Source organism: Pseudidiomarina terrestris (assembly GCF_030466405.1).
Classification (GTDB): Bacteria; Pseudomonadota; Gammaproteobacteria; order Enterobacterales; family Alteromonadaceae; genus Pseudidiomarina; species Pseudidiomarina terrestris.
The window spans coordinates 115,344-220,995 of sequence record NZ_JAGGJF010000005.1 but is presented as its reverse complement, the minus strand read 5'-3'; the positions used below and the strand labels follow the sequence as shown (position 1 = coordinate 220,995).

General features: G+C 50.4%; 109 protein-coding genes and 1 tRNA gene (1 of these 110 running past the window's edge). 47 read left to right on the top strand and 63 right to left on the bottom strand.

Annotated features, from left to right (window positions below; translation table 11 throughout):
* Positions 1-97 (top strand): IS3 family transposase (locus J6J34_RS10790; RefSeq protein ID WP_301774300.1); only part of this gene is annotated, 97 nt, incomplete at its 5' end.
* Between the two features lie 65 nt (positions 98-162).
* On the opposite strand, the gene dcd is transcribed toward J6J34_RS10790, so the two are convergent.
* The gene (gene dcd / locus J6J34_RS10785; RefSeq protein WP_301720393.1) at positions 163-756 is read right to left on the bottom strand and encodes a dCTP deaminase; all 594 of its coding nucleotides are present in this window, start codon (positions 754-756) and stop codon (positions 163-165) included.
* 30 nt (positions 757-786) lie between these two features.
* A complete protein-coding gene (gene apbC / locus J6J34_RS10780) occupies positions 787-1,857 on the bottom strand; it encodes an iron-sulfur cluster carrier protein ApbC (RefSeq protein WP_301720394.1) in 1,071 nt (356 codons plus the stop codon).
* A 117-nt stretch (positions 1,858-1,974) separates the two neighbouring features.
* Between apbC and metG the strand changes: the two genes are divergently transcribed.
* Genes metG through J6J34_RS10760 form a run of 4 tightly spaced genes read left to right on the top strand, consistent with a single transcriptional unit; the run spans position 1,975 to position 6,471 of the window.
* A complete protein-coding gene (gene metG, locus J6J34_RS10775; protein ID WP_301720395.1) occupies positions 1,975-4,011 on the top strand; it encodes a methionine--tRNA ligase in 2,037 nt (678 codons plus the stop codon).
* Positions 4,012-4,014: 3 nt separating this feature from the next.
* Positions 4,015-5,205 (top strand): class I SAM-dependent rRNA methyltransferase, encoded by a 1,191-nt coding sequence (locus tag J6J34_RS10770; RefSeq protein ID WP_301720396.1) that lies wholly within the window; start codon positions 4,015-4,017, stop codon positions 5,203-5,205.
* Positions 5,206-5,251: 46 nt separating this feature from the next.
* Positions 5,252-5,623 carry a histidine triad nucleotide-binding protein gene (locus tag J6J34_RS10765; RefSeq protein ID WP_301720397.1) on the top strand — a complete coding sequence of 124 codons (372 nt, stop codon included), beginning with the start codon at positions 5,252-5,254 and terminating at the stop codon, positions 5,621-5,623.
* A gap of 5 nt (positions 5,624-5,628) precedes the next feature.
* Positions 5,629-6,471 (top strand): sterol desaturase family protein, encoded by an 843-nt coding sequence (locus tag J6J34_RS10760; RefSeq protein WP_301720398.1) that lies wholly within the window; start codon positions 5,629-5,631, stop codon positions 6,469-6,471.
* Here the strand turns inward: J6J34_RS10760 and J6J34_RS10755 are convergent.
* The 4 genes from J6J34_RS10755 to J6J34_RS10740 are packed head-to-tail and all read right to left on the bottom strand — an operon-like array spanning position 6,416 to position 10,444.
* Positions 6,416-7,030, bottom strand: a complete 615-nt coding sequence (locus tag J6J34_RS10755; RefSeq protein WP_301720399.1) for a CDP-alcohol phosphatidyltransferase family protein — start codon at positions 7,028-7,030, stop codon at positions 6,416-6,418. The genes J6J34_RS10760 and J6J34_RS10755 overlap by 56 nt on opposite strands.
* Positions 7,030-7,689, bottom strand: coding sequence for an ATP-binding cassette domain-containing protein (locus J6J34_RS10750; RefSeq protein WP_301899021.1), 660 nt, complete (start codon positions 7,687-7,689; stop codon positions 7,030-7,032). Before J6J34_RS10750 ends, J6J34_RS10755 begins: the two co-directional genes overlap by 1 nt.
* Complete coding sequence (locus tag J6J34_RS10745; protein WP_301899020.1) at positions 7,689-9,302, bottom strand: ABC transporter permease family protein; 1,614 nt, start codon at positions 9,300-9,302, stop codon at positions 7,689-7,691. The genes J6J34_RS10750 and J6J34_RS10745 overlap by 1 nt, the downstream gene beginning before the upstream one ends.
* Entirely contained in the window at positions 9,299-10,444 is a 1,146-nt protein-coding gene (locus J6J34_RS10740) for an ABC transporter substrate-binding protein (protein ID WP_301899019.1), read from the bottom strand. The genes J6J34_RS10745 and J6J34_RS10740 overlap by 4 nt, the downstream gene beginning before the upstream one ends.
* Positions 10,445-10,553: 109 nt before the next feature.
* Here J6J34_RS10740 and J6J34_RS10735 point away from each other — a divergent pair, with 109 nt between their 5' ends.
* Positions 10,554-11,276 carry a DUF1499 domain-containing protein gene (locus tag J6J34_RS10735; RefSeq protein WP_301720403.1) on the top strand — a complete coding sequence of 241 codons (723 nt, stop codon included), beginning with the start codon at positions 10,554-10,556 and terminating at the stop codon, positions 11,274-11,276.
* Positions 11,273-12,436 carry a peptide-methionine (R)-S-oxide reductase MsrB gene (msrB, locus tag J6J34_RS10730; RefSeq protein ID WP_301834189.1) on the top strand — a complete coding sequence of 388 codons (1,164 nt, stop codon included), beginning with the start codon at positions 11,273-11,275 and terminating at the stop codon, positions 12,434-12,436. Before J6J34_RS10735 ends, msrB begins: the two co-directional genes overlap by 4 nt.
* Positions 12,437-12,465: 29 nt before the next feature.
* Here msrB and ggt read toward each other — a convergent pair whose 3' ends face one another.
* Positions 12,466-14,232 carry a gamma-glutamyltransferase gene (gene ggt, locus J6J34_RS10725; RefSeq protein ID WP_301720405.1) on the bottom strand — a complete coding sequence of 589 codons (1,767 nt, stop codon included), beginning with the start codon at positions 14,230-14,232 and terminating at the stop codon, positions 12,466-12,468.
* Positions 14,233-14,357: 125 nt separating this feature from the next.
* On the opposite strand from ggt, the gene J6J34_RS10720 reads away from it, so the two are divergent.
* Complete coding sequence (locus J6J34_RS10720) at positions 14,358-14,966, top strand: rhomboid family intramembrane serine protease (protein ID WP_301720406.1); 609 nt, start codon at positions 14,358-14,360, stop codon at positions 14,964-14,966.
* A gap of 9 nt (positions 14,967-14,975) precedes the next feature.
* On the opposite strand, the gene J6J34_RS10715 is transcribed toward J6J34_RS10720, so the two are convergent.
* From J6J34_RS10715 to gyrA, 11 genes are all read right to left on the bottom strand, one after another.
* A complete protein-coding gene (locus J6J34_RS10715) occupies positions 14,976-15,284 on the bottom strand; it encodes a ComEA family DNA-binding protein (protein WP_301720407.1) in 309 nt (102 codons plus the stop codon).
* Between the two features lie 82 nt (positions 15,285-15,366).
* On the bottom strand, positions 15,367-16,065 hold the full coding sequence (gene pyrF / locus J6J34_RS10710) for an orotidine-5'-phosphate decarboxylase (protein WP_301720408.1): 699 nt from the start codon (positions 16,063-16,065) through the stop codon (positions 15,367-15,369).
* Positions 16,066-17,223 carry a lipopolysaccharide assembly protein LapB gene (lapB, locus tag J6J34_RS10705; RefSeq protein WP_301720409.1) on the bottom strand — a complete coding sequence of 386 codons (1,158 nt, stop codon included), beginning with the start codon at positions 17,221-17,223 and terminating at the stop codon, positions 16,066-16,068.
* Positions 17,216-17,479: a lipopolysaccharide assembly protein LapA domain-containing protein gene (locus tag J6J34_RS10700; RefSeq protein ID WP_301720410.1), complete on the bottom strand. Its 264-nt coding sequence runs from the start codon at positions 17,477-17,479 to the stop codon at positions 17,216-17,218. Before J6J34_RS10700 ends, lapB begins: the two co-directional genes overlap by 8 nt.
* 85 nt (positions 17,480-17,564) lie before the next feature.
* Entirely contained in the window at positions 17,565-17,849 is a 285-nt protein-coding gene (gene ihfB, locus J6J34_RS10695; RefSeq protein WP_301720411.1) for an integration host factor subunit beta, read from the bottom strand.
* Positions 17,850-17,896: 47 nt separating this feature from the next.
* Positions 17,897-19,576 carry a 30S ribosomal protein S1 gene (rpsA, locus tag J6J34_RS10690; protein WP_301720412.1) on the bottom strand — a complete coding sequence of 560 codons (1,680 nt, stop codon included), beginning with the start codon at positions 19,574-19,576 and terminating at the stop codon, positions 17,897-17,899.
* A gap of 109 nt (positions 19,577-19,685) precedes the next feature.
* Positions 19,686-20,390 (bottom strand): (d)CMP kinase, encoded by a 705-nt coding sequence (gene cmk / locus J6J34_RS10685; protein ID WP_301720413.1) that lies wholly within the window; start codon positions 20,388-20,390, stop codon positions 19,686-19,688.
* Positions 20,391-20,462: 72 nt separating this feature from the next.
* Positions 20,463-21,737 carry a 3-phosphoshikimate 1-carboxyvinyltransferase gene (aroA, locus tag J6J34_RS10680; RefSeq protein WP_301899018.1) on the bottom strand — a complete coding sequence of 425 codons (1,275 nt, stop codon included), beginning with the start codon at positions 21,735-21,737 and terminating at the stop codon, positions 20,463-20,465.
* A gap of 7 nt (positions 21,738-21,744) precedes the next feature.
* Positions 21,745-22,842 carry a histidinol-phosphate transaminase gene (gene hisC, locus J6J34_RS10675; RefSeq protein WP_301774292.1) on the bottom strand — a complete coding sequence of 366 codons (1,098 nt, stop codon included), beginning with the start codon at positions 22,840-22,842 and terminating at the stop codon, positions 21,745-21,747.
* Positions 22,843-22,858: 16 nt separating this feature from the next.
* Positions 22,859-23,947 carry a 3-phosphoserine/phosphohydroxythreonine transaminase gene (gene serC / locus J6J34_RS10670; protein ID WP_301836213.1) on the bottom strand — a complete coding sequence of 363 codons (1,089 nt, stop codon included), beginning with the start codon at positions 23,945-23,947 and terminating at the stop codon, positions 22,859-22,861.
* 9 nt (positions 23,948-23,956) lie between these two features.
* On the bottom strand, positions 23,957-26,596 hold the full coding sequence (gene gyrA / locus J6J34_RS10665) for a DNA topoisomerase (ATP-hydrolyzing) subunit A (RefSeq protein ID WP_301834182.1): 2,640 nt from the start codon (positions 26,594-26,596) through the stop codon (positions 23,957-23,959).
* 183 nt (positions 26,597-26,779) lie between these two features.
* On the opposite strand from gyrA, the gene ubiG reads away from it, so the two are divergent.
* From ubiG to J6J34_RS10635, 6 genes are all read left to right on the top strand, one after another.
* The gene (ubiG, locus tag J6J34_RS10660) at positions 26,780-27,490 is read left to right on the top strand and encodes a bifunctional 2-polyprenyl-6-hydroxyphenol methylase/3-demethylubiquinol 3-O-methyltransferase UbiG (RefSeq protein WP_301720418.1); all 711 of its coding nucleotides are present in this window, start codon (positions 26,780-26,782) and stop codon (positions 27,488-27,490) included.
* Positions 27,491-27,493: 3 nt separating this feature from the next.
* The gene (locus J6J34_RS10655) at positions 27,494-28,165 is read left to right on the top strand and encodes an HAD family hydrolase (RefSeq protein WP_301774289.1); all 672 of its coding nucleotides are present in this window, start codon (positions 27,494-27,496) and stop codon (positions 28,163-28,165) included.
* Between the two features lie 357 nt (positions 28,166-28,522).
* Positions 28,523-30,865 carry a class 1a ribonucleoside-diphosphate reductase subunit alpha gene (gene nrdA, locus J6J34_RS10650; RefSeq protein ID WP_301774288.1) on the top strand — a complete coding sequence of 781 codons (2,343 nt, stop codon included), beginning with the start codon at positions 28,523-28,525 and terminating at the stop codon, positions 30,863-30,865.
* A gap of 18 nt (positions 30,866-30,883) precedes the next feature.
* Positions 30,884-32,014, top strand: coding sequence for a class Ia ribonucleoside-diphosphate reductase subunit beta (gene nrdB / locus J6J34_RS10645; protein ID WP_301720422.1), 1,131 nt, complete (start codon positions 30,884-30,886; stop codon positions 32,012-32,014).
* A 5-nt stretch (positions 32,015-32,019) separates the two neighbouring features.
* Complete coding sequence (gene yfaE / locus J6J34_RS10640) at positions 32,020-32,283, top strand: class I ribonucleotide reductase maintenance protein YfaE (RefSeq protein ID WP_301774287.1); 264 nt, start codon at positions 32,020-32,022, stop codon at positions 32,281-32,283.
* A 103-nt stretch (positions 32,284-32,386) separates the two neighbouring features.
* A complete protein-coding gene (locus J6J34_RS10635) occupies positions 32,387-32,653 on the top strand; it encodes a GrxA family glutaredoxin (protein WP_301720424.1) in 267 nt (88 codons plus the stop codon).
* Here J6J34_RS10635 and hrpA read toward each other — a convergent pair.
* From hrpA to J6J34_RS10620, 3 genes are read right to left on the bottom strand one after another with little or no spacing between them, the layout of a single operon-like run.
* On the bottom strand, positions 32,650-36,435 hold the full coding sequence (hrpA, locus tag J6J34_RS10630; RefSeq protein ID WP_301899023.1) for an ATP-dependent RNA helicase HrpA: 3,786 nt from the start codon (positions 36,433-36,435) through the stop codon (positions 32,650-32,652). The genes J6J34_RS10635 and hrpA overlap by 4 nt on opposite strands.
* Before the next feature lie 15 nt (positions 36,436-36,450).
* Positions 36,451-36,873: a CBS domain-containing protein gene (locus J6J34_RS10625; protein WP_301720425.1), complete on the bottom strand. Its 423-nt coding sequence runs from the start codon at positions 36,871-36,873 to the stop codon at positions 36,451-36,453.
* A gap of 45 nt (positions 36,874-36,918) precedes the next feature.
* Positions 36,919-37,962 carry an isoaspartyl peptidase/L-asparaginase family protein gene (locus J6J34_RS10620; protein ID WP_301899017.1) on the bottom strand — a complete coding sequence of 348 codons (1,044 nt, stop codon included), beginning with the start codon at positions 37,960-37,962 and terminating at the stop codon, positions 36,919-36,921.
* A gap of 228 nt (positions 37,963-38,190) precedes the next feature.
* Between J6J34_RS10620 and sbcB the strand changes: the two genes are divergently transcribed.
* Together sbcB and J6J34_RS10610 are read left to right on the top strand one after the other, a co-directional pair.
* Positions 38,191-39,624 (top strand): exodeoxyribonuclease I, encoded by a 1,434-nt coding sequence (gene sbcB, locus J6J34_RS10615; protein WP_301899016.1) that lies wholly within the window; start codon positions 38,191-38,193, stop codon positions 39,622-39,624.
* Complete coding sequence (locus J6J34_RS10610) at positions 39,608-41,227, top strand: GMC family oxidoreductase (protein WP_301899015.1); 1,620 nt, start codon at positions 39,608-39,610, stop codon at positions 41,225-41,227. Before sbcB ends, J6J34_RS10610 begins: the two co-directional genes overlap by 17 nt.
* A gap of 27 nt (positions 41,228-41,254) precedes the next feature.
* Here J6J34_RS10610 and J6J34_RS10605 read toward each other — a convergent pair whose 3' ends face one another.
* Positions 41,255-43,597: an efflux RND transporter permease subunit gene (locus tag J6J34_RS10605; RefSeq protein ID WP_301899014.1), complete on the bottom strand. Its 2,343-nt coding sequence runs from the start codon at positions 43,595-43,597 to the stop codon at positions 41,255-41,257.
* Between the two features lie 7 nt (positions 43,598-43,604).
* The gene (locus J6J34_RS10600) at positions 43,605-44,750 is read right to left on the bottom strand and encodes a WD40/YVTN/BNR-like repeat-containing protein (protein WP_301899013.1); all 1,146 of its coding nucleotides are present in this window, start codon (positions 44,748-44,750) and stop codon (positions 43,605-43,607) included.
* A 246-nt stretch (positions 44,751-44,996) separates the two neighbouring features.
* Here J6J34_RS10600 and J6J34_RS10595 point away from each other — a divergent pair, with 246 nt between their 5' ends.
* A complete protein-coding gene (locus J6J34_RS10595) occupies positions 44,997-46,352 on the top strand; it encodes a DUF1329 domain-containing protein (protein ID WP_301720432.1) in 1,356 nt (451 codons plus the stop codon).
* 75 nt (positions 46,353-46,427) lie between these two features.
* Here the strand turns inward: J6J34_RS10595 and J6J34_RS10590 are convergent, their stop codons facing one another.
* Genes J6J34_RS10590 through J6J34_RS10575 form a run of 4 tightly spaced genes read right to left on the bottom strand, consistent with a single transcriptional unit; the run spans position 46,428 to position 49,747 of the window.
* Positions 46,428-47,291, bottom strand: a complete 864-nt coding sequence (locus J6J34_RS10590) for an NAD(P)-dependent oxidoreductase (RefSeq protein ID WP_301836200.1) — start codon at positions 47,289-47,291, stop codon at positions 46,428-46,430.
* Entirely contained in the window at positions 47,288-48,211 is a 924-nt protein-coding gene (locus tag J6J34_RS10585; protein ID WP_301899012.1) for a diacylglycerol/lipid kinase family protein, read from the bottom strand. The genes J6J34_RS10590 and J6J34_RS10585 overlap by 4 nt, the downstream gene beginning before the upstream one ends.
* Positions 48,198-48,968: a methyltransferase domain-containing protein gene (locus tag J6J34_RS10580; protein ID WP_301720435.1), complete on the bottom strand. Its 771-nt coding sequence runs from the start codon at positions 48,966-48,968 to the stop codon at positions 48,198-48,200. Before J6J34_RS10580 ends, J6J34_RS10585 begins: the two co-directional genes overlap by 14 nt.
* Entirely contained in the window at positions 48,965-49,747 is a 783-nt protein-coding gene (locus J6J34_RS10575; RefSeq protein ID WP_301774279.1) for a Nif3-like dinuclear metal center hexameric protein, read from the bottom strand. The genes J6J34_RS10580 and J6J34_RS10575 overlap by 4 nt, the downstream gene beginning before the upstream one ends.
* An 81-nt stretch (positions 49,748-49,828) precedes the next feature.
* Here J6J34_RS10575 and J6J34_RS10570 point away from each other — a divergent pair, with 81 nt between their 5' ends.
* Positions 49,829-50,218, top strand: a complete 390-nt coding sequence (locus J6J34_RS10570; protein ID WP_301720438.1) for a hypothetical protein — start codon at positions 49,829-49,831, stop codon at positions 50,216-50,218.
* A gap of 69 nt (positions 50,219-50,287) precedes the next feature.
* On the opposite strand, the gene J6J34_RS10565 is transcribed toward J6J34_RS10570, so the two are convergent.
* From J6J34_RS10565 to J6J34_RS10520, 10 genes are all read right to left on the bottom strand, one after another.
* A complete protein-coding gene (locus J6J34_RS10565) occupies positions 50,288-50,815 on the bottom strand; it encodes a DUF3833 domain-containing protein (protein ID WP_301899011.1) in 528 nt (175 codons plus the stop codon).
* Positions 50,812-51,333 (bottom strand): chalcone isomerase family protein, encoded by a 522-nt coding sequence (locus J6J34_RS10560; RefSeq protein WP_301836198.1) that lies wholly within the window; start codon positions 51,331-51,333, stop codon positions 50,812-50,814. The genes J6J34_RS10565 and J6J34_RS10560 overlap by 4 nt, the downstream gene beginning before the upstream one ends.
* Positions 51,326-51,880: a DUF2878 domain-containing protein gene (locus tag J6J34_RS10555; RefSeq protein WP_301720441.1), complete on the bottom strand. Its 555-nt coding sequence runs from the start codon at positions 51,878-51,880 to the stop codon at positions 51,326-51,328. Before J6J34_RS10555 ends, J6J34_RS10560 begins: the two co-directional genes overlap by 8 nt.
* Positions 51,871-53,106, bottom strand: a complete 1,236-nt coding sequence (locus tag J6J34_RS10550) for an SAM-dependent methyltransferase (RefSeq protein WP_301899010.1) — start codon at positions 53,104-53,106, stop codon at positions 51,871-51,873. Before J6J34_RS10550 ends, J6J34_RS10555 begins: the two co-directional genes overlap by 10 nt.
* A 25-nt stretch (positions 53,107-53,131) precedes the next feature.
* Entirely contained in the window at positions 53,132-53,866 is a 735-nt protein-coding gene (locus J6J34_RS10545; protein WP_301774274.1) for a DUF1365 domain-containing protein, read from the bottom strand.
* Positions 53,856-55,142 (bottom strand): NAD(P)/FAD-dependent oxidoreductase, encoded by a 1,287-nt coding sequence (locus J6J34_RS10540; RefSeq protein WP_301774273.1) that lies wholly within the window; start codon positions 55,140-55,142, stop codon positions 53,856-53,858. Before J6J34_RS10540 ends, J6J34_RS10545 begins: the two co-directional genes overlap by 11 nt.
* A 58-nt stretch (positions 55,143-55,200) precedes the next feature.
* Positions 55,201-55,926, bottom strand: a complete 726-nt coding sequence (locus J6J34_RS10535; RefSeq protein ID WP_301720445.1) for an SDR family NAD(P)-dependent oxidoreductase — start codon at positions 55,924-55,926, stop codon at positions 55,201-55,203.
* Entirely contained in the window at positions 55,926-56,414 is a 489-nt protein-coding gene (locus J6J34_RS10530; RefSeq protein WP_301899009.1) for a nuclear transport factor 2 family protein, read from the bottom strand. Before J6J34_RS10530 ends, J6J34_RS10535 begins: the two co-directional genes overlap by 1 nt.
* Positions 56,415-56,478: 64 nt before the next feature.
* Positions 56,479-57,882 carry a deoxyribodipyrimidine photo-lyase gene (gene phrB / locus J6J34_RS10525; protein WP_301899008.1) on the bottom strand — a complete coding sequence of 468 codons (1,404 nt, stop codon included), beginning with the start codon at positions 57,880-57,882 and terminating at the stop codon, positions 56,479-56,481.
* Positions 57,882-58,820, bottom strand: coding sequence for a YbgA family protein (locus J6J34_RS10520; protein WP_301899007.1), 939 nt, complete (start codon positions 58,818-58,820; stop codon positions 57,882-57,884). The genes phrB and J6J34_RS10520 overlap by 1 nt, the downstream gene beginning before the upstream one ends.
* A gap of 149 nt (positions 58,821-58,969) precedes the next feature.
* Between J6J34_RS10520 and J6J34_RS10515 the strand changes: the two genes are divergently transcribed.
* From J6J34_RS10515 to J6J34_RS10505, 3 genes are all read left to right on the top strand, one after another.
* A complete protein-coding gene (locus J6J34_RS10515) occupies positions 58,970-59,569 on the top strand; it encodes an LON peptidase substrate-binding domain-containing protein (protein WP_301899006.1) in 600 nt (199 codons plus the stop codon).
* A gap of 68 nt (positions 59,570-59,637) precedes the next feature.
* Positions 59,638-60,258, top strand: coding sequence for a sigma-70 family RNA polymerase sigma factor (locus tag J6J34_RS10510; protein WP_301720451.1), 621 nt, complete (start codon positions 59,638-59,640; stop codon positions 60,256-60,258).
* The gene (locus J6J34_RS10505) at positions 60,251-60,937 is read left to right on the top strand and encodes a ChrR family anti-sigma-E factor (protein WP_301720452.1); all 687 of its coding nucleotides are present in this window, start codon (positions 60,251-60,253) and stop codon (positions 60,935-60,937) included. Before J6J34_RS10510 ends, J6J34_RS10505 begins: the two co-directional genes overlap by 8 nt.
* Before the next feature lie 59 nt (positions 60,938-60,996).
* Here J6J34_RS10505 and J6J34_RS10500 read toward each other — a convergent pair whose 3' ends face one another.
* The 7 genes from J6J34_RS10500 to thrS all read right to left on the bottom strand — a co-directional run bounded on the left by J6J34_RS10500 (position 60,997) and on the right by thrS (position 67,929).
* A complete protein-coding gene (locus J6J34_RS10500; protein WP_301720453.1) occupies positions 60,997-61,293 on the bottom strand; it encodes an integration host factor subunit alpha in 297 nt (98 codons plus the stop codon).
* Positions 61,294-61,296: 3 nt separating this feature from the next.
* On the bottom strand, positions 61,297-63,684 hold the full coding sequence (gene pheT, locus J6J34_RS10495) for a phenylalanine--tRNA ligase subunit beta (protein ID WP_301899005.1): 2,388 nt from the start codon (positions 63,682-63,684) through the stop codon (positions 61,297-61,299).
* 14 nt (positions 63,685-63,698) lie between these two features.
* Entirely contained in the window at positions 63,699-64,679 is a 981-nt protein-coding gene (gene pheS, locus J6J34_RS10490; RefSeq protein ID WP_301720455.1) for a phenylalanine--tRNA ligase subunit alpha, read from the bottom strand.
* A gap of 127 nt (positions 64,680-64,806) precedes the next feature.
* Complete coding sequence (gene rplT / locus J6J34_RS10485; protein ID WP_301720456.1) at positions 64,807-65,160, bottom strand: 50S ribosomal protein L20; 354 nt, start codon at positions 65,158-65,160, stop codon at positions 64,807-64,809.
* Between the two features lie 15 nt (positions 65,161-65,175).
* Entirely contained in the window at positions 65,176-65,373 is a 198-nt protein-coding gene (rpmI, locus tag J6J34_RS10480; RefSeq protein WP_126762134.1) for a 50S ribosomal protein L35, read from the bottom strand.
* Positions 65,374-65,450: 77 nt separating this feature from the next.
* Positions 65,451-65,993 carry a translation initiation factor IF-3 gene (gene infC, locus J6J34_RS10475; RefSeq protein WP_301720813.1) on the bottom strand — a complete coding sequence of 181 codons (543 nt, stop codon included), beginning with the start codon at positions 65,991-65,993 and terminating at the stop codon, positions 65,451-65,453.
* Between the two features lie 19 nt (positions 65,994-66,012).
* Positions 66,013-67,929: a threonine--tRNA ligase gene (thrS, locus tag J6J34_RS10470; RefSeq protein WP_301720457.1), complete on the bottom strand. Its 1,917-nt coding sequence runs from the start codon at positions 67,927-67,929 to the stop codon at positions 66,013-66,015.
* 137 nt (positions 67,930-68,066) lie between these two features.
* On the opposite strand from thrS, the gene J6J34_RS10465 reads away from it, so the two are divergent.
* Both J6J34_RS10465 and J6J34_RS10460 read left to right on the top strand, forming a co-directional pair.
* The gene (locus tag J6J34_RS10465) at positions 68,067-68,957 is read left to right on the top strand and encodes a DMT family transporter (RefSeq protein WP_301720458.1); all 891 of its coding nucleotides are present in this window, start codon (positions 68,067-68,069) and stop codon (positions 68,955-68,957) included.
* A 65-nt stretch (positions 68,958-69,022) separates the two neighbouring features.
* Entirely contained in the window at positions 69,023-69,232 is a 210-nt protein-coding gene (locus J6J34_RS10460) for a CPXCG motif-containing cysteine-rich protein (protein ID WP_301720459.1), read from the top strand.
* Positions 69,233-69,302: 70 nt separating this feature from the next.
* Here the strand turns inward: J6J34_RS10460 and J6J34_RS10455 are convergent, their stop codons facing one another.
* On the bottom strand, positions 69,303-69,923 hold the full coding sequence (locus J6J34_RS10455) for a riboflavin synthase subunit alpha (protein WP_301836184.1): 621 nt from the start codon (positions 69,921-69,923) through the stop codon (positions 69,303-69,305).
* Here J6J34_RS10455 and J6J34_RS10450 point away from each other — a divergent pair, their 5' ends adjacent.
* From J6J34_RS10450 to J6J34_RS10435, 4 genes are all read left to right on the top strand, one after another.
* Entirely contained in the window at positions 69,924-71,015 is a 1,092-nt protein-coding gene (locus tag J6J34_RS10450) for a DUF3080 family protein (RefSeq protein WP_301720461.1), read from the top strand.
* 122 nt (positions 71,016-71,137) lie between these two features.
* Positions 71,138-71,524, top strand: a complete 387-nt coding sequence (locus J6J34_RS10445; protein ID WP_301720463.1) for a DUF6746 family protein — start codon at positions 71,138-71,140, stop codon at positions 71,522-71,524.
* Positions 71,525-71,533: 9 nt separating this feature from the next.
* Entirely contained in the window at positions 71,534-72,370 is an 837-nt protein-coding gene (locus J6J34_RS10440) for an AAA family ATPase (RefSeq protein ID WP_301720464.1), read from the top strand.
* On the top strand, positions 72,370-73,569 hold the full coding sequence (locus J6J34_RS10435) for a vWA domain-containing protein (protein ID WP_301899004.1): 1,200 nt from the start codon (positions 72,370-72,372) through the stop codon (positions 73,567-73,569). Before J6J34_RS10440 ends, J6J34_RS10435 begins: the two co-directional genes overlap by 1 nt.
* Here J6J34_RS10435 and J6J34_RS10430 read toward each other — a convergent pair.
* Positions 73,523-73,990 carry an Rrf2 family transcriptional regulator gene (locus tag J6J34_RS10430; RefSeq protein ID WP_301720466.1) on the bottom strand — a complete coding sequence of 156 codons (468 nt, stop codon included), beginning with the start codon at positions 73,988-73,990 and terminating at the stop codon, positions 73,523-73,525. The two genes, J6J34_RS10435 and J6J34_RS10430, sit on opposite strands and share 47 nt — an antisense overlap.
* A gap of 101 nt (positions 73,991-74,091) precedes the next feature.
* On the opposite strand from J6J34_RS10430, the gene J6J34_RS10425 reads away from it, so the two are divergent.
* The 6 genes from J6J34_RS10425 to J6J34_RS10400 all read left to right on the top strand — a co-directional run bounded on the left by J6J34_RS10425 (position 74,092) and on the right by J6J34_RS10400 (position 77,418).
* The gene (locus J6J34_RS10425) at positions 74,092-74,313 is read left to right on the top strand and encodes a hypothetical protein (protein ID WP_301720467.1); all 222 of its coding nucleotides are present in this window, start codon (positions 74,092-74,094) and stop codon (positions 74,311-74,313) included.
* A 152-nt stretch (positions 74,314-74,465) separates the two neighbouring features.
* Positions 74,466-74,542, top strand: a tRNA-Val gene (locus tag J6J34_RS10420).
* A 118-nt stretch (positions 74,543-74,660) separates the two neighbouring features.
* Positions 74,661-75,659: an NADP-dependent oxidoreductase gene (locus J6J34_RS10415; RefSeq protein ID WP_301720468.1), complete on the top strand. Its 999-nt coding sequence runs from the start codon at positions 74,661-74,663 to the stop codon at positions 75,657-75,659.
* 36 nt (positions 75,660-75,695) lie between these two features.
* Entirely contained in the window at positions 75,696-76,049 is a 354-nt protein-coding gene (locus J6J34_RS10410) for a DUF488 domain-containing protein (protein WP_301720469.1), read from the top strand.
* A gap of 225 nt (positions 76,050-76,274) precedes the next feature.
* The gene (locus J6J34_RS10405; RefSeq protein ID WP_301899003.1) at positions 76,275-76,997 is read left to right on the top strand and encodes a flavodoxin family protein; all 723 of its coding nucleotides are present in this window, start codon (positions 76,275-76,277) and stop codon (positions 76,995-76,997) included.
* Positions 76,998-77,208: 211 nt separating this feature from the next.
* Complete coding sequence (locus J6J34_RS10400) at positions 77,209-77,418, top strand: cold-shock protein (RefSeq protein ID WP_301720814.1); 210 nt, start codon at positions 77,209-77,211, stop codon at positions 77,416-77,418.
* Positions 77,419-77,494: 76 nt separating this feature from the next.
* Here J6J34_RS10400 and J6J34_RS10395 read toward each other — a convergent pair whose 3' ends face one another.
* The 5 genes from J6J34_RS10395 to zwf all read right to left on the bottom strand — a co-directional run bounded on the left by J6J34_RS10395 (position 77,495) and on the right by zwf (position 83,442).
* Entirely contained in the window at positions 77,495-78,733 is a 1,239-nt protein-coding gene (locus J6J34_RS10395; RefSeq protein ID WP_301899002.1) for an APC family permease, read from the bottom strand.
* A gap of 73 nt (positions 78,734-78,806) precedes the next feature.
* Entirely contained in the window at positions 78,807-79,442 is a 636-nt protein-coding gene (locus J6J34_RS10390) for a bifunctional 4-hydroxy-2-oxoglutarate aldolase/2-dehydro-3-deoxy-phosphogluconate aldolase (protein ID WP_301899001.1), read from the bottom strand.
* Positions 79,443-79,444: 2 nt separating this feature from the next.
* Entirely contained in the window at positions 79,445-81,262 is a 1,818-nt protein-coding gene (gene edd / locus J6J34_RS10385; protein ID WP_301899000.1) for a phosphogluconate dehydratase, read from the bottom strand.
* 18 nt (positions 81,263-81,280) lie between these two features.
* Positions 81,281-81,973: a 6-phosphogluconolactonase gene (gene pgl / locus J6J34_RS10380; protein ID WP_301774262.1), complete on the bottom strand. Its 693-nt coding sequence runs from the start codon at positions 81,971-81,973 to the stop codon at positions 81,281-81,283.
* Positions 81,970-83,442 carry a glucose-6-phosphate dehydrogenase gene (zwf, locus tag J6J34_RS10375; RefSeq protein ID WP_301898999.1) on the bottom strand — a complete coding sequence of 491 codons (1,473 nt, stop codon included), beginning with the start codon at positions 83,440-83,442 and terminating at the stop codon, positions 81,970-81,972. Before zwf ends, pgl begins: the two co-directional genes overlap by 4 nt.
* Before the next feature lie 114 nt (positions 83,443-83,556).
* Between zwf and hexR the strand changes: the two genes are divergently transcribed.
* From hexR to J6J34_RS10365, 3 genes are read left to right on the top strand one after another with little or no spacing between them, the layout of a single operon-like run.
* Complete coding sequence (gene hexR / locus J6J34_RS10370; RefSeq protein WP_301898998.1) at positions 83,557-84,411, top strand: transcriptional regulator HexR; 855 nt, start codon at positions 83,557-83,559, stop codon at positions 84,409-84,411.
* 15 nt (positions 84,412-84,426) lie between these two features.
* A complete protein-coding gene (locus J6J34_RS12525) occupies positions 84,427-84,501 on the top strand; it encodes a DUF2569 family protein (protein WP_418055288.1) in 75 nt (24 codons plus the stop codon).
* Positions 84,502-84,551: 50 nt separating this feature from the next.
* A complete protein-coding gene (locus tag J6J34_RS10365) occupies positions 84,552-84,800 on the top strand; it encodes a YkoF family thiamine/hydroxymethylpyrimidine-binding protein (protein ID WP_301720489.1) in 249 nt (82 codons plus the stop codon).
* A 15-nt stretch (positions 84,801-84,815) separates the two neighbouring features.
* Here J6J34_RS10365 and J6J34_RS10360 read toward each other — a convergent pair whose 3' ends face one another.
* The 3 genes from J6J34_RS10360 to J6J34_RS10350 form a co-directional block, all read right to left on the bottom strand.
* Positions 84,816-85,085, bottom strand: coding sequence for a hypothetical protein (locus J6J34_RS10360; protein ID WP_301720490.1), 270 nt, complete (start codon positions 85,083-85,085; stop codon positions 84,816-84,818).
* Between the two features lie 45 nt (positions 85,086-85,130).
* Positions 85,131-86,216: a calcium/sodium antiporter gene (locus J6J34_RS10355; RefSeq protein ID WP_301898997.1), complete on the bottom strand. Its 1,086-nt coding sequence runs from the start codon at positions 86,214-86,216 to the stop codon at positions 85,131-85,133.
* Positions 86,217-86,510: 294 nt separating this feature from the next.
* Positions 86,511-86,747, bottom strand: a complete 237-nt coding sequence (locus J6J34_RS10350; protein WP_301720492.1) for a hypothetical protein — start codon at positions 86,745-86,747, stop codon at positions 86,511-86,513.
* A gap of 231 nt (positions 86,748-86,978) precedes the next feature.
* On the opposite strand from J6J34_RS10350, the gene J6J34_RS10345 reads away from it, so the two are divergent.
* From J6J34_RS10345 to J6J34_RS10305, 9 genes are all read left to right on the top strand, one after another.
* Positions 86,979-87,350, top strand: a complete 372-nt coding sequence (locus J6J34_RS10345; RefSeq protein ID WP_301898996.1) for a hypothetical protein — start codon at positions 86,979-86,981, stop codon at positions 87,348-87,350.
* Between the two features lie 105 nt (positions 87,351-87,455).
* Complete coding sequence (locus J6J34_RS10340) at positions 87,456-88,181, top strand: DUF429 domain-containing protein (protein WP_301898995.1); 726 nt, start codon at positions 87,456-87,458, stop codon at positions 88,179-88,181.
* A 46-nt stretch (positions 88,182-88,227) separates the two neighbouring features.
* Positions 88,228-88,629, top strand: coding sequence for a hypothetical protein (locus J6J34_RS10335; protein WP_301898994.1), 402 nt, complete (start codon positions 88,228-88,230; stop codon positions 88,627-88,629).
* 793 nt (positions 88,630-89,422) lie between these two features.
* Positions 89,423-89,824 (top strand): hypothetical protein, encoded by a 402-nt coding sequence (locus J6J34_RS10330; protein WP_301898993.1) that lies wholly within the window; start codon positions 89,423-89,425, stop codon positions 89,822-89,824.
* 12 nt (positions 89,825-89,836) lie between these two features.
* Complete coding sequence (locus J6J34_RS10325; RefSeq protein ID WP_301898992.1) at positions 89,837-90,349, top strand: hypothetical protein; 513 nt, start codon at positions 89,837-89,839, stop codon at positions 90,347-90,349.
* Positions 90,350-90,581: 232 nt separating this feature from the next.
* Entirely contained in the window at positions 90,582-91,184 is a 603-nt protein-coding gene (locus tag J6J34_RS10320) for a hypothetical protein (RefSeq protein ID WP_301898991.1), read from the top strand.
* 109 nt (positions 91,185-91,293) lie between these two features.
* Positions 91,294-91,875 carry an SLATT domain-containing protein gene (locus J6J34_RS10315; protein ID WP_301898990.1) on the top strand — a complete coding sequence of 194 codons (582 nt, stop codon included), beginning with the start codon at positions 91,294-91,296 and terminating at the stop codon, positions 91,873-91,875.
* A gap of 392 nt (positions 91,876-92,267) precedes the next feature.
* Complete coding sequence (locus J6J34_RS10310) at positions 92,268-93,977, top strand: hypothetical protein (protein WP_301898989.1); 1,710 nt, start codon at positions 92,268-92,270, stop codon at positions 93,975-93,977.
* Between the two features lie 105 nt (positions 93,978-94,082).
* Positions 94,083-94,514, top strand: a complete 432-nt coding sequence (locus J6J34_RS10305; protein ID WP_301898988.1) for a DUF4160 domain-containing protein — start codon at positions 94,083-94,085, stop codon at positions 94,512-94,514.
* Positions 94,515-94,823: 309 nt separating this feature from the next.
* On the opposite strand, the gene J6J34_RS12520 is transcribed toward J6J34_RS10305, so the two are convergent.
* The 6 genes from J6J34_RS12520 to J6J34_RS10280 form a co-directional block, all read right to left on the bottom strand.
* The gene (locus J6J34_RS12520; protein WP_418055287.1) at positions 94,824-95,054 is read right to left on the bottom strand and encodes a GntR family transcriptional regulator; all 231 of its coding nucleotides are present in this window, start codon (positions 95,052-95,054) and stop codon (positions 94,824-94,826) included.
* Between the two features lie 348 nt (positions 95,055-95,402).
* Positions 95,403-95,999: a cold shock and DUF1294 domain-containing protein gene (locus tag J6J34_RS10300; RefSeq protein WP_301898987.1), complete on the bottom strand. Its 597-nt coding sequence runs from the start codon at positions 95,997-95,999 to the stop codon at positions 95,403-95,405.
* A gap of 38 nt (positions 96,000-96,037) precedes the next feature.
* The gene (locus J6J34_RS10295; RefSeq protein ID WP_301898986.1) at positions 96,038-96,835 is read right to left on the bottom strand and encodes a nuclease-related domain-containing protein; all 798 of its coding nucleotides are present in this window, start codon (positions 96,833-96,835) and stop codon (positions 96,038-96,040) included.
* A 28-nt stretch (positions 96,836-96,863) separates the two neighbouring features.
* Positions 96,864-97,763 carry a GOLPH3/VPS74 family protein gene (locus tag J6J34_RS10290; RefSeq protein WP_301898985.1) on the bottom strand — a complete coding sequence of 300 codons (900 nt, stop codon included), beginning with the start codon at positions 97,761-97,763 and terminating at the stop codon, positions 96,864-96,866.
* A gap of 460 nt (positions 97,764-98,223) precedes the next feature.
* A complete protein-coding gene (locus tag J6J34_RS10285; protein WP_418055286.1) occupies positions 98,224-98,763 on the bottom strand; it encodes a DUF924 family protein in 540 nt (179 codons plus the stop codon).
* 92 nt (positions 98,764-98,855) lie between these two features.
* Positions 98,856-99,206 (bottom strand): BON domain-containing protein, encoded by a 351-nt coding sequence (locus J6J34_RS10280; protein WP_301774244.1) that lies wholly within the window; start codon positions 99,204-99,206, stop codon positions 98,856-98,858.
* A 168-nt stretch (positions 99,207-99,374) separates the two neighbouring features.
* Between J6J34_RS10280 and J6J34_RS10275 the strand changes: the two genes are divergently transcribed.
* Positions 99,375-99,839 carry a hypothetical protein gene (locus tag J6J34_RS10275; RefSeq protein ID WP_301898983.1) on the top strand — a complete coding sequence of 155 codons (465 nt, stop codon included), beginning with the start codon at positions 99,375-99,377 and terminating at the stop codon, positions 99,837-99,839.
* On the opposite strand, the gene J6J34_RS10270 is transcribed toward J6J34_RS10275, so the two are convergent.
* Entirely contained in the window at positions 99,832-101,247 is a 1,416-nt protein-coding gene (locus J6J34_RS10270; protein ID WP_301898982.1) for a M14 family metallopeptidase, read from the bottom strand. The two genes, J6J34_RS10275 and J6J34_RS10270, sit on opposite strands and share 8 nt — an antisense overlap.
* A gap of 133 nt (positions 101,248-101,380) precedes the next feature.
* On the opposite strand from J6J34_RS10270, the gene J6J34_RS10265 reads away from it, so the two are divergent.
* The gene (locus tag J6J34_RS10265; protein ID WP_301720538.1) at positions 101,381-102,451 is read left to right on the top strand and encodes a S66 peptidase family protein; all 1,071 of its coding nucleotides are present in this window, start codon (positions 101,381-101,383) and stop codon (positions 102,449-102,451) included.
* Here J6J34_RS10265 and J6J34_RS10260 read toward each other — a convergent pair.
* Positions 102,419-103,363 carry an L-threonylcarbamoyladenylate synthase gene (locus tag J6J34_RS10260; RefSeq protein ID WP_301898981.1) on the bottom strand — a complete coding sequence of 315 codons (945 nt, stop codon included), beginning with the start codon at positions 103,361-103,363 and terminating at the stop codon, positions 102,419-102,421. The genes J6J34_RS10265 and J6J34_RS10260 overlap by 33 nt on opposite strands.
* Positions 103,360-105,652, bottom strand: the 3' portion of a protein-coding gene (locus J6J34_RS10255) for a putative inorganic carbon transporter subunit DabA (protein ID WP_301898980.1). Its footprint extends 53 nt past the window's final position; 2,293 of the gene's 2,346 nt are visible here — the last part of the coding sequence; the start codon falls outside the window, past its right edge; its stop codon occupies positions 103,360-103,362. The genes J6J34_RS10260 and J6J34_RS10255 overlap by 4 nt, the downstream gene beginning before the upstream one ends.

Below are 105,652 nucleotides of genomic sequence, written 5' to 3'. Positions count from 1 at the left end.
AGAATACATCGATTATTACAACACCAAACGTATTAAGCTCAAACTAAAAGGCCTGAGTCCGATTGAATATCGAACCCAGACCTTGGAAGCCGCTTAGAAATGAGTCCAACTTTATGGGGTCACTTCAATTGCGGGCTTTTTTTTTACTAAGGCCTTTAAAGCTTAGTCAGCATCGGTATCTGCACTGATACGCGAGGCTACCGCACCACGCTGATCCTTGTATTTGGCATCTTTGCGGCTGCTGTAAGGCTTGGCGCAAGGCTGATTAAGCTGCTCAAAACTCAGTGCACCAATTTTCATATGCGGGCGCAATGCCAACGGCAATTTGCCGCTATTAAAGAATTCCAGCACCACCTGTCCTGACCAGCCCGGATCAATACGATGCGCGGTCACGTGCACCATGAGACCAAGCCGCGCCAATGATGAGCGGCCATCCAGCCAGCCCACCATGTCAGCTGGCAAGGTTACACTTTCATGGGTGACGGCCAGGGCAAACTCGCCTGGATGAATAAAAAATGCCTGCTCGGGCTGCAGGATGATGGCATCGCTCATGACCTGAGCAATGGCCCGTTCAATGTCCTCGCGGGGTCCGCTGATATCAATAAAAGGCGCAGCATGGTCCTGCAGCACCCGGAACTCATTACCGAGATGAATATCAACGGTCACACCGCTAATGTCTGCACTCAGAGGCCGCGGCTCTATACCAATGGTGCCATTATTCAGGTAAGTTTCGATTTGTTCATCAGTTAACCGCATGGTTATCTCCAATTAAGCTTGTTATCACCACTATACCGACTTTTGGGCTTGCTGGTAGAGTTGTGCAGCGACGGCGGTCGCCATCTCTCTTACGGCAGCATTGAGCTCATGATCGGGCGATCCCACCAATAGTGGCTCACCATGATCAAGGGCTTCACGAATCGGGCTGGCCAGGGGCAACTGCGCCAGTAATGGCACATCGTGAGCTGCCGCGGTTTTACGGCCTCCTTCGTGACCGAATATAGCTTCTTCGTGACCACAGGAGGGACAGTGGTAATAGCTCATATTCTCCACCAGCCCGGTGATGGGGATGCCGAGCTTACGGAACATGGCGATGCCTTTTTCAGCGTCTGCGGTAGCAACGTTCTGCGGTGTGGTGACAACTACGGCTCCGGTGACCGGTAACTTTTGTGCAATGGTCAACTGTATATCCCCGGTGCCGGGCGGTAAATCGACAACCATATAATCGAGGCGCGGCCAGGCCGTGTCGCGGAATAGTTGCTGTAATGCCGCACTGGCCATAGGACCACGCCAGATCGCCGCATCTTTGCTATCCGCCAGATAGCCCAGGGAGCTGACATGAACGCCGTGACGAACGTGCGGTTGCATTTTATTCTGTGCATCAATTTGCTGTTTTTCGTCTGCGCCGCCCATCATGGTTGGCATCGATGGGCCATAAATATCAGCGTCCAGCAGACCCACACTGGCGCCCGTCTGCGCCAGGGCTACTGCCAGCTGAGCAGCTATCGATGATTTGCCAACCCCACCCTTGCCTGAGGAAACCGCAATGACATTGCCATACACCAGCGGCAACTCCGGTTGCGAGTTCCTGAGCTTGGCTATCTGACAGTCCAGTCGCCATTGGTAATGCCCCACCTCAGCATCATCCTGCAAGTCTTTTAATACCTGCTGCCCGGCCGCAAAGGGGAGTTTCAGAGTTGCCTGTTGCTGGTCACGGCTAAACCAATTTTCGGGCAGCGCACCCTGGTAACCGGGTAAGCGAAACTGGCGCAAGTGCTCACGCTCTTGTGCAGAGAAATCATCTGCCGTTTTCTCTGCAGTTTTATCCGCAGTTTTTTTGCCGAGCCATTTACCTAACATGAGCTCCTCCAATTCCAGCTTTAAGGCCGCATGATACGGTGACTGCAGGTGGATTGCCAGTGCTGTTTCAGGTACACTTCGACCTTTCAGAAACTTGTTAGTTATTGGACGAAATACATGACAACAGCACCGCGTAAAATTCTGGTTACCAATGCGCTGCCATATGCAAATGGACCCATTCATATAGGCCACATGCTGGGCTACATTCAGGCCGATATCTGGGTACGTTTTCAAAAAATGCGTGGCCACGAGTGTCATTACATGTGTGCCGATGATGCCCACGGTACACCTATTATGTTGAAAGCACAGCAGCTTGGCATTGAGCCAGAGCAAATGATTGCGGAAATGAACCGCGCCCATCAGGCGGACTTTGCTGATTTCAACGTCAGGTTCGATCATTACTACTCGACCCACAGCCCGGAGAACAAAGAGCTGGCTGAGTTAATTTATACGCGTTTGCGCGATGCCGGGCATATCAAGACGAAAACCATCTCGCAGTTATTTGACCCGCAAAAAGAAATGTTTCTGCCGGACCGTTTCGTCAAAGGTGACTGTCCCAAATGCGGTGCTGGCGACCAATACGGCGACAACTGTGATGTCTGTGGTGCGACCTATGCGCCAACTGAATTGAAAAATCCGGTGTCCGCCGTCTCGGGTGCCACACCAGAGATGCGCGAATCCGAACATTACTTTTTCGATTTGCCAGCGTTCGAAGAAATGCTGAAGGCCTGGACCCGGTCCGGCTCCTTGCAGGAAGAGATGGCCAACAAGTTAAACGAATGGTTCGAATCAGGTTTGCAGCGCTGGGATATCAGCCGTGATGCTCCCTACTTTGGTTTTGAAATCCCAGACGCGCCGGGCAAATACTTTTATGTCTGGCTGGATGCACCTATCGGTTACATGAGCAGCTTCAAACACTACTGTGACACCACAGGTCAGGCCGACTTCGAAACCTACTGGAAAAAAGACAGTGATGCTGAGCTGTATCATTTTATCGGTAAAGACATTATTTATTTCCATAGCCTGTTCTGGCCGGCCATGCTGAGCGGCGCTGACTTCCGCCAACCGACCAATGTCTGGGCGCACGGTTTTATTACCGTAAACGGCACTAAGATGTCGAAATCCAAAGGCACCTTCATCATGGCGCGTACTTATCTGGACCACTTGGACCCAGATTACCTGCGTTACTATTTCGCCGCCAAACTTACCAGTCGGATTGACGATCTTGACCTAAACCTGACTGACTTCGCCCAGCGCGTGAACAGCGATCTGGTCGGTAAAGTTGTCAATATCGCTAGCCGCTGTGCCGGCTTTATCCAGAAGAAATTTGACGGCAAACTGGCCTCCTCTTTACAGGACACGGCTCTGCTAGATGAAACTCAGGCAGCCGCTGCGGGCATTGCCGAGCTTTATGAAAAGCGTGAGTTCTCACGGGCGATGCGCGACATCATGGCACTTGCGGATAAAGCTAACTTTTACATCGCTGAGGAAGAGCCATGGCAGCTCATTAAAGATCCGGCGAATGCCGAACGGGTCCACGAGATCTGCTCTGTGGGGATCAACCTGTTCCGCTTGTTGATGATTTACCTCACCCCGGTGGTGCCAGATTTAGCACAACGGGTACAGGCTTTCCTGAACGAAGAATTCGACTGGGATAGCCATACGACGGTACTTAAAGATCATCAAATCGAACCCTTTAAAGCCTTGCTACAACGTATTGAAATGGAGCACGTAGAAAAAATGATCGACGCATCTAAAGAGGCCAATGCCGCAGCACCTGCCCCAGCAGCCAATGCTAATGACGAACTGAAAAATGATCCCATCAGCGCCGAGATTAGCTTTGATGACTTCGCCAAAATCGACCTTCGTGTTGCTCTTATTGCCAATGCGGAACATGTTGAAGGTGCTGACAAGTTGCTGAAACTCACCCTCGACCTTGGCGGCGAAACCCGTCAGGTTTTTGCCGGTATTAAATCAGCTTATGACCCGGCGGAACTCATTGGCCAGCATACCGTCATGGTGGCTAACCTGGCGCCCCGGAAAATGCGCTTCGGTTTGTCCGAGGGCATGGTGCTGGCCGCAGGTCCGGGTGGCAAAGAGCTTTATATTATGAATCCGCACGAAGGCGCTAAACCTGGTATGCGAGTTAAATAATTCATGACCGCCACCGTCCATTTAAAACCGCAAAAATGCAAATCCTTGCGCCGTCTGCACCCTTGGGTGTTTAGCGGCGCCATCGCTAAAGTAAAGGGCGATCCTAAACTTGGCGAAACTGTCAGTGTACATAGCGCGGAAGGCGACTGGCTGGGCGCAGGAGCCTGGTCACCCCACTCGCAAATCCGCGTGCGGATTTGGACGTTCCAGGCCAATCAACAAATCAATGAAGCTTTTTTTTCGCAACGCATCGCTGCTGCCAAAGCCCTGCGGGAAGGCCTGGCAATCAATAGCAACGCGTGGCGCGTGGTCGCAGCTGAAGCCGATGAGTTGCCCGGTGTGACCATCGATAAATACGACAACTGGCTGGTTTGCCAGCTGTTAAGCGCCGGCGCCGATAGCTGGCGTGACGCCATCGTCGAGGCCCTGCGTCAGCACTTCCCCGACTGCTCGATTTACGAACGCTCTGACGTTGACGTCCGCCAGAAGGAAGGGCTGCCCCTTGTGGATAAGTTGCTCTACAGCGCGACAGGCGAGGAGCCGCCAGCCACCCTATGGATTCAGGAAAATGGTTTGCAGCTAGGCGTTGACGTAAAGCAGGGCCACAAAACAGGCTACTATCTGGATCAACGGGATAGTCGCTACGCCCTCACCCGTTACGCAGCAGGAAAGCGCGTGCTGAACGCCTTTAGTTATACCGGAGGCTTTGGGTTATTCGCTGCTCAAGCGGGCGCCACAGAGATCGTCAACCTTGACGTATCAGCACCAGCTTTGGCGCAGGCCGAACGCAATCATGCTGAGAATAACTTCGCCAGTGAGACGCTGACGAATATGCAGCAGGATGTGTTTCAGGCACTGCGTGAATTCCATCATCGTGGTGAGCGTTTCGATGTCATTATTCTGGATCCGCCTAAGTTTGTAGATAGCAAAGCGAACCTAATCAGTGCCTGTCGGGGCTATAAGGACATCAATCGGCTCGCCTGTAAAATTTTGAACCCCGGTGGCACCCTGTTCACTTTTTCTTGCTCGGGGCTCTTAAGCAGTGATTTGTTCCAGAAAGTTGTGGCGGACGCAGCGTTAGACGCAAAACGGCCACTGCATATTATCGAACGACTTTATCAGGGCGCGGACCATCCCGTGCGCACCAACTTTCCTGAATCACTCTACCTGAAAGGGCTGGTACTCCGCGGTTGAGTTGGCTAGTATGAGACTAAGCTGTTGAGTCAAATGAGGTAATTCTATGACAACCGAGACCATTTTCGACAAGATTATCCGCAACGAAATCCCTGCGGATATTGTTTATGAAGACGATATCAGTCTTGCCTTTAAGGATGTGAATCCACAAGCCCCAGTTCATTTGCTCATTATCCCTAAGAAGCGGATTGCGACAGTGAACGACATTCAGGAAGATGAACGTGAGCTGGTCGGGCATCTGTTTGTGGTTGCCCGTAAAATCGCCGTGCAGCATGGCTTTGCCAAAGACGGTTATCGGCTGGTCATGAACTGTAACGATGATGGTGGGCAATCGGTTTACCATATTCATCTGCATCTGCTTGCCGGCCAGACACTTGGTTGGCCGCCATTTGCCAACGCTGAGCCGAAGCAAGGCTAACGCTGATGCCCGCAGAGGTTTGGTGGCGGCTAGGTTGCTTTGTCGGCGTACTCGCCATCATGCTGCTGTGGGAACGGCTTAATCCAAAACGCAAATCCAGGTTACCGGCCAAACGGCGCTGGCCCGCAAATCTCGGTATTGTCGCTATCAACACCGTGCTGCTGCGGCTGCTTATTCCAGCAGGTGCGATTGGCGCTGCACTTTGGGCAGAGCAAACCGGTTTTGGCCTCTTGCCGGGCCTGGACTGGCCGCTGGCACTAAACCTGGTATTGGGCTTTCTGATACTTGATTGCACCATTTACTGGCAACACCGCATGTTTCACCGCATTCCCCTGTTGTGGCGAATTCACCGCATGCACCATGCCGACGCCGACTTTGATGCCACCACGGGATTACGTTTTCATCCGCTAGAAATTCTTTTAAGTATGCTGATAAAAATCGGTGTAGTCGTGGTGTTTGGCATCCCGGCATTGGCAGTACTGATTTTCGAAATAGTGCTCAACGCAACCTCGTTATTCAATCACGGCAACGTTGCCTTGCCGAGCCGTATTGAGTGGCCGGTAAGACGACTGATTGTGACCCAGGAAATGCATCGCATTCACCACAGCCAGTTACCTCACGAAACCAACAGCAATTACAGCTTTAATCTGTCCGTCTGGGATCGCTTGTTCCGCTCCTACACCGCACGCCCGGAAGCGGGCTCTGATGGTATCAACATTGGCTTAAAAGAGTATCCTGCGGTGCGCGAAAGCACCAAACTCAGCTACCTGCTCGCGATTCCCTTCCGCCAGCCTAAGCAAGCAGACGCAGGGTCCGATAGCCAAGATAAAGACGCGTCAAAGCAGTAAACCAGCATAGAGCAGCAAATATCGCCCCGGTCACCGGGAACGCCGCTGGCCATAAACAAAACACAATAAATGCGACGATGGTCTCAAAGCCTTCAGTAATACCGCCCATGTAATGCAGCGATTTGTTTGGATAGTTGGGGTTCTCAATGCCATGCTTGCCGGCAAGAATCGCAAAAGCCAGAAACGTTGCCGCTGTGCCCATAAAGCTAAACATCAGCAAGCCAGCAACACTACCGAACTCAGCGGGATCTGCCAGCAAAAAGCCAAAGGGCACGGCACTGTAAAAGATAAAGTCCATGACACTGTCAAGGTAACCACCGGCGTCTGTGCGCTTCGTCTGTCTGGCGATAGCGCCATCTAAACCATCCGATAAGCGGTTCAGCACAATACAAAGTAGCGCCAGATCAAAACGTTGCGCCGCCAATGCCGGAAGTACCAGGAGGCCAATCACAAAGCCGACAACAGTGACCGTGTTGGCACTAATACCCAGTTTTACCAGAGGTTTAGCTGCAGTATCCAGAATAGGCCGCAGGCGTCGGTACAGTAACGCATCAATCATCAGTTTTGCTCCTTTGGCCACTTAAACTGCTGGGTCACAGCGGCAAGATCTTCAGCATCATGGCTGACGATGATACTGGCGATACCGCGTTGTTGCAAAAATGCCAGCGTCCAGTCGCGCACCTGAACACGCCGTTCGGCATCGAGTGCACTAAAGGGCTCATCAAGTAACACCAGAGCCGGTGCCGCCATGACCGTGCGCAGCAGACCAATCCGTGCCCGCTGGCCTCCACTCAACTGTCCGGGTAAGCGATCAATTGCTGCCGCCATGCCAACAGCTTCCAGTTGCTGTTCAATTTCGGCAGTTTGCTGTGCGCGACTGAGTCCCTGCCGTTGCAACGCGAAAGCGAGATTTTTACGGACGCTGTAATGGGGAAACAATGGGTTATCCTGCAATAAAATGCCAATCCCCCGCTGCTCTATGGGCAAGTCACTTACCTCCTTGCCCGCCACCCACAGTTCGCCGGTGAAGCGCGCGTAGCCGATGGACTCTCCCAGTAACGCCCGCAGCCAGGTCGACTTACCACAGCCACTAGGACCCATCATTCCCAGGCTTTCACCTGGCGCGATAGACATATCCGGCAACCGGATCACCTTGTCTGTGTCCCGCCACCTGAGCATTTGCTGGCGGAGTAAATTATCAGATCTGCTTGCGTTCATTACGACTCTCTTGCCAAGTTTTGTTTGCTGCGGGTCAATTGCACCAGCATTAAGGCGACAAATGCGATGAACCATAATAAGGTTGCGTACACCGCTGGCAGGCGCCATTCTCCACCGCTGCTAACCGCCACCAGCTCCGTTGTGAGTGTCGGCAGCCGTCCGGCACCCAGCAACAGGGTCGGCACATACTGGGCAACGCTGACTAAGAAGGTCACCATAAAACAGTAGCCGATACCACTGTGCATGAGCGGGCGTTTAAAGTGCCACCAGCTGCGCCAGTAACCGTACCCCAGGCTGCGCCCTGTCAGCAGATGACTCTGTGTGGTATTGCGCTCGGTCGGGGCATAGACCAGATAGCCATAGGCAAACGAAAACCAGCTGTGCGCCACCAGCACGCTGAGATGGTTGGAGCGCAACAGTGCACTCCAGTCGCTTCCCAACCATGCAATAACGAGACTCAATTGCGGTACGAATAAGGCAAGTAGCAGCCAGAGGTCAGGCAATTCACGTTGATTTAAGCGCTGCCATTCCCTCAGCCAGATAATACTAGCCGTTGCAATCACAGCAGTAAGCAGCCCCAAGCCAAGGGTGTTCAGCGATAACTGCAGGATCAGGTCGGCATTGTCGAGCCAACTTTTAAGCTGCCATTCAAGTGGCAGCAGATCAGGATAAAACCAGCCGTAACCCAAGCTCAGAGCCAGCAATGCAGCTAATGTCAGAGCACTGATCAAAATAAATAGCAGCCGAGTCGCGCTGCTAAAGTAAAGACTAAACCCTGACAGCGCCTTGATGAGAGCCCGGCTCGGCGGCCTGCCGATACGTAATTTCAGCAAACGTACCAGCCCCCACTCCTGGATCACGACCCAACTCACCATAACACCGCCAAGTGCGATTAACAGCCAGGTTGCTTGCTGGGCAAGCAGCTGGCTAAGCGGGTCGAACTGCAATTGCCAACCAACGAGTAACGGTGCTAATAACGGCGGGTTGAGTGGCCCGGCGATTTGCGCAAGATCGACCACAGCAACACTGTAAATGGCGACCGCAAACAGGATTAATCGCATGGCCCGCAGCCATGCCGGGAACACCACCAGCCACCAGCTGCGTGTCCGGTCGGTGCCAAGCGCTTGTCCCTGCAGCAGCCATTGCTGATAGGGTAATTGCATGAGCTGTTGCCGCCCCAGTACCACCAGAAACGGCGTTTCTTTGAGTACCAGAATAATCACCAGCGTAACTAAAGACTGCTGTTCCACCAGCCCTGCGGCAAAAGGAAACAAACGGTCAAACCAGCCAAACGGCGTGAATAACCACAAAAAAGCAATCGCAAAAGCCAAATGGGGAGCAGTAAAAATAGTGCCCACATCATTTTTGCCAGGCCGCCCGCTGACCGCTTCGCAGGCGATGATCAGACTTGCACACGCGGCTGCAAGAAGCGTGCTCAGCAACCCGACAAGAAGGCTGTTTGCCAGTGCTGTGCCGATGCCCGGATAATTCCAAAGTTCTGCCCCCGGGGTTGGCAACTGCAGTGACAAGCCCTGGAGTACGAACCACCACGGCAAAGCCAACAAGGCGAGCAAGGCTACCAGTACGATGTTCCAGGAGATTCGTTTTATCATCGCTGATACCTGCGCAGCCATTCCTGCTCGAGCACCGCGGTCCACTCGACATGAGGCTCAGGATGACTCGGAAACAGAGGTGCATGTAAGCTTGGTTTAGCTGATGTCGGCGCCCGGATGACCATAGGGTCGCCCCAGCCATTAAGTTCAGCTTTACGCTGCTGAGCTGCTTCGCTCAACATAAAGTTGATGACGGTGAGCGCGGCCGCGCTATTATCACTGGCGCGTGGAATCGCCAGGTAATGAAAGTTGGTTAATGCTGAGGAGCCAAGGCTTACCGCAGTTGCCGCTGGGGTAAGCCGTAATTGCTGTTGTAAGGCCGGAATTTCATTTGGATTAAAGGTCACTGCATTATCGAGCGTGCCATGGTTAAAGAGTTGCCGTTGCTGTTCCGCTGAACCCGGGAACTCCCGCCCCTGACGCCAAAGGTAAGGATGCAGCTGATCTAAGTAGTCCCATAACGGCTGTAACACCTGTGCAGTGTTCACCTTGTGTGGCGGTTGTTGCAGCAGTTCAGGCGCATGGACCAACTCATGCGCAAGCGCTTTAAGCCAGGTGGTGCCATGAAAAGCCGGTGGTTTGGGATAGGACAAACGGCCGGGATGACGTTTGGCAAGTGCTAACAGGTCTTCGACAGCCACGCGGTTAGTCAGGCTATGGTCAGCCAGGAGTGGCGCTCTGAAAATCAGTTGGAACTGGGCAATGCCCCAGGGCAGCTCCTGACCGTCTACAGCGACCCCAAAGTCTGTCTGCCAGTTCAGGTCATCGCGTAAAAGTGCGCTGTTGGGCACACGTTCAGGCAAGTCCGGCAATAACTTCCCGGCATCTTTTAAAACTTTAAAATTTTCGCCATTGATCCATAACAGGTCTATATTGCTGGTCTGCTGCTCGCCTTCAGCGAGCAAAATGGTCACAGCTTCGGCAATATCTGCCACCTTTACATGCTGTAACTCAATACCATGACGGGTTTTTAGCTGAGTCTGCGCCCAGCGCAAATAGTCGTTGACGGATTCGGAACCACCCCAGGCATAAAAGAACACTGTCTGTGGCTCAGCAGACGTTTGCTGTGCCTGTACCCGGGACACCAGCACGAGCTGCAAAAGAGCAATAAACAGCATGAAATAGAGTGTTTTCTTTAGCAAAGCCTGATTCCGCAACTGAATGATGTACCGATAGTTATGTGTTTCGCATAGGCTGATCTAGAGTATAGTGAATGACGTATAAAATCTATAATTCGCAACGGAGCTTGTCATGTCAAAGAAAATCGGTTCACTACTTATTTGCCTGGGCTTTTTATCGGCCTTTATTTTGCTGCTTTCCGGTCCTTTGTACCGCTGGCAAATTTTAGATTTAGGTATCGCTTTTACCTTATTGCGTTGGGCAGCCTATATCGGCGTAGCCTCGGTGGTGTTGATCATTGTTTATTTGATCTGGAAGCGTCCACGTGGGGTCCGGCTTGCGGTGCTGACGGCCGCAGCCATTGTTGGCATGATTAGCTTCTATATTCCCTATCAGCAGTTGGAAACAGCGCGCAGCGTGCCGCCGATCCATGACATCACAACAGATTTAGAGAACCCTCCTGAATTCGTTGCGATTGCGCCATTACGGGCTGATGCACCTAATCCTCTGCCTTATCCAGGCGAAGAAACTGCAGCACAACAACGCAAAGCGTACTCGGATCTGACCCCGCAGTACTTCGAGCAAGACCTCAACCAGGTGTTTGAAGCTGCGCTTCGGGTCGTTAATGCCAAAGGCTGGCAGCTGGTCGCCAGTGATCTGGCGGAAGGACGCATCGAAGCGACCGCATCAACCTTCTGGTTCGGCTTTAAAGACGATGTTGTCATTCGCCTCCAACGCGAAGGTGAACAAACACGGGTTGATGTACGTAGTAAATCACGTGTCGGTCGCAGTGACGTGGGTAAAAACGCTGCGCGGATCCGTGATTTCCAGCAACAACTAAAAGGAAACCTATGAATTATGCAGTAGCTGCCCTATTCGCAGGGCTAATGGCGATAACAGCTGTGGCGCACGCGAGCTCTGATGAGCTGCGTGTCGCGACCTTCGCCGGTGGCTGTTTTTGGTGCGTTGAAAAGGCTTTTGAAGATGTACCAGGTGTTGATCGTGCCATCTCCGGTTACGCCGGCGGTAGCAAAGAAAACCCAACTTATGAAGAAGTCTCGCGCGGGCGCACCGACCACACCGAAGCGGTGCAGGTCTACTATGATCCGGCGGTCGTCAGTTACACCGGCTTGTTGCAGGCGTTCTGGCGAATGATGGACCCGACCGACCTTGACGGGCAATTCGTTGACCGTGGCCAGCAGTATCGGCCCGCTATTTTTTATCACAACGAACATCAACGACGTGTTGCCGAGCACGAACGCAAAGAACTCAGGCAGATGGATCTTTATGAAGAACCGGTTGTGGTTCCGATTGAGCCTTTTACGACCTTTTATAAAGCTGAAGACTATCATCAGGATTACTATCGGAAAAACTCGGTGCGTTACTGGGTTTACACGCGTAACTCCGGCCGTTTCCAGTTCACTGAAAAGGTTTGGGGTGATAACTACGACGTTGATTATCGCAAATTTGAGGATGACATCACTATGGACACTCATGCCGATAAAAAAACATCGGATCAGCAAACCAGCAACTCTGCAGCAGAAGAACAACAGCAGCTTGATTTTAGCGACTATGAAAAACCATCCGATGAAGCGCTAAAAGAACGCCTGACCTCGCTGCAATACTCAGTGACGCAAAAAGGCAAAACTGAACGTGCCTTTAACAATGAGTACTGGGATGAAGAACGAGCGGGCATTTATGTCGATATTGTCAGTGGTGAGCCGCTATTCTCTTCTGCTGATAAGTTTGAATCGGGCACCGGCTGGCCCAGTTTTACGCAGCCCATCGACGACAAGTATGTCGTCACCAAAACCGACCGCTCCTGGTTCATGACCCGCACTGAGGTAAAAAGCAAACACGCCGATTCGCACTTAGGCCATGTGTTTGAAGATGGACCTGAGCCCACAGGACTCAGGTACTGCATGAACTCCGCTGCGATGCGCTTCATTCCGCTCGAAGATATGGCGGAAGAAGGTTATGCGGATTATATTCCTGCGGTAAAAGAGGACCGCTAAAGTAAGCGCCTTGCGGCTAGCCTATTACCTTATTCAAGTTCGCCGAGGGCCACGCCCTCGCGTCTTGGATCGGCGCCACCGATGAGTTGCCCATCAGGCAAAACAGTGATGCCATGCAAACCACTGTTTAAGCCGGTGACGCGTACATCATGCCCCATGGCTTTAAGGGCTCTTGCCAAATCCGCCATCTCGGTGCCCTCTTCTAACGCAGTGTAATTATTCAAATTCGTTACATGTGGCTGGTCTATCGCTTGCTGCATGTTCATGTCCCAGTCGAGCACTCCCAGTAAGGTCTGCGCCACATAGTTAATGATTCGAGCACCACCTGGCGAACCGACCACGTGCATCAGCTCCTGACCTTTGACGTCGAACACCATGGTGGGCGCCATGGAACTACGCGGGCGTTTGCCGCCCTGCACGCGGTTGGCAATCAACTTGCCATCCACTTCAGGACGTAAGGAAAAGTCAGTGAGCTGGTTATTTAACAGAAAACCGCTGGCCATCACTGATGAGCCAAATCCCATTTCGATACTGGTGGTCATGGATACCGCATTGCCCTCGGCATCTACAATAGAGATGTGACTGGTATTAGGAAACTCCGGAGACCGATCATCGACCAGATTTTTCGTCTCAAAAACACCTGGCTCAGCCTGCAGCAAGTCGCGGTTGCCAATGTAGCGCGCGCGTGAGGCCAGATAGCTTTTCTTCAGCATTTCCGTGACAGGAACTTCGACAAAGTCAGTGTCTGCAATATAGCGATTCCGATCGGCAAAAGCGAGACGCGATGCTTGGGTAAAATGATGCGCCGCTTTTACACCGGTGGGATCCCACTGTGAGACCGGGAAGTTTTCCAAAATCCCCAGTATTTGCAGTACCGTCAACCCACCGGAGCTTGGTGGCCCCATCCCACATACCTTATAAATGCGATAGATGTGACAGACAGGGTCGCGTACAACGGCTTCATAATTCGCCAAATCAGTCAGGGTTAACAGACCAGGGGCCAGTTCGCTGTTTTGTACCGCCGCAACAATTTTTTCGGCGATAGGACCACGATAAAACGCATCAGTGCCCTGTTCAGCCACCAGTTTCAACGCCCAGGCGAGTTCAGGATTGGTTTTTGTAGTCCCTGCCTGCAGCGCCTGACCATCAGGGTAAAAGTAATCACTTGCCGGAGCTAATTGCCGTAATCCTGGATTGAGATCCATTTCCAATAGTCGCTGCAATCGTGCCGAAACCGTAAAGCCTGATTCTGCTGCAGTGATGGTGTCACTGAACAAGGTTTGCCAGGGCCTGTTGCCCCAACGTTGATGCGCAAGTTCAAGACCTTTGAGCACCCCGGGTGTGCCGACTGAACGTCCGCCAACCACGGCATCCCAGAAATTTTCCGGCGCCTGCCCGTCAGCATCAAGAAATAGATTTCCGGTAGCGCTTGCGGGGGCTTTTTCACGCGCATCAATGGTATACAAGTGTTGTTCCGCAGCGTCCCAATAGAGAATAAAGGCGCCACCTCCGATCCCCGAAGACTGTGGCTCTGTCAGCGTTAACATCGCCTGTACAGCCACCGCCGCATCAATCGCCGAGCCTCCTTCCGCTAAAACTTTGCGCCCTGCCGCTGCGGCCTCTGGAGTAGCAGCAGCCACCATGTATTCGTTCGAATAGACCGCCGCTTTATCGATAACGCCAGTCGCAGCCTCAGGCTCACGTTTATCGCGCTGATGTTCATCACCGGCTTGTGGTGCACAGGCACTTAGGGCCAGACTGGTCAGCAGCAGCACTGCTAGAGAATTAAGTTTCATGGAATTATCCTTCGCTACGGCACGATTTGGCGAGTTGGCTTTTGCTATATTTACAGGCGCTTAAGTTATACCTATCATAAAGCTCTCGAACAACGATCACAATGCGTGAAGCGAAATCTCAACCTATGTCGAACAAATTACAAGTCATCATCTGTGGTGTGCTGCTTAGCCTGATAAGTATCTGGGCCTATTACTATCAGTTCGAGGCACATCAGCTGCTCGAGGACTTTGACTATTCCTACGCGCAGGTTTGGCAACAGCCCTGGCGTTTGGTCACCGCACACTTCCTGCATTTAACTACATTGCATTGGGTGGGCAATGTTCTGGCCTTTACTGCCCTGACCGTATTCCTGGCACGACATTTCACGGTACGCACCTATTTGAATGCGCTTTTGCTACTTACGGCAGGGAGTTCTGTCATTTTGTGGCTGGCGGGTTATCAGAATCGTTTCGTGGGCTTATCGGCGGTGAATCATGGCTTACTCATTATGGGGATTTTGCTGGAGCTAAGAGGCTGCAAAACACCATCGCAAAAGTATTTGCTTTACACTGCCGGCGCCCTGCTGGGGTTAAAGTGGCTGGCAGAATTTTTAGGCTGGTGGCAGAGTCCACTGGTAACTGGGCAAGATCAGCAGTTGTGGCAACTGCACGGCGCCGGGATCCTTAGTGGCATCCTTGCCTGGTGGCTCCACAATCGCCATCTGGCTAAACTTGCCCAGCCGTCCGGAGAGTAACGCTAGCGCCTAGAACTCAATGCGATCTTTATTAAGTTCCAGCAAACGCGGGCCCACCCCTTTGATTTGCATCAACTGATTCAGCTCGGTAAAACCGCCGAGCTTTTCCCGCAGCTCAATAATAGCCTCTGCGCGCTTGGTACCTACACCGGTAAGTGCCATGCTGAGTTCCGCCGCAGAGGCAGTATTCACGTTGACTTTCATCACCACTTCTTGTGCAGCGGCTTGTTGGGTCGGTTGTACTGAAGGCATTGCATAAGCACAGGGCAATAAAGTTGCACCCATCAGCACTGCGGACAAGGCTGTTTTCCGTAACATAATAAGCTCCTTAGTTAACACTGCAAATGCAGTCCTAAGAGCTTAGTTGTTGTGACTTCCGGGGCAAACTAAAAACAGCGGATCAAGCTGTAAGCGATGCTTGTATTGCCGCCAATGCTGCTGCAGGATCTTCTGCCTGCGTAATCGGTCGTCCAATAACCAGGACCTGAATACCCTGTTTTGCGGCTTGTTCTGGCGTCATCACCCGCCGTTGATCGCCTTGCTCTGCCCCTTGCGGACGAATACCCGGCGTCACCAGCACGAAATCCTTACCACAGGTGTCCTGAATCATAGCCGCTTCCTGGGCCGAACAGACCACACCATCAAGACCAGCCTGCTGGCTCAGTTTTGCTAAGTGTTGCACGTGCTCGGTGAGCGAACGTTGAATACCGACCTCGGCCAGATCACTTGCATCCATGCTGGTCAATACGGTAACTGCAATAAGCAACGGTGGCTGTTGATAGTCGTTTAGTGCGGCCCGGGCAGCTTCAAGCATACGCCGACCGCCTGAAGCGTGAACATTGACCATCCACACCCCCAGTTCCGCCGCAGCAGTTACCGCTTTCGCTACGGTATTGGGGATATCATGAAATTTCAAATCAAGAAAGACTTTAAAATCGCGACGTACCAACTCTCGCACGAACTCTGGACCGGCCGAGGTAAATAGCTCCTTACCTACTTTTAAACCACATTGCGATGGGTCAAGTTGATCGATAAGTGGCCATGCTTGCTCAGCATTTGCGTAATCCAGCGCAACAAAAACGGTCGATTGTGGCTTCATTTAATCTCCATCTAGTCCGGTAATAGGTTTTATTTCGCCCCACACGCGGCATGAGGGGCAATGCCAATATAAGGTACTTCCCGAGAATCCGCAGTGACGGCAGCGGTACTTAGGCCGCTGCTGCATTTGTTGTTGCACCAGTTTCTGCAACATCATCAAACTGTCTCGCGCTTTGCCCACATCGGCCGCGCGAATATGAAAGTCCATCAGCTGGTGGAACCCCTTCATGGTGGGATTTCGCAATAAAGCTGACTGCATAAACTTTTCGGCTTCTTCCATGGTGCCAGCTTTGGCTATGGCTTCTGATAGCAGTATGGCTGCGGCGGTGGAATTGGCTTCGCTTACACACTTGTGCAGGTAATGGATGAAGCCCGCTTCATCCTGCTGACTGGTGTAACAGGCTTTTAAAATAGGTAAGGCTTCCGAGATAAAGGCCGGGTCGGCGTCAAGAATCGTCGTTAGTATCCGTTGGGCGCGATTCACTTCGCCTTGTTCAAACCACATACGACCTAAAGAAAGTGCCGCACGGACGTTATCTGGATCATGTTTGCGGGCTTTTAGGTAATATTTCTCAACGGTGGCCGGGTCGTTTTGTAAATTCGCCAGTTCGCAGTACAGTTGCGCCACTACAGGCTGAGCATTCGCATCATGACGGGCAAGCTTTAACGCAATTTTTATGGCCTTATCCCACTCATGGGTCGCCTCATAAAGCTCCAGCAAATAACGCTGACAAGGCTCAGCAAATTCTTTATCGGTTTGCAGTGCCAATAACATCTCTTCGGCGCGATCGAAGATACCTGCAGACAAGTAATCCAACCCCAGCTCGAACATCGCATGACGGCGCTGTTGTTCGCTGATGGCTGGCCGTGAGGTAAGATTTTGATGAATTTTAATGGCACGATCTATTTCGCCACGGCGGCGAAATAATTTACCTAATGTCCAGTGGGTTTCCAGGGTATCGGAATCGACATCAAGTAATTGAATAAATAGATCAACCGCTTTGTCCGGTTGATCGGAGAGCAACAGGTTCAGACCTGTCACGTACTGCTTTGAAAACTCTTCCTGCTCGCGGCGTTCTTCATTGCGGACACTATTGCGGCCCATGAACCAGCCGTAGGCTGCGGCAACTGGCAACAACAGGAACAGCAGCTCAAGCATCGGCGGCATCCCGTGCGGTGAGTTGTTTACGGAGTTTCCTGTTTTCGTTTCTTAATACGAACTGGCGGCCGAGCATACTGAGGATGCCAAGTAAAAAGCCAAGCAAAATAAAGAGGCCGGTCAGCACAGATACCGGCAAGGTTACTTCGCCTACCAGAAAGTCAAAAGGAATGGATTGCTTATTGAGCGCGCCAAAAGCGACGGCCAAAAGAAACAACACTAAAAGCGGTAAGCCAATAAAGATAAATCGCAGCATTGCTGGGTCCTAGCAGTCATAAAAAAACGGCATGCCTTACTATAGCATGCCGTTTTGCTGAACTCGACGCGAAAATAGCGCCCCTTTAACTGATGTTATCTACGCGTTCACGTAGTTCTTTACCAGGTTTGAAATGGGGAACATGTTTGCCCTCCAGCTCAACCTTTTCACCTGTTTTTGGGTTACGCCCTACGCGTGGTGCCCGATAATGCAGTGAAAAGCTACCGAAACCACGAATCTCGATTCGATCGCCAGCAGCAAGCTGCTGGGCCATTTGTTCGATAAGCTCTTTCACCGCATCTTCGACCTGACGCGGAGATAGCTCGGGATACAATGTCGCTAACTGGTGAATCAGCTCCGATTTTGTCATCTTAAGCTCCTCTTTGTTGCGTCGCTACCGAGCACGCTTAGCTGTTCTTAGTCGTCGCTCTTAGCCGCTTTGAAGGCTTCAGCCATTGCATTGGTGAAGTCAGCATCGTCTTGCTTGCTGCTGTTCACTGTATCAAGAGCTTCTTTCTCTTCAACTTCGTCTTTCGCACGAATCGACAGGCTCAACGTACGGTTCTTACGATCCACACCCATAAAGCGTGCTTCAACGTCATCACCAACTTTCAGCTCAGTGGTCGCATCTTCAATGCGGTCACGTGAGATGTCAGCTACACGGATGTAACCTTCTACGCTGTCAGCCAGTTCAACTTTGGCGCCCTTGGCATCAACTTCGATGACCTTACCAGTAACGATAGCACCTTTTTTGTTCGCCGCCAGATAATTGTTGAACGGATCTTCTTCTAGTTGCTTGATACCTAGAGAAATACGCTCACGCTCTGCGTCGACCTGTAAGACCACTGCAGTGACTTCTTCGCCTTTCTTGAATTCACGGACAGCTTCTTCACCTGGAGCATTCCAGCTGATATCTGACAAGTGAACCAGGCCGTCAATGCCGCCGTCAAGACCGATAAAGATACCGAAGTCAGTGATTGACTTGATCTTACCGCTGACTTTTTCACCTTTGTTGAAGTTCTTCGCGAACTCTTCCCAAGGGTTAGGCTTACACTGTTTAAGGCCAAGAGAAATACGACGACGTTCTTCGTCAATTTCAAGCACCATAACTTCAACAACGTCATCCAGGTTAACAACCTTAGAAGGGTGAACGTTTTTGTTGGTCCAATCCATTTCAGAAACGTGTACCAAACCTTCAACGCCTTCTTCGATTTCAACGAAGCAACCGTAGTCAGTCAGGTTGGTAACACGGCCTTCCAGGCGATGCCCTTCTGGGTAACGTGCTGCGATATCTGACCATGGATCTTCGCCCAGCTGTTTCAGGCCAAGCGATACGCGCGTGCGCTCACGGTCAAACTTCAATACTTTCACGGTGATTTCGTCACCAACGTTCACGACTTCACTTGGGTGCTTAACGCGCTTCCAAGCCATGTCAGTGATGTGCAATAGACCGTCAACGCCGCCTAAATCAACGAACGCGCCGTAGTCTGTAAGGTTCTTAACGATACCCTGGACTTCCTGGCCTTCTTGCAAGTTTTCAAGCAGAGCATCGCGCTCAGCACTGTTTTCAGTTTCGATAACAGCACGACGTGAAACCACAACGTTGTTGCGCTTCTGGTCCAGCTTGATAACTTTAAATTCAAGATCTTTATTTTCTAAGTGTGCAGTTTCGCGAACTGGACGAACGTCTACCAAAGAACCTGGTAAGAACGCACGTACGCCACCAAGGTCAACTGTGAAACCACCTTTAACTTTACCGCTGATAATACCGGTAACAGTCTCTTGGTCTTCGTAGGCTTTTTCCAGTTGTAACCAAGCTTCATGACGCTTAGCTTTCTCGCGTGACAAGATTGTCTCGCCGAAGCCGTCTTCTACTGCGTCAAGAGCTACATCAACTTCGTCACCGACGTTGATTTCAATTTCGCCTTCCGCATTGCGGAATTGATCGACTGGAATAGCACTTTCAGATTTCAGGCCTGCGTCAACCAGGACAACGTCGCGGTTAATAGCAACGACAGTACCTTTTACGATAGAACCTGGGCGAGTTTCGACCTCTTTTAGGCTTTCTTCAAACAGCTGTGCAAAATTTTCTGACATATGAGTTGGCTTACTTCAGTTAAGTACATCCATCAAACAATCCGGTGAGATGGGGTTGTTTAAATCAATCTGCTCGCTTCCTTACTGCAGACCCCTAAGCTGGTAACGTTTACGAGGTTACCTTCTCAGTATTCGTAAGCTTGCCATGGGCAAACTTTAAGATTTGATCCACCACTTCATCAATACTTAAGTCGGTTGAATCTACATACAAGGAACCCTCAGCAGCCTTCAAGGGGGCAACCGAGCGATTCATATCGCGTTCGTCACGTTCTTTGATTTCGGCGATTAATTGGTCGATTTTAGCAGTAAAACCCTTCTCGAGCAATTGTTTGTAACGCCGCTCCGCCCGTTCTTCCGCGCTTGCGGTCAAAAACACCTTGGCTGAGGCATTGGGAAAGACAACTGTGCCCATATCGCGGCCGTCGGCGATGAGGCCCGGCAACTCCAGAAATGCCCGCTGCCGACGCAGGAGCGCTTCGCGTACGCGCGGCAAGGCAGCAATTTTGGAGGCCATATTGCCAACCGACTCGGTGCGGATGGACATCGTCACATCCTCGCCCTCGAGAATAATATGGGTCAGTGATTTTTCGTTTTCCACTTCAAATTTAACGTCGAGATTACTGGCCAACGCGACCAGACTCTCTTCATCATCAGCGGCAAAATCATGATGTAATGCCGCCAATGCTAAGACACGATAAATCGCGCCGCTGTCGAGCAGGTGCCAGTTCAGCTGTTCCGCTAAAATGCGGCTTACCGTTCCTTTACCAGCCCCACCTGGGCCATCTATCGTAATCACGGGGATTGACTCGGTCATAACATCCTCTACCAACTAAAAGCGCGGCAATTATACGGATCTTGCAGAAAATTGCACCTTTATTAGGGGTGTTTAAGTGACGCGTGCTAATTCACTGAAGTAATCCGGGTAGGTTTTCGCACAACAATCAGGGTCTTCAATGGTCACACCTGCGGCACTAAAACCCAGCAGTGAGAAACACATCGCCATACGGTGATCATCATAGGTCTTAATCTGTGCATGTTGAATCTGCGCTGGCGGATCGATGATGAGGTAATCAGCCCCCTCCTCGATTTGAGCACCGGCTTTGCGTAACTCTGTGGCCATGGCGTGCAGCCGATCGGTTTCTTTAATGCGCCAATTTGCGACGTTACGGATGGCAGTACGCCCTTTGGCAAACAATGCGAGGGTGGCGAACGTCATGGCTGCATCAGGAATTGCATTTAAATCGGCATCAATGCCCCTGAGCTGGCCACCATTCACCTCAACATATTCGTCGTGAACGGTAATTCTGCCGCCCATTTGTTGCAGGTAATCGATAAAAGCGATATCGCCCTGAATACTCTTGCGGCCAATACCTTCGATACGTAACGGGCCACCACCAAGGACGCCTGCGCCCAACCAGTAGCTGGCCGCACTGGCATCGCCTTCAATCCAATAGGCTGCCGGAGACTGGTACCGTTGCCGCCCGGCGATGCTGAACCCTTGCTTTCCATGTTGCTCGACGGTGATACCAAAATCGCGCAACATGGCCAAAGTCAGCTCGATATAGGGCCAGGAGACTACAGTTCCGGTTAATATCAGGTGGCTGTCATTGGGCAGTAGCGGCAACGCCATGAGTAAAGCCGAGATGTATTGACTGGAGGCACTGCCATCGACATGAATTTCGCCGCCACGCAACGCTTGCTCGAGGACCAGCGGCGGATAACCCGGCTGCTGCTGATAGCGAACAGTTGCACCGCCTTCACGTAAGGCGTCCACCAGATCGCCGATCGGCCGTTCTTGCATGCGCGCATCACCGGTAAGCAGAACAGGAGCGGTACTTGTCGCTGCCAGCACCGCCGTCAACGGCCGCATCGCGGTACCGGCATTGCCAAGGTAAAGTTGCTCCGGTTGCTTTGGCCAGCGGCCACCACAGCCCCGTACTCTGACACAGGTGGCACTTAGCTCCTCAATACCGACCCCAAGGGCTGCCAAAGCCTCTAACATACGTGCCGTATCGTCACTACGCAGCAGGTGGTTAAGCTCAGTCGTACCGTCGCCCAACGCGGCCATCAACAAGGCGCGATTAGCGATACTTTTGGAGCCCGGTAAGTCCACCGTGCCCTGACAGCTTTGCAGGCCTTGCAAAGTTAGCTTCCTGATCACGACTGAGTTAGTCCAGCAGCTTGCGCATGGCAGTGATAAAGGCTTCATTTTCTTCCGGCATACCGATGCTGACCCGCAAGTGCCGCGGCAGTCCGTAACCGGCCACAGGGCGCACAATCACCCCTTCGTGCAACAGCTTGTCATAGATGTCCGCTGCTCCATCGCCTACTTCAATGGTCAGGAAATTCCCCTGCGATGGAATATAAGGCAGGTTGGCAGATTCACAGAAGGCCACTAATTGCTCCATGCCAGCCGCGTTCACAGCGACCGACTGCTGCAGATAGTCCTCGTCATCCAGCGCCACTTCCGCGGCACGCAGACTTAAACTGTTCATATTAAATGGCTGTCGCGCGCGGTTCATCAAATCGGCAACTTCAGGGTGCGACACTGCATAGCCGGCACGCAGCCCGGCCAGGCCGTAAGCTTTCGAGAACGTCCGTGTCACCACCAGATTAGGATAGCTGTCCACCCAGGCGAACGATGGTGCGCGGTCTGCTTCAGCCACATACTCAGAGTAGGCTTCATCCAGGATGACCAGCACGTTCTCTGGCACCTTGGCAATAAAGTCTTGTAAGGCTTCGGTGCTCAGAAATGTTCCCGTGGGATTATTCGGATTTGCCACAAAGATCATCCGCGTTTTTGGAGTAATCGCGGCCAGCATGGCGTCTAAGTCGTGACCATAATCCTGCGCTGGCACCGCAATGCCCTTGGCACCTATGGCTTGTGTCACTAATGGATAAACCACGAACGCATGCTGTGAAAAAATAACTTCATGTTCGGCGCTAACAAAAGTTCTCGCGACCAGTTCCAACACATCATTGGAGCCGTTGCCAAGAGTGATTTGCGAGGTTTGCAAACCAAACTTCTTCGCCAGCTTTGACTTCAGGTAAAAGCCGTTGGCGTCTGGGTAACGTGCCAGCCCGCTCAGGGTGTCCTGTAACGCGGCGCGAACCTTAGAACTTAAACCCAGCGGGTTCTCATTTGAGGCAAGTTTCACGATGTCTTTAATACCTAGCTCACGTTCGAGCTCTTCGATGGGTTTACCTGCCTGGTAGGGCTGTAAGTTACGTACGCCCTCATTTGCTAACTGCTTTGCATCAAACATAATAGTTTTTCTTTTCTTAGGTGTGTTTTTGCTCAAATTCACGCATGAAATCGACCAGTGCGATCACGCCCTCTATTGGCATAGCGTTATAGATACTTGCTCGCATGCCCCCGACAAAGCGGTGACCTTTTAATCCCAATAAGCCCTGTTGCTCTGCCGCTTTAAGAAAGTCGTCATCACGCTGCGGATCGGCGAGTAAAAAGGGTACGTTCATTTTTGACCGATAGTCAGGATGAACCGGGTTGCTGTAGAAGTCTGAACTGTCAATATAGTTATAGAGTAATTGCGCTTTACGGGCGTTAACCTGGCCCATGACTGCTACGCCGCCCTGTTCTTTTAACCACTCAAATACCAACCCGGAAAGGTACCAAGCCCAGGTATTTGGCGTGTTGTACATAGATTTGTCTTTGGCCTGAACTGTGTAGTCCATAATGGTCGAGGTTGTCCCTTGCGCGCGACCAAGCAGATCGTCCCGGACGATGGCGATAGCAAAACCTGAGGGTCCGATATTTTTCTGAGCACCAGCATAAATCAAGGCGTAACGCTCAACAGTAAGAGGCTCTGAGAGGATGTTGGAGGACATATCGGCCACAACTGGCGCTGTGACCTGCGCTGGAATCTCATGCAGCGCGACACCATCCACGGTTTCGTTTGGACAGTAGTGGAAGTAAGCCGCGTCCGCACTCAGCTGCCAGTCTTCTGCAGCAGCAATGGCGCGACCTTGTTCGGTATCCACGGCGGCGCCCACAACATTAACCTTGCTGACAAACTTCTGCGCTTCGCGAATAGCAAACTCTGACCAGACGCCACTATTGAGGTAATCGACAGTATCATTCGCCCCGGCAATATTCTGGGGAACAGCGCTAAACTGACCGCGACCACCGCCATGCATAAACAGCACCTGGTAATGATCAGGAATCGTCATTAAATCACGTAAGTCCTGCTCAGCTTTGAGTGCCATTTGCACAAAAGCTGGATCCCGGTGACTGATTTCCATCACCGAGATACCACTGCCCCGCCAACTCCTAAGCTCTTCTTGCGCACGTTCCAATACCGCACGCGGTAACATCGCAGGTCCAGCAGAAAAATTATACGGGGCCGTCATTGTGCTTAATTACTCCTCGTTACTATCGTCCGCTGGTGTCTGCGTCGCATCTTCACCTGCGTTTTCAGCAGTGTCTTCGACGTCTAACTCGATGTCGTCAAGTTCGTCTTCGTCGAGTTCGTCGATACGCTGCATACCAACGACTTTCTCGTCGGCACCGGTTCGGATTAAACGCACACCTTGCGTGTTTCGACCGACGGTTGAAACTTCACTCACACGCGTCCGCACCAGGGTACCTTTATTACTGATCAGCATGATCTGATTGGCATCCACCACTTCCATCGCGCCGACCACAGCCCCATTACGTTCACTTACCTTAATGGAGACAACACCTTTAGTGGCACGGCTCTTCGCCGGGTAGTCGGTAATCGGGGTACGTTTACCAAAGCCATTTTCAGTCACCGTCAGAATGGTCGGGACTTCTTCCTCAATGGTACGCGGCACAATCAGTGACACCACGCGTTGGCCTTCTTCCAGACGGATACCACGTACACCGGTAGCGGTACGACCCATAGAGCGTACCTGGTCTTCGCTAAAGCGCACCACTTTGCCAGCATCAGAGAATAACATCACTTCGTCACCCGCCGAGGTCATATCAACGCCAATCAGCTCATCACCGTCATTCAGATTCAGGGCAATGATGCCGCCTGAACGAGGGCGTGAATAATCCACCATTGGAGTTTTCTTGACCGTGCCGTTTTTGGTCGCCATCAGAATGAATTTATCGTCCGGATAATCACGCGTTGGCAAAATTGCGGTGATCCGCTCGTCAGCTTCCAGTGGCAGCAGATTAACAATAGGTCGGCCTCGCGAGGCGCGACTTGCTAACGGCAACTGATAGACCTTCATCCAGTAGATCCGACCACGGGTTGAGAAACACAAAATCGTATCGTGAGTATTGGCCACCCACAGCCGCTCGATGAAGTCTTCGTCTTTCATCTTCGTTGCTGCTTTGCCTTTACCACCGCGGCGTTGGGCTTCGTACTCGGTTAATGGCTGATACTTCACATAACCATGATGTGACAAGGTCACGACAACATCTTCTTCATTGATCAAATCTTCCATGGAGATGTCGTGCGCTGCGGCAGTAATTTCCGTGCGCCGTGGGTCACCATAATCCAGTTTGATCTTCTCCAGCTCTTCACGGATAACTTCCATCAGACGCGCAGAGTTGTTCAAAATCAGTAACAGTTCTTCGATTTGGCTGAGCAGGTTCTTATACTCTTCCAGAATCTTTTCATGCTCAAGACCTGTCAGCTTATGCAGACGTAAGTCAAGAATGGCCTGCGCCTGCTCTTCAGTCAGGTGATACTGACCGTCTCGAATCCCGTACTCCGGGGCAAGATGATCGGGCCGCGCGGCATCAACACCAGCGCGTTCAAGCATGTTCGCAACATCACCCAAGATCCAGGCGCGGCTGACTAACCCTGCCTTCGCTTCAGCGGCGGTCTGGGAGCGACGAATCAATTCGATAACATCATCGATATTCGCCAGTGCAATCGCCAGGCCTTCAAGGATATGCGCACGTTCACGCGCCTTCCGCAGCTCGTAGACCGAGCGACGGGTGACCACTTCCCGACGGTGCAGGATAAAGCAATCAATCATGTCACGCAGGTTAAACAGGCGTGGCTGGTTCTTATCCAGAGCCACCATGTTAATACCAAACACCACTTGCATCTGGGTGTTGGCATACAGATGGTTCAATACCACTTCACCGACTTCGCCACGTTTCAGCTCAATCACAATCCGCATACCGTCTTTATCAGACTCATCGCGCAGACCGCTGATGCCTTCCAGGCGTTTTTCTTTGACCAGCTCGGCGATCTTTTCAATCAGCCGGGCTTTATTCACTTGGTAGGGAATTTCATTAACAATAATGGCTTCACGGCCATTCGAGTCGGTTTCAATTTCCGCTTTCGCGCGCAAATGAATACGACCGCGACCGGTGCGGTAGGCTTCAACGATACCCGCGCGACCAGAAATTGATGCTGCGGTAGGAAAGTCAGGCCCCGGGATGAACTCCATCAGTTCGTCGGTGGTGATGTCAGGGTTTTCAATCATGGCTAAGCAGCCATCAATGACCTCACCGAGGTTATGCGGTGGTATGTTGGTTGCCATACCAACAGCAATACCTGAGGAGCCATTCACCAACAGATTCGGCACCCGCGTTGGCAGTACATCTGGAATTTGCTCAGTGCCATCGTAGTTCGGCACGAAGTCGACGGTTTCTTTGTCGAGATCGGAAAGTAATTCGCTGGCAATTTTTGCCATTCGAATTTCGGTGTAACGCATGGCTGCCGCTGAGTCACCGTCAACAGAACCAAAGTTACCCTGCCCGTCTACCAACATGTAGCGTAATGAGAAGGGTTGCGCCATACGTACGATAGTGTCGTAAACAGCGCTATCACCGTGCGGGTGATACTTACCAATTACGTCACCGACGATACGGGCGGACTTTTTATAAGGCTTGTTGAAATCATTGCGCAATTCGTTCATCGCAAACAAGACACGGCGGTGAACCGGTTTTAACCCATCGCGCACGTCCGGTAGTGCACGGCCAACAATGACGCTCATTGCATAATCGAGGTAGGAACTTTTCAGCTCGTCTTCGATATTGACTGGAACGACTTCTCTGGCGAGATCACTCATAGTTATATCCCTAAACGCTCAATCTTTCTTATAGTTGTCTTAGTAGCAGCATTGTACCCTTAGCGCTGCACTCTCGCATCCTTTTTTCCGACGCTTTTTCGGCGCCGGTTGCTTCACCTCGACTTTTTTTAATTCGAGAGCTCCAGTACACTGTACCGAGTTTTTTCAATAAGCAGAAGTACTATGCAGCAATCAAATAATGTCGATCCAAAAGAAATAGAGAAATTTGGTGCCCTGGCGTCGCGCTGGTGGGATCCCGAAGGCGAATTTAAACCGTTGCACCAGATTAATCCGCTGCGGGTGGACTTTATTCAACGTCAGGCTGATGGCGTCTATGGCAAACAGGTTCTGGACATTGGTTGCGGGGGCGGCCTGGTCACCGAAGCTCTCGCTCGTGAGGGAGCGCAGGTAACAGGTATTGATCTGGCTGAGCAATCCCTGCAAGTTGCAAAACTGCATGCGTTGGAGAGTCAGCTTAGCATCGACTATCACTGTATTGCTGCTGAAGAGTTTGCCAGGCAGCATCCGCAACGCTTCGATGTCGTTACCTGTTTAGAAATGCTTGAGCACGTGCCCGACCCGGCAAGTATTGTGCAAGCAGCTGCGACTCTGGTAAAACCCGGCGGAACTTTGGTTTTCTCAACCCTCAACCGTAATCTGAAATCATGGTTGCTGGGAATTGTGGCTGCCGAATATGTGCTGCGCTGGGTTCCCAAAGGGACGCACGAACACGCGAAATTTATTCAGCCCGCAGAATTACTGCGCATGACTGATGCTGCAGGTGCACAAGCCAAAGCGATCACCGGCATCCATTATTCACCCTTGCGGGGCTTTTACCTGGATAACAGTAACGTTGACGTTAACTACATCGTTGCTTTGCGCAAAGATGGTTGAAACATGACCAAACACAAGATTAAAGCAGTACTTTTTGATCTAGACGGCACCTTGCTCGATACCGCCGCCGATATGGGAACAGCCCTTAATCAGGTGCTTGCGGACGAAGGCCGTGAGCCGGTCGCACTGGAAGTTGCCAAGACGCTGGCATCGCACGGCTCGCGTGGCCTGCTCGAGCATGCTTACGGAGCTGAGTTTCATGCTCGTAAAAGTGAATTACGCAAAGCCTTTCTGATGCACTATGCCAATGCCATCGCCGTGCAAACCAAGCTTTTCCCCGGCGTTGATGAACTCTTGCAGCAGCTTAACGCCAGCAAAATAGCCGTCGCCATTGTCACCAATAAACCCAAAGCACTGACCGAGCAGCTGATTCCCTATTATCCGGAGCTGGCCGCCATTGATATAAGAGTCAGCGGCGATACCCTGGCGGTGGCAAAGCCACACCCGGATCCCATTTTGCATGCGTCAACAGCACTGGGGCTGGACGCCAGGCACTGTTGGTATGTCGGCGATGCGCAGCGAGATATCGAAGCCGGACGCGCGGCCGGTATGCAAACGGTCCTGGCGCGCTACGGCTATATTGGCGCGGAAGACTATCCGGAGAACTGGGCTGCTGATTACGAAATACAGCAACCCTTGGAATTACTCGAACATCTCCACCGTTACCACATTTAGTGGTTGCCGGTACTTTCAGCGCTAGATGTTGTGTACACCACTAAAATCAAGCCTTAGAGTTTTGCTCTATTAAGAAGAGATTTAAAAGAGCAAAAAGTTATTTAAAAATATTTATTTTGGCTTGCAATCGCTAAACCATTAGAACCGCAAGACTTTCAGGCATGAGAGTGCTCAGGCACTGAAATCACCACTTTAAATTTCATCAAATCACGCTTGATCCCTTAGCGATAAGTGCTAGCATACGATTATCAATCCCAACCCAAGATATTGTGTAATTTTCACACAGAATGCCTATTCGACACTATATCTTGTGGTTTGCAACTAAAAACATAACGATAAAATTGGTGGGTGCGCCGCATGAATCAAAAGCTTTTTGTTACCAAGCGTAGTGGTGAACGGGAACCGCTGGATTTGGATAAAATCCATCGCGTGATCAGTTGGGCTGCTGAAGGCCTTGATAACGTGTCTGTTTCTGAAGTCGAAATCAAGTCACGTATTCAATTCTACGATGGCATCAAGACCGAAGACATTCACGAAACCATCATTAAAGCTGCTGCAGATTTGATTTCTGAAGACGCTCCGGACTACCAGTACCTGGCTGCCCGCCTCGCGGTATTCCATCTGCGCAAACTTGCTTACGGTGAATTTGAGCCGCCCCACCTGTATGACCAGGTCACATCGATGGTGAACAGTGGCCATTACGATGAGCATTTACTAAGCGATTACAGTAAAGAAGACTTCGAGCAAATGAATGCGTTTATCGATCATTCACGTGACCTCAATTTCTCCTACGCAGCAATCAAGCAGCTTGAAGGCAAGTACCTAGTGCAAAACCGGGTGACCGGTGAAATCTTTGAAAGTGCGCAGTTTTTGTATGTTCTGGTGGCAGCTTGTCTGTTCGCGAACTACCCAAAAGACACGCGCCTGGAATACGTGAAGCGTTTTTACGACGCGACGTCGTTATTTAAGATTTCATTGCCGACGCCGATCATGTCAGGCGTACGCACACCCACCCGTCAGTTCAGCTCCTGTGTGTTGATTGAAGCCGGTGACAGCCTCGATTCCATTAACGCCACAGCGAGTGCCATCGTTAAGTATGTGTCACAGCGCGCTGGGATCGGTGTGAATGCCGGCCGCATCCGCGCCTTAGGCAGCCCGATTCGTGGTGGAGAGGCTTTCCATACAGGTTGCATCCCGTTCTATAAATATTTCCAGACAGCGGTGAAAAGCTGCTCGCAAGGCGGTGTTCGAGGCGGCGCAGCCACCCTCTTTTACCCGCTTTGGCATCTTGAGGTTGAAAGTCTGCTGGTTCTGAAAAACAACCGTGGCGTAGAAGAAAACCGCGTCCGCCATCTGGATTACGGGGTTCAGTTTAACCGCCTGATGTATACCCGACTGGTCAAAGACGATTACATCACTCTGTTCAGCCCCTCGGATACCCCGGGTCTGTATGATGCTTTCTTTGCTGATCAGGCGGAGTTCGAGCGCTTGTACGTGCAATATGAAAACGATGATTCGATTCGTAAAAAACGTATCAAAGCACTGGAGTTGTTTGGTTTGTTTATGCAGGAGCGTGCCAGTACCGGCCGTATTTACCTGCAAAACGTGGACCACTGCAACACCCACAGCCCGTTCGACCCTAAGGTTGCCCCCATTCGTCAGAGCAACTTGTGTTTAGAAATTGCCTTGCCAACCAAGCCGCTGGCTCATGTTAACGATGAGGAAGGTGAAATCGCACTGTGCACGCTGTCCGCCTTCAACCTCGGCGCCATCAAGTCGCTTGACGATCTTGAAGAATTGGCTGATTTAGCCGTTCGTGCGCTCGATAGTTTATTGGATTATCAGGAGTACCCGGTACCTGCGGCACGCAACGCGACCATGGGACGACGTACTCTGGGCATCGGCGTCATCAACTTCGCCTACTACCTGGCGAAAAACGGTGTCCGCTACTCAGACGGTTCTGCCAATGGCCTGGTGCATCGTACTTTTGAAGCCATTCAGTACTATTTGATGAAAGCGTCAGTCAATCTCGCCAAAGAAATGGGTGCTTGCCCTAAATTTAACGAGACCACTTATTCTCAAGGCGTCATGCCAATTGACACCTACAAAAAAGATTTAGATGCGGTGTGTTCAGAAGGCCTCCAGTTGGACTGGGATAAGTTACGCGCGGACGTCAAACAATACGGTATGCGTAACTCGACTCTGTCAGCTTTAATGCCGTCAGAAACATCGTCACAGATTTCCAATGCGACCAATGGTATTGAACCACCGCGTGGCCATATCAGTATTAAAGCATCGAAAGATGGTGTGACCAAGCAAGTCGTACCTGATTATGAAAACCTGAAAGACGCTTACGAACTGTTGTGGACCATTCCAAATAACAAAGGCTATTTGGAACTGGTAGGGATCATGCAGAAGTTTGTCGACCAAACCATCTCGGCAAACACCAACTACGACCCCAGCAAGTTTGAAGGCGGCAAAGTTTCCATGAAACAGCTGCTGCAAGATTTACTTTATGCATACAAGCTCGGTGTGAAGACCTTGTACTATCACAACACCCGTGACGGTGCCTCGGACAACCAGGTCGATTTACGCGACAAAATTGATGCCAAGCAACGTGAGCAGGAAAATCAGCAAGCAACGGTAGACGTCATTGAAGAAGAAGATGACGACTGTGCCGGCGGTGCATGTAAAATCTAATAACAAGGCGCTAAATTAATGAGTTATTCGACGTTTAACAAGAACCAGATTAATCCGTTGCAGGAACCGATGTTCTTCGGAAATTCGGTCAACGTAGCGCGTTATGATCAGCAAAAACATAGTGTTTTTGAAAAACTCATCGAGAAACAAATCAGCTTTTTCTGGCGTCCGGAAGAAGTTGACGTGAGTCGCGACCGGGTCGACTTTCAGAACCTGACCGAAAGTGAAAAACACATTTTCATTTCAAATCTGAAATATCAGACCTTGCTGGATTCTGTTCAGGGCCGGAGTCCCAACATCGCCCTGCTCCCTATTGTCTCCATCCCGGAGCTGGAAACCTGGATTGAAACCTGGTCGTTCTTTGAGACGATCCACTCTCGCTCGTACACGCACATCTTGCGTAACCTGTTTACCGATCCGAGTCAGGTGTTTGAAGATATCGTCATTAACGAAGAGATCCAGAAGCGTGCCAACGATATCTCCAAATATTACGACGACCTTATTTTCTACACGCAGCTGTGGCAAACCCATGGCGAAGGTGAAATTGAAGTTGACGGCGAAGTTCATAATGTCACCATGCGCGAGCTGAAAAAGAAGCTGTTTCTTTGCATCAACTCTGTAAACGCGCTGGAAGCGATTCGCTTTTACGTCAGTTTTGCCTGCACCTTTGCCTTCGCAGAACGTGATTTGATGGAAGGTAATTCGAAAATCATCCGCCTGATCGCCCGTGATGAGAACCTGCATCTGGTCTCTACTCAGAACATCCTGAACTTGTGGCAGTACGGTAAAGATGACCCTGAAATGAAGGAAATCGCTGAAGAACTGCGGGACGAAGCTCTGGCAATCTTTATGAAGGCCGTCGAACAGGAAAAAGAATGGGCGCATTATTTGTTCCAGCACGGTTCAATGATAGGTCTGAACGAAGAAATCCTTTGCCAGTATGTGGAGTACATCGCGAACATGCGCATGGAAGCCATTGGTTTTGACGCACCTTTCAAGCAACGTAATAATCCGTTGCCCTGGATGAACAAATATCTTGTCTCTGACAACGTCCAGGTTGCACCGCAGGAAGCAGAAATCACCTCGTACTTAGTTGGTCAAATCGATAGCTCCGTGAGCGCATCTGATTTAGGGGATTTCGAGCTGTAACTGCTATGAGCAACACCTTCAAAGTCCGCGTCAACGGTCAGCACGAGCTGACCGTTGACCCATCGGAAGGCTCTTCTTTGCTGGAAGCGATGGAGGCCGCTGGTCTCGAAACCCGCTATCACTGTCGCGACGGATTTTGCGGTGCCTGCCGTACCCAGGTCAAGACAGGTACTATCGCCTACATTAACGAGCCTCTGGCCATTGTGCGCCCGGGAGATTGTCTGGCGTGCTGCTGTGTCCCTACCTCCGATTTAGATATCGATCACTAATCGCTTCAATCGATTACCCCGATAGAGCACGATCATTGGCCATCAGCGCACTTCTCAGGCAAAATAGTGCCAAGTTAAATGATTAAACTATGTGGGAGTAAACATGTTTACAGTAATTTTTGGCCGTCCTGGCTGCCCTTTCTGTGTCCGTGCCAAGCAAATTGCAGAAAAACTGGTTGAAGATCGTGACGATTTTGAATTTCGTTACATCGACATGCACGAAGAAGGTATCAGCAAAGCTGATCTGGAAAAAACCGTCGGTGCACCGGTGTTGACCGTGCCGCAGATCTTTATCGATGAAAAACACATCGGTGGCTGCACAGAGTTTGAAGCTTACGCACGCGAAAACTTAGACCTTTACGCAGCCTAAGTTTTCAGCGCGGCAAGTGCTTGTTGAACCCGCTTTTCCGATATCGGATAGCGGGTTCCTAGTTTCTGGGCAAAGAAACTTACCCGCAACTCCTCCAGCATCCAACGTAATTCTACCAAAGGCTCCGGCAAGGACTGTCCTTTAGGCCACTTGGCTTTCAGTTCTTTGTAGGCTGCGGTTAGCTTTTGCAAGGTAAGCAAATGCAGACGATCCCGATTCGGATCCACTGGCAATTTCTCCAGCCGTTGCTCAATGGCTTTCAAGTAGCGCTCAATGTCCGCCAATCGTTGTGCTCCGGCGGCGCTGACAAAGCCTGGGTACACCAGTTCATCCAGTTGCTCTTTAATGTCTGCGTGGGCCTGAATTTGGTCAAGGGCCACGGACCCTTTCAATTGCTTACGAATCTTCTGCGAGCGCACCAAACAAGGCTCCACCTGGCGTGCAATCGCTGTCACACGTTCATTCAGCTCGCCACGGGCCAGCTCTACTACCTGGCGGAACGCTGTTTCATTACGGATGGGTTGAGCAACAATAAATTCATCCAGAGCCGCAACAATGCAGTCTTCAATAAGCGCGTCGACCTTGCCCCAGGGATTGTAATACATGGCCAGCTTGGCCTTGTTCGACAGGCTCTGCTGCAGGTAGCGGACTGGCGACGGTAACTGCAACTGCAACAGCTTACGCAGGGCCAGCTGGTGCGAATACTGTGCCTGTTCCGGCTTGTCAAAAAGAGTTTCGCGAACGCCCTCTTTGCTCACTTCAAGTGCCGGATAAGCTTTGACAGAATAGCCCCGATGCTGGCGCTCGCGCAGCTCTGGCATAGTTCCAAATTGCCAGTCTGTGACTGCCCGCGCGGCAGGTTGCTCCGCAACGGCCTCCCGTAAGGCATGTTGAACTTTACCCTGTAAGCGCTGTTGCAAAGCCAGCAAATCACGACCGTCAGCAACGGAGTTTCCTTTTTCATCTTCGATGACAAAACGTAACTTGAGATAATCCGGAAGCTGTGCAGCATCCCAGGCATCTGCCGGTACCGTGACTCCACTCATGCGCCGTAACTTCTCGGTCAGAACTTCAAGCAAAGGACGCTTCAGTAGCGCCTCGGGGTCTTTTTCTTCAGCACAGCTTTGCAAAAACGCCTGCGCGTAATTCGGTGCCGGCACAAAATGACGCCGCCAGCTTTTAGGTAGAGATTTTATCCAATGCACCACCAGTTGCTCACGTAGTGCCGGTACCTGCCAATCGAACCCCTGCGGTTGCAGTTGATTCACCAAGGTTAAAGGTACATGCACAGCGACCCCATCAATAGGGTCATTGGGTTCAAAGTGATAGCTCAAAGGTAAGGTAACGTCGCCTTGTTGCCAGGTATCGGGGTAATCCAGCTCGGTCACGTGCCCCGCGTCCTGCGCCATCAAGTCGCCGCGGTCAAAATACAGTAGTTTTGGATCCTGTTTGGCTGCCTTATGCCACCAACCGGCAAGCAACTGTTCATTGTAGATTCCGGCAGGTACTTGCGCTTCATAGGCGTGAAACAATGCTTCGTCGTCCACCAGAATATCACGGCGCCTGGATTTATCTTCCAGCTCACGGATGTCTTCAATTAAGGCCAGGTTATGACGAATAAAAGGTAATTGCCGTTTCAGTGCGCCCGAAACTAAGCCATCGCGAATAAAGATTTCCCGGGCCGTTACCGGGTCTACGGGACCATATTGAACCCGGCGCCGCGGCACGATGATGAGACCATACAAGGTGACTTGCTCATCAGCGACCACTGAACCTGACTTTTTCGAAAAATGCGGTTCAAAATAGTTGTGTTTCACCAGGTGCCGGGCAGCAGGTTCAATCCACTCCGGCTCAATCCGCGCATTTACCCGGGCAAATAAACGACTGGTTTCCACCAGTTCCGCAGCCATGAGCCATTTGGGTGGCTTCTTAAACAGGCCAGAGCCTGGAAAGACGTAAAATTTACGGTTCCGCGCACCTAAAAACTCATGGCCTTCCTGCTTATTACCAAGATGGGACAGTAAACCGGTTAAGAGAGCACGATGCACCGCTTCAAAACTGGCTTGTTCTTGATTTATTTTGTACCCTAGGCCACGCACGGTCTGGCGGATCTGACTGTAAACATCCTGCCATTCGCGAACCCGCAAAAAGTGGATAAATTCAGATTTCAGTTGCTTACGGAACTGGCTCTTGGACAGCTCTCGCTGTCGTTCCTGCAAATAATTCCACAAGTTCAGGTAACCATTAAAATCGGAATCCTTATCGTGAAAGCGCTGGTGTAATTCATCCGCCTTTTGCCTGGCTTCTTGTGGCCGTTCACGCGGATCCTGGATACTTAAGGCCGCGGTAATCACCATCACTTCCTGAATGCAGCCAAATTCATTCGCTGCCAGCACCATGCGCGCCAGCCGCGGGTCAATCGGCAGTTGGGCCAACTGCCGACCGAGCGCGGTTAACTGTGGTCCTGAGGGCTGCCCTTTTTTACGCCGCTTAGCTTTGCCGGGCTGCAGGGCATGCAGTTCCTGCAGCAGATTCATGCCATCTTTGACAAAGCGCTCATCGGGCCGATCAATAAAGGGAAACTTGCGGATATCACCGAGCCGCGCCGACGTCATCTGCAGAATCACCGCAGCCAGATTAGTTCTTAATATTTCTGGTTCGGTGTACTCGGGCCGTTGCAGGAAGTCTTCTTCACTGTACAAACGGATACAGATACCCGGTGCCACCCGACCACAACGACCTAAACGCTGGTTGGCACTGGCCTGAGAGATCTTCTCAATCGGCAGGCGTTGCACTTTGGTGCGGTAACTGTAGCGGCTGATGCGTGCGGTCCCGGGATCAATGACATAGCGAATACCCGGCACAGTCAGTGAGGTTTCGGCAACATTGGTGGCAATGACGATGCGGCGCTGGCCATGACTTTGAAACACGCGGTTTTGTTCATTGGCGGACAACCTCGCGAATAACGGCAGCAGTTCGGTATTGGGTAAATCCAGTTCATTCAGTGCTTCTGCGAAATCGCGGATCTCCCTTTCACCAGAACCAAACACCAGAATGTCGCCAGAGGGTTCACGATACAGCTCTTGAACCGCGTCACACACGCCCTGAATCACATCACCACTATCGTCCTCTCCTTCCAGTGGTCGATAACGCGTCTCGACAGGATAGGTGCGCCCGCTTACGGAAATCACCGGGGCGTTATTAAAGTGCTTCGAAAAGCGTTCGGTTTCTATGGTCGCAGAGGTAATGACCAGCTTAAGATCTGGGCGTTTCGGCAGCAGACTCGCCAGCACGCCGAGCATAAAATCAATGTTCAGACTACGTTCATGGGCCTCGTCGATAATCAGCGCGTCGTACTTGCGCAACAGGCGATCGTTTTGTAACTCCGCCAGCAGCATACCGTCGGTCACCAGCTTAATTGAGGTCGTGGGTGCGGTCTGGTCCTGAAAGCGAACTTTATATCCCACTTTTTCACCCAAGGGCGTCTGCAACTCATCGGCAATGCGCTGCGCTACGCTACGCGCTGCCAGTCGACGTGGCTGCGTGTGACCGATCAAGGTCCCCTCATGCTGGCGGCCATAACCAAGTTCCAGCAACATTTTCGGTAACTGCGTGGTTTTACCTGAGCCCGTCTCGCCAGCGATGATAACCACCTGGTGGTTACGAATGGCGTTCTGGATCTCGGTTTTTGCTTGCACGACCGGTAAGTCGGCGGGGAAATGAATCGTCGTCTGCACGCCCTGTCCTGCATTTACATCAGCGGAAAGGCTAGAGTTTAACAGTGAAGCGCCGGCTTGTTAACGCCGGCGATAGGAATCTCGAAAATAGCCATCAATAGCGGCCAAAACATCAGTACGGGTAATGAGCCCCACCAGTTGCCGGTTATCGTCGTCGAGCACCGGGTAGATTTTGGGCTTCCTCAGATCCATACGTTGCGCAACGTCAGTAATAGAATCACCGGCGAAGACACACAAGACCTCGCCACTGAACATGCAATCACTGACGTTCGCCGATTGCTCCTTATGATAGGTATCACGCAGCATAGCAGCGAGGCAGTCTTGTTCAGAGATAAAACCGATGACACGGCGTTCATCATCCACCACTGGACCGCCGCGTTGACGGCTCTTTAACAACCGTTCCACCACTGCTTCAATCGGCATATCCGCAGTAAATACGGCCGGATTGCGATTCATGAACTCAACCACTTTCATCGACTGCATAACCACCTCGCTTGCGTGTAACTACATGTCCTATCGTAATTATAGTCAATCCTTGTAAATCGCAACTTCGGTTTCGCCGTCACCAACACGGCTGGCCCGGTACATACCTTCCGTATTAAATGGCATGTGCACGTTACCTTTGGCATCAACAATAATCACGCCACCGGTGCCACCAGCTGGCAGCAAGACATCATGAATCACTGTATCACCGGCTTCCTCAACGGAATCGCCAAGGTATTTCACACGACTGCAGATATCTGCTGCAACATGGTAGCGGATAAAGTATTCGCCATGTCCGGTTGCTGAAACTGCGCAGCTGGCGTTATCCGCCCAGGTGCCGGCACCAATGATAGGCGAATCACCAATCCGGCCATAGCGCTTCGCTGTCATGCCCCCGGTCGAGGTCGCAGCGCTCAGATTGCCATGCTTATCAACGGCTACCGCACCTACAGTACCGTATTTGTATTTATCATCCAGATCCAGATAAGCTTGCTTGTCCGCCACACCCAGACGCTCACGCGCCTGCTCTAATTGTTCATAGCGGTGCTCAGTATCAAAGTAGTCATTGCTGACACGTTCCAGTCCCTGCTCGCTCGCGAACTGTTCAGCACCTTCGCCACTTAACATCACGTGTACAGAGTTTTCCATCACCTTGCGGGCCAGGGCGATTGGGCTTTTGATGGTTTTGACGCCGGCAACCGCGCCAGCTTCCAGAGTTTTGCCGTCCATGATTGAGGCATCAAGTTCATGCTCACCGTCGAAGGTGTACACAGCGCCGCGCCCGGAGTTAAACAGTGGCGAATCTTCCATAATCTGCACGGCAGCTATAACCGCATCCATGCTGGTTCCACCTTCAGAAAGAATAGTATGGCCGGCATTCAGAGCTTCTGTCAGCTTAGCTTTATAGGCTGCTTCCTGCTCATCACTGAGGTTGGCCCGGGTAATGGTTCCTGCCCCGCCATGGATGGCAATGGCAAACTGGTTATCATGATCGGTGTCGGTGTTGCCAGCCGCATACACAGGTTGTGTTGCGCTTAAAGTGGCACTTACAGCAACAAGTGCTGCGGCAAATACGGAGAGCTTCGTCATATCGCTACCTTTTGGTTTAATTTTAATAAGCTACTGCGTGCTCAGTTACATGCGTACCTTTCAGGTACCTTTTCGGGAAATAAAGCATCGTTAATTATCCTGCCATGAGCGCGCGCCAACTACTAGTTAAAATCATGCACTCGAGCGCAGCAATTGCGGCAGCTACCGCAATCAGGTAGTCTGAATTTCAGTTTTCTTTTCCACAGTTTCCCTAGACATGAGTACACGATGAGCGAAGCAAGCTTTTACTGGCACGACTACGAAACCTGGGGTGCCAACCCACAAGTTGACCGCCCTGCGCAATTCGCTGGACTGCGAACAAACCTTGATTTCGAGCCAGTACAACGTCCGCTGACCATTTACAGTCAGCCAACACCGGATTTTTTACCCCATCCTGAAGCCGTGCTGATTACCGGAATCACGCCGCAGCACGCATTGGCTCAGGGTATGAACGAAACCAGCTTCGCTGGTAAAATCCTGGAGCAGATGAGTCAACCCAATACCACTATCGTGGGGTATAACTCAGTTTCCTTTGACGACGAGGTGACCCGTCACCTGTTCTACCGCAATTTCATCGACCCCTACGCGCACACCTGGCAACACAATAATTCTCGCTGGGACTTAATTGATGTGGTCCGGGCGTGTTACGCGCTGCGACCAGAGGGCGTGGTCTGGCCTGAAAATGAAGCCGGACAAGTCAGTATGCGACTGGAGCATCTCACCAAAGCAAATGGTATTGAGCATGGCCAGGCCCATGATGCTATGGCCGATGTTCACGCCACCATCGCGATGGCCAAACTCTTGAAACAAAGCCAACCCAAGCTGTTTGAATACGCCTACTCAATTCGCCGCAAGCAGACGCTAAAACCTCTGGTGGATCTGGTCAAATTCACTCCACTCGCTCATGTCGCCGGTTTTTATGGCGCTAATAATGGTTATTTATCGTTGATCATGCCACTTGGCTATAAAGACGATAACCCAAACGCGCTGGTGTACTGGAACTTACGCGAGGACCCACGCGAATTAACCGACCTGAGCGATGACCAGTTGCAGGAGCGCCGCTTCGCCAAGCGCGACCAGCGCGAGGCATTGGGTTGGGGCGTGTTCGGCGCCCAGCAGCTGCAATTAAACCGCTGCCCGTTTCTCGCACCGCGTAGCGTGATCACCGCCGAGGTCCAGCAGCGCTGGCAGTTCCCTTTAGAAGAAATGTTAGCCCGTGCAGAATGGTTGCAACAGCAACCTGAACTGCGCGAGCGGCTAGTCAATTCTACCGGCTTCACGGCTAAAGACGAACTGCCTGGCGATCCTGAGACGCAGCTTTATTCCGGAGCGTTTTTTAGTGATCAGGACCGTTCCGCAATGGCGATTATTCGTGCCAGTGAACCGGAGCAGCTCGCTGCGTTAGATGTCAAATTCAGTGATCCGCGGTTACCCGAAATGCTGTTTCGCTATCGTGCCCGCAATTTTCCAAATACACTTTCCGATGCAGAACTGCAACGCTGGCGGCAGTTCTGTCAGCAACGCCTGCTGGAACCCCTGCCCAAAGGTCTGTCTGCCGAACAATTTATGCTTGAGCTGGAACAAAGTGCCAGTTTAAATGCAGATAACACAGGCAAACAGCGCTTACTCAAAGACCTCTATAACTATGTCCAAAGCATCTGAAAACGCGCGGAGTTTTGATTATGTGATTGTCGGCGGCGGTTCTGCCGGCTGCGTGCTGGCCGAGAAGCTGTCCCGTTGCGGTCGCTTCCGGGTTGCTCTGCTTGAAGCAGGTGGCGCGGGAACTTCGCTGCTCTCCACTATGCCTGGCGGCGTGGCCGGCCTGTTGCATCATAGCGGCCTCAACTGGAAGTTGCGTAGCGAAGATCCCGGTTTGCGCGAGGGGAAAGGACTTTATACCCCACGTGGCAAAGGTCTTGGCGGCAGTAGTGCCATTAATGCGATGATCTACACCCGTGGCGCTCCCAGTGACTATAACAGCTGGGCGCAGGTCAGTAGCAGCGATTGGCATTGGGACGCGTTGCTGCCGCGTTTTCGCGCTCTGGAGAACAACCAGCGTGGTGCCAACGCCTACCATGGTGATCAGGGGCCACTGCATGTCAGCGATGTCGAACCTTACTACAGAGTATCCAAAAAATTTATCGAGGCCGGCGTACAAGCCGGACTCCCGCATAATCACGACTTTAATGGCGCCGAGCTGTATGGCGTTGGCGCCTTCCAGTTCACCATGCACAAAGGTGAACGCTTCGGTACCCGCCGCGCCTTCCTTGAACCCGCTCGGAAGCGCGACAACCTGACTATTGTTACCGGAGCCCAGGTCGAGCGCGTGGTCATCCACCGCCAGCGTGCAACGGGAGTCCTGATCCGTACCGGTCGCAGCAGCCATGAATTTATTGCTGCAAAGCGCGAAGTCATCCTCAGTGCCGGCGCCTTCCATTCGCCGCAACTGTTGATGCTGTCGGGCATTGGCCCTGCCGACGAGCTCCATCGCCATGGCATAGTCCCCATCGTGGACAGCAGTGATGTCGGGGCGAATTTGCAGGAACACGCCGATATACTGGTGCATTATCGCAACCGCCAGAAAGACGGCATCAGCCTGGGCCCGAAGGGTCTGTTGAAACTCGGCGGACAAGCGTTACGCTACTGGCGCACGCGCGATGGTGCTATGGCGCACCCACCCGCTGAAGTGGGTGGCTTTATCCGCAGTTCCAGCGCAGTGACCACTCCGGACATTCAGCTGCACCTGGTGCCGACCCGATTCGATGATAGCGGGTATGATCTGCGCACGGCTTTCGGCCATGGCTTTGCTTGTCACGCCTGCGTATTAAGGCCACAGACCCGCGGACGGCTGTTTTTGCACAGCAATGATGTGCGTCAAGCGCCGGGCTTTACTTATGACTTTCTGCGGCAGCAGGACGATATCAAGGTACTGCTGGCTGGTATCCAGCAGATCCGTGAAATCATGGCGCAGCCGGCCATGGCTGAACACAATGGCGGCGAAATTTTGCCCGGTTCAACGCGCAGCGAAGAAGAGCTACTGACCCGACTCAAAAAACATTGTGGTTTGATTTACCACCCCACCAGCACGTGTCGTATGGGTAAAGATGGCGATTCAGTGGTGGATGAACAGCTGCGGGTGCGTGGCGTGGAAGGATTACGCGTGATTGACGCGTCAATTATGCCAACGGTAATAAGTGGCAATACCAATGCACCGACCATGGTGATAGCTGATGCAGGTGCCGACTTCGTCCTTGCCGGCACGTAAGGCCGGCACCTGATTCATCAGTGAAGTTTAGGGAATCGCTTTGCCAAAGCGCGCAAACAAGCGTGCCAGAGCAGGAATTAAGATGAGCGCACCCAGCATGTTCCAGATGAACATGAAGGTCAGCAGTATGCCCATATCCGCCTGGAACTTAATCGGTGAGAAGATCCAGGTGGCGACGCCGATGGCCAGGGTTAACCCCGTAAATCCAACCGCCTTACCGGTATTATCCAGCGCATACTTGTAACACTCATTGAGGTGCATACCGCGATCGAGGCCCTCTTTCATCTTGGTATAAATGTAAATACCGTAGTCGACCCCGATACCGACACCCAGCGCAATGACAGGTAGCGTCGCGACTTTCACACCAATCCCTAAGGTTGCCATCAGTCCCTGACTCATCACCGTCGTCAACGCCAATGGTAAAACGATACAGGCGACCGTACGGAAACTACGGAAGGTAATGAACACCAGGACGATAACCACGCCATAAACCCAAAGCAGCATTTTGTACTGAGCGTCTTCAATAACAGCGTTGGTGGCAGCCTCAATACCTGAGTTACCGGCTGCCATCAGCAGTTCCAGTCCCTCTTGCTGATAGTTCGCGTTGAAGGTCTCGACAGCATTAACAACGGTTTTCAGAGTTTCCGCTTTGTGATCATTGAGATAAATAATGATCGGTGCCATCGAGCAGTCAGGATTAATTAATCCTGGTGGCGTACGCCCGGTGTTGGCGTTCAGAACATACTGATTACGGTTCAGACTAAACCACTTCAGGTTGCCCTCGTTAAGACCAAAAGCTCCCATTTTTGCCACATACACAACAGATTTCACATCCTGCACGCCCGGCGTATTTTCCATATGCCAGCTGAAGCGATCCATGACTTCAAGATTGTCATAAGCGATACACTGAGACGGCTCGGTCTCCGCCATCACCACGAAAATATCCGTGCTGGAACTGTAATTATCCACGATAAATTTATTATCGAGATTGTAGCGGCTGTCCGGCCGTAATTCCGGTGCACCGGCATCCAGATCTCCAATTTTCAGCTGTTGCCCCTGCACCAAGCCCCAGGTCAAGCCAATCAGCGCTACAACTAATGCACTATAGGCCCACTTAGGCTCTGAGAAGCGTTCGAACAAGGTCAACACCGGATGGTCCTGGTCGCGCACGCGCTCGCTATACTTACGTCCGCGTTCAGAAATGCCCGTATACGACATAAGAATCGGCAACAGACCCAGATTGGTCAGCACCACCACCGCAACACCTATACTGGCAGCAATGGCGAGTTCCTGAATCACTGCGATATCGATCACCATCAGTGTGGTAAAACCAATGGCATCAGAAATCAGCGCAGTGAGACCTGCAATGTAAAGCGCACGAAAGGCGAGTCGCGAAGACATCACCCGATCATGTCCCTCGACACGGTTGGTGCTCATGGCATTGATGATCTGCACCCCATGGCTGACACCAATCGCAAAAACTAAGAATGGAACCAGCATGGAATAAGGATTGATGCCGCTGCCGATCAGTTTAATGATCCCCAGTTGCCAGACTACCGCGATAATTGAGCAACTCAGAACCGCGAAGGAACTGCGCCAGCAACGGCTGTAAGCAAACAACATGACCAGGGTAATGATAATCGCCAGCAAAAAGAACAATCCGACCTGCATTGCACCATCGATCAGGTCACCAATGATTTTGGCAAAGCCGGTGATGTGAATTTTAACATCGTCAGATTGGTATTTATCACGCACCTGCTCTTCGAGCCGTTCCGAAAAAGCCTGATAATCCAGAGGTTCACCGGTATCTGGATTGATTTCGTTCAACGGCACATAAATCAGCGCCGATTGAAAATTGTTGGCAACCAGATTCCCTACTTCGCCTGAGCGCAAAACATTGGTGCGCAGTTGCTCAAGCGACTCTTGCGAAGCATCCCAGGAGTCTGGAATCACCGGTCCGCCGACGAAACCCTCTTCGGTCACTTCGCTCCAGCGCACGTTCGGAGTCCATAGACTCTTTAGCCCGGCGCGATCAACGCCGGGAATAAAGAAGACTTCATCGGTGATTTCCTGCAGGGTTTTCTGGAAATCTGCGGTGAAAATGGTGTCGTCAGTGGTTTCCACTGCAATGCGCACCACATTGCCCAGACTGGCCAGGTCGTCTCTATGCTCAAAGTAATTTTGAATAAAGGGATGATTGGTCGGAATCATCTTGGTCAAACTGGCTTCCGGGCGTACCTGACTGGCATGCCAACCCAGAAATACCGTCAAGAGCACAAACAGAACGACCCAAAGCGGACGGAAATTGAAAATTAAGCGCTCGAGAAAAACGCTCTTATCTGTTGTTTTTGCTACCTGCTGTTCAGACATTGCGATCTTATTCCTTCTCGGTTAGCGCAGAGCTTGGCATTGACAGAACGCCACGTTGACCTACCAGGGTCAAATCACCGTCATCGTTAATGACAAGATCAGTTAACGCTGCGCCACTTTTATGGGTCTGCTCGGTCAGCTCTCCGCTTTCTGAGAGATAAGCTACCACCCCTGCATTACCGACAAAATACAAGCCGTTTGCCGGGGCATTAACCGCCGCGTTAATATTGACAGGATCTTCCAGTTTCAGCTGAGTAAACGAATCGCCCTGGTCTTCGCTGACAAAAATATTACCGCGTAAACCGTAGACCCAGAGCCGATCCTGTTGATCCACATACATACCAAAGAACGAGCCGTAATAAGGTGAGTCAAGGGTTTCCCAGGTGGTGCCCCGATCGTTGCTACGAAACAGTTGTCCTGCTTCGCCAGCAAGAAACAGGGTCTCGCCTGAACGTTGCATCGCATTCAAATGGAAGCCATCAGGATTCTCGATGCGTTCGTCAAAGATCTGCCAGCTGGCACCGCCGTCTGCACTGTAGAGGAGTGCTCCATAAGCGCCACTGACGAGCAGCTCATCCGCTGATAACGCCAGCACGTCCAGAAAAGGTTTAGTTGGCCCTTCTTCCTTGGCAAACGTGGCGTTATCGAGACGAAAAAGCGCTTCATCGAGCAAAAATTCCAATTCCGCGGCTGCATCAGCGTCAAGCTCATCATTGGCAAGCTCTTCTTCAAGTTCATTGACACGCTGCTGGTAATAAGCGACTTGCAGATCAATGTACTGAAAGCCATCTAACTGGCGCTGCCAGGACAGGCCACCATCGGTGGTTTTTAAAATTACGCCATGGTGACCCACAGCCCAACCCAGAGAGTCTGAGGCAAAATCCACGCTGGTAAGAAACACACTGGTTGGCACGTCAGCTTGTTGCCAGGCTTCACTGCCATGCTCGCGGGTCACAACAACACCATAATCCCCCACAGCTACCTGGCGGTCTGCCGTGCTGGTAATTTCTGTCAACACCGCGGACGTCGCTTCTGGAGCAATCATCGCGGGAGCGTAGATAACGTCATAGTCGTCAACCGGCGCGTCTTGCGCTGCAGCAGTTAAACTAAACGCCAGAGCCACTGCGCTTGCACAGACCCTAGTTCTTATCATGGAACCCTCTTGCTTTTTATCTGTCTTAGAATTGTTATCTTTACTGTTGCAAATTTTTCGTAAGCCGTACATGCTATGGAAAAATTCGTACAGGTCAAACCAGCTGCTACCTTACCGTGAGATGTTTTCAAACGCTAGTACCAGCCGGGGAATTAATTTAGACTCTTGTTACTATAGCTTTCGAAGTTTACCTTAAGTAAAAGTACGTAAAGTATAAGTACATAGAACAAACAAGGAAATTCAATCATGAATAAAATTATGCTGAAGGCTGGGGTTTTCGCGCTATCTGTGATTTCAGCAAGCGTGATGGCGAAAGTTCCACCCGAACAAGCTGCACGCTTAGGTAATGATTTAACCCCGGTAGGTGCTGAGATGGCAGGTAATGCCGATGGCTCAATACCTGCCTGGACTGGCGGCTATAGTGTAGACGCTGACGGTGCTACACCAGAGCGTCCTGCTGACCCTTATGCAGATGATGAAATTCTGTTCACCATCACCAGTGCTAATCTGGATGAGCACAAAGACATGCTTTCTGCCGGTCAGGTTGCCATGTTCAAAAAGTATCCTGATTTCAAAATGAACATCTACCCGACTCACCGATCAGCAGCGTACCCACAAGAAGTGTACGACGTGATTAAAGAGAACGCGGTCAACGCCGAGCTTGTTGCCGGTGGTAACGGTCTGGAAGACTTTAAAATGCATATCCCGTTCCCTATCCCAGCGAACGGTAATGAAGTGATCTGGAACCACATTACCCGCTATCGCGGTGGCGCGGTTGAGCGCTTAGTGAACCAGTTCCCGGTGCTTGAAGACGGCAATTTCGTGCCAGTACTGCTGCGCGAAGCTTTGGTTTTCCCTGAGTACATGAAAAGTGGCCGTGAAGCGGCTGATGACAACATTCTGTTCTATTTTTTGCAGGAAGTTCTGGCTCCTGCGCGTCAAACCGGTACCGTCCTGTTGGTTCATGAAACCATCAACCAGGTAAAAGAAGGTCGTCGCGCATGGCTGTATAATGCCGGTCAACGTCGCGTTCGTCGCGCACCTAATGTTGCCTACGACGGCCCGGGTACAGCATCTGATGGCCTACGTACATCAGACGGCCTGGACATGTTTAACGGTGCACCGAACAAGTACAACTGGGAGCTGGTCGGTAAACGTGAAATGTATATCCCGTACAACAACTTCAAGTTGATGGACACCAGCTTATCTTATGATGACATCATCAACCCTGGCCATATGGATCAGGATCTGGTGCGCTATGAAAAACACCGCGTCTGGGAAGTGAAAGCGACTCTGAAAGATGGCGAACGTCACATTTACCAGACCCGTCACATGTTCATTGACGAAGATACCTGGACAGCCAGCGTCATCGACCATTACGACAACCGTGGCGAACTGTGGCGTGTAGCTGAAGCTTACAATACTCAGTTCTACTACCACGATACTCCATGGATGGCTGCTGAGGCACTGTATGACCTGAACTCTGGTCGTTACATCGTGCTTGGTCTTGCCAATGAAGAGTCCTCTTACATGGACTTCGAAATTGAGCCAGAGCGCAGTGACTTCAGTACTTCTGCGCTACGCCGCATGGGTATTCGCTAAGCCTTGTCGTTCAGGCCTTAAGCAAAACACAAAAAAAACCCCGCTAATGCGGGGTTTTTTATTACCTTGGCCGCCTTACTTCTCAAGCCGCGCCAACAAACTGGACGTATCCCAACGGCTGCCTCCCAGCTGCTGAACTTCAGCATAAAACTGATCCACCAATGCTGTCAGTGGCATGCTCAGACCGTTCCGGTCGGCCTCTTGTAACGCAATCTTCAGATCCTTACGCATCCAGTCCACCGCAAAACCATGCTCATAATGGCCTTCCCACATCGTCTTGTAACGGTTTTGCATTTGCCATGAACCTGCCGCTCCCTGACTGATCGCGCGAATCAAAGTATCCGCGTCCAGGCCAACTTTGCGAGCCAGTTGCAGGCCTTCAGCAAGCCCCTGAACAACGCCCGCAATACAGATCTGGTTCACCATCTTGGCCAACTGTCCATGCCCAGCCGGGCCCATGTATTCGCGCGTTTTACAATAACACTCCAACACCGGCTGAACCTCATCGAAGGCTTCCTTATCACCGCCAATCATGGCCGTCAGCACGCCATTGATTGCGCCCTGTTCGCCGCCCGAAACGGGAGCATCGAGAAACAAGGCGACGCGCTGATGAACTTCATCGGCCAGCTCCTGAGCAAGTTCGGCTGATGCCGTGGTATGGTCGATGACGATAGTATTTTCACTAATGCTGGCAAGCAAGCCATGGTCACCGTAAAAAACGCTTCTTACATCCTCATCATTGCCAACACATACCATTACAATATCCGCGTCAAGCACGGCTTCCCGAGGAGTATCAGCACTTTTCCCGCCGAATTCCTCAACCCACTTGCTGGCTTTTGCGCTGGTGCGGTTGTACACCGTTGTAGCAAACCCTTTTTGTTGCAGATGGCCTGCCATGGGGTAGCCCATAACGCCCAGCCCAATAAAGGCACATTTCATAGTGAAACTCCTTTGTTCTTATGATGAATAGGTCGGCGCACGGCTAAGCCGCCGACGATGATTTCAATGTTCACCGGACCCTGCAAGCTGGTGGTGTCACCATCCAGCTCAATCGTCGCGTGTTGATCACCAAGGCTGCCCTGCGTCGCCTCAGTGAAATCGATACTGGCGCTGCGCTCAGGTTGCTGGCGTAAGATCCAGTACAATGCATTAAGCTGACGCCAACGAGCGCGTTGCGGCAACCTTAGAAAACCAATTTGCTGTCGTTGCGTATCTGCTTGGGCGTAGACCACGATGCCGCCACCAATCCTCCGACTTATCGCCGCCACCTGGAATTCGTCAAAGCCCGCTTTACGGTCTGTGCCATTACGTGCAATCTTACAACGCCGGGAGGGGCGCGTGAAAAGATAACGAAATAGCGCTAAAAGATAGCTGTAACGCCCGAATACTTGCTTAGCACGCGGGCTCTGTAACTGTTGCAGAGCGACGCTGATGCCACAGCCTGCGTGATTAACAAAGTAACAGTCTCCCGCTTTCCCGAGATCACGGCGGCTGAGTTCGCCCTCGCTTTGCAATCGCCAGCGCCAGTCGCCAATGCCCAGTCCTGCGGCAAAGTCATTGCCGGTACCACAGGGGATGACACTTATTTCAAACTCCATCGTCGCTGCGCACTGGGCAACAATATTGACACTACCATCACCGCCAATCACAAGACACTCGCGATGCTCGGCGTCAGCGTTGCGGCTTAGCCAGTCTTGCAGGAGTGCGATATCTTTGCTGCGGTCTGGGCTACTGGCAAGTAATTCAACCTGAGCCAGACCGTATTGGTGCACAAGCTGCTGTTGATAGGCATCGGCATAGCGGCGCGCGTGCGACAAGCTTGATTTATAGTAAATTGCGTAGGCTTTACTGCGCGGCATGACGGATTTGCCAGTGCTGATAACGCCCCAGTTCTGAAAATGGTTCGGTCTGACTGTACTTCAGTTCAAGCCGCAACAGTTGCTCAAACCGTTCAGCATTCAACGGCTCGCGTAAATAGTCGTGAAAACAACGAACTCCTGTGCGCTGCATGACCGTCAGCTTATGCTGCGCCAGCCAGTCCTCCAGTTGCTGCGGAGCAATGGGCTGCTGCGGGCTCATCCGCACGCGCTTTTTGACCTGCAAATCAGCTTCAACATAGTCAAAGTTGCCAAACACCATGTTCGCCATAAGCTTGGCGTTACGGTTATAAAACATCAGAGACAGTGCGCCATCGGCCTTTAAAAATTGCTGCAAAACCTGCAAGGCACTGGCTGGATCTGCCAGCCATTCTAAAACAGCATGGCATAACACCACGTCAAACTGTTGCCTGCCAATTCGATCAGGTAGTTCCTGCAGCGGAGCCGTGAAATAGGAGTAATACGAGCTTAGCCCGGCAGCCTGATGCTGCTCGCGCGCTGCTGCAACCATCTCATCAGCAATGTCAGTATGCACCACATTATGCCCATGCCGTGCGAAGTTCTGCGAAAACTGACCAATACCGGCGCCAACATCGAGTACCGAAAGCGGACGTGCACCGGTATACAAGGGCTCTAAGTCCCGCTCCAGTACCGCCAGACGAATCTTTCCTTTAGCGGTCGCATAAATATTTTTTGCAAATTTATCCGTAAGTCCGGCAAAGCTCTGGTCGTTTCTCATGCCGGGCTGTCGATATCAATAAACTGATGGGTCAGGCCAAATTTTTCAGACAAATGCTCGCCCAGTGCCTGGATGCCATAGCGCTCTGTGGCATGATGGCCAGCAGCAAAAAATGCGATGCCCTGCTCGCGTGCACTATGCACTGTGGGTTCGGACACTTCCCCGGTAATAAATAAATCACAACCCGCCGCCGCAGCGAGATCGATAAACCCCTGGCCTCCGCCCGTGCACCAGGCAATTTTACGCACAGGATGTTGCGATTCGTGTACCGAACAAACAAGTGAACGACCGAGTTTAGTTTCCAGCTGCAGCGCCACTTGTTCGGCAGTTTCTGTATGCGACAACTCAGTGTACATCACCACGCCCTCGGGTTCGGCCGAAGCTAAGACCGATGGCTCAGGCCAGTCCATGAGGCGGGCCAGTTGTGCGTTATTGCCAATGCGGAGATGTACGTCGAGCGGTAAGTGATAGGCAAACAAATTGATATCGTTACGTAACAGGGTTTGCACACGGCGCTTCTTCATCCCCTTGATCGGCTGCGGCTCGCCCTTCCAGAAGTAGCCGTGATGCACCAGAATTGCATCAGCGTCGGTAACCAGGGCGCGTTCCAGTAACTCCTGACAAGCCGTCACGCCGGTGACAATCGACTGAATATGAGGCCGGCCTTCAATTTGCAGCCCATTCGGACAGTAGTCCTTAATAGTATCGACTGCTAAAAAGTCCCGTAAATAGGCTTCTAATTGTTCACGTTCCACGCGTTTTACCTCTTGTTTTAACATTTTGCGCTCAATAATAGACATAGTGCGCAAAAAGCGGTATAAAAATGGAGAACTTTTACTCAATATGCAAAGGATTTATCCATGAGCAAACTTGATAAAGACCAGGTCCTCGCTGATTTTACTGCAGCTTATGAAAAGGCTCACGGTAAAAAACCAACTATCGAAGCAAGTAGCGGTTGGTACAGTGTTGATGGTGGCAAAAATATGCGTCTGGCACAACTCGCAGAGGAAGCTAAGACGTTAGTTGGTGGTAGTAAGCCTGCGGCGGCAAAAGCCAAATCGAAACCTGCGGCGAAAGCTGAGAAACAACCCACTGCGAAAGTTGCAAAAAAACCTGCATCAAAACGCCTTGCGGAGAATAAATCTACAGCGAAGAAGTCGGCAAGTTCTGGTGGCTTAACAGCTCGCGAACTGTGGCGCGAAAAACTGGAACAAGGTAGTTCGTTATCACGGTTACCACGCGGTTTCTAAGACGTTGGTATAAACGAAAAAAGCAGCTCAAAGGAGCTGCTTTTTTATTGCCAGATCATCAACAAAACATTACTTTTTGCCGATGTAGAGTGTGATCTCGCCGACATTTATCCCGTACTTGTACATGTGCGTACGGTTGATCATATTGTCTTCGTCAACCAGATAAAGCCAATCATCCAGTTTCACCGAGAAAGGTTCGCCATCGAGCTCAATGTTCAGAACGTAGCTCCAGTTGAGAACATTACCTGCCACTTTACCTTTTGCCACACCCTCGACATCACTGGCGCGGCCTTCATACTGGTCCGGCGCGGTTTTAGTAATATACCAGATACGTTTTTGCTCACGGCCATCGGCGTAATAGAAGGTTTCATCAAGTACGCCTTCATTGCCCTCCCAGCTGCCCACCAGATCGACACGAAAACGTTGAATGACCTCACCACTGTAATCCTGAACCATGCCGTAGGCGACCAGTTCACCGTTAAAAAACTCCTCTAATTTCAGGTGAGGTTCTTTATCACGGTAGGTGTCTAATGACGTGGAGCACCCGATCATGGCGAACATCACCAGTATCATTGCTGTTGCGGATAGTTTTTTCATTGGTCTGCTCCTATTAGTTCGTTGCGCTCTTCTTTGAACCTTGAATCAGGACTTAGCCAAATCGCTAAAAAGTCATCGGTAAATTCACTCGACTCGATGGTGCCAAGTTCCTTATCCGTGTTGAAAAATTGACTCTGCCCTTGCGCATTCTCAACCAGCATAAGGCAATCACCTGCTTGGACGTCCGGCCATATACGGTTGAGCTTAGCCAACCACTGCTGATGTGTCGGTGTTATTTCGATGCCCAACCGCTGCCATTCTTCTTTGGTCGTGTCGACCAGGTCTGCGGCTTCGATTTCTCGCAAATAACTGAGTCGTAAAGCCCGCCGGTCGTAGTCTTTATAATTGCCACTATCGGTCAGCAGCTCGGCGTCATAGACGTCCCAAAACCAGACACTTAAACGTGTACTGCCCACCGTCTGCAGTGAACTTGCCGCAGCGGGCGAACATTGTGCGGAGGCGGCGCCACTTGCCAGCAACCCCGTAAGTAATGTGATCGTAATCAGTACGTTAGCCATGCGCTGTCTCCCTTGTTGTCGCGTAGGTCGCTGCATTACGCTTCATCAGATAGGCAAATATAACCATATACAGTGCCCATAGTATTCCGTAGGCAATCCACATCAGATACTCATCAACCAATAGCTCTGCTGCGCCCAGGCGGCTGCCGATGGCGTAAGTCAAAGGCCCTGAAGCCAAGCCAAGCAATGCTGCTAGCACATAGCGACCCGACAACCAGTCAAGACTTGTGGTCACCATAGCGGCGAAGCCAAACCACAAAGCGATCAACCATAGCGGTAACCAGCCGCCGGTAAAATCAAGTATGCCCAAAGCCACTACCGTGCTTTCAAGGGCTAACCCCAGCACCAGCAACTGCAAAAATAGCACCCAGCTAAATCCTTCGCGCGTACTGCTCAAGTAAATTTGTACAGCTACAATCGGCAAAGCTATCGGCAACCAGGGTTCACGACCGGCAACAGTGCTGAACCAGACCAAATCAAACCAGAGCAGTCCGGCTATGCGGCGCAGGTTATCTTTTGCCAGCCACTGTTTGAGCTTCAGCGACATGCAGGTTTACTCGCTACCAGTTGCACTGCCGAGACGCTCCGTTCAAGGAAGCCACCTTCGCAGTAGCAGAGGTAAAAATTCCATAACCGACCAAAGCGCGCGTCATAACCTTGGTCTTGCAGTTGCGGATGCGCGGCATTAAAACGCTGACGCCAGTCATGCAACGTTTGCGCATAGTCAAAGCCAATATCATCCAACTTACGCACCACCATGTCGGTGTGCTTGGTGAACATTTCAGTAATCATCGTCAACGACGGTAAGAAACCGCCCGGAAAGATATGTTGCTGAATAAAGTCGACCGAATTGGCATAGCTTCGCATGCGTTGGTCGGCAATGGTTATCGCCTGCAGTGCCATTTTGCCATCGGGCTTAAGCAACCGGCTGCAGGTTTGAAAATAAGTCGCCATATAGTGGCGGCCCACGGCTTCAATCATTTCCACCGAGATCAACTTATCGTATTGCCCTTGCAGGTCACGATAGTCATTTTTAAGAACAGTGATTTGCTCCGCCAGACCTTCCTCCTGAACCTTTTTCTTTGCGTACTCATACTGCTCGTTCGAGATGGTCGTAGTGGTCACTTTACAGCCGTAGTGTTTTGCCGCGTACACGGCTAAACCACCCCAGCCGGTACCGATCTCTAACAAATGGTCATTCGGTTGCAGATCCAGACTGTCGCACAGACGCTTTAACTTGTGTAACTGTGCTTCCGCCAGAGTATTCTCGGGATTCGGGTAGACTGCGCTGGAATACTGCATGGCTGGATCAAGAAAGCTCTGATAGAGATCATTGCCGAGATCATAGTGGGCGGATATGTTTTCTTTCGCTTGCTGTTTATGATTGCGACGCCGCCAGTGCTGAAATTTCTGCCAGGGCAACAGCAACCAGCTGAATTTCGCTTCAAAAGCATCTAGTGCCGGCAGGTTGCGGGCAAAAAGTTGAATAACGGTGGTCAGATCAGGTGTTTCCCAGGACTTATCGATAAAAGTTTCGCCTGAAGCGATACTGCCGCCAAGCAACAGCCGCCGATAAAAACTGGGGCGCAAAACATTAATCTCGGCCTTGAGGTCACTCTCTTTCGAACCGAACTGGCCCAGAATGACGCCCTGTTCACGCAGGGTCACATAGCCATCCTGTAACTCACTTAACAGACGAAGCACGGCACGGCGTGCCCATTTATCCGTCGTCGTTCCCTGATTCATTGTTACTAACGCGGTCTCTGTATTCATCGGATCCTTAAACCCTTTGGTCTGATTAATTTTTGTGGTCGTAAACGGGTGTCCGTTTTAACCATAACCGTAATGCCTGCCAGTAAATCGCTGCAACGGTCGTTAAGGTATTGATTGGGTACCTTAGCAATACGCTTCGAATCGCCCGACGGTTCAGTTCCTGACGCTGCAATTTTAAAGTTGCGGTAAAATGACGTTCACCTTTGTGCGCTGCCAGATGAATCATGCTTTTGTGATTAGCACACATTTTGGGTGGTTTAATTTGCCATTCATAACGCATATCCAACGGGTTAAAAGGCGATACGTGAAAAGCTTTCTCGTGACTTAATTCTTCGTTCAGGTCGAGCAAATAATAGTGGCGCTCATTCCAGGGGGTATTGCTCACTTCCGCCAGCATGTGACTGTAGTCTTGTTGCCCGGGGGGTTGTAGGAAGTAACAGTTGATCGGGCTAAAATAAAGTCCAAAAGTACGCAAGTTACCGAGCAAGAAGACCCGCCCTTCCAGGCGTTTGCCGGCCAGCGCTGCCATTTTCTCACGCACAGCCGTCGCCAGATCCCCTTGTGTTCCCCGTAAATAATCCTGACGCCGCAGCCATAAAGGGGCAAAACCTCGGGTTGAGAGTAATTTGCTTTGTCGCTGCAGTTGCTCAAGCTCATCTAACGCTACCCACCACTGCGCGGTCGCGTAATCAAACTGATGCTGCGTAGGTTGCAAACGCCGGTGATAGACCCGACCGCGCAAAATCGCGCTACTCAACATGCCATTCCACTCCTAGTCGACGCACCACATCTAAGGCACTGCGCACACCATCTTCATGAAAGCCGTTGTACCAATAAGCACCACAGAAATGGGTGTGTTGATGACCACAAATACTGTCGCGCTGAGCCCTCGCCCGCATCGATTCCAGGCTATAGACCGGATGCGCGTACGTGTAACGACCAAGAATACGTTCGGCTTGAATAGCATCGGTGTTGTTTAAGGTCACACAGAAGGTTTCCGGCGCATCGATACCCTGCAGTATATTCATGTTGTAGGTCACCGAACTTGGCCGCTGCCTGGCATCGTCTCCATTGTGCAATAAATAGTTCCAACTCGCCCAGGCACGTCGCTCGCGGGGCAGTAGACGAATATCGGTATGTAGCACCACCTCGTTGTCCTGGTATGGAATAGCGCCCAGGACCTGTTGTTCGGCAGCGGTTGGCTCCGCCAGCAGAGCTAAAGCCTCATCACTATGGCTGGCAATAATGACCTCATCAAAATCCTGCATGTCGCCGTCGGCGAACTCAAGAGTCACCGCACTGTTTCTTCCCGCCATAGCACGATGAATGGCCTTGATGTTTACGTTTAGGTGCACGCGATCGGCGCGAATCAGATCACCAAGCAAGGGTTCAATATAGCTGGAAGAGCCACCACAGACCGTAGCCCATTGCGGCCGATCGGCCACGTTTAACAAGCCGTGGTTTTCGAAGAATCGTAAAAAGAAGTCGAGCGGGAAGTCGGCGGCCTCATCAATACTGGCTGACCAGATCGCAGCCACCATCGGCAATAGATAATAATCGGCAACGTCCTGGGGCAACTGTTGCTCACGCAAGAATTCACCCAGCGTCTGAGTGACTTCGCGATCAAGGTTCTGATGCGCAGCTTTGGCTTGTTTGTTGAACTTCAAAATGCCTGTTATCAACCTGAAGAAAGCCGGACTGAACAGGTTTTTGCGCTGCGCGAACAAGGTGTTGATAGAGTTGCCGTTGTATTCGAGACCCGAGTCTGGGTCGCGAACACTAAAGCTCATTTCAGTGTCCCGCCATTGCACACCAATCTTACGCATGAGCGCGCGAAAATTCGGATAAGTGCGATCATTGAACACAATGAAACCGGTATCGATAGCGTAACTTTTGCCCTGCACTTCGACATCGACCGTGCGTGTGTGTCCGCCAATATAATCATTCTTCTCAAACAGCCGCACCTCATGCTGTTCGTTTAACAAGTGGGCACAGGTCATTCCTGCAACACCGCTGCCAATTACTGCTATTTTCATGCGTTTTTATTCCTACATCACCCGGATAACGACCCCTAAAGAGCCAGCTAAGCGCTGGCTAAGTGGCCTGCTTGAATCGTCGCGACAATGCCAACTGCCAGCTCTGCGGCAGACGGGAGGCAAATTTTAAGAACCAGCCAAAGGTTCTGGGAAAGGTGATATCAAGACGATTCTTGTCGATACCCCGGCGAATAAAATCAGAAGCATACTCGACACTGACCTGCATCGGCATTTCAAAATCATTTTGTTCTGTCATTGGCGTCTCGACAAAACCTGGTGAGACACTTAGCACTTTGATACCGCGTTCTTCAAGATCAACCTGCAGACTCCGGGTAATATAGTGAATGGCCGCTTTCGAGCCGCCATACGCCTCGGCTCGGGTAAAAGGGAGGAGCCTTGCGGTACTGCCAACAATGACCAGCTTTGAGCCAGCTTTGAGATTCGGCAGCAGCGCCTCAACACAGCGCATGGTGCCGACAACGTTGATGTTGAACACGCGGGCAAATAGATCGGCATCGAAATTATCGATGTCGAGGTACTCGCAAACCCCCGCAACCAGAATGACCAAATCGATATCTGTATAGCCGCGCAAGTTCTGAATGGTGGTGTCTTTGTCGGAGATATCCAGCTGTTGTCCGGCAATAGCATCCGGAAAACGTTGCTCAAGTTCAGCAAGAGCTTGCTCGTTCCGTCCACAAGCGACAATGTGATGACCGGCTTTAGCATAATCACACGCCAGCTGTTTACCAATACCAGAGGTTGCTCCAGTAATAAGAATATTCATTATGGCACCATACGCTCTTTTATTTTGTGAATGACGTAGCCAAGCAAGGAGACATGCTCGTAGATCATGGCACCCAAATCATAGTAATCGCGTTGCTGTATGATTTTGTCATCTTTGAATTCCAGATGACTGACCCCTGGCACTACAATTTCTTCGCCACCACCGAGCTTTGGATGACACAGTCGCATCTGCCAGTTGACGAACACGTGGGCGCCATTTTCGGCATACTCGGTAAAGGCAAAGTGACACTGCTCGACCCCTTCCATGGTGCCTTTAAAATAACTCTTCAAATCATCCAGACCATGCACCTGATGAATAGGATCTATAAAAGTAACGTCCTTATGATAAAGCTCGTCGAGCTTATCAATGTTTACATCACTGAATTCATCATAGTATTTGAGTAGACGTTCTATGACTTCCGGGTACTCTTCTTTTTTAGCAAGTTCTTCAGCTTTATTTACCGGTTCTTCGTCTTTATCGTCCGCCATGATCTGCCTCCTTCTTGCTTAGCCAGTTTCCATCAATTCAACACAATTAAGTGTAGCTGGTTTTCTACAATGCTTTGAACTTACGCAGAAAATCTTCCCGCGCTTGTTTATGATTAACAATAGGCTCAGCATAGTCCACACCCTTTGCCTTTGCCCATTCTGCCGGCTCATGGATTTTACTCGTCGGACAATCGCTTAACTCTTCAATGTAGGTACGAATGTAGCTGCCGTCGGGATCAACTTTTTTACTCTGCGAAGTGGGGTTGAACACCCGGAAATAAGGCACTGCGTCTGTCCCTGTCGATGCGCTCCATTGCCAGCCACCGTTGTTGGCAGGAAAACTGCCGTCAATCAGGTTTTCCATGAAAAACTGCTCACCTTTGCGCCAGTCCAGCTGCAGGTCTTTTACTAAAAAATTAGCCACAATCATCCGTACCCGATTGTGCATCCAACCTTCCTTTTGTAGTTGTCGCATGCCCGCGTCAACGATTGGAAAGCCGGTACGCCCTTCACACCAGGCCTGGAAGTCAGCCTCGCTGTCGCGCCATGCAAAGGCTTCGGTATGAGGCTGAAAGGCCTTACCTTGGCTTAGTCGCGGTACAGCAGCCATAAGGTGCTGATAGAACTCCCGCCAGGCCAGCTCGCTTAACCAGGTTCTCGCCCCTTCGTTAAGACCATCAGGAAACTCAGGTGTTTCACGCTGGAGCATGCGTGCAGCCGTTTGCGGCCCTAACACACCAAGCTCCCAATAAGGCGATAATTTGGACGTGCCGTTTATTGCCGGCACGTCGCGATCAGCGTTGTAATCACTGACCTGTTGATTGATAAATTCTTCAAGTTGTTGGTACGCTGCTTGTTCTCCTACTCGCCACGCTGAACTGTCGCGTCGCGGGTAGTCAACGCGGTCCGGAAAGTCAGGGCAATTCACCGCAGCACGATCGGGTCGGCCATAGGGACTGGGGAGTCCGGTTACGCGCAGATGTTCAAGCCAGGAGCGAAAGTAGGGGGTGAACTTTTTATAGTAATCCCCTGCTTGGGTACGCAAAACTGGCGGTACCAGGAGCATGCCATGGAAGGTTTGAACGCCAATCCCCTGCTCGGCCAGCCAGCTGCGAGTGCCGCGATCACGTTTTTGCTCATCCACGGGATATTCGGTATTAAAGGCAACGTCGGTAATATCGTACTGACTGCAAAAATCACGCACCACCCGCGGCACGGTCTGCCAGTTACGGACCCCTTTAATGTGCAGCGCAATACCCCACTGCGCAGCTTCCTCTTGCAGGCTTTGCAAGTGGCGTAACAGTAAATCGACCTTGATTGGCGCCCACTGATGCCGTTGCCACTGCTCTTCGCTGTACAAGTACAGGCCGTATATAGGATCGTTTTTATCGCTGGCTGATAAAACACTGGCAACCGCGGGATTGTCACGTAAGCGTAAGTCATTGCGAAACCAAATCAATCGAGCCATCAGATACCGTACCTTAGTTTTAAATCCTTGGGATAAGGATTCAGATAACGCTGCCCTGAAAGGTAATCGCTCGGGTGCTCCCGCAGGTAATGCCGTAACAGAGTGAGGGGTACCAGCAACGGCTCCGTTCCTTTGCGGTAAGATAAAATACTGTCCGTCAGCTCCTCCCTTTGGGGCGCTGTTAAATGTTGTTTGAAATAGCCCTGAATGTGTTGCAATACGTTGGTGTGATTGGCACGCGTGGCCGGGGTTGCCAGCGCCGCCATCACCTTTTCGATGTATTCGGTCCGCGCTTGAGTCGTCACCTCTTGCATCTGCGCTACCTCACGCCCCAGGGCACGGTAAGCATCCTGATTGTGCGCTAACAACAACAACTTCAAGCTGGTATGAAAGCCTAATAAATCAGCTTTACTTAAAGGGTCCGGCAGCTGCTGCCAGGATGCATAGACATAGACCCTCATAACGAAATTTTCGCGCAGCAGCGGATCGTTAAGGCGGCCATCCTCTTCCAGCGGTAACGCCGGATAACGCTGCCGTAGTTGTGCCGCAAAAATGCCCTCGCCCTCCTTGCGGGCATGCCCATTGACCGGGTCATACAACTTCACTCTTTCCATGCCGCAACTTGGCGACTTCGCGCACAGAACATAACCACTGATATGGGTTAAATGCCCCTGGGCTCGCTCGGCGAAGCCGATCAACCGGTCAGTCACATCTTCGCCCGTTTTAGGGACGATGGCACGGGTTTCTCCCTCGTGTTGCTCGAGTCGAATCGTAGGTCGTGGCACTGGCATGCCTATGCCTACCTCGGGGCAAAGTTTTACGAATTCGACATAACGTCCGAGCTCTTCCTGACAAAAGGCCGAGCGCTTATGTCCACCATCAAAGCGCACTTCGTCGCCCAGCAAACATGCACTGATCCCAACTTTGATTTGTTGCATATATCCCTCATGAAAACTTGTTACTGCGAACAATACGCTTACTTAAGAAAAAAGTTCAAAAGTAAGGATCTAATTCAACAAAGTTATCGTAACAAATGCATCTACAAAATAATTAAAGACAGAAGCCAGCAGCTCAAGAGGCTAACCCAATGAACCCTGCACTTACAAACATACCATTGTTTCCGTTATCTGGGCACGTCCTCCCTGGAGGCACCATGCGCTTACGAATTTTTGAACCACGCTACCTGCGCATGGTCCGTGAAGTTTGCGCGAAAGGTGATGAAGGGCGCATCGGCATGTGCATGTTCAATGAGCACGGTTCCGTCGAGGAAAATACGCATATTTATCCGCTTGCCACGCTGGCGCGTGTGATCGATTTTGAACACCGCGACGATGGTTTATTGGGCATCACCGTTGAAGGCGTCGAGGCCTGTAAAATCAACCAGATCAGCGTTGACGAGGATGGCCTGCGTCGCGGTCAAGTCGAGCTCGCCCACAATTGGCAACCGACAGCATTGGCAGAACAGTATCAGCATCTGGCGGAACGTTTGTGTCAGGTCTACCACGAATACCCGGAGCTGGGCAGCTGCCCAACCGAGGATCGCTTGCGTTGTGCCCGCTGGGTCTGCCAACGCTGGCTTGAGTTGTTACCTTTAACCGCCGACGTCAAACAAGAATTATTAAACCAGCCTTCGTGCGAACCTGCGCTGGATTACCTCAGCGGCTTGATTCAGGAAAGCGAAAACTAAATTTGATCCGGTTTCGCGCACCTTGCGTAACAGAAAGTAACTTGAGGAAATACCCCACAGGTAATACTATGCAGACAGTGATTGAAACTAAAACAAAACGGAACACTATGTCTTCTGCGCAGCCTGATGATCCAGACCATGCTGCGGCTTTACTTGCCCTTGTTGCGACCGAACGTTCTCGTCATGCATTTAGCGAGCTGTTCAGATACTTCGCACCACGCTTGAAAGCCTACGCGACACGCCAGTTTGGTAACGAACAAACCGCCATGGATTTGGTGCAAGAAACCATGACCAACGTCTGGAACAAGGCACACTTATTCAAACCTGATCGTGGTTCTGCCTCGACCTGGATTTTTACGATTGCTCGTAATATCCGCTTTGATTTCCTTCGCAAGAACAAACATCGTCAACACGATTTGAGTGCCGATGAGTTATGGCCAGTGCTTGCGGAGCAAAATGATAGTCTCGATGATGACTATGCGCTTGATGATGATCTTCTCATGCAACAGCTTGCCGTGTACTGCGAAGAACTTCCGAAAGCTCAACGTACAGTTATAGAATTGATTTATGTAGCAGGGAAGTCGCAACAAGAAGTGGCGGATGCACTTGGGATTCCTTTAGGTACAGTGAAGTCCCGCACCCGCTTGGCATTGCAGAAATTAAGAGAGTTGATACAAAGCGATGATTAAGTTTCACCCTAGCGAAGAACATTTGTTTCACTACGTGACCGGCGACTTGACCCCGGCCATGTTAATGATGGTTGGCACCCATGTGGATATGTGTTCCCAGTGTCAACGTAATGTCCAACATATTGAAGAGACGATGGCGCAGAAGCTGTTTGGCCAACGCCAGTTGCCTGAAGAGTTCGCTGCCGCGAACGATAGCTTTGATGGCGACGAGATGCTTGCGCAGATCCTGGCGCAACCACAACAGCAGCCAAGGGATCTCAGTCAGCAGTTTGCCAGCGAGCTGGTACTTGAAGGCAAACGCTTCCAGTTACCCGGAACTCTTGCGCGCAATCATCACCGTATTGGTCAGTGGCACAAACTACTGGGACAGATGTGGCGTGCGCCGGTTCAGGTTGGTGGTAAAGACGTTCTGACCTTTATTTATATGGCCGAGAACACCAGAGTTCCTGAGCATACTCATAAAGGCAATGAAGCAACCTTGGTGGTAAATGGCGTGTTTAATGATGAAACGTCTGACTACCGTGATGGCGACTTTGTATTTCTTGACGGAAGTGTGAAGCATACCCCGGAGACCCGTCATGAAGATTGCCTGACATTGTCAGCATTGGACGCTCCTATGCACTTTACTTCGGGCGTAAGCAGATTATTAAACCCCTTTAGTAGTTTATTCTTCAAATAAACGAGATGAGTAGAACTAAAAAAAGCCGCTCAACGAGCGGCTTTTTCCTTTCAGTTCGATCAACCTTTCGGTTTGGCGTTACTTACGCGCTGCTTCAGCTTTTGGCCTGGTCTAAATGTCACCACACGGCGGGCCGAAATAGGAATGTCCTCGCCGGTTTTAGGATTACGCCCCGGTCGTTCATTTTTGGTGCGTAATTCAAAATTCCCAAAACCTGAGAGCTTGACTTCCTCTCCCCGCTCTAACGTCTTACGTATCTCTTCAAAGAAGTTTTCGACCAAATCTTTAGCATCTCTTTTATTGATGCCGAATTTTTCGAACAAATGCTCTGCCATTTCTGCTTTGGTCAGCGCCATAGCTTACTCCCTCAGGGTTGCCCCAAATTCGTTTGTCAGCATTTCAACCACTGCATTGACTGCAGTATTGATTTCTTGATCTTCAAGAGTGCGTTCGGGATGTTGTAAGGTTAGCGATAAGGCTAAACTGCGATACCCTTCAGCAACTCCTGTACCCTCATAGACGTCAAATAAGTTTAGGCCAACTAAATGATTTACGCCAACATTTTCAATGGCCTTGAGAATTTCGCCCGCCGCCAGCTGAGTGGGGGCCACGATCGCAAGGTCGCGTCGAATCGAAGGGTAACGCGATACAGATTGCGCTGCGGGTAACCGACGTTGCTGCACAGCTGCCAGTTCCAGTTCGAAGACGAAGGTACGACCGTTTAAGCCTAATTTCTTTTCGAACTGTGGGTGAACAGCACCAAGGTAGCCGACATTTTTACCATTTTTAAAAATTGCTGCGCTTTGCCCTGGGTGCAAAGCCGGATGCGCATCTGCGACAAAGGTATACAGCTGAGGCTCACCAGTCGCTGCCAGAAGCGCTTCGACATCGCCTTTGATATCAAAGAAATCAACCGCACGCTCCCCTTCATCCCAATGTTCACCAAAAGCTTTTCCTGCACGGATCCCGGCAATCATTGGCTCCTGACGAACGCCGTTTTCAGCATCTTCATCTGGAAGGAACCGCAGACCCGTCTCACAAAACGCCAGGCTTTGTTGCTGACGCTTCTGATTATGCGCGACCGCGCCGATCAGGCCCGGCCATAAACTGACGCGCATGGACGACATATCCAGACTAATCGGGAAAGGCAAGGTGAGCGCTGCTGAATCATCAAACAACATGGCTTGATGCTTCGGATCCACAAAGCTATAGGTGATGGCTTCCTGGTAACCGCGATCGACCAGCAACTGCTTTAATGTTCCGGCTGCTATTGCGGATTCTTTTCTGGGGACCATGCGCAATTGTGCTGCCGGTGCAGTCGCCTGAATACGGTGATAGCCGTAGATGCGGGCAACTTCCTCAATCAGATCCTCTTCAATCGCAATATCAAACCTGAACGTCGGCACGCTAACCTGCCAACCCTCATCATCACTGCTCACCGTAAAGCCCAAGCGCTCGAGAATTTCAATCACCTCGTCATCGGCAATACTAATGCCGAGAACGGACGCCAAGCGAGCTTTGCGCAGACGCACCTGCTGTGGTTGCGGTAAATGACGGTCATCTTTCGCTTCGACCACCGGACCCGCTTCACCGCCGCAAATCTCAATAATTAACTTTGTCGCACGTTCCATAGCGCTGCGTTGTAACTCGGGATCCACACCGCGCTCATAGCGGTGTGAAGCATCGGTATGTAAGCCGAAGCGACGTGCACGACCGGCAATTGCAGCGGGTGCAAAAAATGCACTTTCAAGGAAAATGGTGTTACTTTCTGTGGTGACACCACTGTCCTCGCCGCCAAAAATACCCGCCATTGCCAGTGCTTTTTCACTGTCCGCAATGACCAATACATCGTCTTGTAAGGTCACTTCAGTGCCGTCTAATAAGGTCAGCTTCTCATCTGTCTGTGCCATCCGTACCTGAACATCACCTTTTAACTTATCGTTATCAAAAGCGTGCATGGGGTGGCCCAACTCGAGCAAGACGTAATTGGTGACATCAACCACAGGGTCAATGCTGCGCACACCGCTACGACGCAAACGCTCGGTCAACCACAACGGCGACTCAGCACCAACGTTGACGTTTTTAACAATACGCCCGAGGTAACGTGGACAGGCTTCAGCAGCAACCAGCTCGATCGCCCGGCTAGCATCGTGAACGGCTTTAACTTCTTTGATTTCTGGCTCTGTAACGGCCATGCGATTGAGTACACCCACCTCGCGGGCAATGCCACGAAGACCCAGGCAATCGGCCCGGTTCGGGGTAAGATCGACGTCGAAGGTGACATCATTCAGCTCAAGGTACTCACGATAGTCCATGCCTACTGGCGCATCAGCTGGCAGCTCTACGATACCGTCATGGTCGTCATTTAAGCCCAGTTCCGCGTTTGAACAGAGCATGCCATGCGAAGGCTGCCCGCGTAACTTGGCCTTTTTAATTTTAAAGTCGCCAGGCAAAACGGCGCCCACGGTCGCCACGGCAACCTTCAGGCCCTGCCGGCAATTTGGTGCGCCACAAACGATGGTCGCGGGTTCATCCGCGCCAATGTTCACTTCGGTAACTTGTAACTTATCAGCATCCGGGTGTTGCCAACATTTTACGACTTCGCCGACGACAACCGAACTAAAAGCTTCTGCAACAGGCGTTACATCATCCACTTCTAACCCGGCCATGCTCAATTGCTCAGCCAGGGCAACCTGATCAAGAGCAGGATTTACCCAACTACGTAGCCACTTTTCACTAAATTTCATCTCTGCACCCGAACTTAATTAAACTGTTTCAAGAAGCGAACGTCGTTTTCGAAAAACGCGCGTAGATCGTTCACGCCATAACGCAACATGGTGAGGCGCTCGACTCCCATGCCAAAGGCAAAGCCGGTGTATTTTTCGCTATCAATACCCACCGCCTGCAACACTTTTGGATGGACCATGCCGCAACCCAATACTTCCAGCCATTGACCGTCTTTACGACGCACGTCAACTTCTGCAGAGGGCTCGGTGAAGGGGAAATAAGAAGGCCGGAAACGCACTTCCAGTGACTCTTCAAAGAAGTTCACCAGAAAGTCTTCAAGGATGCCTTTTAGCTGCGTAAAGCTAACATCCGTATCGACCATTAAGCCCTCGACCTGATGAAACATCGGCGTATGGGTCTGGTCGTAATCGTTGCGGTACACGCGGCCAGGGGAAATAATGCGCAACGGGGGCTGCTCATGCTCCATGGTGCGGATTTGCACACCAGAAGTCTGTGTTCGCAGCATCGTTTTGGGCGTAAAATAAAAGGTATCATGATCCGCGCGAGCCGGATGGTTCGCTGGAATGTTCAATGCATCAAAGTTATGGAAGTCATCTTCAACTTCAGGCCCCTCAACTACGCGGAACCCTAAATCACCAAAGAACTGTTCGATACGCTGAATCGTTTGCGTAACCGGGTGCAGCCCACCCAAGGCGGCGCGACGACCAGGTAAGGTGACGTCAATGCGTTCAGCAGCGAGTTTCTCTGCCAGCTGCGCTTGTTTGAGTTCTTCATTACGCGCGTTGATCGCCTGCTGAACCTGTTGTTTGGCCTGGTTGATTGCTTGTCCGGCAGCTGGACGCTCCTCTGCAGATAGCTTACCTAAGCTTTTTAATTGCTCAGTGAGCAAGCCTTTCTTGCCCATGTACTCAACCCGCACACTGTCCAGTTCCTGGGGTGTGGTAGCGGCTGCGACGGCGTCTTCGGCCTTCGCGACAATGTCATTTAACTCCATGACTTTCCTCGATGATGCGTGATTGCCGACCCGCGGCATGGTTCAAACCCTGTAAAGGCGACTATCATAGCGAAAATCCATAAAAAAAGGGAGCAATCATGCTCCCTTTTTCGACTTTCTTCATGGCTTACAGAGAGCTTTTTGCTTTCTCTACCAACGCGGCAAAACCTTTTTGGTCGTGCACTGCGATGTCTGCCAGAATTTTACGATCGATTTCTACCGATGCTTTTTTCAAACCGTTGATAAAGCGGCTGTAGGACAAACCGTTTTGACGGGACGCAGCATTGATACGCACAATCCATAATTGACGGAATTGACGTTTCTTGTTGCGACGGTCACGGTATGCATATTGACCTGCTTTGATAACTGCTTGCTTCGCTACGCGATAAACGCGTGAACGAGCACCATAATAACCTTTCGCCTGCTTCAGGACTTTCTTGTGACGCGCGCGCGCTATCACACCACGTTTTACTCGTGCCATTTGCTGTCTCCTTCCTTATGCGTACGGTAACATACGTGCGACTAATTGAACGTCGGCTTCGTGCACCATGCTTTTCGCACGTAGGTGACGTTTCCGCTTAGAGCTCTTCTTAGTCAGGATGTGACGCAAGTGTGATTGCTTGCACTTGAAACCGCCTGAAGCGGTTTTTTTAAAGCGCTTTGACGCGCCTTTATTGGATTTCATTTTCGGCATGAAAATAACTCCGCATTGTTAACATAAAAGTGTAACAGGGTGAGCTCGGTCGAAACCTCACTACTTGTAGACCTCAGTTACTTCTTGGCAGGGGCCAGCACCATAATCATCTGGCGACCCTCAGCCCTTCTTGGGAACGACTCAACAGTTGAAATCTCTTCTAAATCGTTTTTAACGCGATTTAGCAATTCGATTCCAATCTCCTGGTGCGCCATTTCTCGGCCACGGAAACGAACGGTGACTTTTGTTTTGTCACCTCCCTCTAAAAAGCGACTCAGGTTGCGCAGTTTTACCTGATAATCGCCTTCGTCTGTGCCAGGGCGGAATTTAACTTCCTTCACCTGAATTTGTTTCTGATTTTTCTTCTGCTCTTTCGCGTTCTTAGCTTTTTCGTAGAGGAACTTGCCATAATCCATCAGACGACACACTGGTGGCTCCGCATTCGGGCTAATTTCCACCAGATCAACACCGGCCTCTTCGGCCTTTTCAAGAGCTTCTTGAATACTTACGACACCAATCTGTTCACCTTCAACTCCGATTAAGCGTACTTCATTGACGCGAATGTCTTCGTTGATACGATTTTTGTCAGCAGGTTTCTGAGTTCTTTTTCCGCCTTTAATGGGTCATTCCTCCAATCAATTAACTAATTTTGCGACTACGTACTTCGTCGGTAAGCTCTGCAATAAATTGCTCCAGGCCTTTTACGCCTTGGTCTTCACCGCGACGCGTACGTACCGCAACCGCTTGATTATCGATCTCTTTATCGCCGACAACCAACATATAAGGAACACGTTTTAATGTGTGTTCACGAATTTTAAAGCCTATTTTCTCATTTCTCAAGTCAGCTGTCGCCCTAAATCCGAGTTTATTCAACTCTTTTACGGTATTTTTGACGTAATCCGCCTGATTATCGGTAATATTCATCACCACAACCTGAGTTGGCGCCAGCCAAAGTGGGAAATAACCAGCGTATTCCTCGATTAAGATTCCCATAAAGCGTTCCAGTGAGCCCAGAATCGCCCGGTGAATCATAACCGGAGTGTGACGCTCGTTATCTTCACCGACATAAGTTGCACCTAAACGGCCCGGCAATGCAAAGTCGAGCTGCACAGTACCACACTGCCACGCACGACCTAAACAATCATGCAGGGTGAATTCAATTTTCGGACCATAGAAGGCGCCCTCGCCTGGCAGGTACTCAAACTTGATACCGTTATTCTTCAGCGCCTCAGCCAGCGCCTGTTCGGCATGATCCCAGGTGGCATCATCACCCAAACGTTTTTCCGGACGCGTCGACAGCTTGACCACGATATCTTCAAAACCGAAGGTCTTGTAGGTCTCGTAGACCATTTGAATACAGCTACTGACTTCAGTTTGTACCTGGGCGGGCGTACAGAACACATGCGCGTCATCCTGGGTAAAGCCACGGACCCGCATCAAACCATGCAAGGCACCTGAAGGTTCGTTACGGTGACAGCAGCCGAACTCAGCCATCCGCAACGGCAGGTCACGGTAAGACTTCAACCCTTGGTTAAAGATCTGGACATGGCCAGGACAGTTCATAGGTTTGATCGCGTATTCGCGATTTTCCGAAGCAGTGGTAAACATCAGATCGGAGAACTTCTCCCAGTGGCCTGACTTTTCCCACAACACCCGGTCCATCATCAGTGGGCCTTTAACTTCCTGGTAGTCGTACTCACGCAGCTTTTCACGGACGTAACTTTCCAGCTCCTGGAAAATGGTCCAGCCATTGTGGTGCCAGAACACCATGCCTGGCGCTTCTTCTTGCCAGTGAAACAGATCCTGAGATTTGCCAATCTTACGATGGTCACGCTTTTCCGCTTCTTCAAGGCGCTGCAAATAGGCTTTTAGCTGTTTCTTATCAGCCCAGGCGGTGCCGTAGATACGTTGCAGCATTTTGTTATCAGAGCTGCCGCGCCAGTACGCACCTGCAACTTTCATGACTTTGAAATGCTGACAAAAACGCATATTGGGAACGTGCGGACCGCGGCACATATCCACATATTCTTCATGCTGGTAAAGCGCCGGACGATCGTCCTGGCTGATATTCTCATCCAGAATTTCAACTTTGTAAGGCTCGTGACGTGCCACGAAGGTTTCGCGGGCTTGCTGCCAGCTCACGCGGTTTTTAACTACCTCGTACTCGGTTTTCGCCAGCTCTTTCATGCGCCTTTCCAGCGCTTCAAGATCGTCATGGGTCAATGCCTTGTCCATATCGATATCGTAGTAAAAACCGTTATCAATCACTGGACCGATGGCCATCTTCGCGTCTGGGAACATTTGCTTCAGCGCATGCCCGAGTAAGTGCGCGCACGAGTGACGGATAATGTGTACGCCCTCGTCATCTTTTGGAGTAATGATATGTACCGCAGCATCGTCAGTGATCAGATCACAGGCATCTACTAACTCACCATCAATTTTACCAGCGACCGTAGCTTTGGCTAATCCGGGACCGATATCTTGGGCGACTTCGAGAATAGAGACGGGTTTATCGAAAGTGCGTTGACTTCCATCAGGGAGCGTTACAACAGGCATTCTTGTGTTCCTTTAACAGTGGTGGCACCTACCAAGTGTCACTTGTGATTCAACGAAAAACGCACTATACCGCACCGTGACATTCGGCGCAACGCGGCTATTGGCCTGAGTTTCAAGTCCAGTTAAGATAGCAGCCTATGGATTGGTTTATCGGCCCCCTGGCCGCCCTTTTTGCTGCCTTGTTTTGGGCCCTTGCTACCTTGCTTTACAGTCAGGCGGGTAGCTATTTGTCGGCCAGCCAGCTCAATCTGGTGAAAGGCTTCGTCGCCGTCCCCCTGCTGTTTATGGTGGGGCTGGCGACCTCGCAACTGGTTCAGTTCGACGGCAGTGCCGCGGCCTGGCTGTTACTGGCCAGTGGCGTTATCGGTATCACTCTGGGCGACACCCTGTATTTCACCGCACTGCGGCGCATTGGCCCCTGGCATACCATGTTGTTCGAATACCTCGCGCCTCCTTTTGCTGCGATCATTGCCTGGGTATGGCTGCGCGAGGCGATGAGTTTTGCTGAGATTAGCGCAGCACTGGTGGTGTTGTTCGGTATTCTGGTGATTGTCACTGAGCGTGGCCAGCGGCAGGGAACAACCCCGCTCACCCGTGCAGGCGCGGCCGCAGCAACAGGTGCTGCCTTATGTCAGGCACTGGGTCTGGTGATGGCCTTTGAAGCGCTGGTCAGCTTTGACGTCAATCCACTACAAGCCGCTTTTGTAAGGCTCGCAGCCGGTACTGCGGCACTTACCGTCGCCCTGTTACTGCTGAAGCCGAGCATCATTTTGCAAACCCGTTCGGCGTTAAGACATACGTCCTTACCCTGGCTGTTTGTTGCCATTGTGATGGGAACTTTCCTCGCCATCTGGCTGCAACAAACCGCTATTGCCTATTTGCACCCGGGACTGGCACAGACACTGCTCGCTACTGCGCCATTGTGGTTAATCCCGATCCAGTGGTTTCGCGGAGAACCGCCTTCAGTCCGCAGTATTCTGGGTGCGCTTATTGCAGTCACCGGGATCGCGCTGTTATTTTCGCGTTAAAGTTGGCCAACATGACAATTCATGTTCCATACTCAAGTCAGGACAGCAACGATTGAGGTTTAAAAATGAATCCCCAAAAACTGCATGATGCGGCTGTCGATTGTCCGCATTGTGGCCACCACATCCATCTGGCAATTGATGCCTCGCAAGGCGATCAGGACTATCAGGATGAATGTCCCGCGTGCGGTAGCGACGTGCATATCGAAATCACTCTTGATGATGTGCGCGATAAAATCGTTGTTAAGATCCGCAGCGACGATGAGAACTTTTATTGAGCCATAGTAAAACACGAGCACTATGGTATGTTTACCCTTACTGCTCATGCCACTTGGCTGTTGCTCTGTTTTATTGCCCTGTTCTATTTTTCTGAATCATAATGCGTTCGACCGTATCGACGATAGTGATGGTCTGCTGATCGAACTCAAGATTGACCCGCTGTCCTGGCTGCGCCTTTGCTAAATTCGTCAGGCGTAGTGTTTCCGGAATCAAATGCAACGAAAACCGGTTCTCATGAACCTGGCCTACGGTAAGACTGGCGCCATTCACACTGATGAAGCCTTTGCCGAAGACATAAGGCGCAAAGCTCGCTGGGAACTCAATCCACATCGCCACATTGTCATCGGTCGTCGTGATGGTTTCTATACTACCGGTAGCATGAATATGACCCGACACCTGATGCCCGCCAATCTCATCGCCTACTTTTAATGACCGCTCCAGGTTCACCTGTGACCCAACCTCCAACTCGCCGAGATTGGTCAGTCGCAGAGTTTCGTCGATCACATCAAAACTTACTGTATCTGTGCTAAATTTAACTACCGTAAGACAACATCCGTTAATAGCGATACTCGCCCCAATTTCTAATTGGGATAAAAATTTTGAAGCAACACGCAGTTGCAGATGACGAAACTGCTCGCGCTGCTCAATAGCCATCACTTCTGCCTGCGTCTGAACAATACCGGTAAACATATGAAACAACGTCCTCTACAATTCGTGAATGATTTTATTGTACGGTTTTACCCCCGGCTTTGCCACGCGATTTGCGGTCTTGCTGCGTTAACCTTACTGAGCGCTTGCAGTCCTTCGCCAGCGACCCTGGCTCCAGTTGTCGATTATCAGGACCGGGTTGCCAATACCCTGGAGCGGGAGCCTGTGCCCTACCAAAGTATCGAGGTACCGCGGATTCCGCCAGTACGGCAGCTGACGGTCGCTATCCCCCGTGTAAGTATTTCGCTGCTGGACTCATGGCGCATTGATAAATGTGCCGCCGGCAACCTGATTGCACGCCGCAACAGCGCGCTCGGGAAGCTGGAAAAAGGCTTGAGCCGTTTACACACCGATGTGTTGTTGGTCAAAGCCATGGAAGATTGCGTGGACGAGTTGCGCAACAATGGCGAGAGCTTAGCCGACCGGTTAGCCGAAGCACTGGAAAAGAAAAAAGACAATCTGGCTGCGGAGCAAGAACATGCGCTCGCTACCGATGAGGCTCTGCGTCACGCCCTGCGCGTAGGGGCCAACACCCACGCCGAAGCTGATCAAGATTACTTTGCCAGCTCAATGAGTGCGCTGAGCACTGTATTACAACTCCTCCAAAGCGATGTATTAAAGGTAAATACCTCGACTGAGCAGGCGGTGCCAACCCGTGATCAAATCGATGAGGCTATGGAAATCTTATACCAGAGTGATTATCTGCCCTATCTCTGGCGCTCGCTTTTCGAACTGAACGCCTATTTGCGCCGACTGCAACCGATGCTGGACAATTTAGTTGCAGCCAGCGGCTGCCGTCCGGACGTGACGCCACAGCGCGCAGAAGTTTTGCATACTGTCTTCACTAAATACTTTATCGGCGAGGTTCAGCCGCAGGTGGCCAGCTTCACTGAGCAGGGTTATGCGGTAAACAAGGTTTTGAGGGAGCTCAACGCTGAGATCAACTCCCCTGCTTTAAGTGATTACATTAACGAGCTCATTGCGGTTTCCGAGGATCTAAACGAGGCAACCAAGGCGCACGTGAAACCATGGCAAGATTTCTTTGCAGCATGCAACTTTACCCCGGGTGGGTAATGGATGCACAGGTGAAGTAACCCTGTTGGTGTATCGACAGGGTTCAGGTATTATTGATAATGATTCGCATTAAGAATGATTATCAACCCATGATTACCTTTAAAGGCTATAAGGAAACCGCTATGAAATTATCAGTGATTGCCGCCACGCTGCTTGGTTTTGCCGTGCTCTCCGCGCAACCGGCTCAAGCACAGGACGAACAGCGTTACGAGCACTTCAAAGGTCAACCTGCTAAAACACTCGATCAAGCCATGTTTAATCTGGCTAATTTCAATGCAAAACTGGCTCAGCTGATGGCGGATGGCGAGCTTACCGCTGAAGATATGGCAACGGTTCACCAGTTAAGCTATACCCTGGAAAATGCCCTGCAGAAACTTGACGAAGAAGTGGACACTTTGCAGGAGGTACTCGAGGAAGTGCATATTGCCTCTGAGACGCTGGATTATGATACGGTAAAAAAACAAGGTAGAATTTACTTAGAAACTTCGGCGAAAATCGTCAAAAAATAAGGATTTTTCATGCAGTTTAGCAGTACCTCAAATTATATCGTTGCCGATGAATTGGCGCTCGCGGTCCAGGCCGCGGTAACTTTGGAAAAGCCTTTATTGCTCAAAGGTGAACCGGGTACCGGGAAAACCAGGCTGGCCGAAGAGCTTGCTACGAGCCTTGGGGTACCCTTACTGCGCTGGCAGATTAAATCGACCTCAAAGGCCCAGCAAGGTCTGTACGAGTACGATGCTGTTTCACGTCTGCGTGATAGCCAGCTCGGCAGTGACAAAGTGCATGATATCGCCAATTACATCAAACCGGGCAAGCTCTGGCAGGCGTTTACCGCGCCGGAGCGACCGGTGCTGTTGATTGATGAAATTGATAAAGCCGACATTGAATTTCCAAACGACCTCCTGCACGAGCTCGACCAGATGGAATTCCATGTCTATGAAACTGGTGAACAGGTAAGCGCCAAGCACCGCCCGATTGTGGTGATTACTTCCAATAATGAAAAAGAGCTGCCTGATGCATTTCTGCGACGCTGCTTTTTTCACTACATTAATTTCCCCGATGCGGAGACTCTGGCAAAGATCGTGCACGTCCATCACCCTGATATTCAGAGAGACTTGCTGAAAACGGCCCTGGAAGTCTTTTTCGATGTGCGAAAATTACCTAACCTGAAGAAAAAACCCTCTACGTCAGAGCTGATTGACTGGTTGAAGCTGCTGTTAGTTGAAGATGTCAGCCATAAACAGCTGCAGGCAAGCGACGGTCTGATGCCGATGTTTGGTGCGCTGCTGAAAAATGAGCAGGACGTGCAGCTGGTAGAAAAGCTCGCGTTCATGTCACGCCGCCGGGAAAGCTGATGCTGATTGAGTTCTTCTTATGTCTGCGCCGGCATGGACTACAGACCAGTATTACCGAGCTGCTGGATCTGTTGAAGGCGCTGGAACAACAGGTGGTGTTCGCTGACGTTGAGGCTTTTTACTACCTTGCGCGGCTGACCTTGGTTAAGGACGAAAGTCAGTTCGACCGCTTTGACCGGGCTTTCGCAGAATACTTTGAAGGTGTTGAACAAGTTGATTTAGCCAGTGCGATTCCTGAAGACTGGCTACGCCGCTCTTTGCAACGGCAACTCAGTGATGAGGACAAAGCCAAACTGCAGAGTATGGGCGGACTTGATGAATTGTTGAACGCCTTTCAGGAACGCCTGAAAGAACAACAAAAACGCCATGCCGGTGGTAATAAATGGATTGGCACCGGAGGCACCTCACCTTTTGGCGCTTACGGCTACCACCCGGAAGGCATTCGTATCGGTCAGGAAGGGTCAAACGCTCGCCGAGCAGTGAAAGTGTGGGATAAGCGTGAGTTTCGCGATCTCGATACCGAAGGCGAGCTGAATAACCGCACCATGCAACTGGCCCTGCGCAAGTTGCGCAAATTCGCGCGCACCGGCAGTGCTGAAGAACTGGACTTGGACGAGACCATTCGGGCCACATCAAAGAAAGGCGGTATGCTCGACTTACAATGGCGGCCTGAGCGACATAATGCGGTCAAAGTGCTGTTGCTCTTTGATGTCGGCGGCTCCATGGATGATTTTATTTATGAGTGTCAGCAGCTATTTGCTGCTGCGCGCAGTGAATTCAAACATCTGGAGTTTTACTACTTCCACAACTGTGTTTACGAAGAAGTCTGGGCATCCAATGAGCGGCGTTTCAGTGCAAAAACCCCAACCCGTGAGCTCATCAACCGCTACGGTCGCGACTATAAGCTGATTTTTGTCGGCGATGCCACTATGGGTCCGTATGAAATTGCCTACCCGGGCGGCAGTGTCGAACATTGGAATGAAGAGCCTGGCGCTGTTTGGATGCAGCGGTTACTTGCTCATTTCACTAGCGCTGTGTGGCTTAACCCACAACCAAAAGAGCACTGGCGCTGGCATCATTCTATCGACATGATGCAAGAGCTGATGGGCGCGCGTATGTACCCATTGACCCTGGACGGGCTCAGCGAAGCCATCAGGGTGTTGTTGAAAAAATCTGCAACAGCTGCCCCTGTTTCTTAAGTAAATCGGTGAGCGTAAACTGCGCGAGGTAGTCGTAAAATAGCTCTTTGCCCCGCGCCACAATGCCTTTGAGTTCGCACGCAGGTAATGCCACACAATAAGGGTTGTGGCATTCTATCCAAGCCTCGTCGCCTTCGAGTTGACGGATGACGTAATCCAACCTAATTTCCGCAGCCGGTTTAGCCAGCAAAAAACCACCGTTCTTGCCACGCCGGGTGTCAATCAAGCCCAATCGCCCCAGATGATGAACGACTTTATTGACGTGATTGGTGGACAAATCGAACGTGGTACAAATATCCCGTATGGTTGTCAGCTTGTTCTGCTGAGATGACTCCATACCTGGCTTACGTGCTTGCGCTTCCTGCACGCCCAAGTACATCAAAATTCGCAATCCATAGTCAGTATATTTCTTTAACTGCATAAATCCGCCCTGTTTACGGAAGCCTGAGCTTGAAAAACTTGATCTCAGCTAAAGATACATGAATAATGCACTTTATAAAACATGCATTAAGGATGTAGGTTATGACAGCAGTAACTCTCTTACGAACTGCAAATAGTGCCATGGTCGCATTTTTGCTGCTTTTTCTTATTGTCGCTTATCTTGCATGGGGCATGGAGGCACAGCTTCCACTCATGTTTATTGCGGTGTTGCACTTTCTCCAAATACTTACTGCCGGGCTCTTTAAAGTCTCTTATGTCGTTCGATTAATTGCCCAGCACCAGCTTGGTCAGCCGCTGCGCTAGTTACGCAAATCAATACGCAAATCACTGATTGCTCGATTGTTAAGCAGTCAGCGTCCTACAGCGGTTTTTTTGATAAAAATGGCTTGCGTCGTAGCAAGAGAATGACTAATATAGCGGCCGTTCACGCAATGTGAACAAGCTTTTCAAAGTGTACGACCGTAGCTCAGTTGGTTAGAGCGCTACCTTGACATGGTAGAGGTCGGTGGTTCGAATCCACTCGGTCGTACCAATTCATCCCCCCTCCCGGATATAAAACCCAAGCTTAAGCCCGTCCGCAAAGATCGCTTATATTTGTTATGCTGTCCGTCAATCTAATGACACGCATCTACGAATTTTAAGGGATCACCATGACAACCTATAAAGCGATAAATTTAGTCAAGCGACCCGAGCCAGGTCCAGTATCGGCGGACGTGTTTGAGGTGGTTGAGAAAGAGCTACCAAAAGTCGGCACCGGTGAGCTACTCATCAAACAAACACAAATGTCGCTGGATCCTGCCATGTTTGGTTGGATGAGCCCTGATACTGAAAGCTATATCCCCCCAGTTGAGTTGGGTACGGTCATGCGCAGCTCTGGCGTCGGTGAAGTTGTTGAGTCTAAGCATCCGGACTTTCAGGTCGGTGACCGTGTTATGGGCATGATGGGTTGGCAAGAGTATGCGCTCAGCGATGGTCAGGGCATTAATAAGGTCGACGCTCAAGTACCTGATGAAATGGTATTGTCCGTGTTTGCCCTGCCCGGCTTAACTGCGACTCAAGGCCTATTTAACGTCGGTAAGCCACAGCAAGGTGAGACACTGGTAGTGACCGGCGCCGCTGGCTCGGTGGGCTCGATAGTGGGCCAGCTGGCAAAAGCTGAAGGCTTAACCGTCATCGGCGTGGTCGGTAGCGATGAGAAAGCGGACTGGATCGTTAACGAGTTGGGCTTTGACGGTGCCGTAAATTACAAAGCCGATGACTTAGCGCAACAATTAGCGAAACACACACCAGATGGTATCGACTTATACTTTGAGAATACCGGTGGCCCCATTCAACACCTCGTTTTTGAACGTATGAACGCCCATGGTCGGGTCGTGGTTTGCGGCATGATCGCAGATTATGACAAAGCTGAGCCTAGCCCGGGGCCAAGCTGGATTCCAATTATCAAAAAGCGCTTAAGCATTCAGGGGTTCACTATGCCTGACCACTTTCATCAAGTACCAAGCTTACTTGCTAAGCTCACCCCTTATGTCATGTCCGGCAAAGTGAAATACCGCGCGCACGTTATTGAAGGGTTAGAGTCTGCCATTGAAGGTCTGAATATGTTTTTCACTGGCGACAATCAAGGTAAGCTCATCGTAAAACTCTAAGCTACGGATAAGCGTGCGGTTTAGGAGTCAATTTCTATGTCTATCGAACTGAAACGAATCTATGCGTCAGCTTCAAGCGCTGACGGCTATCGAGTCCTGGTCGACCGCTTGTGGCCGCGTGGCATCAGCAAGGACGAGGCGCAATTAGATGACTGGATAAAAGACGTTGCGCCATCCGACGAGTTACGCCAGTGGTTTCACGATAACAGCTCCGAATGGGCTGAATTTCGAAAACGTTACCTTGCGGAGCTAAAGGACCACCGGGAACAACTGCGACCGCTGGCCGAGAAGGCAGAGCAAAAGCGTGTGACTCTGTTATACGCTGCGACCGATAACGAGCATAACAATGCGGTGGTCTTAAAAGAGTATTTAGGCCGGCTGGGATCATAGCCCGTTAACACTTACGCTTTAGTCCGTTCAATGCTGCCCGACTTTGCCCTATCGTCGGGTTTTTGCTAAGAATAAATAGACGTACAACCGCAGCCCCCAACTGTCGTAACTGTTCGCTGTAACGCAAGAAAGTTAAGCAAAGGACGTCCACGAGCGGGCTTTCGGACCATCAAAGTCGCAAATAGAGGATGATAGAACAGCTCTTTTAGAAACTGGAGGACGATCATGAGTCGGAATATCTCGTTAAATGCGCTCTTCATTAATACGTCGCTTAAAAAGAAGGCGTCAGAGAGCCATACCAAGCTGTTGCTCAACGCTGCGGCGGGCATCATGGAGAAGGCTGATATTGCGGTCGAGCATTTGCATTTTGCAGACTACGAATGCGCCCCGGGCGTCTATCCGGATATGACAGAACATGGCTGGAGCAAAGATGATTGGCCCTCGCTTTGGCCGAAAGTTAAAGCTGCGGATATTTTAATTATCGGTACGCCGCTGTGGCTGGGCGAAGAAAGCTCGTTATGCCGAATTTTGATTGAACGCCTCTACGCAATGTCCGGAGAGCTGAACGATAAGGGACAGTCGATTTACTACGGTAAAGTCGGCGGTTGTGTCATCACCGGCAATGAGGATGGCATTAAGCATACTGCCATGACCCTAGGCTTTGCCCTCAACCATCTAGGCTACACAATCCCACCCCAGGCTGACTGTGGCTGGATTGGTGAAGCGGGACCAGGACCGTCGTTTGGTGACGAAACTGAACAAGGCTCGCGGGTCGGCTTTGACAACGATTTCACACAACGCAATACCACGATTATGACCTGGAACTGCATACATCTTGCGCGGTTATTAAAAGCGAACGATGGTATTTCCAATTATGGTAATGACAGAAATGCCTGGCAAGACGGCGAGCGTTTCGGCTTTGAGCTTCCGCACCATCAAGCTAGATAAAAAATAAACACTATAAAGTTTGACTTCCTCAGGAATGAGCGTATTGTAGGCCGCGTTGGATAAGAATTTGAAAGTTAAACCTCTCTACGTCGCATTATTAGCAGTAAATCTTCGTCCTGTAGTTTTAAATCTCCATTTTTTACCCGCATGATCCCGTCAACTGGCATCAGCCATGACGGCTATTTATTTAAAAATTTTCAGGATAAACATTATGTCTAATACAGTAACTGGCGTTGTAAAGTGGTTTAACGAAGCGAAAGGTTTTGGTTTTATTGAGCAGCAAGGTGGTGCAGACGTATTTGCACACTTTAGCGCAATCTCAAGCAGTGGTTTCAAAACCCTTGCTGAAGGCCAAAACGTATCGTTCACGATTACGCAAGGTCCAAAAGGCCCACAAGCAGAAAACATCGTAGCGCTTTAATTTAAGCCACGATCAGAAAGGGACCCCACGGGGTCCCTTTTTTTATGCCTTTCGCACGCAATTTAGACGGGCAAACTTATAACATCTGCGTCAGCTTGAATAGCAGCGCCGCCGCTGATACCAGTGCTCCAAACAGTGGAACGCTTCTGGGCAAATTAAAATGCTTGCCCTTAGACTTACCATCACGACCTTTCAACCACCATAATGCAAAGTTCACCACACTAAAAACTGCCAGTAACACCAAACTGGTGGCGTTCGCCAGGGTCGTCAATTCCAGCGTAGCCGCAAATAATGCAATGATCAGAGTCGCCAGCACCGTCGCCAGCCAAGGTGTCTGTGTGCGTTTGCTGACCTTCCCCAGTACCTTTGGCGCATAATTTCGGTCCGCCATGCCATAAGCAACACGGGCCACCATCATTATTTGCACCAGTGCACTGTTAACTGCCGAGAGAATACTGATCACGCCGATGGCACATACGGCCAGTGTGCCATGGTGCTGAACCGCGGCTGCCAGTGGTGTTTTAGCTTCGGCCAGGGTTTCAGGTGAAATCGTCAGCACCAGGGCTGCACTCACACTCATATACAACAGGGCCGCCAGGATCAGGCTGAACACCAGCGCCACGGGTAAACTTTCCCGAACGTCCCGTACCTCCTCCGCCATGGTCACCATGTCTTCAAAGCCGATGAACGCGTAGAAAGCCAGAAAGGCAGCACTTAGAACACCAACCCAGGCGGTTGTCTCAAGCGGCGGCCAGATTGCGGTCCACTCGACGTGCACAGAATCAGGACCTGTAAGCGAAGCAAAAACCACGTAGAGCAGCGTTACGATCTGCAGCAGTGAGATAGCAACCACCACACCCACCGCCATGCGCACGCCCCAGGCCGCTATACCGCCAAGCAGCAGGGCGACCAAAACCAAGCTCAACTGTTCGGGGACGCTGACAAAATCCTGAATAAATCTTACTGTGGCAACGGTCAGTGTCGCGGATGAGACTATGCCAGTGGCAATGATCATCCAGCCAATCACGGCCGACAGCCACTGCTTACCAAAAGCCTCTTCAATATAACGTGCGGAGCCACCGGCATGGGGCAGCCGGGAGGATAATTCGGCAAAGGCCAGTGCACTGAAAAGAGCCAGAGCCCCCGCTATCCCGAATGCGACGGGTGCATACATGCCAGCAACACCGGCAACCTTTCCCGCCAGAGCAAAAAAACCTGCCCCCACCATGGTGCCCATGCCGTATAAAACCAGCATCGGGAAGCTGATGGTGCGTTGTAGGTTAGCGGACTCATTTTTCTTTTTTGTGTTCGTCATAGACGTAGAATCACACAAAAATTAATGTCGATAAAGGTCTTGTCGAATCGCTAAGCAACAAGTTATGCGCTGATTAGGGTCTGGCCGCGCGACTGAGACGAGTGATTTCCGGCCAGTTTTTCGCAGCAATAGCGGTTTTTGGCAAAATCCACGAGCCACCCACGCAGCGCACGTTCGGTAGCGCCAGATAATCGCGAAAGTTGTTCTGGTGAATGCCTCCCGTTGGGCAAAACTGTACATCAGCAAAGGGGCCTGCAATGGCTTTGAGCATTGCGGTGCCACCTGCGGCTTCAGCCGGGAAAAATTTCAGATGGTGATAGCCCAAACCGTGCGCTTGCATCAGTTCAGAAATGGTCGCAACCCCCGGTAACAAAGGAATTGAGCCCGCAGCTCCGGCAACCAGTAACTCCCGAGTGATACCGGGGCTAATTGCAAACTGCGCGCCCGCAGCTGTGACACTTTGCAATTGCTCTGGTGTGGTCACAGTGCCAGCGCCTACCAGGGCGTCAGGAAATTCCTCGCGCAGCAGCTGAATAGCTTCCAGCGCAACCGGTGTGCGCAGGGTGACCTCTAACACTTTAATATCCGCGGCCAGCAACGCTTGTGCCATAGGCAAGGCATCTTCGAGTTGCTCAATAACCATGACCGGCACCACTGGTCCCATGCTAAAGAGCTCATCGGGGCTTAACGTCCAGTTGGTAAAACTCATATTTAACCCTCCGAGAAAAGAGTACAGGCGCCCTGCTCTGCACCACTGAACTGAGTGCGGAAACCGCCAAAGAGTTCACGGCCCATGCCTTCATGGCTGCCACTCAAATCCAGTGTAGCTTGCGGCCGTTGCTCGAGTTCCTGAGCTTCTACCAATAACTCGAGAGCGCCGCTTTCGGCGTCAACGCGAACCAGGTCGCCGTCTTTTATTTTACCGATCAGGCCGCCGTCGACCGCCTCTGGCGTCACATGAATGGCGGCAGGTACCTTACCCGAAGCACCGGACATACGACCATCCGTTATCAGCGCCACCCGATAGCCGCGCTGCTGCAACACGCCTAACGGCGGGGTTAGCTTGTGTAACTCAGGCATGCCAATGGCCTTCGGCCCCTGGAACCGCACCACCACCACGCAGTCGCGATCTAAATCTCCAGCTTTAAAGGCTGCATCAAGCTCATGCTGACTGGACATTACTACCGCCGGCGCCGTGACACTCACGCGGTCCTCTGGCAGCGCGGAAGTTTTCATGACTGCACGGCCCAAGTTGCCCTGCAATACTGACAAACCACCGTGGTCGCTGAAGGGATCCGCGCTACTACGCAAAACATCTTTATCCAATGATTCTTCCGGACCTGCAACCCATTGCACTTTGCCATCAACCAACTCTGGTTTCTTGGTGTAACGCGATAAGCCAGGCCCGGCGATGGTTTCAACATCTTCATGTAATAGTCCGGCATCAAGCAAGGTACGAATCAGGTACGCCATACCACCCGCACGCTGGAAGTGATTGATGTCGGCGTCACCGTTTGGATAAATACGTGTCACCAGAGGGGTCACACTGGAAAGCTCGGCAAAATCATCCCAGTCGATGATATAGCCTGCGGCTCGGGCAATGGCCACCAAATGCATGGTGTGATTGGTGGAGCCGCCTGTTGCCAGCAGGCCGACAATGCCATTGACCAGACTTTTCGCAGTGACGATAGAGCTGATCGGCTGATAATCGGTACCTAAATCGGTGATCCGTGTTACCTGTTGTGCCGCAACCCGCGTCAGCTCCTCTCGTAACCCAGAACCAGGGTTCACAAAGGATGAACCCGGCAGCTGCAGACCCATAATTTCTACAATCAGCTGGTTGGAGTTTGCGGTGCCGTAAAAGGTACAGGTGCCGGGGCTATGGTAAGAGGCCGCTTCGGCTTCCAGTAAATCATCTTTACTGACTTTACCTTCGGCATAAAGCTCGCGTACCCGAGCTTTTTCTTTATTGGTGATGCCGGAAGGCATGGGCCCCGCCGGCACGAACACAAAAGGTAAGTGGCCAAAACTCAACGCCGCAATGAGCAAGCCGGGCACAATCTTGTCACAAATGCCGAGCATCAGGCCGCCATCGAACATGTTGTGTGACAGACTCACCGCCGTCGACATTGCAATCACATCACGACTGATCAGGCTCAGCTCCATGCCTGGCTGGCCCTGGGTGACACCATCACACATCGCCGGCACACCGCCCGCAACCTGGGCGACACTGCCCACCGCACGAATGGCTTCTTTAAGTTTATCGGGATAATCGTGATACGGCTGGTGCGCCGAAAGCATATCGTTGTACGACGTTACGATGCCAATATTAGCTTTCGTCAGACTGCGTAAGCCGCCCTTATCCTCTTTCCCGCAGGCAGCGAAGCCGTGAGCGAGATTACCGCAAGACAGGGCACCACGATGGGGGCCTTGCTGCCGCGCATGGGCGACTTTTTCAAGATAGCGCTGGCGTTCAGCGGCACTGCGTGCTTCGATGCGTTGCGTAACCTGGTCTATAACCGCGTGCATAACAAACTCCTTAACGAATTAGCTCGATGCCAACAGGACTTCTACAGGGACCTGTTGCTGGTGCAAAAACGCGCGCACCGGCATCGTCTCCACGTCTTCTTCAGCCAGAGCGTGGTCAAGTACCGCAGCTTTTGCTGCGCCACTTAGATGAAAATAAATTTGGCGACTGTCCAACAGGCGTTTTTTGCTCATCGACATACGCGCGTGTGGCGCGTGCTTCGGGGTCACCGCAAGCGCTGCAGCATCGGTAGTGAGACCTTCCTGCAACTCGTCGCTGCCAGGAAATAAAGACGCTGTATGGCCGTCTTCACCCATGCCTAAAATGACCGCATCAAAGGTCGGCAATGCGGCCAGTCGATCGCTGACGACTGCCGCCGCTTGATAGGGGTCCTCAGCGCTGGTCAGCAAACTCACGAAATTTGCTGCCGCCGCCTGATCTTGCAGTAAATGCTCGCGAACCAGTCGCTCGTTGCTCGCCGCATCTGACGCTGGCAGCCAGCGCTCGTCCGCCAGCACGATGGTCACCTGTGGCCATGCCAGCTGCTGCGTCGCTAAGCGTTGAAACAAGGGAATTGGCGTGCGTCCACCGGACACCACCAGGTAGGCATGACCGCGTTCAGCAATCGCGGTTTCGAGCTGTAACCTTAATTTACGATTAAAATAATCCACCAGCTCTGAGTCCGAGGCAAAGCGTTGCGTACTTACTGTCATGATTCGTCGTCCCATTCGCGCCCGTCCTGCGCCATTAAGGTTACCGAAGCCACCGGCCCCCAGGTACCCGCCGCATAAGGTTTTGGCGCTTTCTCCAACTGTGTCCACGCTGACCGAATACCGTCAATCCAGCGCCAGGCATGTTCCACTTCTTCCCGATGTACAAACAGATACTGGTTGCCTTCAATGGCCTCCAGCAACAACCGCTCGTAAGCATCGGCGATACGCTTGTTTTCAAAGGTTTCATAAAAGCTCAAATCCAGGGTGGTTGGCTTTAATTGCATCCGTTTCCCCAATCCCGGCACTTTGTTCATCATTTGAATCTCCACCCCTTCATCGGGTTGTAAGCGGATAATCAAACGGTTTGGAGGAAGCTGATTAAGCGTTTCATGAAAAATATTATGGGGTTGTGGTTTGAAAGTAATCACGACCTCGGTACGCTTCTGCGGCATACGCTTACCCGTGCGCAGATAAAAAGGCACACCCGACCAGCGCCAGTTGTCGATATGAACTTTTAAGCCGACAAAGGTTTCCGTTGAGCTCTTGCCCACAGCGCCCTCTTCTTCCATATAACCCGGCACTCGGTTCTCGCCAACAAAGCCGGCAGCGTACTGACCACGAACGGTATCCTCATTGACATTAGCCTGAGTGATCGGCCGTAGTGATTTCAGTACCTTAAGCTTTTCCTCACGGATACTTTCCGCGTCCAGTCGTGTCGGGGGCTCCATCGCAATTAATGAGAGCACCTGCAGCAAGTGGTTTTGCACCATGTCACGTAATTGACCGGCGTCATCGTAATACCCCCAACGCCCTTCTACGCCTACCTGTTCGGCGGCCGTGATCTGAATATGATCAATGGTGTTGTGATTCCACTGATCAGAAAAAATGGAGTTGGCAAATCGCAGGGCCAGAAGATTCAGCACCGTTTCTTTGCCCAGATAATGATCAATACGGTACACCTGCGACTCATCAAAATAACGCGCCACGTGTTGATTTATTTTGCAGCAGGACGCCAAATCATGACCCAAAGGCTTTTCAAGCACCACGCGGGTTGGCGCTTGGTTCAGTTTGATGCTGGCAAGTCCGTCGCAAATCACCGGGAACAGACTCGGCGGGGTCGCAAAATAACAAATGGGGGCGCGCTGGTTTGGGGTAACGAGCTGGGCCAAATCGTCATAGGCTTCGAGATCAGCTAAATCCAGGCCGCAATAATGTAGTTTTTTGGCAAATCGTTGCCAAACCTCATTATCTATTTGTTCTTTAGTTACAAATTCTTTTAGACTCTGCTGCACTCGTTCACGAAAGTCCTCAACGGACATAGCATCCCGAGCGACACCAATAATTCGCGATTCAGCATGCAATAGTTCGGCCTTCTCGAGTTGATAGAGCGCTGGCAGCAACTTGCGCCGCGCCAGATCGCCGAGAGAACCAAACAGTATAAGGTCGCAACATTCAGCGGCTGTTGTCATTATTTGCCTCTTGCTTATGTAATTTTGCAACAAATCAGCTAGGATGCTAACAGTGAATCTTAGATAAATCCAATAAATGTAATTAAATTACAAAAATAATCTGGACCACCGAATATGAACCTACTTGAGAAATTGCACAGTGAAGTTGCTTCGTTAAGCAAGTCTGAGCGGAAAGTCGCTGATGTCATTTTAGCAGACCCACACGGCGCCATTCACAAGAGTATAGCGACATTGGCGCAGCTGGCTGACGTTAGTGAGCCCACAGTGAACCGCTTTTGCCGTACCCTGGGCGCCAAAGGTTATCCAGATTTCAAACTCCAGCTGGCCCAAAGTCTGGTGAAAGGGACGCCCTTTGTAAACCGGCACGTGGAGCAAGATGACAGTATCGAGGATTTCACGGGTAAGATCTTCGAATCCACCATGGCCGCCTTAAATGTGACCCGCAAGCACATCGACATCGAGACATTAGAGCAAGCCATTGAGGCTCTTAGCCAGGCCAAAAAGATTTCTTTCTTCGGCCTGGGTGCATCAGCTTCCGTCGCCCATGATGCACAAAATAAGTTTTTGCGATTTGACACCCCGGTGATGTTTTCTGACGATGTGCTGATGCAACGTATGGCTGCCATCAATTCCGGTCCGGGGGATGTGATTGTTTTTATCAGCCATACGGGGCGTACCAAAGCCCTTTGCGAGATTGCCGCCATTGCCCGACAAACCAAAGCCAAGGTGCTCGGTATTACTGCGTTCCCCAGCCCACTGGCTGATGAGTGTGAAATGGTTCTCTCGACGCAGGTCCCGGAAGATACTGACGTGTACATGCCCATGGCTTCGCGAATCGCGCAACTGGTGCTAATCGACGTCCTGATTACCGGCTATACCCTACGCCGCGGTCCCGACTTTCGCGACAAATTGCGTCTTATTAAAGAGAGTTTGCGCGACTCCCGGTTTGGCAAAGTCGATGGTGTATGACCTTAACTCGATAGAATCCGCATAATTATCTATGCTTTAATACAGGTGCCCTACATGCTGATCTCGAAACGGGTGAAAAACACCTTCTGAGGTTGGCGTAGCATTTGATTTCGTTCGCTTATAAAAGGAGTAAAGTCGTAATGAAACTAACTATCGACATCAGTAAATATCCGCTCGCCGATAACTATATCGAGCCTATTAAAGGCTTTATTGATGAACTCAACAAATTTGAAGACTTGCACATTATTACCAATACCCTCAGTACTCAGGTCTTTGGTGATTACGATGAAGTGATGGCCGCGTTACAGGCATGCATTAAATGGTCATTTGAACGATACGGTAAAGTCGTCTTCGTCGTTAAATTCCTGCATGGTGATTTGCGGCCATAAGCTATAGTTTCTCGCTTAATCTTTCATTACAGGTGAGTTGAGCACCTGATCAACTTTCTCGTCAGTGACAAGATCGTCGAAACTATCTTTAAGGGCTTGGGTTATGGCGTCACGTTCTGTGGCGCCTCTTATCATGTAATTTACGGCTGCAGCAGCAATCCCTTCGTACTCGTCGTATGCGTCATTTTCCTGGCACCCCGTATTCATGGGATCAGATTCAAATAACGCTTTATTTAACCGTTCCAGCAGTTGTTCGAGCTCAATATCTGTATAAGCAGTCTTCATAGAGATAGTCTCCCTTAATTAAGAAGCTGAACTAAGTATAGTTGACTATTGTGACGCTTGACGCCGCCTTGCGACGTCCCTGATGAGTGATGCCAGCACCACAAGCACCGTCAGTGGCAGTACCAGGTACCAGAACAGCGACTGCATCGGACTCACCCAAGCCGCGCCTTTCGCGGTGCCGATTAACAGCGCAGTATAAAAGACGTACAAACCGAAAAATAAAGCCCCTTCACTGCGACTTAGAGTCGAACCTGTGATGACCAGCGGTAAGGTTAGGATAGCAACCCCGAGCATGATGGGGAGATCCTGCTGCACCAGCTGCGCTGTTGCTGCCAAGCCATCAAAACTCACGATACCTGAAATACCAAGCACAGCCAGCAGGTTGAAAGTATTACTGCCGACCACGTTACCCACTGCAATATCTCTCTGCCCTTTGAAGCTGGCAACAATAGAGGTGACAACTTCAGGCAACGAGGTACCAATCGCCAGAATGGTCAAGCCTATCACCGCCTCGCTCACGCCAAAGGTGCGCGCGATACTTACTGCGCTATTAACAAGCAAGCTCGCACCAATTATCAACAGCGCCAGACCAACGACCAACCACAATAAGCTTTGCCAGGCCGGGTGGTTACCCTGGGTCAGTTCAGCTAACTCATCTCCATCAGGAGCGTCCGCTTTGGCGTTCTCCGACTTCTTCCCCTGAACAAATAAGAACACGGTATAAATCACCAAGAGAACGACCAGCAGCGCACATTCCATGAAGCTCAACATGCCATCTGACGCCAGAAAGAACACCAGCGCGCTGATCAACACCATGATTGGCACATCCTGACGAATAAGTTGGCGTGATATAGCTAAAGGAGTGATTACGGCTGCTAAGCCAAGAATAAACAATACGTTAAAAATATTACTACCGACCACGTTGGCCATGGCCAGCTCGGTTTTATCGGCAATCGCCGAGTTAATGCTCACCGCCAACTCGGGCGCACTGGTACCAAATGCGACAACGGTCAAACCTATGACTATGGTTGGAATGCCAATGCTTGCCGCCAACCGCGCCGCGCCACGAACCAGACCGTCAGCACCGCAAATCAATAAGACCAGGCCTAATGCCAAAAGAACGTAATCCATTTTTACCTCAAGTCCTTAGTACCAATTGTAATACGCATTAGTCTATTACACTAAAAACCACCTTCCCATAGGGCTGCCAGATATTTTCAGGAAATCGTATCCAGCTAAAACCGCTTGGTAATTTTGAACTTAGGAAGGTAGATCATGATGGGGTATTACAGAGGAGAATACTTCCTTGCGGAAGCACCGATGCACATTACACGGTTGCAAACGAAAACCTAAAGCTGCATCTAGTCGCTGCTCGGTAAACAAAACCAACTCCCGAGCAGCCACACTTATGGCGAGCTTGTTACTTTACACTTCGTCGTCGCAATCAAGCAGTTTTTGCTTCGCCGCAAGAATATCATCCAATGTGCTGTCTTCTGGGCCCGGCATATTCTCTTCAGTCGCTACCTGAAGCTCCACAGCGTCGTATTCCCACTGCTTCAGAATTTCACATTTCTCGTCACGAGAGAGGTTGCCGTCGTCTAACACGTCTTGAGGTTTATCATACACTGCAGACGGATCTTTTAAGATGGCTTCAAACTTCATAATGCCTCCTCTAGCCAGTAGCAATTTAAAAGCCTGTTCACTAAATTCGTCGGTCTGTTATAAGTTTAGCTGACATCTGTAAATTCGCCACCGTGCCAATGCATAATGAAAGATTCTTTTAGTCCTGGAAATAACCGAAATAGTACCAGCCAATAAGCTCGCACTTGATGCCTCTTATGATATCGCCGTACACAGGTTCGATAACCTCAACGCCCTTCCCCTAGTCCTGGCTTGAATCAAATTCACACCTTTGACGGTATACCTCTCAAAGTTGGGATCGCAGCCAATCTTCGTCGCCGTCTCACACAACATGGACGCTCATTACAAAGCAAACTCAAACCAATCGCCAACTGCGCTGTCAGTGACCCACACCACCTAGTTTCAAAGCAATCGATACTCGCCAAGCACCTTTATTTTGATAGATCGCTGACAGAAGACTATGACCTGGAAACAGAAGTTGGACGGCAAAACTTCCTGGCGCACCAAACTTACCTACTCGTCACTTATACAGATACACGTGACGAAGCATTGCGCCTTGAGAAGATTGCTGAAGCATTCGATATTTGGCGGTATCAGGGTCGGGTTAAGATTATTGAGGGGTGAGTGGCCGCTGTGAGCGAGGAACGGACGTTAGAACTCTAAGAATCTCGCAGGAATGAGCCTGCTATTCTAAGGTGATAATCTGTTATTTTTCGAAAGGACACGGATATGAAGCTAGCAGGGATAGATTTAGCATGGTACGGAGAGAAAAACTCCTCCGCAATTGCGATCGGCAGTATAAATGGGGAGCAACTGGTACTAGAGTCGCTTGAGCCCACCATATTTGGACTAACTCCTATACTGGATTTGGTATCAAGTGTCGACGATCTGTCGGGAATAGCGATAGATGCTCCTCTTATCATCGAAAACGATTTCGGGCAGCGCGATTGCGAAAAGGCTCTTAGTCGCGATTATGGGGCGCGAAAGGCTTCTTGTCACACTTCAAATAGGTCTCTTTATCCTGAAGCTTTAAGCGCTCGTTTATCTTCGCAGCTCGATGAAATGGGCTTCGCGCACTTAGCTTCGGATAAATGGCAAATCGAGTGTTATCCCCATACGGCAATAATCGAATGTTTTGGATTATCGGAGCGATTAGCCTATAAAAAAGGGACGGTAGCAAACAAAAAATCTGGCCAGATTGCACTAGCTGACTTAATCTTAAGCCTCGATTCATCCCCTGTGTTGGCTATGAAAATTCCAGAACACCTCAAATTATTGCTTTCAGCGACTTATATTGACTCTTTAAAAGGACGTGCGCTCAAAATTAATGAAGATGCTCTAGATGCCATGATATGTCTCTACATCGCCGGACTGTATCAAATGGAAGCTCCTGGCGTCACTTATGGTGATGCTGATCGCGGATACATATGGGCTCCAAAAGTTAGTTGCATTTAGTCACGTCGTTTGGTCTGAATTCAGGAAGTAGTATAGCGGGGGCGGTATGCGGAAATTATTTTGGAAGATTTTTCCTCCTTATGAAGTAAGGCTTACTATCCAAGAGGCCAAATCTTTCTTAGATCAATTTGCCGATTTGAGCAAAAGTATATTAGATACAGAAGTAACTTCTATTGCAAAGGATGTAGAGAAGACCATATATTCCGTTAGAATAGACGGAATGAAGCCTGATGAACTAGCTCTATTGTTAATAACCAATGTAATTGGTCAGCACCTTGGTTGTGGTAAATACCATATTTATCGCGGAGTTCTCAATATGACAGGACAAGACATGCTGAAGGTATGGCACGCGGCACAAAGGACTATGCTTGAGCGGAAATTTGTCAGCAAGTCAGAAGTTGAAAAAGACAACCACTGGATTATGGAGCAAGTTAAAGGTGCTGGTTGAATCGCCACTGATTTGCTAGACACCTCGTAGCCGTAGATTGGAGTGGACCAGATTATCAGCTATGAGAGAGAAGCGGAACTACCCAATGTAATTGACGCTAGAAAACAGCCATTTTTCTTATTGAGACTATACTCATTCATTGGGTACATAAATCTCATTTTTTATACCCAACGAATGATTGACTTTCTCAACACCATAAAAGGGTAATCATATGGCTCTTAAACCTGGCCCTAAGCCAATTGCTGATTCAACAGGGAAACCTGATAAACGCAGACGCGATAACAAAAAAACTCCTGGGAATACTCCAAGGCTGAAACCTAGCAAATCATCAAAAAAGTAAGCGAGGCTTAAGTTAAAAGCTACCTATGCGGTAGCTTTTTCTTGGCTTAGTCAGCGCTGAATGGAACTCAACAATAGCAAGCTGTCTGTAAAGAGCGAAGAGCGGACCTTAGGCTTTTTTACCAAACAAGCTAGTAACTTACTGCCCTGGTATTAATAAGTTTTTGGTTGCGAATCAGACACTGCACATCTCTCTCTACAATGTTGTGTATTTTGTTATTGTTTTGTGAGTTTAAGTTGTTTAATCTCAATGACATCACAAACATTTAAAGTTAGATATTGTGTGCCCGCTAGAGTGTAACTGAGCATCCTCAAATTGCTTAGACATACTCTGAACGCTTTAGGGTCATAATCATGGTTAGCTCAGTAACTTCCGAGTCAGTATCTAGCAATTAAACGAGTTACAAATTGCGCAGGTGAAATATACGTATGTTAGGTTTCATGGAGGCACCCAATGAGCGATTTTAGAGAGCAATTGAGGCAGGGCTTACTTGACTCTTACAAGCACAGAATTGAAAAAGGTTGTGCATGTGCAATTTGCGGGAAAGAAAAACTGCCACTAGCTTTCCATATCCTAGAAGCATCGTTCAGCGAAGGAGAAAAACTTCCAAAATCATTCGTTCCCATGTCATCTTCAAGAGGAAGGGTTCGTGGTAGCTATCCGATTTGTTTTTCTTGCGCGCCCGCGTGTAAGAAATGCCAGCTACCAATACCTACTGAAAAAGTAATGGAGTTTGGGCACAAGTTGCATGCACAGACTGGAAACGGCATTTGCCAGCATGTACAAATGAGGCTTTTGTTGTCTGCCATTTTCAAGCGGTTATTTAAAATTGGCCGCTTCGGCAACAAGGCATAAGGAGCTATTTAAATGGGAGCAATGCTGGGGAATATTATTGCACTAATTGTCATTGTCGTATCTGGCTTGGTCAGCTTCGTATCTCTCGAGGCATCATCAATAACATTTGTGGTATTGGCATACTTATTCTGGCTATTAATTATGCTGTCTAACATTTTCACAAAGCCAGCAAAAAACGCTCCACTTTGCCAACAACTTCACCCTAAAGAAGTTGAAGTTTATCAACGCTATCACCTGCACTTCTGGTTTCCTAGTGGAGCACAGGCATATTCAGCTCTGTTAAATGGCCTGCGCCTGGCAGGATTTATATGGGGAGGCCTTTGTCTTTGGAATGGTCTTTATTGGCTTGGGGGGATGTCTATTGCGTACTTTTTTATAACTGGTAGCCTCATTCTTAAGTTAAGCCCTTGGTTGTATATGGGAACAGAAGCTCAAAAAGGTAATCAAGTGGCTATGGAACAGATTTCATTAATTGAGGCCGTGCAAGCAAAAATAGAAGCATATAATGCAGAAGAGAAAGCCTAACAATCGCATAAACGCAGATCGCAAAAAGCTCCGCTCTGTTTCTCGAATCCAGTTATGTACGGGCGTTAGGCTTTAAAAAAAGTGTCTTAAAGCCAACATCGGCTTCTGGCACTCAGCCGTTAGTCCGTTGTGAGCGAACAGCGGACATTGGAAGATTCTTACTTTACAAAATAAGCTAAACTAGACCATAAAATTTATATGGTGAGCGTTATTTTTATAGCTAGGAGTAAACTTGGAAGCTTGTAATACATGGCAGTGCATCAACAGCTTTGCGCCCTGGGTTTCAGCCTTTGGAACAATCTTAATTTCAGGCGTAGCGCTATGGTTATCAGTTCGTGATAAATTTATTCGACTTAAGGCAAGTTACAGCGGAAGTCTGATTCCAAGCTATGACCCGATGATACTAGACACCTATGCATATGTGCTAGATTTCGTGAATGTAGGTGCTCGTGAAGTTCAAGTGACAAATTTTGAGTGGCACTGGAAGCATGCGCCCTTTTTTAAAAAGCAACGAACCATGATACAACCGTATCTAGATATAAGAGTTTCGAGACTTTGTTCAAAGTTCCCAATGAGATTAACTGACGGCGAAGTAGCTAGATTATACTTCGCCGCAGACTTCATAGAACAGCTTGACTCACCAGATAGATTTCTATTTCCAGCCAGCAAAATAAAAGCGTTTTTTAGAATATTTACATCAGAGATCTACTTGTGCACTAGCGTCGGCCGGAAGCTAAAAGTTAAAATGAAAACTGGAATGCGTCGTGAAATCTGGCGAAGATATAAGGAATACAACAAATCGGTACACTCTGCCTCACGTTTTTCGACCGGTTGACGTGTTATTAACGTCCGCTCTTGGGGGACCGTCAATAATGGGTTAACTGGAGATCTCAAAATACCAAACCCGCTGATGTACTTTGTCATTAGATATTTTAGGAGGACAGTTGAAAGACACTTTTGAAGAAATTTATAAGCGTATAGATAAAACAGCTAGTTGTAGATTCAATGCTAGCAATCGCATGCGGCGCCATAATAGTTTATCTCTAGCGATTGTTATATTTTTTTCGCTGGGACTTATTTTTGTATCATTAGCGAGGGCATTGGAGATAAATACTTCCATTAACGGACAGTCTCTAGATCTCATGTCTATATTTTTCAGTATTACTATTTTGGTAGTTTCCACAGCTTTGAGTAAAAGCAATTTCGGTATTAGATCCGAAAAGTTCCATGATTGCGGAAGAGAGCTTCACAGCTTGCTCATGAAGGTTAAAAAGAACTTAGATAACTCCACTCTCCATACCGAACAGAATTACGATGACCTTCAAACTATGTATGAGCGTGTGCTGGCTAAATACGATAACCACAAGCCAGTTGACTACTATCATGTTAAAGCGCAATGGACTGATTCATTTCAAAAACGATGGTATAGGGTCCCTGTAGCTCTTTTTCACAGCTCTCTTGAGTACTTTATTTATTTTACTCTTCTGATTATGGAAATTGTTTGGCTAATCTATGTTTTTACATAATCTAACAAGTCAATAAACTACGCGCCTATGGCGCAGGATGAACTAAACCATACCGGTTATTTCGGGCGATAACCTTCACTTTTGGCATTAGGCAGTCAGGCTGCTTTGAGCGAATTACGGACATTGGGCTTTTGGCTTAATTCAGCGAGCAAGTCCCCTCTCTGTCATGAGTAAGCTTGGTTGATGCTAATCAGGCAGGGTACGCTTACCACCACAATATTGCGGCTTTTATTGCGTTCTTCATTTAAGTTGTTTACAGTCAATGGCATAACGAAAAATTAAAGTTAGATATTGTGTCCCAATCTATTCTAAACGCACATCCAATCGAGAAATCATTGTCGATATGGAGTGGTTCATTCTATGACTGAATATTAAATGGCTGTGTGACTCCTATGGACTGCTCATATGAAATTATTGGTATGTGTCTTATTCGCGCGACCGGACAGACAGGTACAGATTTCTTCGGGTTTGCAGAATTTATTGGGGCCTTCGCTCTACTAGCAATCGTTTTCACAATTGCTGACGTACAGTACCGTTTTCGCGTCAGCGTTTCCCCTCTACCATTACCTAAAATTACTTTTTGGGCTATCGGTGTTATCGGTTTTGGGACGTTGATAGCTGACCTTTGGGTCGCGCAGGGGTGGCCAGTTGTCTACGTACCGCATTTAACTTACGGTGTGATTCAAGGTCTATTCGCTGCAGTTTTTTTGACTATCTCAATGGCTTGGCTTTATTTCGCTTTTCTAAAACCGCCTATCTTCTCCAAATGGAATGCAAAAAGATACGGGCACGTGTTATTCAACTACCTCCTTCGGGGCTCTGATTCTGAGTTACCTGTTATCGCCACTGAAGTTAGTCGGTCGGCAGAGAGCTTGATAGAGAGTTTTGCCAAGTACCGAGCTGAATTTAATGAACAGCTAAATCGACAGGAGCGCGGAGAAACAATAAGTCCAAATCCAGGTAATTATGCCTCTGACATCATGTGGATGATTGGAAATCGAAAGTTTTGTAGACATGTCGTGGCCGCGTCACCTGGGACAGCAATCCGATTATTTCAAGCGGCAGTTAACGATAATATATATGATGCGCCAATTGGGCATTTTGCAAAGAACATATCTACTGAAGCAATTAAGCATTCGGATTCTAACCTATACCATGAAGATAATCGATATCAATCTGGATTATTTGGTGACCTAAAGCCTTTCACAAAAGCAATTTTTGGTTCGTATAAATTAGTAGAAGGACTTGGAATAAAGTTCCGTTCTTCACCACTTGATGTTGATTATGAGTTGACACGTGACTGGACTTCATCCCAACTGGAAGCGTACGCCCGTGCAGTCTTGACTACATACGCTGACATGTTGGATAAAAAGATGTGGTGTGAACACTCATACTCACTCTGTCGCGCATTCGAAATATTTAAGCACTCATGCTCGGACGTCTACAGGCTGAATGGGGCAGAGGACGGTGACACAGACATACACGAGAGGCTACGAGTATGTGTGCGTTTTGCGTCAGACCTCATAAAGCTTCTTGAGAAATATGAGGAAGAAATTGTTGTCAAACACTTGAAGCCCGCAAAGAAACATATTCCCCTCGATATTTATGATCGCGTGGCCGAACTAATGTCAGAAATAATATACAATGCAGCTGGAGTCACAAAGCCATGGTGGCCATGCTGGAACATTCAATACAATACAGTATGGAGTGCGTTCTTAAGTGGCTTTCGTGAGAGCAAGTCTCAAAGAGTTATCGCCCATAAACTACGTCGCCTAATATATGACGAAGTGATTGAGTTTGATAAGTATGAAAACTTGAAATCTTTTAAGGCCGCCCGATATTTGGGGATTAGTCTTAATTGTTTGGGTTTTAGATTAAGTAGTATTTCACACCGAGACCGCAACACAGAACCATTAAAGAAAGCCATACTTGGATGGGTAAAGAATAACTATGTATCTTTGCATGATAGTCATCCAACCGTTGCTGAGGCTTGTTTAATGGGAAGCATTACTTACGACGCTGAAAATATGCAACTAGTAAAAACGCATGCATCGCTCGCAGACCGCGAGCCAAATCGAGATATTCTTATTCTGTCAAAATAGGTGGGCAATTGGAATATGTCAAAAATATACAACAAAGTGCTACTAAGGATAAAACTATACTGCGCTCCGCATCGGCAGTTTGCCTAGGGCGTTAGGTGAAAGGGAATGAAGTTATCCGAAATACCTATCGAAAAGCTTAAAGAGACGCCCTGGTTCCACAATGTTGATCCAGAGAGGTTGAGGTCTTTTGAAGATTATGCAGCTTGGTTAGAGGCGATTCTCCATAACCCATGCAATGTGTGGGAAGAGGATGGAGAAATATTTCTTATAGAGATTAGGCAGCTCGTAACGCGAGTAAATGGCCTGAAGATTGAAGTATACTCAAACGAGCATCCTCCGCCTCACTTCCATGTGAAATCGCCCAACGTTGATGCGAGCTTCGCCATCGCGAACTGCGCGGTTTTGGAGGGTAAAGTTGATAACAGCGACAGAAAGAAAATTGAGTTATGGCACCGGAAAGCAAAACCGCTGCTTATTGCAGCCTGGAACTCAACACGTCCAACGAACTGCACAGTGGGCCTCTACAAAGGCAACTGACCAGTAATTGCTGTACGTTCCGGCTCCGGCGGTTTTCCAATCCGTCCGCTGAATATTGGAGTTAACATCCGCTCTTGGCACCGAGCAGCCACTCACGAACTAAAAACCAGCTTTGACCGTTATGTGGATTTTAATTCTTGGCATTTGCAGTGTGTTTAACACGAAGCTTAGATACTAGCTCGGACAGCCAATTATTAGGTGCCACCTTTGATCCCAAAAGATTCCCTTAATCTGACTCAGAGGGTTATTACCCATATTTCCGACTACATAGATTGAACTGAAGGGGCCTAATGACCCCTGCATTAGAGTCTACAGTTCCTTTATGTAACTCATCGGTTTTCCATGCTCTATGGAAATAAAGCCAAAGCACTCAAGTCGAATTAATGACTCTCTTAATGTTGACCTAGGGTATCCAGTAATATCTGCTAGGTCTCTCTCTGAAGGTAGGTTTTCACCCACCTTAAAAGTACCTTTTATGTAGCACACTAGATCTTTCAAATGGGTGTACTTATTTTGAAGTCCAGAAAAATGTGTCAGCATATCTATTGCCTTAATATAAAGGAACAAGCTATCCTGAAAGTTCTCAAGTCGCAGGGCTTATCCCTGTTTCCCGTCCAGTTATCTGGACGGGAGCCAAGTTTAATGACAATAAAAGTATATAACACCTTACTGGTCTGTCCAGTTTGATTTGGTTATAAAATTATGTACAGCCATTCATGGTATGAATGCTAGGTTAAAACCTTTGTTTTACGAAATATGTACATTTGTGAAAGGTTACAACAAACTTCCAGTATTATATCATTATACGTTATTGCTCAGGCCATGCTCAAAAGACACATTTGTTTGAATGTCCACAATTGGCACTTAGCGGACACTGCCAAACGTCAATCAAACCAACTCAAGAATTCCCTTCAGCCCCACAATCGCAGACCAAACAAACAGAAGGTTCGCCAGCACTACCAGCCAAAACACCACACGAAATGAAAATTTACGAGTCTTGTGGCGGAATTGCTGCTGAGCGATAAGTGCGCCGGGCCAACCGCCAATTAAGGCGAGCAATTGTAGAGTGCTCTCGGCAGTGCGACGATGACTCGCTTCAGCGGCATACTTGTCGCGTGCGTAGGCCATGTAAGTTATAACGCTCATCGCTGCAGCAATAAATGGATAGCCGTACCAGATTCTATCGATGAACGCGTAGTAGAAGATTGCTGCTAAGTATATGAGCGCAATGACAATCGCGAATGTGAGAGAATAACTGAAGGTAAAATTGCTGGCGTTGCTATACCTGACATCAACAGCACGCATTTTTCCATCACGCTGTCGTTGCTCTTTGTACTCGAGTACGCAACCAATTTGCGGAATGCGATTGCGCTTCACAAACGAATTGATGTGAACGAAAATCTCTTTACTGCCGGTCGCAGGCCGAATAAAACCATAGCCCTGCTCTGCTTTCCATTTAATCAAAGTTCCTTTTTTACGCATCATCAGACTTCCTGGTATAGGTAATGTCTAGAAGAAACATGCTAAACCTGCACGATTCCCCGGCATTTCGGGTACGCGCCGCAGCCCCAGAATTGCTGGCCGGCCGTTTCTCCACGCTTACTCTCCCGCAACACCATCGCGCCGCCGCAATTCGGGCAAGTGATATTGCCTGCAACGCTGGCTTTGGTGTTCAGCGTTTCGCGCACGTGACGCACATGGTCACGGTTCGTCTTGAACGAACGCTCCAAGCGTCCTTGCTCGATTTGTTGCTTCAGCTGAAACACCTGATCGCTGCTCAACACCAGTTTGGTTTTGCTTTTGATGTAGGAAATATAAGCACCACCATAGGCCACATTAGCAGGCATAGCAGTCTTAAACACACTATTCCCGATAAACACTACTACCGAATGAATCTGCTCATCACTGAGTTCTAACAGCGACTGCAGCGTTTTAACGTGCTTGTAGTTCTGATGTAGAGGATTCTGAAACTTGGTCGTATGCCGATAGATTTTCTGGGTCCAGGTTTTCTGCTTCTCTGCGCCGAAGATCCACCCCTTCATATACTTGGTTTCCACCACAAAAACGCCATAGACGGAGACAATAATATGATCGATCTGCGTGGTTCCTGTGTCCGTCGGAAGGGTCACATCTTTAATCAAATGATAGGTATCATGGTCCAGACGGAAATACGCCGCCATGTTAACCAGAAATTCACCCAGCTTTCCCTTAAACCATGCCGAGCTGAAAAAGGCAGCCAGTACCGCCAACGCGACAGCATAGCCGCCATAAGTAAGCAGCAAGTCATTCGCGTGCTCAAACAATACCGCGGTCACATCCATTTATTTATTCTCCATCACAACTAAACTGTTAGCAGCTGCTTGAGCCGCTGGTGGCTGCGCTGGTGCTGGCAGCCATAATTGCCGGCATAATTGCGGCCATCATCACTGCAACTTCAACGGCAGCGATAACGTCTTTTGCTGTTTGACCTAATAACTCTCCGTTGACCACTTGTTCGATTCGCTCTTTATTCGACTTCAACTCGTCTTTACTAAAGACCTGCGGCAATAAACGAGCGCCTTTGGCTAAGGAAACAATGACCGCTATTCGTGGATCAATCTCCAGCGGTCGATCAAGAATTAACCGCCGCATCTCGCTCCGCAGATGTTGTTCCGGTGCTGGATTCACTTCCGGATACACCCGCTTGGTAAACAACCAGAGTACCTTCTTCTCTTCCAGCTCAACAATACCGTCCGCCACCAATGCCTGCGCAACTTTATGTTTCAATTTAGGAATGGCTCCTACGCGCATCACCCAGTCTTTCAATTTGCCACGACGTTTCGCAGTGGCCATCTTCTGGAGGGCTTCGTCAAACACCTGGTCACCCGTCGGTGCGTCATCGAGCACCCGCACTTTGTCTTTATTCTCGGCATCCACTTCGATGCGCTTCATCAGCAGCAGGTCAGCCAGGATGGCGGCGGCCACACCGTAATTGATATAAGCGCCATTCATGGTGCCCTTCTCTTCACAAAGCGCCAATAGCATCAATGCTTCATAAAGCTTCAGCGGCTGTTCAGTAGTCGGGGTTCCAGTATGCATAAAATTCTTCCCATTTTTGTTGTCGTAGACGATTGCGCGGACCTGGGCAGCGAGTTCAGTTTGGTCTAATCCATTTCCAGCTCGCTCGTGTTGCAATAAATAGCCCAGCTGCCGCGCGCATTCACGCGCAACTTGAGTCGTTAGATCGACTTCGCTTTCCTGCGCTGTCACAACTCACCTCCCTGTTACTCACTGTTACCCATGCCAGTTGGTTAAAATCTAAGCTTACCCCATAAGCCTGGATTCCCGACATCCGAAAAACGTAACATTCTGTAAGTCATCAATCACTGAGCAACAGGACACCAAACCGAAGCTCTCAAGATGAGCTAGGAGTTTGATGCAAAACGCCCTGCTGCGCCAACTATGCTGCAAGGGCAAAATAATGCCGCAAATCTGGTGCATTATTTTTCGAATTTTAAAATACCACCATAGACTCATAGCTAAGTCGGTGCCTAAGTGATTTTTAAACGTAGGCTGGGGTTTCGTTGAAAGAGTCGCAGCTAGAACCACTGATAGACTTAGTAATAGAAGAGCGCATCAGACTGAGATCCGATGGATTGCGGCGGATTTAATCATGGCGCTTAGCCGCGACCGGTGTTTGCCCGGTTCGGTTCTCCCCCCTTTTTTAGGATTAAAAGCTGGAGTCCGGCTGCACCAGGAATTCTTGCTCTGCAGCGCTGGAGGTGCGCCCTAAAGCTGCGTTCCGATGGGGATAACGGCCAAAACGCTTAAGAATATCCAGATGCTTCACCTCAAAATCATAGTTATTCTCAAGGCCGGGTTGCTTGTAAAGCCGCAGGGCTTGTTCATGAATGACCAACGATTCACTATGCATGTACGGCATGTACAAAAATGCTTTCTCGGCGGCTTTTAACTCCCTGTCGACTCCCAGTGCAACGGCTTCCTGGGCGAGTATTAAGGCCATGGGGTCCTGCGCAAAGGCGCCTGGGGAGTCACGATAAATATTACGGGAGAATTGGTCGAGTACGATGATCTCCGCCAGCCGTCCACGCGCGCTTTCACGCCATTGCCAGCATTCCCCTTCCTTTGCAGCTGCAAGCACCTCGCCAAAGCGATTGGCAATACGCTTGTCTAACTGGTCATTTTTGCTGAACCAGTCTTTCGCGGACAGTTCGCTGAACCAAAAGTCCAAAACAGTAGTTGCATTCATCATCATCTCCCTGTCAAAAAGCCCCATGCAACATGAGAAGCATGGGGCTTATGGACACAATCTACGTTGGCTAATTTCATCAGCCAGCTCTATCAGTTAGCTTCTTCCTTTACGCTCAACTGATTACGCACACCTACTACACCTTCAGTATCGCGAGCGAGCCGTTCAAGTTCAATATAAGCGTCGTGAGTGGGGACTTCGCCGGTTAAGGTAACCACACCACCAGTCGTTTCGACAGTGACCTGCGCAGCACTTTCGAGCGCCATCAGTTTGCTTTGAACCTTGGCATTAATCGCCGCATCACTGACATGGTCACCACCGTCCTGGGTCGCAACTTCCGTCGCCTGTGCGGCTGGCTCGATTGGCGTTGTCGCTACGGCAGCAGTACCGAAAGCTAGCGCGAACACTGAGGCTAACGATGCAAATACGTTTCTTATCTTCATGAGATTCCTCCTCATTTCGAGTAAAAAAATTGCTGTTCCACTATAACTATAGTTGGCTGAGTAAGAATATAAAGCCGCTTTGCACAGTCTTAACTCCATCAGGACTAGGTTAATTTTTGTACATGAGCTAAACCTATAAGGTGACACCATGCCAAAGGAGGCAAGCAAATGAACCGAATTCTATCTATTTTTATTACCGCTGCGTTTGCATTAAGCGCGACAACCGTCCTTGCACAAACACAGGACGCAACTCAATCAAAAGAGTCAACTGAGACCAAAGCAAGCGAAGACCCCCCGAAGAAAAAAATGAAGAGAATGGATAAAACCACGCCCAAGCTTAACCTCTCTGCTGGTCAAAACGATGATAACCCTGACTTTATCGATGCGGATTCAGACGATGACAGCGTGCTCGATACCACCGCAGACGATGACGCTAAGCCAGCAGCTGCTGCTCATGAAGCGGCCCACGTCGTCCAGCAGCGTGCCGAACGGACCGAAGAAAGTACTGAAGAAAGTACTGAAGACAGTACTGAAGCAAGTACTGAAGCAAGTACTGAAGAGAGTACTGAAAAGAAAACGTCTAAGAAGAAAAAAGGCGGCAACCGTGAGTCACCGCCTGGAAGCATTAATTAAACTGGATGACCACCCCCGCCAACACGGCAACGACCACCTCATCCTGTTGCTGTAACAGGAAGGTGGCATTCTGCCTTTGTTGGGGGCGTGATCCAGGGATCGACCGCGGATTGACCAAAACCGGTAGGTGGGTGCTGATATTCAGCTTATCGGCGTCACCATTAAAGTGGGTAAAACCCTCTTTCAGCAACTGCAAATATTCATGATGTGACAACGTCAGGCCCTTCGCCGGAACGCTATACGCCTTGCCCGCTTTGTAGGTTAGATTCTGCGCGTCATGGCGCACAAACGCTGGAAACACTGATAAATCACCAACCTCTCGAATCGAACCATTGCGACGCGCATCTGCGCTGCGGTTGATGCCGATATCGATACGGTAAGTGTGTTCACCGTCCACCACCTGCACGTCGTCGAAAATCACATCTTTAAAGCTATTCGAATTATTCATCGGAATCTTGTGGTAAGGCTCCAGCGTGACGTCCGCGTAGGCCTCATTGGCAATACTGTCGAGTGCGCGAATCAACATCGTCACATTAACCGCACGGGCCTTCTGGCGATTCGGATCCTGCGGGTAGGCACCGGATTCGATTAAAATCGTGCTAATCCCCATCGCGGAGAAGTTATCACCGAAAGCTCGCGGCGCGAACGTGTCGTTATAGCGACCGACGTGGCCCGGGATCATCGCCTCTGTTACCGCACCCAGATCGCCGATGAGTTTCATCGCGCGGCCACGACTATCATTAATATCCTTGGCATGGTTATAGGCTGGTGCCAGTACTGAAATGGTTGCCGTTTTACCGGTGTTGCCAACTTCGTAATAACGGCTTTGGTCGTGCAAGTTAAAGCCGAAATCGGGTTGCAGGGCTTTGCCCTGTGCCATTAATACCTGTCCCTCTGGCGTTTGCAATGCCATGGCGTCGCGATTCACATCAATGCCCTGAACGTTGTACCGTTGCGCAAGTTCTGCACCGTCCGGATTGACCATAGGAATCATATGCAGGGTGATATCATCGGCCCAGCTTTCGCGCCACTGTTCGTCTTTCTCAATTTTTTCCATCAAATCGAACAAAGCTGGCGTCGCTGTCGACTCATCACCGTGCATTTGTGACCACATGAACACGACGGTATCGCCTTCGCCGACACTGATCCGGTAAATCGGCCGACCCTGATAAGAGCTGCCGACCTGCTCAGTGCGAAACAGATCGTTTTGCTTGATCTGCTCAATAAAGGGCTCGATATCAGCAAAACGAATTTGCTGTTTGTCTAATCCGGCGACGAGCTTAACATCATGATGATGGCTATGATTGTGCTCGTTGTGAGCTTTTGGATCATGCGCCAGCGTAGTTGCGGACATGACGGAAGCCGCAATAAAGCCGCTGAAAATAAGGGGTAAACTAAGTTTTTTCATTTTTTATTGCTTCTCAGGGTTCAATTACTAATAAATTATTACTAGGATTGAGAGTAGCCGTTGACGCCAAACTGCGTCAACCATCACAAGTTCAACAGACCCAAATCTAAGACTAATAAAAGGTAACCTTGTCATGGATCGCAGATCTTTCATGAAAACTCTGGCCGCTGGAGCGGTTGCAACACAATTTATGTCTCCTGCACAGCTTGCTGCGTCGCCTTTTGCCGCCGGCTCGTCGGCCTTGAATGCCGGTCGCTTGCCCAAAGCTTTGAAAGCCGGCGATACTGTGCGCATGGTTGCACCAGCCAGTGCCGTGCAAGACCGCCATCATGTCATCATTGCCAAAGAAACCTTCGAAAAACTCGGCTTCAAGGTGCAACTTGGTGACTACGTGTTCGGCCGCCATGGTTACCTTTCAGGTACGGACCAAGAGCGCGCGGAGGACGTGAATAAGGCCTTTGCCGATGATAGCGTCGATGCGGTTATCGCCGTTCGCGGTGGCTGGGGTTGTAACCGTATTCTGCCGTTGCTTGATTACGATATGATTAAGCAAAATAACAAGGTACTGCTGGGCTACAGCGATATCACTTCACTGATGAATGCGCTTTATGTAAAAACCGGCATGGTCTCTTTTCATGGTCCGAACGGCTATTCCTATTGGGCCGACTTTCAGTCCGAGCAATTCAAAGATGTGATCATGGCAGGCAAAGCCACAACCATGCGCAATTACAAAGAAAAAGAAGAGACCCTGACCATGATGACCAACCGCACCACTACAGTGAACAGTGGTAAAGCGCAAGGTGTGCTGGTTGGTGGTAATTTGACGGTGCTCACCAGCTTGTGTGGCACGCCTTATTTCCCGGACTTAAGCGGCAAGATTCTGATGCTTGAAGATGTCGGCGAGAATATTTATCGCATCGACCGCTTCTTATCGCAGCTGCAACTTGCCGGTCATCTTGATGATGTGGCCGGAATTGTATTCGGCCATTGTACCGAGTGCGACCCAGGTGGCGGCTTCGGCAGTTTCACCTTGCACGAGGTGTTTGAACACTACTTTAAGCCACTCGGCGTACCGACCTACACCGGCGCTCAGTTTGGCCACATTCGCGACAATCATATTTTGCCGGTGGGTCATGTGGTCGAACTGGACGCCGATGCTGCCACGCTGAGCCTACTGGGTAGCGCGGTCAAGCCGGTTGCGTAGGGCTTGCCACTCTTCACCTTCAGGTAAGGGTTCCAGCCAGATGATGGTCTGCTGCTGCTGATCCAACTGATGTAAAGCGTAGTACAGCGCATGCGCGTACTGCGCTGGTGTGGCCCCCAGTTCTTGCTGTCCGGCAGGCCAGTCCTGACGTACTTTGCGCACTAAAATGACGCCACCTTTGGCCTCTTCAGGATTGTGCAACCACCGCAATTGCGCCTTTGGCTGATAATGTCTGGCCATATTGCCGGCCACGGCAACATCGTGTTCCGCAGGCGCATGCACCTTCTGCTTCAGCACGCCACCGATTTGCCTGGCGGTAACAGGACCCGGTCGTAGTATCTGTATACCATTGTCAATATCGCGCAAATCGACAATGGTCGATTCAATACCCACCTGACAGCGCCCGCCATCGAGCACCGCGTCAATTTTACCTTCCAGTTGCTCCAGTACATGCGCGCTGGTGGTGGGGCTCAGCTGCTGGTGCATATTCGCCGAGGGCGCAATCACCCCCAACCGATGTTGCTTGAGCAACTGTTGTAACTGCACCTGCGCTGGCAGCCGCACGGCAATACTGTGGCTACCACCAGTAATCAAGGGTGATACCCGCGGATGCCGCTTTAGTAGCAAGGTTAATGGGCCCGGCCAAAACTGCTCGGCCAGCTGATAAGCAACATCCGGGAGTTCACTCGCCCAGTCCGGCAATTGCTCGATGCTGCCGATGTGCACGATCGCCGGATGCTGCTGCGGGCGTTGTTTCGCTTCGTAAACTTTACGAATAGCGTCAGTATTGGTCGCATCTGCCGCCAAACCGTAAACGGTTTCAGTCGGAACTGCGACGATGCCACCAAGGGTCAGCAGCCGTCCGGCGTGCTGAAGATGTGTATCGTTGTCAGCCTGGAGTACCAGCGTCATGCTCTTTCCTCTCTTTTTGAATTCATTGCCTGTTGCGAATCCTCTACAGGTTTCCAACCAGTGGCACTACGTTGCTGCGGCTGGAGTTGCTGTTCGGGTTGCCACTGCCACAGATACAGCCATTCGTTGTCGATCAGCTGCCGCACCACTGGCTGTTCACTGATCACCCGGTCAATCGCTGTTTGGCTGGCAGCGATAACAACTGTCAGCCGCAGTGGTTCGTGGTACCAGTTTTCGCCATCATGTAGAGATTGTCGGGATAAGCCGATACGGATATCGCCACCATTGCCCTCAAAGACTCCTAGTCCATCTGCCACCACGTTATGCAATAATTTATTACCGCTACCGAACTGCTGTGGCGCTACCGTTGAGGCGTAGTACTGCATATTAATCCAGTGGGCGACTACCATTGGCGCTGTCATCAGCTGGGTCAGGATCTGCTGTTCCGGGTCTTGCTCTGCGTGATAATCATGGAGAAAGGCACGCGCATCGAAATGACAGTTCCGGGTGGCGGCGCGTGGTGCAAAGATAATTGCCGCATTGCGCGCCAGCCCCCACTCGGGACGTACCTCTGCCCAGCTGCCCGCACGCTTTTGCAACTGCACGGAACAGGTCTGTTGATCGTCTTTATGTGATCCGGGCGACAACCGCTGCAGTTGTTCGCGCTGAGCTTGCGTATTGGCTTTTTCGAGCCAACCCTGCAGCTTGTCGTCACTGCAGGGGCTCAACAGATTGAGTTGCTGCTGAGTGGTATCGTGCAAGCCTGGCAGAAACTCAGTGCTTGCCGGAACGGTGATCCCGTGTTGCTCTGAAAGCACCGCGCGCACCTCGTTTTGATTCAGGATCTGAGCCAGCACCTGGGCATTTGCTGAACCGGATTGCCCGCCGCAGGCACCACATTCAAGGCTGGCAGCATGGGGATTGTTACGCGTTGAGGCGCTGTGCCCCACCAGCAAAACATGCGGCGCAAAGTTAGCCGTAAGCCCCATACCCTTTAACGCATTCGCGGCAAGCTGAGCCAACTCCGCCGCGCTCTCAGGTTGACCGGCGCGGCTGATTTGCCACGCCTGTTGGTTCATACCCGGGCTGGCCACCCGACGCTGTGGCTTATAGGTAAGGCTACGTTTTAATAATTTCCAGGCCTTGGTCAGGCCGCTCATTTCAACCCAGCCATAGGCCCCTGCGGGACTTTCATGGGCCCGGTGCCAGCTCGCTGAACGCCAGGTTTCGATGTGTTTACGCTGACTCTCCGCATCATCCGGTTGGCACACCTGCCATTGTGGAGCAAGAAGGCCTGGTAATTGGGGTTTGCTGTAGCCGGGGCTGATCTGGTACTCGACGGGCAGGCCGAAAAAGCCGGCGAAACCCAGCGTCTGGATACTCTCAGATTGCGCTTCCAGTGCCCGTCGCATCGGCTCAGAGCGTACGTCAATGCACAACACCGCTTGCATTTCCGGGCGCTCCGATCGGGTGTCACAAGGGCGCTGCAATTGCGCAGCTAACTGCTGCTGGTAGCGCCACTCGCAGTGCTGCTGACGCTGCCAAAGTGGGGCCTGCTGCTGCTTCACCTCTGCTTTGACCTGTTCGTAAGCGGCCCATTGCCGTTCAAATTGTTGCCGTGTTTCAGTACTGACGCTGTGCCAACAGACCAGGTCCCAGGCCAGGCGGATGGTCAATAACTGCGTAAGCTCATCATTGAACCGTGGCTGCTGTTCCAGTTCGCGTTGCCAGCGACGCTGCGCAAAGACGCTCGCCCAACCATAAATATCATGCAGCAGCACTTGCAGATAAACGGACCATTGAGCTTCGTCCAGTGGCAGCTGCAACGCCTGCTGATACAACGCCTGATAGTCGGTCGGCAAGGCCTGCAACTGGCGTTTCACATTCTTATTATTCAGCAACAACTGAATACCGCGATCCTGCCGGGTAATCGTCAACCACTGCTTGTACATCCGCTCGTTGATATTCTGATCCTGTGCAACTTGTTCTGGATAACTTGCCCACAGGGCACAGAACTGGCTCATCTGCTGTTTAATCTCGGTCAGCCAGGGCAAGGCGCGCGCACCCTTCTGCCGCAGGTTCACATCCTGTACTGCCGCCACTGAGCCAGCCCATTCGGGCACTGCTTCGCCAGCTGGCGTCGCCGGCATCAGCATCGGGATCCCAAACCAGGCCTGTTGTTCCGCGGCGACGTCCTGCACAGAGCGGTCGCGTTGCTGCCACCACGGGTTGACCGCGATGCTGCGATCCAATGGCCAGCTGGGCGCCACCTCCGCGGTCGCGGCAGCC

Bases quoted from the DNA above. Each gene is read 5' to 3' on its own strand.
- J6J34_RS10465 (WP_301720458.1), top strand. From the start codon at position 68,067: ATGGATTGGTTTATCGGCCCCCTGGCCGCCCTTTTTGCTGCCTTGTTT.
- J6J34_RS10360 (WP_301720490.1), bottom strand. From the start codon at position 85,085: ATGAAGACTGCTTATACAGATATTGAGCTCGAACAACTGCTGGAACGG.
- hexR (WP_301898998.1), top strand. From the start codon at position 83,557: ATGAACCTACTTGAGAAATTGCACAGTGAAGTTGCTTCGTTAAGCAAG.
- J6J34_RS10395 (WP_301899002.1), bottom strand. From the start codon at position 78,733: ATGACGAACACAAAAAAGAAAAATGAGTCCGCTAACCTACAACGCACC.
- J6J34_RS10545 (WP_301774274.1), bottom strand. From the start codon at position 53,866: ATGTTGAGTAGCGCGATTTTGCGCGGTCGGGTCTATCACCGGCGTTTG.
- serC (WP_301836213.1), bottom strand. From the start codon at position 23,947: ATGACGGCCCCGTATAATTTTTCTGCTGGACCTGCGATGTTACCGCGT.
- metG (WP_301720395.1), top strand. From the start codon at position 1,975: ATGACAACAGCACCGCGTAAAATTCTGGTTACCAATGCGCTGCCATAT.
- J6J34_RS10770 (WP_301720396.1), top strand. From the start codon at position 4,015: ATGACCGCCACCGTCCATTTAAAACCGCAAAAATGCAAATCCTTGCGC.
- rpmI (WP_126762134.1), bottom strand. From the start codon at position 65,373: ATGCCGAAAATGAAATCCAATAAAGGCGCGTCAAAGCGCTTTAAAAAA.
- J6J34_RS10540 (WP_301774273.1), bottom strand. From the start codon at position 55,142: ATGAAAATAGCAGTAATTGGCAGCGGTGTTGCAGGAATGACCTGTGCC.
- J6J34_RS10405 (WP_301899003.1), top strand. From the start codon at position 76,275: ATGAGTCGGAATATCTCGTTAAATGCGCTCTTCATTAATACGTCGCTT.
- J6J34_RS10350 (WP_301720492.1), bottom strand. From the start codon at position 86,747: ATGAAGTTTGAAGCCATCTTAAAAGATCCGTCTGCAGTGTATGATAAA.
- ggt (WP_301720405.1), bottom strand. From the start codon at position 14,232: ATGAAACTTAATTCTCTAGCAGTGCTGCTGCTGACCAGTCTGGCCCTA.
- J6J34_RS10355 (WP_301898997.1), bottom strand. From the start codon at position 86,216: ATGGATTACGTTCTTTTGGCATTAGGCCTGGTCTTATTGATTTGCGGT.
- J6J34_RS10515 (WP_301899006.1), top strand. From the start codon at position 58,970: ATGAACCCTGCACTTACAAACATACCATTGTTTCCGTTATCTGGGCAC.
- msrB (WP_301834189.1), top strand. From the start codon at position 11,273: ATGAATTATGCAGTAGCTGCCCTATTCGCAGGGCTAATGGCGATAACA.
- J6J34_RS10430 (WP_301720466.1), bottom strand. From the start codon at position 73,990: ATGCAGTTAAAGAAATATACTGACTATGGATTGCGAATTTTGATGTAC.
- J6J34_RS10500 (WP_301720453.1), bottom strand. From the start codon at position 61,293: ATGGCGCTGACCAAAGCAGAAATGGCAGAGCATTTGTTCGAAAAATTC.
- J6J34_RS10285 (WP_418055286.1), bottom strand. From the start codon at position 98,763: ATGAATGCAACTACTGTTTTGGACTTTTGGTTCAGCGAACTGTCCGCG.
- J6J34_RS10415 (WP_301720468.1), top strand. From the start codon at position 74,661: ATGACAACCTATAAAGCGATAAATTTAGTCAAGCGACCCGAGCCAGGT.
- J6J34_RS10635 (WP_301720424.1), top strand. From the start codon at position 32,387: ATGTTTACAGTAATTTTTGGCCGTCCTGGCTGCCCTTTCTGTGTCCGT.
- J6J34_RS10555 (WP_301720441.1), bottom strand. From the start codon at position 51,880: ATGTCGCTGAAGCTCAAACAGTGGCTGGCAAAAGATAACCTGCGCCGC.
- hisC (WP_301774292.1), bottom strand. From the start codon at position 22,842: ATGTTTGATGCAAAGCAGTTAGCAAATGAGGGCGTACGTAACTTACAG.
- dcd (WP_301720393.1), bottom strand. From the start codon at position 756: ATGCGGTTAACTGATGAACAAATCGAAACTTACCTGAATAATGGCACC.
- pgl (WP_301774262.1), bottom strand. From the start codon at position 81,973: ATGACAGTAAGTACGCAACGCTTTGCCTCGGACTCAGAGCTGGTGGAT.
- J6J34_RS10300 (WP_301898987.1), bottom strand. From the start codon at position 95,999: ATGATGCGTAAAAAAGGAACTTTGATTAAATGGAAAGCAGAGCAGGGC.
- J6J34_RS10260 (WP_301898981.1), bottom strand. From the start codon at position 103,363: ATGACGCTGGTACTCCAGGCTGACAACGATACACATCTTCAGCACGCC.
- J6J34_RS10305 (WP_301898988.1), top strand. From the start codon at position 94,083: ATGAAGTTATCCGAAATACCTATCGAAAAGCTTAAAGAGACGCCCTGG.
- J6J34_RS10625 (WP_301720425.1), bottom strand. From the start codon at position 36,873: ATGCAGTCGATGAAAGTGGTTGAGTTCATGAATCGCAATCCGGCCGTA.
- J6J34_RS10330 (WP_301898993.1), top strand. From the start codon at position 89,423: ATGAGCGATTTTAGAGAGCAATTGAGGCAGGGCTTACTTGACTCTTAC.
- J6J34_RS10445 (WP_301720463.1), top strand. From the start codon at position 71,138: ATGAAATTATCAGTGATTGCCGCCACGCTGCTTGGTTTTGCCGTGCTC.
- nrdB (WP_301720422.1), top strand. From the start codon at position 30,884: ATGAGTTATTCGACGTTTAACAAGAACCAGATTAATCCGTTGCAGGAA.
- J6J34_RS10410 (WP_301720469.1), top strand. From the start codon at position 75,696: ATGTCTATCGAACTGAAACGAATCTATGCGTCAGCTTCAAGCGCTGAC.
- gyrA (WP_301834182.1), bottom strand. From the start codon at position 26,596: ATGAGTGATCTCGCCAGAGAAGTCGTTCCAGTCAATATCGAAGACGAG.
- J6J34_RS10620 (WP_301899017.1), bottom strand. From the start codon at position 37,962: ATGACGAAGCTCTCCGTATTTGCCGCAGCACTTGTTGCTGTAAGTGCC.
- cmk (WP_301720413.1), bottom strand. From the start codon at position 20,390: ATGACCGAGTCAATCCCCGTGATTACGATAGATGGCCCAGGTGGGGCT.
- J6J34_RS10425 (WP_301720467.1), top strand. From the start codon at position 74,092: ATGACAGCAGTAACTCTCTTACGAACTGCAAATAGTGCCATGGTCGCA.
- J6J34_RS10745 (WP_301899020.1), bottom strand. From the start codon at position 9,302: ATGATAAAACGAATCTCCTGGAACATCGTACTGGTAGCCTTGCTCGCC.
- J6J34_RS10270 (WP_301898982.1), bottom strand. From the start codon at position 101,247: ATGAAAAAACTTAGTTTACCCCTTATTTTCAGCGGCTTTATTGCGGCT.
- rplT (WP_301720456.1), bottom strand. From the start codon at position 65,160: ATGGCACGAGTAAAACGTGGTGTGATAGCGCGCGCGCGTCACAAGAAA.
- sbcB (WP_301899016.1), top strand. From the start codon at position 38,191: ATGAGCGAAGCAAGCTTTTACTGGCACGACTACGAAACCTGGGGTGCC.
- J6J34_RS10340 (WP_301898995.1), top strand. From the start codon at position 87,456: ATGAAGCTAGCAGGGATAGATTTAGCATGGTACGGAGAGAAAAACTCC.
- J6J34_RS10585 (WP_301899012.1), bottom strand. From the start codon at position 48,211: ATGCCGCGCAGTAAAGCCTACGCAATTTACTATAAATCAAGCTTGTCG.
- J6J34_RS10655 (WP_301774289.1), top strand. From the start codon at position 27,494: ATGACCAAACACAAGATTAAAGCAGTACTTTTTGATCTAGACGGCACC.
- J6J34_RS10530 (WP_301899009.1), bottom strand. From the start codon at position 56,414: ATGGCGGACGATAAAGACGAAGAACCGGTAAATAAAGCTGAAGAACTT.
- J6J34_RS10560 (WP_301836198.1), bottom strand. From the start codon at position 51,333: ATGGCTAACGTACTGATTACGATCACATTACTTACGGGGTTGCTGGCA.
- J6J34_RS10275 (WP_301898983.1), top strand. From the start codon at position 99,375: ATGAACCGAATTCTATCTATTTTTATTACCGCTGCGTTTGCATTAAGC.
- J6J34_RS10605 (WP_301899014.1), bottom strand. From the start codon at position 43,597: ATGTCTGAACAGCAGGTAGCAAAAACAACAGATAAGAGCGTTTTTCTC.
- J6J34_RS10600 (WP_301899013.1), bottom strand. From the start codon at position 44,750: ATGATAAGAACTAGGGTCTGTGCAAGCGCAGTGGCTCTGGCGTTTAGT.
- J6J34_RS10700 (WP_301720410.1), bottom strand. From the start codon at position 17,479: ATGCTGCGATTTATCTTTATTGGCTTACCGCTTTTAGTGTTGTTTCTT.
- J6J34_RS10460 (WP_301720459.1), top strand. From the start codon at position 69,023: ATGAATCCCCAAAAACTGCATGATGCGGCTGTCGATTGTCCGCATTGT.
- thrS (WP_301720457.1), bottom strand. From the start codon at position 67,929: ATGCCTGTTGTAACGCTCCCTGATGGAAGTCAACGCACTTTCGATAAA.
- J6J34_RS10510 (WP_301720451.1), top strand. From the start codon at position 59,638: ATGCAGACAGTGATTGAAACTAAAACAAAACGGAACACTATGTCTTCT.
- J6J34_RS10760 (WP_301720398.1), top strand. From the start codon at position 5,629: ATGCCCGCAGAGGTTTGGTGGCGGCTAGGTTGCTTTGTCGGCGTACTC.
- J6J34_RS10590 (WP_301836200.1), bottom strand. From the start codon at position 47,291: ATGAAATGTGCCTTTATTGGGCTGGGCGTTATGGGCTACCCCATGGCA.
- J6J34_RS10570 (WP_301720438.1), top strand. From the start codon at position 49,829: ATGAGCAAACTTGATAAAGACCAGGTCCTCGCTGATTTTACTGCAGCT.
- J6J34_RS10440 (WP_301720464.1), top strand. From the start codon at position 71,534: ATGCAGTTTAGCAGTACCTCAAATTATATCGTTGCCGATGAATTGGCG.
- J6J34_RS10580 (WP_301720435.1), bottom strand. From the start codon at position 48,968: ATGAGAAACGACCAGAGCTTTGCCGGACTTACGGATAAATTTGCAAAA.
- J6J34_RS10565 (WP_301899011.1), bottom strand. From the start codon at position 50,815: ATGAAAAAACTATCCGCAACAGCAATGATACTGGTGATGTTCGCCATG.
- nrdA (WP_301774288.1), top strand. From the start codon at position 28,523: ATGAATCAAAAGCTTTTTGTTACCAAGCGTAGTGGTGAACGGGAACCG.
- J6J34_RS10295 (WP_301898986.1), bottom strand. From the start codon at position 96,835: ATGGATGTGACCGCGGTATTGTTTGAGCACGCGAATGACTTGCTGCTT.
- J6J34_RS10715 (WP_301720407.1), bottom strand. From the start codon at position 15,284: ATGTTACGGAAAACAGCCTTGTCCGCAGTGCTGATGGGTGCAACTTTA.
- phrB (WP_301899008.1), bottom strand. From the start codon at position 57,882: ATGGCTCGATTGATTTGGTTTCGCAATGACTTACGCTTACGTGACAAT.
- J6J34_RS10310 (WP_301898989.1), top strand. From the start codon at position 92,268: ATGGACTGCTCATATGAAATTATTGGTATGTGTCTTATTCGCGCGACC.
- J6J34_RS10735 (WP_301720403.1), top strand. From the start codon at position 10,554: ATGTCAAAGAAAATCGGTTCACTACTTATTTGCCTGGGCTTTTTATCG.
- J6J34_RS10720 (WP_301720406.1), top strand. From the start codon at position 14,358: ATGTCGAACAAATTACAAGTCATCATCTGTGGTGTGCTGCTTAGCCTG.
- J6J34_RS10325 (WP_301898992.1), top strand. From the start codon at position 89,837: ATGGGAGCAATGCTGGGGAATATTATTGCACTAATTGTCATTGTCGTA.
- ihfB (WP_301720411.1), bottom strand. From the start codon at position 17,849: ATGACAAAATCGGAGCTGATTCACCAGTTAGCGACATTGTATCCCGAG.
- J6J34_RS10575 (WP_301774279.1), bottom strand. From the start codon at position 49,747: ATGTTAAAACAAGAGGTAAAACGCGTGGAACGTGAACAATTAGAAGCC.
- lapB (WP_301720409.1), bottom strand. From the start codon at position 17,223: ATGCTTGAGCTGCTGTTCCTGTTGTTGCCAGTTGCCGCAGCCTACGGC.
- J6J34_RS10750 (WP_301899021.1), bottom strand. From the start codon at position 7,689: ATGAACGCAAGCAGATCTGATAATTTACTCCGCCAGCAAATGCTCAGG.
- J6J34_RS10610 (WP_301899015.1), top strand. From the start codon at position 39,608: ATGTCCAAAGCATCTGAAAACGCGCGGAGTTTTGATTATGTGATTGTC.
- J6J34_RS10520 (WP_301899007.1), bottom strand. From the start codon at position 58,820: ATGCAACAAATCAAAGTTGGGATCAGTGCATGTTTGCTGGGCGACGAA.
- J6J34_RS10265 (WP_301720538.1), top strand. From the start codon at position 101,381: ATGGATCGCAGATCTTTCATGAAAACTCTGGCCGCTGGAGCGGTTGCA.
- pheS (WP_301720455.1), bottom strand. From the start codon at position 64,679: ATGGAGTTAAATGACATTGTCGCGAAGGCCGAAGACGCCGTCGCAGCC.
- J6J34_RS10595 (WP_301720432.1), top strand. From the start codon at position 44,997: ATGAATAAAATTATGCTGAAGGCTGGGGTTTTCGCGCTATCTGTGATT.
- J6J34_RS10455 (WP_301836184.1), bottom strand. From the start codon at position 69,923: ATGTTTACCGGTATTGTTCAGACGCAGGCAGAAGTGATGGCTATTGAG.
- J6J34_RS10400 (WP_301720814.1), top strand. From the start codon at position 77,209: ATGTCTAATACAGTAACTGGCGTTGTAAAGTGGTTTAACGAAGCGAAA.
- J6J34_RS10390 (WP_301899001.1), bottom strand. From the start codon at position 79,442: ATGAGTTTTACCAACTGGACGTTAAGCCCCGATGAGCTCTTTAGCATG.
- J6J34_RS10280 (WP_301774244.1), bottom strand. From the start codon at position 99,206: ATGAAGATAAGAAACGTATTTGCATCGTTAGCCTCAGTGTTCGCGCTA.
- J6J34_RS12520 (WP_418055287.1), bottom strand. From the start codon at position 95,054: ATGCTGACACATTTTTCTGGACTTCAAAATAAGTACACCCATTTGAAA.
- yfaE (WP_301774287.1), top strand. From the start codon at position 32,020: ATGAGCAACACCTTCAAAGTCCGCGTCAACGGTCAGCACGAGCTGACC.
- J6J34_RS10505 (WP_301720452.1), top strand. From the start codon at position 60,251: ATGATTAAGTTTCACCCTAGCGAAGAACATTTGTTTCACTACGTGACC.
- zwf (WP_301898999.1), bottom strand. From the start codon at position 83,442: ATGACAACAGCCGCTGAATGTTGCGACCTTATACTGTTTGGTTCTCTC.
- apbC (WP_301720394.1), bottom strand. From the start codon at position 1,857: ATGTTAGGTAAATGGCTCGGCAAAAAAACTGCGGATAAAACTGCAGAG.
- pheT (WP_301899005.1), bottom strand. From the start codon at position 63,684: ATGAAATTTAGTGAAAAGTGGCTACGTAGTTGGGTAAATCCTGCTCTT.
- J6J34_RS10550 (WP_301899010.1), bottom strand. From the start codon at position 53,106: ATGAATACAGAGACCGCGTTAGTAACAATGAATCAGGGAACGACGACG.
- ubiG (WP_301720418.1), top strand. From the start codon at position 26,780: ATGCAGCAATCAAATAATGTCGATCCAAAAGAAATAGAGAAATTTGGT.
- J6J34_RS10365 (WP_301720489.1), top strand. From the start codon at position 84,552: ATGAAACTAACTATCGACATCAGTAAATATCCGCTCGCCGATAACTAT.
- J6J34_RS10435 (WP_301899004.1), top strand. From the start codon at position 72,370: ATGCTGATTGAGTTCTTCTTATGTCTGCGCCGGCATGGACTACAGACC.
- pyrF (WP_301720408.1), bottom strand. From the start codon at position 16,065: ATGAAGCCACAATCGACCGTTTTTGTTGCGCTGGATTACGCAAATGCT.
- rpsA (WP_301720412.1), bottom strand. From the start codon at position 19,576: ATGTCAGAAAATTTTGCACAGCTGTTTGAAGAAAGCCTAAAAGAGGTC.
- J6J34_RS10335 (WP_301898994.1), top strand. From the start codon at position 88,228: ATGCGGAAATTATTTTGGAAGATTTTTCCTCCTTATGAAGTAAGGCTT.
- J6J34_RS10755 (WP_301720399.1), bottom strand. From the start codon at position 7,030: ATGATTGATGCGTTACTGTACCGACGCCTGCGGCCTATTCTGGATACT.
- edd (WP_301899000.1), bottom strand. From the start codon at position 81,262: ATGCACGCGGTTATAGACCAGGTTACGCAACGCATCGAAGCACGCAGT.
- J6J34_RS10450 (WP_301720461.1), top strand. From the start codon at position 69,924: ATGAAACAACGTCCTCTACAATTCGTGAATGATTTTATTGTACGGTTT.
- J6J34_RS10765 (WP_301720397.1), top strand. From the start codon at position 5,252: ATGACAACCGAGACCATTTTCGACAAGATTATCCGCAACGAAATCCCT.
- J6J34_RS10535 (WP_301720445.1), bottom strand. From the start codon at position 55,926: ATGAATATTCTTATTACTGGAGCAACCTCTGGTATTGGTAAACAGCTG.